85 protein-coding genes and 2 tRNA genes (1 of these 87 cut by a window edge) are annotated in these 102381 nt (G+C 65.9%); 49 read left to right on the plus strand and 38 right to left on the minus strand.

Translation table 11 applies throughout. The features are described from left to right. The 4 genes from ACPDIX_RS10910 to ACPDIX_RS10925 all read left to right on the plus strand — a co-directional run. Window positions 1-67, plus strand: a tRNA-Val gene (locus ACPDIX_RS10910) (it extends 9 nt beyond the left edge of the window). Between the two features lie 342 nt (window positions 68-409). Beyond that, on the plus strand, window positions 410-2476 hold the full coding sequence (locus ACPDIX_RS10915; RefSeq protein WP_423431827.1) for a beta-galactosidase: 2067 nt from the start codon (window positions 410-412) through the stop codon (window positions 2474-2476). Window positions 2477-2501: 25 nt separating this feature from the next. Next, window positions 2502-2906 (plus strand): DUF721 domain-containing protein, encoded by a 405-nt coding sequence (locus tag ACPDIX_RS10920; RefSeq protein WP_423431828.1) that lies wholly within the window; start codon window positions 2502-2504, stop codon window positions 2904-2906. 85 nt (window positions 2907-2991) lie between these two features. Continuing rightward, window positions 2992-3474, plus strand: a complete 483-nt coding sequence (locus ACPDIX_RS10925; RefSeq protein ID WP_423431829.1) for a zinc ribbon domain-containing protein — start codon at window positions 2992-2994, stop codon at window positions 3472-3474. 101 nt (window positions 3475-3575) lie between these two features. On the opposite strand, the gene ACPDIX_RS10930 is transcribed toward ACPDIX_RS10925, so the two are convergent. The 3 genes from ACPDIX_RS10930 to ACPDIX_RS10940 all read right to left on the minus strand — a co-directional run bounded on the left by ACPDIX_RS10930 (window position 3576) and on the right by ACPDIX_RS10940 (window position 10424). After that, a complete protein-coding gene (locus ACPDIX_RS10930) occupies window positions 3576-7151 on the minus strand; it encodes a reprolysin-like metallopeptidase (RefSeq protein ID WP_423431830.1) in 3576 nt (1191 codons plus the stop codon). Between the two features lie 204 nt (window positions 7152-7355). Then, the gene (locus tag ACPDIX_RS10935) at window positions 7356-8876 is read right to left on the minus strand and encodes an NADH-quinone oxidoreductase subunit N (protein ID WP_423431831.1); all 1521 of its coding nucleotides are present in this window, start codon (window positions 8874-8876) and stop codon (window positions 7356-7358) included. A gap of 24 nt (window positions 8877-8900) precedes the next feature. Beyond that, window positions 8901-10424, minus strand: a complete 1524-nt coding sequence (locus ACPDIX_RS10940) for a complex I subunit 4 family protein (protein ID WP_423431832.1) — start codon at window positions 10422-10424, stop codon at window positions 8901-8903. 151 nt (window positions 10425-10575) lie between these two features. Between ACPDIX_RS10940 and ACPDIX_RS10945 the strand changes: the two genes are divergently transcribed. Further along, window positions 10576-11262 carry a UDP-N-acetylglucosamine diphosphorylase gene (locus ACPDIX_RS10945; protein WP_423431833.1) on the plus strand — a complete coding sequence of 229 codons (687 nt, stop codon included), beginning with the start codon at window positions 10576-10578 and terminating at the stop codon, window positions 11260-11262. A 61-nt stretch (window positions 11263-11323) separates the two neighbouring features. Here ACPDIX_RS10945 and ACPDIX_RS10950 read toward each other — a convergent pair whose 3' ends face one another. From ACPDIX_RS10950 to ACPDIX_RS10960, 3 genes are all read right to left on the minus strand, one after another. Then, on the minus strand, window positions 11324-13696 hold the full coding sequence (locus ACPDIX_RS10950; protein ID WP_423431834.1) for a CHASE2 domain-containing protein: 2373 nt from the start codon (window positions 13694-13696) through the stop codon (window positions 11324-11326). 110 nt (window positions 13697-13806) lie between these two features. Then, entirely contained in the window at window positions 13807-14646 is an 840-nt protein-coding gene (locus ACPDIX_RS10955; RefSeq protein ID WP_423431835.1) for a FecR domain-containing protein, read from the minus strand. Between the two features lie 149 nt (window positions 14647-14795). Beyond that, window positions 14796-15854, minus strand: coding sequence for a uracil-DNA glycosylase family protein (locus ACPDIX_RS10960; protein ID WP_423431836.1), 1059 nt, complete (start codon window positions 15852-15854; stop codon window positions 14796-14798). Between the two features lie 207 nt (window positions 15855-16061). Between ACPDIX_RS10960 and ACPDIX_RS10965 the strand changes: the two genes are divergently transcribed. Next, window positions 16062-17105 carry a helix-turn-helix transcriptional regulator gene (locus tag ACPDIX_RS10965; RefSeq protein ID WP_423431837.1) on the plus strand — a complete coding sequence of 348 codons (1044 nt, stop codon included), beginning with the start codon at window positions 16062-16064 and terminating at the stop codon, window positions 17103-17105. 68 nt (window positions 17106-17173) lie between these two features. Here ACPDIX_RS10965 and ACPDIX_RS10970 read toward each other — a convergent pair whose 3' ends face one another. The 4 genes from ACPDIX_RS10970 to ACPDIX_RS10985 all read right to left on the minus strand — a co-directional run bounded on the left by ACPDIX_RS10970 (window position 17174) and on the right by ACPDIX_RS10985 (window position 20385). Beyond that, a complete protein-coding gene (locus ACPDIX_RS10970; protein ID WP_423431838.1) occupies window positions 17174-17953 on the minus strand; it encodes a GDSL-type esterase/lipase family protein in 780 nt (259 codons plus the stop codon). 93 nt (window positions 17954-18046) lie between these two features. Continuing rightward, window positions 18047-18637: a glycine cleavage system protein R gene (locus tag ACPDIX_RS10975; RefSeq protein WP_423431839.1), complete on the minus strand. Its 591-nt coding sequence runs from the start codon at window positions 18635-18637 to the stop codon at window positions 18047-18049. Between the two features lie 107 nt (window positions 18638-18744). After that, the gene (locus tag ACPDIX_RS10980) at window positions 18745-19077 is read right to left on the minus strand and encodes a DUF4404 family protein (RefSeq protein WP_423431840.1); all 333 of its coding nucleotides are present in this window, start codon (window positions 19075-19077) and stop codon (window positions 18745-18747) included. 96 nt (window positions 19078-19173) lie between these two features. Further along, window positions 19174-20385, minus strand: coding sequence for an FIST signal transduction protein (locus tag ACPDIX_RS10985; protein WP_423431841.1), 1212 nt, complete (start codon window positions 20383-20385; stop codon window positions 19174-19176). 132 nt (window positions 20386-20517) lie between these two features. Between ACPDIX_RS10985 and ACPDIX_RS10990 the strand changes: the two genes are divergently transcribed. The 6 genes from ACPDIX_RS10990 to ACPDIX_RS11015 are packed head-to-tail and all read left to right on the plus strand — an operon-like array spanning window position 20518 to window position 25261. Next, window positions 20518-21306, plus strand: a complete 789-nt coding sequence (locus tag ACPDIX_RS10990) for a thiazole synthase (RefSeq protein ID WP_423431842.1) — start codon at window positions 20518-20520, stop codon at window positions 21304-21306. Window positions 21307-21309: 3 nt separating this feature from the next. Then, entirely contained in the window at window positions 21310-22326 is a 1017-nt protein-coding gene (gene rfaE1, locus ACPDIX_RS10995) for a D-glycero-beta-D-manno-heptose-7-phosphate kinase (protein ID WP_423431843.1), read from the plus strand. Between the two features lie 30 nt (window positions 22327-22356). Beyond that, entirely contained in the window at window positions 22357-23157 is an 801-nt protein-coding gene (panB, locus tag ACPDIX_RS11000; RefSeq protein ID WP_423431844.1) for a 3-methyl-2-oxobutanoate hydroxymethyltransferase, read from the plus strand. Further along, window positions 23154-23528 (plus strand): hypothetical protein, encoded by a 375-nt coding sequence (locus tag ACPDIX_RS11005; RefSeq protein ID WP_423431845.1) that lies wholly within the window; start codon window positions 23154-23156, stop codon window positions 23526-23528. Before panB ends, ACPDIX_RS11005 begins: the two co-directional genes overlap by 4 nt. Then, the gene (locus ACPDIX_RS11010) at window positions 23525-24403 is read left to right on the plus strand and encodes an ABC transporter permease (protein ID WP_423431846.1); all 879 of its coding nucleotides are present in this window, start codon (window positions 23525-23527) and stop codon (window positions 24401-24403) included. Before ACPDIX_RS11005 ends, ACPDIX_RS11010 begins: the two co-directional genes overlap by 4 nt. A 3-nt stretch (window positions 24404-24406) precedes the next feature. Beyond that, window positions 24407-25261, plus strand: coding sequence for an ABC transporter permease (locus ACPDIX_RS11015; RefSeq protein WP_423431847.1), 855 nt, complete (start codon window positions 24407-24409; stop codon window positions 25259-25261). Between the two features lie 38 nt (window positions 25262-25299). On the opposite strand, the gene ACPDIX_RS11020 is transcribed toward ACPDIX_RS11015, so the two are convergent. The 3 genes from ACPDIX_RS11020 to ACPDIX_RS11030 are packed head-to-tail and all read right to left on the minus strand — an operon-like array spanning window position 25300 to window position 27179. Then, entirely contained in the window at window positions 25300-26115 is an 816-nt protein-coding gene (locus ACPDIX_RS11020) for a TrmH family RNA methyltransferase (RefSeq protein WP_423431848.1), read from the minus strand. 6 nt (window positions 26116-26121) lie between these two features. After that, window positions 26122-26379: a DUF2835 domain-containing protein gene (locus ACPDIX_RS11025; protein WP_423431849.1), complete on the minus strand. Its 258-nt coding sequence runs from the start codon at window positions 26377-26379 to the stop codon at window positions 26122-26124. 17 nt (window positions 26380-26396) lie between these two features. Further along, window positions 26397-27179: an MBL fold metallo-hydrolase gene (locus ACPDIX_RS11030; protein WP_423431850.1), complete on the minus strand. Its 783-nt coding sequence runs from the start codon at window positions 27177-27179 to the stop codon at window positions 26397-26399. 293 nt (window positions 27180-27472) lie between these two features. Between ACPDIX_RS11030 and ACPDIX_RS11035 the strand changes: the two genes are divergently transcribed. Continuing rightward, entirely contained in the window at window positions 27473-28048 is a 576-nt protein-coding gene (locus ACPDIX_RS11035; protein ID WP_423431851.1) for a FumA C-terminus/TtdB family hydratase beta subunit, read from the plus strand. A 114-nt stretch (window positions 28049-28162) separates the two neighbouring features. Here the strand turns inward: ACPDIX_RS11035 and ACPDIX_RS11040 are convergent, their stop codons facing one another. Further along, window positions 28163-29905, minus strand: a complete 1743-nt coding sequence (locus ACPDIX_RS11040; RefSeq protein WP_423431852.1) for a M2 family metallopeptidase — start codon at window positions 29903-29905, stop codon at window positions 28163-28165. A gap of 137 nt (window positions 29906-30042) precedes the next feature. Between ACPDIX_RS11040 and ACPDIX_RS11045 the strand changes: the two genes are divergently transcribed. Then, complete coding sequence (locus tag ACPDIX_RS11045; protein ID WP_423431853.1) at window positions 30043-31647, plus strand: DUF4080 domain-containing protein; 1605 nt, start codon at window positions 30043-30045, stop codon at window positions 31645-31647. A gap of 232 nt (window positions 31648-31879) precedes the next feature. Beyond that, window positions 31880-31956 (plus strand) — tRNA-Arg (locus tag ACPDIX_RS11050). 70 nt (window positions 31957-32026) lie between these two features. Here ACPDIX_RS11050 and ACPDIX_RS11055 read toward each other — a convergent pair. Then, the gene (locus tag ACPDIX_RS11055) at window positions 32027-32233 is read right to left on the minus strand and encodes a hypothetical protein (RefSeq protein WP_423431854.1); all 207 of its coding nucleotides are present in this window, start codon (window positions 32231-32233) and stop codon (window positions 32027-32029) included. Window positions 32234-32747: 514 nt separating this feature from the next. Here ACPDIX_RS11055 and ACPDIX_RS11060 point away from each other — a divergent pair. From ACPDIX_RS11060 to ACPDIX_RS11090, 7 genes are all read left to right on the plus strand, one after another. Beyond that, window positions 32748-32951: a hypothetical protein gene (locus ACPDIX_RS11060; protein WP_423431855.1), complete on the plus strand. Its 204-nt coding sequence runs from the start codon at window positions 32748-32750 to the stop codon at window positions 32949-32951. 7 nt (window positions 32952-32958) lie between these two features. Then, the gene (locus ACPDIX_RS11065; RefSeq protein WP_423431856.1) at window positions 32959-33174 is read left to right on the plus strand and encodes a helix-turn-helix transcriptional regulator; all 216 of its coding nucleotides are present in this window, start codon (window positions 32959-32961) and stop codon (window positions 33172-33174) included. Between the two features lie 52 nt (window positions 33175-33226). Beyond that, a complete protein-coding gene (locus ACPDIX_RS11070) occupies window positions 33227-34774 on the plus strand; it encodes a DnaB-like helicase N-terminal domain-containing protein (RefSeq protein WP_423431857.1) in 1548 nt (515 codons plus the stop codon). Between the two features lie 195 nt (window positions 34775-34969). After that, entirely contained in the window at window positions 34970-35179 is a 210-nt protein-coding gene (locus ACPDIX_RS11075) for a hypothetical protein (RefSeq protein ID WP_423431858.1), read from the plus strand. Continuing rightward, complete coding sequence (locus ACPDIX_RS11080; RefSeq protein WP_423431859.1) at window positions 35176-35529, plus strand: hypothetical protein; 354 nt, start codon at window positions 35176-35178, stop codon at window positions 35527-35529. The genes ACPDIX_RS11075 and ACPDIX_RS11080 overlap by 4 nt, the downstream gene beginning before the upstream one ends. A gap of 161 nt (window positions 35530-35690) precedes the next feature. Next, on the plus strand, window positions 35691-36617 hold the full coding sequence (locus ACPDIX_RS11085; RefSeq protein WP_423431860.1) for a shikimate dehydrogenase family protein: 927 nt from the start codon (window positions 35691-35693) through the stop codon (window positions 36615-36617). After that, window positions 36607-37719, plus strand: coding sequence for a prepilin peptidase (locus ACPDIX_RS11090; protein WP_423431861.1), 1113 nt, complete (start codon window positions 36607-36609; stop codon window positions 37717-37719). The genes ACPDIX_RS11085 and ACPDIX_RS11090 overlap by 11 nt, the downstream gene beginning before the upstream one ends. A 97-nt stretch (window positions 37720-37816) precedes the next feature. Here ACPDIX_RS11090 and ACPDIX_RS11095 read toward each other — a convergent pair whose 3' ends face one another. From ACPDIX_RS11095 to ACPDIX_RS11115, 5 genes are all read right to left on the minus strand, one after another. Then, on the minus strand, window positions 37817-39634 hold the full coding sequence (locus ACPDIX_RS11095; RefSeq protein WP_423431862.1) for an amino acid permease: 1818 nt from the start codon (window positions 39632-39634) through the stop codon (window positions 37817-37819). Between the two features lie 111 nt (window positions 39635-39745). Next, window positions 39746-40327: a peptide deformylase gene (def, locus tag ACPDIX_RS11100; RefSeq protein WP_423431863.1), complete on the minus strand. Its 582-nt coding sequence runs from the start codon at window positions 40325-40327 to the stop codon at window positions 39746-39748. A gap of 10 nt (window positions 40328-40337) precedes the next feature. After that, window positions 40338-41492, minus strand: coding sequence for a hypothetical protein (locus tag ACPDIX_RS11105; RefSeq protein ID WP_423431864.1), 1155 nt, complete (start codon window positions 41490-41492; stop codon window positions 40338-40340). Window positions 41493-41528: 36 nt separating this feature from the next. Further along, window positions 41529-42446, minus strand: coding sequence for a ParB/RepB/Spo0J family partition protein (locus ACPDIX_RS11110; RefSeq protein WP_423431865.1), 918 nt, complete (start codon window positions 42444-42446; stop codon window positions 41529-41531). A gap of 103 nt (window positions 42447-42549) precedes the next feature. Continuing rightward, complete coding sequence (locus ACPDIX_RS11115) at window positions 42550-44076, minus strand: YifB family Mg chelatase-like AAA ATPase (RefSeq protein WP_423431866.1); 1527 nt, start codon at window positions 44074-44076, stop codon at window positions 42550-42552. Window positions 44077-44376: 300 nt separating this feature from the next. Between ACPDIX_RS11115 and ACPDIX_RS11120 the strand changes: the two genes are divergently transcribed. The 3 genes from ACPDIX_RS11120 to ACPDIX_RS11130 all read left to right on the plus strand — a co-directional run bounded on the left by ACPDIX_RS11120 (window position 44377) and on the right by ACPDIX_RS11130 (window position 46816). Continuing rightward, window positions 44377-44898 carry a type IV pilus modification PilV family protein gene (locus ACPDIX_RS11120; protein WP_423431867.1) on the plus strand — a complete coding sequence of 174 codons (522 nt, stop codon included), beginning with the start codon at window positions 44377-44379 and terminating at the stop codon, window positions 44896-44898. Window positions 44899-44962: 64 nt separating this feature from the next. Beyond that, window positions 44963-45454 (plus strand): PilW family protein, encoded by a 492-nt coding sequence (locus ACPDIX_RS11125; protein WP_423431868.1) that lies wholly within the window; start codon window positions 44963-44965, stop codon window positions 45452-45454. A 3-nt stretch (window positions 45455-45457) separates the two neighbouring features. Next, entirely contained in the window at window positions 45458-46816 is a 1359-nt protein-coding gene (locus tag ACPDIX_RS11130) for a DUF7305 domain-containing protein (RefSeq protein WP_423431869.1), read from the plus strand. Here ACPDIX_RS11130 and ACPDIX_RS11135 read toward each other — a convergent pair. The 5 genes from ACPDIX_RS11135 to ACPDIX_RS11155 form a co-directional block, all read right to left on the minus strand. Beyond that, entirely contained in the window at window positions 46799-47248 is a 450-nt protein-coding gene (locus ACPDIX_RS11135; RefSeq protein ID WP_423431870.1) for a YkgJ family cysteine cluster protein, read from the minus strand. The genes ACPDIX_RS11130 and ACPDIX_RS11135 overlap by 18 nt on opposite strands. 22 nt (window positions 47249-47270) lie before the next feature. After that, window positions 47271-48815, minus strand: coding sequence for an anthranilate synthase component I (gene trpE / locus ACPDIX_RS11140; protein WP_423431871.1), 1545 nt, complete (start codon window positions 48813-48815; stop codon window positions 47271-47273). Next, entirely contained in the window at window positions 48799-49356 is a 558-nt protein-coding gene (locus ACPDIX_RS11145; RefSeq protein ID WP_423431872.1) for a hypothetical protein, read from the minus strand. Before ACPDIX_RS11145 ends, trpE begins: the two co-directional genes overlap by 17 nt. Window positions 49357-49414: 58 nt before the next feature. Beyond that, window positions 49415-49804 carry a phosphoribosyl-AMP cyclohydrolase gene (hisI, locus tag ACPDIX_RS11150; RefSeq protein ID WP_423431873.1) on the minus strand — a complete coding sequence of 130 codons (390 nt, stop codon included), beginning with the start codon at window positions 49802-49804 and terminating at the stop codon, window positions 49415-49417. A 177-nt stretch (window positions 49805-49981) separates the two neighbouring features. Continuing rightward, a complete protein-coding gene (locus ACPDIX_RS11155) occupies window positions 49982-51076 on the minus strand; it encodes an Ig domain-containing protein (RefSeq protein WP_423431874.1) in 1095 nt (364 codons plus the stop codon). Between the two features lie 293 nt (window positions 51077-51369). Between ACPDIX_RS11155 and ACPDIX_RS11160 the strand changes: the two genes are divergently transcribed. From ACPDIX_RS11160 to ACPDIX_RS11190, 7 genes are all read left to right on the plus strand, one after another. Next, on the plus strand, window positions 51370-51765 hold the full coding sequence (locus tag ACPDIX_RS11160) for an NADH-quinone oxidoreductase subunit A (RefSeq protein ID WP_423431875.1): 396 nt from the start codon (window positions 51370-51372) through the stop codon (window positions 51763-51765). Window positions 51766-51817: 52 nt separating this feature from the next. Then, complete coding sequence (locus ACPDIX_RS11165) at window positions 51818-53254, plus strand: phosphoglucomutase/phosphomannomutase family protein (protein WP_423431876.1); 1437 nt, start codon at window positions 51818-51820, stop codon at window positions 53252-53254. Between the two features lie 152 nt (window positions 53255-53406). Beyond that, complete coding sequence (locus tag ACPDIX_RS11170) at window positions 53407-54063, plus strand: (2Fe-2S)-binding protein (protein ID WP_423431877.1); 657 nt, start codon at window positions 53407-53409, stop codon at window positions 54061-54063. Continuing rightward, window positions 54056-56140, plus strand: coding sequence for a xanthine dehydrogenase family protein molybdopterin-binding subunit (locus ACPDIX_RS11175; protein ID WP_423431878.1), 2085 nt, complete (start codon window positions 54056-54058; stop codon window positions 56138-56140). The genes ACPDIX_RS11170 and ACPDIX_RS11175 overlap by 8 nt, the downstream gene beginning before the upstream one ends. A gap of 5 nt (window positions 56141-56145) precedes the next feature. Beyond that, entirely contained in the window at window positions 56146-57108 is a 963-nt protein-coding gene (locus ACPDIX_RS11180; RefSeq protein WP_423431879.1) for an FAD binding domain-containing protein, read from the plus strand. A 7-nt stretch (window positions 57109-57115) separates the two neighbouring features. Continuing rightward, window positions 57116-57316, plus strand: a complete 201-nt coding sequence (locus tag ACPDIX_RS11185; protein ID WP_423431880.1) for a hypothetical protein — start codon at window positions 57116-57118, stop codon at window positions 57314-57316. 348 nt (window positions 57317-57664) lie between these two features. Beyond that, window positions 57665-58423 carry an SDR family NAD(P)-dependent oxidoreductase gene (locus ACPDIX_RS11190; RefSeq protein ID WP_423431881.1) on the plus strand — a complete coding sequence of 253 codons (759 nt, stop codon included), beginning with the start codon at window positions 57665-57667 and terminating at the stop codon, window positions 58421-58423. A gap of 120 nt (window positions 58424-58543) precedes the next feature. Here the strand turns inward: ACPDIX_RS11190 and ACPDIX_RS11195 are convergent, their stop codons facing one another. The 3 genes from ACPDIX_RS11195 to ACPDIX_RS11205 all read right to left on the minus strand — a co-directional run bounded on the left by ACPDIX_RS11195 (window position 58544) and on the right by ACPDIX_RS11205 (window position 62436). After that, window positions 58544-60601, minus strand: a complete 2058-nt coding sequence (locus tag ACPDIX_RS11195; RefSeq protein WP_423431882.1) for a hypothetical protein — start codon at window positions 60599-60601, stop codon at window positions 58544-58546. 72 nt (window positions 60602-60673) lie between these two features. Then, window positions 60674-62068, minus strand: a complete 1395-nt coding sequence (locus ACPDIX_RS11200; protein WP_423431883.1) for a DUF1501 domain-containing protein — start codon at window positions 62066-62068, stop codon at window positions 60674-60676. Between the two features lie 26 nt (window positions 62069-62094). Beyond that, entirely contained in the window at window positions 62095-62436 is a 342-nt protein-coding gene (locus ACPDIX_RS11205) for a hypothetical protein (protein ID WP_423431884.1), read from the minus strand. Between the two features lie 257 nt (window positions 62437-62693). Between ACPDIX_RS11205 and ACPDIX_RS11210 the strand changes: the two genes are divergently transcribed. The 7 genes from ACPDIX_RS11210 (at window position 62694) to ACPDIX_RS11240 (ending at window position 71052) form a co-directional block, all read left to right on the plus strand. Then, on the plus strand, window positions 62694-63425 hold the full coding sequence (locus ACPDIX_RS11210; protein ID WP_423431885.1) for a type II secretion system protein: 732 nt from the start codon (window positions 62694-62696) through the stop codon (window positions 63423-63425). Window positions 63426-63447: 22 nt separating this feature from the next. Further along, window positions 63448-64173, plus strand: coding sequence for a PepSY-associated TM helix domain-containing protein (locus ACPDIX_RS11215; RefSeq protein WP_423431886.1), 726 nt, complete (start codon window positions 63448-63450; stop codon window positions 64171-64173). Window positions 64174-64413: 240 nt separating this feature from the next. Beyond that, the gene (locus ACPDIX_RS11220) at window positions 64414-65763 is read left to right on the plus strand and encodes a hypothetical protein (RefSeq protein ID WP_423431887.1); all 1350 of its coding nucleotides are present in this window, start codon (window positions 64414-64416) and stop codon (window positions 65761-65763) included. 77 nt (window positions 65764-65840) lie between these two features. Continuing rightward, a complete protein-coding gene (locus ACPDIX_RS11225) occupies window positions 65841-66578 on the plus strand; it encodes a class I SAM-dependent methyltransferase (protein WP_423431888.1) in 738 nt (245 codons plus the stop codon). 119 nt (window positions 66579-66697) lie between these two features. Beyond that, window positions 66698-68239, plus strand: coding sequence for a UbiD family decarboxylase (locus ACPDIX_RS11230; protein ID WP_423431889.1), 1542 nt, complete (start codon window positions 66698-66700; stop codon window positions 68237-68239). A gap of 399 nt (window positions 68240-68638) precedes the next feature. Then, window positions 68639-70054, plus strand: a complete 1416-nt coding sequence (locus ACPDIX_RS11235; protein ID WP_423431890.1) for a glycoside hydrolase family 140 protein — start codon at window positions 68639-68641, stop codon at window positions 70052-70054. Further along, window positions 70051-71052, plus strand: coding sequence for a hypothetical protein (locus tag ACPDIX_RS11240; protein ID WP_423431891.1), 1002 nt, complete (start codon window positions 70051-70053; stop codon window positions 71050-71052). Before ACPDIX_RS11235 ends, ACPDIX_RS11240 begins: the two co-directional genes overlap by 4 nt. A gap of 28 nt (window positions 71053-71080) precedes the next feature. On the opposite strand, the gene ACPDIX_RS11245 is transcribed toward ACPDIX_RS11240, so the two are convergent. From ACPDIX_RS11245 to ACPDIX_RS11255, 3 genes are all read right to left on the minus strand, one after another. Then, a complete protein-coding gene (locus tag ACPDIX_RS11245; RefSeq protein ID WP_423431892.1) occupies window positions 71081-74209 on the minus strand; it encodes an efflux RND transporter permease subunit in 3129 nt (1042 codons plus the stop codon). A gap of 9 nt (window positions 74210-74218) precedes the next feature. Further along, complete coding sequence (locus ACPDIX_RS11250; RefSeq protein ID WP_423431893.1) at window positions 74219-75544, minus strand: efflux RND transporter periplasmic adaptor subunit; 1326 nt, start codon at window positions 75542-75544, stop codon at window positions 74219-74221. Between the two features lie 200 nt (window positions 75545-75744). Further along, entirely contained in the window at window positions 75745-77139 is a 1395-nt protein-coding gene (locus ACPDIX_RS11255) for a TolC family protein (protein ID WP_423431894.1), read from the minus strand. Between the two features lie 1011 nt (window positions 77140-78150). Here ACPDIX_RS11255 and ACPDIX_RS11260 point away from each other — a divergent pair. The 6 genes from ACPDIX_RS11260 (at window position 78151) to ACPDIX_RS11285 (ending at window position 88567) form a co-directional block, all read left to right on the plus strand. After that, window positions 78151-79425 carry an MFS transporter gene (locus tag ACPDIX_RS11260; RefSeq protein ID WP_423431895.1) on the plus strand — a complete coding sequence of 425 codons (1275 nt, stop codon included), beginning with the start codon at window positions 78151-78153 and terminating at the stop codon, window positions 79423-79425. A gap of 11 nt (window positions 79426-79436) precedes the next feature. Continuing rightward, window positions 79437-81113, plus strand: a complete 1677-nt coding sequence (locus tag ACPDIX_RS11265; protein ID WP_423431896.1) for a DmsC/YnfH family molybdoenzyme membrane anchor subunit — start codon at window positions 79437-79439, stop codon at window positions 81111-81113. Then, window positions 81110-83383 carry a molybdopterin oxidoreductase family protein gene (locus ACPDIX_RS11270; protein ID WP_423431897.1) on the plus strand — a complete coding sequence of 758 codons (2274 nt, stop codon included), beginning with the start codon at window positions 81110-81112 and terminating at the stop codon, window positions 83381-83383. The genes ACPDIX_RS11265 and ACPDIX_RS11270 overlap by 4 nt, the downstream gene beginning before the upstream one ends. Beyond that, window positions 83380-85212 (plus strand): NirA family protein, encoded by a 1833-nt coding sequence (locus tag ACPDIX_RS11275; protein ID WP_423431898.1) that lies wholly within the window; start codon window positions 83380-83382, stop codon window positions 85210-85212. Before ACPDIX_RS11270 ends, ACPDIX_RS11275 begins: the two co-directional genes overlap by 4 nt. Before the next feature lie 14 nt (window positions 85213-85226). Then, the gene (locus ACPDIX_RS11280; protein WP_423431899.1) at window positions 85227-87155 is read left to right on the plus strand and encodes a sulfite reductase subunit alpha; all 1929 of its coding nucleotides are present in this window, start codon (window positions 85227-85229) and stop codon (window positions 87153-87155) included. A gap of 1154 nt (window positions 87156-88309) precedes the next feature. Then, window positions 88310-88567: a hypothetical protein gene (locus ACPDIX_RS11285; RefSeq protein ID WP_423431900.1), complete on the plus strand. Its 258-nt coding sequence runs from the start codon at window positions 88310-88312 to the stop codon at window positions 88565-88567. Between the two features lie 331 nt (window positions 88568-88898). Here the strand turns inward: ACPDIX_RS11285 and ACPDIX_RS11290 are convergent, their stop codons facing one another. Then, complete coding sequence (locus tag ACPDIX_RS11290; protein ID WP_423431901.1) at window positions 88899-89177, minus strand: nucleotidyltransferase domain-containing protein; 279 nt, start codon at window positions 89175-89177, stop codon at window positions 88899-88901. A gap of 262 nt (window positions 89178-89439) precedes the next feature. Here ACPDIX_RS11290 and ACPDIX_RS11295 point away from each other — a divergent pair, with 262 nt between their 5' ends. After that, window positions 89440-89712, plus strand: coding sequence for a hypothetical protein (locus ACPDIX_RS11295; RefSeq protein ID WP_423431902.1), 273 nt, complete (start codon window positions 89440-89442; stop codon window positions 89710-89712). A gap of 164 nt (window positions 89713-89876) precedes the next feature. On the opposite strand, the gene csb2 is transcribed toward ACPDIX_RS11295, so the two are convergent. Genes csb2 through cas3g (ACPDIX_RS11315) form a run of 4 tightly spaced genes read right to left on the minus strand, consistent with a single transcriptional unit; the run spans window position 89877 to window position 96010 of the window. Further along, window positions 89877-91349 carry a type I-G CRISPR-associated protein Csb2 gene (gene csb2 / locus ACPDIX_RS11300; RefSeq protein WP_423431903.1) on the minus strand — a complete coding sequence of 491 codons (1473 nt, stop codon included), beginning with the start codon at window positions 91347-91349 and terminating at the stop codon, window positions 89877-89879. After that, entirely contained in the window at window positions 91346-92497 is a 1152-nt protein-coding gene (gene cas7g, locus ACPDIX_RS11305; protein ID WP_423431904.1) for a type I-G CRISPR-associated RAMP protein Csb1/Cas7g, read from the minus strand. Before cas7g ends, csb2 begins: the two co-directional genes overlap by 4 nt. Continuing rightward, window positions 92490-93278, minus strand: coding sequence for a hypothetical protein (locus tag ACPDIX_RS11310; protein ID WP_423431905.1), 789 nt, complete (start codon window positions 93276-93278; stop codon window positions 92490-92492). The genes cas7g and ACPDIX_RS11310 overlap by 8 nt, the downstream gene beginning before the upstream one ends. Beyond that, entirely contained in the window at window positions 93275-96010 is a 2736-nt protein-coding gene (gene cas3g, locus ACPDIX_RS11315) for a type I-G CRISPR-associated helicase/endonuclease Cas3g (protein WP_423431906.1), read from the minus strand. The genes ACPDIX_RS11310 and cas3g (ACPDIX_RS11315) overlap by 4 nt, the downstream gene beginning before the upstream one ends. Here cas3g (ACPDIX_RS11315) and ACPDIX_RS11320 point away from each other — a divergent pair. Beyond that, window positions 96009-96173 carry a hypothetical protein gene (locus tag ACPDIX_RS11320; RefSeq protein ID WP_423431907.1) on the plus strand — a complete coding sequence of 55 codons (165 nt, stop codon included), beginning with the start codon at window positions 96009-96011 and terminating at the stop codon, window positions 96171-96173. The genes cas3g (ACPDIX_RS11315) and ACPDIX_RS11320 overlap by 2 nt on opposite strands. A gap of 278 nt (window positions 96174-96451) precedes the next feature. Here ACPDIX_RS11320 and ACPDIX_RS11325 read toward each other — a convergent pair whose 3' ends face one another. Both ACPDIX_RS11325 and ACPDIX_RS11330 read right to left on the minus strand, forming a co-directional pair. Continuing rightward, window positions 96452-96808, minus strand: a complete 357-nt coding sequence (locus tag ACPDIX_RS11325; RefSeq protein WP_423431908.1) for a hypothetical protein — start codon at window positions 96806-96808, stop codon at window positions 96452-96454. Between the two features lie 101 nt (window positions 96809-96909). Continuing rightward, on the minus strand, window positions 96910-97305 hold the full coding sequence (locus ACPDIX_RS11330; protein WP_423431909.1) for a Druantia anti-phage system protein DruA: 396 nt from the start codon (window positions 97303-97305) through the stop codon (window positions 96910-96912). Between the two features lie 384 nt (window positions 97306-97689). Here ACPDIX_RS11330 and cas3g (ACPDIX_RS11335) point away from each other — a divergent pair, with 384 nt between their 5' ends. Both cas3g (ACPDIX_RS11335) and cas8g1 read left to right on the plus strand, forming a co-directional pair. After that, the gene (gene cas3g, locus ACPDIX_RS11335; protein WP_423431910.1) at window positions 97690-100308 is read left to right on the plus strand and encodes a type I-G CRISPR-associated helicase/endonuclease Cas3g; all 2619 of its coding nucleotides are present in this window, start codon (window positions 97690-97692) and stop codon (window positions 100306-100308) included. Window positions 100309-100311: 3 nt separating this feature from the next. After that, a partial coding sequence (gene cas8g1 / locus ACPDIX_RS11340) for a type I-G CRISPR-associated protein Cas8g1/Csx17 (RefSeq protein WP_423431911.1) occupies window positions 100312-102381 on the plus strand: 2070 nt, incomplete at its 3' end.

Consider the following 102381-nt stretch of genomic DNA (forward strand, 5'->3'; position numbering starts at 1 on the left):
GCGCAGCGGCTAGCGCATCTCCCTTACACGGAGGTGGTCGCAGGTTCGAATCCTGCAGCGCCCACCATTTGTGTGTGCTCCGCAGCGCCGGCACGGTTCGTGGCCGGCATGCCTCCGCCGGGATGGATGCTCCCGTTTCGCAGCCCCACGAGGCGAGGGCCGGCTTGGATCCGGGCCGGGTTCATCCTGGTGCGATCGGGCCGGCATATCCGCATCTGGTCGGGCGGTTGCCCGGGGTGGCTCCGCTGTCACGGCCTCCGGACCTGTGTCAGGGGCGTCCCCGGGCGGGCCTCCGCTTGTGACGTAGCGCGGCGCACGAGGCTGCCGGATGTGCCGCGGGGCCGTTTTCCGTTGCGCGGGTGGGGCTGCCCGGCTAGAGTGACAGCGTCGGGCCAGCGGGAGATTGCGTATGTATTTCGGCGTGGATTACTACCCCGAGCACTGGGTCCCTCCGTACGGCGGCACTCCGGAAAACCCCGAGGCGTGTTGGGCGGAAGACGTGGCCCTGATGAAGGACGCCGGCTTCAACGTTGTGCGCATGGGCGAATTCACGTGGGGCCTGGTGGAACCTGAGGAGGGCCGGTACGAGTTTGGCTGGCTCCGGCGGGTGATGGACCTGATGCACGAGGCGGGCATCCGGGTCATTCTGGCCACGCCCACGGCCGCTCCACCGCTCTGGCTGACGCGGAAGCACCCGGAGATCCTGCCGGTGGACAGGGGTGGCCAGGTCCTGCACGCGGGCACGCGCCGGGCGGTGTGCCTGTGCAGCGACGCGTTCTGGGAGTACTCGCGCAAGATCGTGACAGCGATGGCGCGCGAGCTGGGCGATCATCCGGCCCTGCTGGCGTGGCAGATTGACAACGCCATCGGCGCTCATGACACGGAAGAATCCTTCAACGAGGCGTCACGGGAGGAATGGCACCTTTGGTTGAAGGCCAAGTACGAGACCATCGAGAAGCTCAACGAGGCGCTCGGTCTGCGGCACTGGGGCCAGATCGTCTCGGACTGGGAGGAAGTGCCCATGCCGCAACGGGCACCGGCGCCGCACAATCCGGGTTTGGTCCTGGACTGGCGCCGATTCTGCAGTGACACGATCGTGCAGTACGTGCGCATGCAGGCCGAGATCCTGCGGGAGCTCACACCGCACGCGCCGGTGACCACGAATCTGAAACCGGCCGTGTTCCGGTTCGACCATTTCGATCTGGCGGAGGTGCTGGACTTTGTGGGGATCCAGAGCGCGGCGGTGCTCCGGCCGCGCTCCTCGGAGACCGCGTTTGAAATCGACCTGTTGCGATCGCTGAAGAAGAGCGACATCCGCACCCCGGACGGCGGGCTGGGTTTCTGGGTTCTGGAGCACAAGGCGGGGCACGTGACGTGGCAGGAGCTGAATTCCCTGGTGCGACCCGGAGTGTTGCGGCTGTTCACCTACCAGCTCATCAGCCGGGGGGCGGACGCCATTCTGTTCTTCCGTTGGCGCCAGCCGCGATTCGGGCCGGAACAGTTTCACGGCGCCGTGATGCCCCATCACCGGCGGAAGGATTACCGGGTTTACCGGGAGGTTTGTCAGCTCGGGGAGGAGATGAAGCTTCTGGCGCCGGTGATCCAGGGCACCCGGGTGGTGGCGGACGTGGCCATCCTCTTCAGCCATGACAACGACTGGGCACTGGAGGAACCCACGCATCCAAACCGCCATTTTCATTTGCGGGAACATTTGGCCCTGATCTACGCCGCCCTGCATGATCGGAACATCCCCGTGGAGTTTGCCCGGCCCGGAGACGATCTCTCCCGGTACAAGCTGGTGTTCGCGCCCTCGCTGTTCCTCCTTTCGGCGGCCGAGGCCCAGGTGCTCAAGTATTACGTGGAGACCGGCGGCATCCTGGTGGGAACCTTCTGCACCGGCCTGGTGGACGAGCACCACATCGCTCCCGACGACGGCTATCCCCACGATCTCATGGACCTGTTCGGGCTCGAGGTGGTGGAGTTTGACGCGCTCCCGCCGGACGCGGAGAACCATCTCAGTTTCAAGGGCGGTTTCCAGACCAGCCATCTGCACAGTGCGCGCGTGTGGTGCGACATCATCGAGCCGAAGGGGTGCCAGATCCTGGCCACCTACACGAAGGACTTTTACGCGGGCAAACCCGCCATCACCCTGAACAACTACGGGTCGGGGAAGGCCATCTACATCGGCACGCTGTCCGGCCGGGAGTTCTACGGGGACCTGGTCAACTGGCTGCGCAACCTGTGCGGCATTCATCCCCTGCTGAAGGTGCCGGAGGCCGTTGAGGTCAGCCTGCGCCAGAAGGACGACGTGAAGTTGTACTTCCTGCTCAACCACCACAGCCAGCAGGTGCGCATCCAGTTCCTCAAACCCATGCACGACTACCTCACCGGGGCCACCATATCCGGCAGTTACGACCTGCCGCCGCACGGGGTGCTCGTACTGGACGAACGTCCCGCCCAGCCGAAGCCGGCCTGAACAACGAATCCGGCCGCAACCGGTCATGTTCCCGCCGCGTCCCCAGCCACCGCTCGGTCCCCCGCCCTCCAGTGCGCGCGAACGGGCCCTTGCCCAGTGGCGGCGGACGGACCTGACGGAGCTCGAGAGATCCCTCCACGTCCGGGCCCGCACGCCGGCCGAGCTGCTGCCGAAGCTCCTGGCCGATCTCCGACTCGAGCAGCGCCGGCAGGACGCTGAAATCGTGCAGGCCTGGCAGGCGTTGATGGACCCGGAGGTGACCGCGCATGCTCATCCCACCGGGTTGAAAGACGGGACGCTCTACGTCGCCGTGGACAGCAATGCCTGGTTGGCCGAGCTGGTGACGTTTCGGCGCCGGGAGATTCTCCAGCGCCTGCAGCAGGTCTTCGGCACCGAAAAAATCCGCAAGATCAGCTTTCGCCTGGCGTAGACCGGCGGCTGCCCCCGGGGCCAAAAATTGATTGGCCAAACGCTCCGGGACGGCCATGATCCCGGTGGACGTTGGGGTAAACAGCATGAAAGAGTTGCTCCAAAACCTGGTTCGACTCCAGGGACTCGAACTGGAGGAGATTCGCGAAAAGAACGCCGCGGCGGTGATCGCCGAACTTCGCACGAAGATCCCGCCGCAGATCCTGGGCCATTACGACCGGCTCATGGCGCGGGGCAAGAAAGGGATTGTACCCGTGCGCGGGCAGGCGTGCTCGGGCTGCCACATGCGTCTGCCCATTGGCGTCATCTCCGAGCTGATGAAGGCCGAAGACATCCAGCTTTGCGACACCTGCGGGCGCTACCTGTACCTGGAGGAGGTCATCGGCGTTGCCTCGGCGGCACCGGCACCCGCAGCCGAGCCGGCCGCACCCACCAAAGGCGGACACCGCAAGAAGGCCGCAGCCACCACGAAAAAGGCCGAATCAGCCGGCCCCGCCCCGGGTGGCACCCACAAAAAGGTCGCTCGAAAGCGCCGGGCTGCGCCCAAGAGCGGATCGAGCGCCGGGTAAGGCCGGATGGGTCACCCGTCCGCGCGGCTGGCGGCCCTCTCTGCAGCGGTGCGGAGCTGATCAAAGGCCCGGCAAACAAGAGGGACCTACCGGCCACCGTTTCACCGCGCCACCCGTACCCGGTAGAACCGTGAACCTTCAGGGGCGGTTTCCCGGAGGCGGACCCGGTCGGTTTCTGCCACGATGACGGTGCCCCACGGGGTCCATTGTGGAGCGTCCAGTCGGTCTTTGAACTCGATCTGGTAGCGTTCGCCGGGAATGGCATCCCATTGCAGGGTCAGGACCCGATCCGTCTCCAGGCGGGCCTCCAGGGCGGGCCGCGGCCGGATGACCACCCGGACCGTGCCGGTGGCGGCGGCTGGGGGCACGGCATCATCCTCCACCCGTATCGTCACTTCAATGGCGCGGCCGGCGTCCGCGTCCATCGTCGGCCAGGTCACCACCCCGTTTTCGGGGTCCAGCGACGGTCCATCGGGGACGTCCCCGGCCCAGGTGTATCGGAGTCGGTCGCCGGGCGTTTCCACGTCGTGGGCGCGGTTTGTCCAAAGAGCCACCGTCCCGGCGTGCACGGACAACTCGGCAGGCCCGTCCCAGACCGGCGGATCGTTCACGGGGCGAACGGTGAGTTCGAATGTGTTCGTGGTGGCGCTCTGGCCGTCCGTGGCCACCACGTGAATCCGGGTCGCGCCAAAGGCGTCCGGCTCGGGGTACAGATCGAGCCACCGGACCGATCCGGATCCACGGACGACCGCGCCGGTCGGTCCCACCAGTGCCGGATCAGCCGCGTACGCCCACACCTGAACCTCTGCCAGGTCGGTATCAGGATCCTGAACGGTGAGGGGAACGGCCAGCAGGGGCTGGTCCTCGTCGGTGACCTGATCGGGGATGGGATCCAGGAGGGGCGGCAGAGGTTCCACCCAGCCGCAGCAGACCTGTTGCGTGGTGGTCAACTCCAGGCGCCAACCGAAATTCAGTTCTCCCACATCCGCCGGGGCATCGTCCCAGACGTAGAGTCGCCAGGTTCCATTGGGTTCAAGCCCGTACAAACTGCTCAAGTTCGTGCTGTACGGGCCCGGAACCGCGGTGGTCAACGCCGTGTCGCTGTCGGGATCGTAGGCTGTGGGGCGATTGGTGCCGGTGCGGATGCTCCCCTCAGCGGGCAGCCCTGCCGGGGCCGAATCGTCGAAGGTCAGCGTGGCGTTCACGTTGGTACCGTTGCCCACATCCGACAGGATCCACACGGGCGGTCCCTGCGGGCCCACCAACAACACGTCCAGGTCCCCGGCAAAGCTGTGGTTCAACCCGGTGAGGATCACCCGCACACGAGCCAGGCGACCGGTCATGCCATTGACCACCAGTGTGAAGGGAAAGTCCGACGCGGGTCCTTCCGTCCCGGAAGCCGGGATGCGAAGCACGGCCGGGTTCACGCGGGTGACCGTTTGGGTCCGGACCGAACCCAGCATGATCGTCCGTTGCACCGTGCCCAAAGAACGGGCCCCATCCGTCAGGGCCCAGCTCAGCTGCACCATCTCGCCACAACGTCCCGAAGCCTTGAAGCTGAAGAGGCGTGTGGCCGATTGGCCGGCTCCCAGAAACCCATAGTCCTGGGGCGGTCCCGGCTCGCTCACACCGGGACCTGTGAGCAGGGTCGCCACCAGGTTCGTCGCAGGCGTGGGAGACTGGTTCTGCAGGGTGACCGCCAGGCTCACTGTTTCACCGGGATCCACCGCGCCGTTTGTGGGCTGGCAACTTTCCGCCGCCACGCGAGCTGCCCAAATGTCCACCACGGGGGCGGGCAAGTTCGGCCGGATGGTGAAGCTTCCGTCGCAAACATCGAAAAAGGGCTGCCCCACAGCCTCCACACGGACCCGCGCCAGGGTGGTCAGCAGCTCCGGCAACTCGACCGTTTCGGATCCGTCGTTGGGCGTGTGCAACGCCAGCGGATGCGGGAACGTCCGGCCGTTGTTCGTCGAGAGCCAGATGTTCACATGGGTGATTGCCAGAGGCGCCTGATCCGTTCCGGCCACGTCCCACCTTACGGTCAGGTTGTTGGAGACGGTCTCGCCCCCGTTTGGTACCAGGACGCGGAATGGTCCCGCCCCATCCACCACGGTCACCACCGTTTCCGCGCCGTTGACGCCGCCGCGGCCGTCCCGGGCGGTGACCCGGAAACGCATGGTTCGACCGGTTTCCGGAAGTTTTTCCGTCAAACTCGTCTGATTCTGGAGCAGGGAGTCGAGCGACGGGAAGAATCGGGCGGGGTCCGTGGTGGGGCGATAGGAACGGAACAACGGGCCCTGGGAAGTGTCGGCCGAGTCGAGCGGGGCTGCCGGGCCCAGGTCCATCTGTTCCCAACAGAATGTCACGGTATCGCCGTCCGGGTCCGTGCCCGCGGCTGTCAGGACAAAGGGCGTTCCGCGCGGAATGATCACCGCCGGAGGCGTGTCCACCTCCGGCGGCCGGTTACCCGTGACCACCGGCACCGCGCACGAGCCCCCCGGCCAACCGCTTGCCGTTTGGAGAATCTGATCCAGGCTGGCGGCGTGAAAATACAGGTCGCTTCGAAACTGGACGTTGTCCCCGGCGCAATTGCCCGCGTACCCCATGAGCGTCGAGCCGCTGCCGGGTTCGTAGGCCGTGGAACCGTCCCGGTTGGAACCGCAGGTGCCCCGCACTCCGTTGAAGGTATGGGTGGCGCCGAACTGATGGCCGATCTCGTGCGCCACATAGTCGGTGAACAACGCGTCGTTGCTGTTGCCCAGCCCCGTCTGACCCCGCGCCTTCAGACCGCTGCGACAAACCACGCCCAGACTGGCCAGCCCGCCACTGGCCCGACTCAGCACATGGCCCACATCGTAGTTGGCGTCTCCGATGACCGCGTCCAGGGTCGCCTGGTTCTCCCCCAGCAGCGCGGAGGCGTCGGTGCCCGTGTAAGGGTCGCCGGCCGGGTCCGTGTACACGAGCCGATCGTTCTGCGCCACCAACACGAAGCGGATGGAGACCTCCGTTTCGTAAATCGCATTGAGCTGGTTCACGAGGATCACCATGGCAGCCAGCCCGGACTTCACCGTGCCGCCGTGGGCCGCCGTCCATTCGCCCGTAGCCGCCAGAGCCAGCCGATATACCCGCAGGACCGTTCCAGCCGTGGCCGGTTGGAACGCCCTCCCGGCGGCTGCCAGCGGCGGCGCCACCGTTTCGCAATGCCAGTCCCCCGGGGCGATCCATGCGTCCCGGGAGCAGACCCGGTGCAGCCCCGCTGCGTCCAACGGATGGGGTTCCACCACGCACCAGCCCCGTCCCGCCGTCCGCCAGCGCCCGTGCAGCCCGGCAGGTGTCCAACTGATACGCCCGCGCAGGGTCGGATCGTCCACGCCGGCGATGCGAAACGTGCGGAGGTCCGGATACCTCGCCTGCAAGGCCGGTTCCATGACCGGCGATTCCCAACACCACACCCGCGTCACCGTGCCGTCAGGCTGGGGCAGCCAGACCCAAACAGGGCCCTTGCCCCCTGTCGGATCGCCTTCTACCGGCACACCGGACAGCCGTTCCGCCCACGCGGCCACGTCCAGTTCCCACACCGTGCCCGAGCCGGGCACCCGCTGGATCGCTTCTCCGGGAAGGGTCAGCGGCTGCTCGGGGCGTTGCACCCACGGCAGACCCGGTTCACCCGGCGGCATTGCCAAAGGGAGGGCAGACCACGCAGGGACCGCAGCCGTGAAAAGGCCCAGCAGGGCTCCGATTCTGTGCCGCCACTCTTTCATCCTGTCGCAGGGATTCGCAGCCGGGATGCGATCCGAAGATCCCCGGATGCGTGCCTTGCCCCCGGGTCCTGGCCGGACCCCCAAAAACCCCAACCGGCCGCGAGAAACCTCGTCAACTCCTCACAAGGAGGCCAGAGCCGATTCCAAACCTCGCAACACCACCGACGGAAACAGCCCCAGCAACAGCACCCCCAACGCCGCCGCCCCCAAAGTGAGCCGCACCTGCCACGGTGGCCGCCAACTCTCGGCTTCGGCGTCCGCAGGGGCCGGTTTGACCCAGGCCTCCTTCAGCACGATCAGGTAATAGTACAGGGACACGGTGCTCAGGGCCACGGCCAGCACCACCAGCCAGAGCAGTCCCAGTGGTTGCCCGGCGCCCAGCGCCGCCAGGAAGAGGTAGAACTTTCCGAAGAAACCGGCCAGGGGCGGGATGCCGGCCAGCGAAAGCAAAAAGACCATCAGGCACAGTGCCACCCCCGGGGCCCTGCGGCTCAGCCCCGCAAAATCCGACACGCGCGCGCGGCCTCCCGAGTGGGCCTCCACCACCGCCACCACACCGAACGCCCCGACGGCACTCAAACCGTAAGTGGCCGCAAAGTACAGCAGCGCTGCCAACCCGGCCCGTTCATGTGCAATCAACCCCAGCAACCCATAGCCCGCATGGGCCACGGCCGAGTAGGCCAGCAGCCGCCGGACATTGGACTGCACCAGAGCCGCCAGGTTCCCCCAAAAAAGGCTCAACACGCTCAACCCGGCCAACAGCGTGGTCCAACCCGGCGCCCAGGAACCGATCGCAGCCGATCCCGACCCTTGGGGCAGGCCGGTCATCAGCACCCGCGCCAGGACGGCAAAGGCTGCCACCTTGGACCCGGACGCGATCAGGGCCGCGCTCGGTGTGGGCGCGGCCTCGTAGGCATCCGGCGCCCACAGGTGAAACGGCGCCGCCGCCACCTTGAACGCCAATCCGCCCAGCATCAGCACCAGGCCGGCCCACAACGTCACCCCCGCCATCGCGCCGACCGCATCGTGGGCCAGGGTCTGCAACTGTGTGGTCCCCGCCACGCCGTACACAAGGCTCATTCCGTACAACGTGAACCCTGCTGCCACACTGCCCACCAGGAAGTACTTGAGCGCGGCCTCCGCCGCCTCGGGTCGCTGCTTTTCGAAACCGGTCAACACGTACAGCACCAGGCTGCTCAGTTCCAGTGCCAGGAACACCATGAGCAGGTCACTGGCGCCGGCCAGGAGCATCAACCCCACCGTGCCCAACAAGATCAACGCAAGGTACTCCCCCACATGCCGCGTACGGGTGGCGGCCATGGCCAGCCCCACCGTCAGCGCGGACAAGACCAGCACCACACCCTTGACCCATACCGCCAGACCGTCCGTTGCGAAACCCAGGATCGCCGTGCGACCCGGTTCCTCACCCGCACCCGACACCAGCACGGCTGCCGCGGCTCCGCAACCCACCCAGCTCAGCAGACCCGTAACCAACCAACGCACCCGGGGCGACGCCTCGCGCAGCGCCACCAGATCCGCGGCCAGAACCAGCAACGCCGTCGCCAGCAAAACCAGCTCCGGAGCCGCGGCTCGCAACAGCTCCCCATACGTCACACCCACCATCTCAGAGGAAAGCTCCATCGTCCGTCCCCCTTCAGCCGTTGCCTACCACAAGCCACCCCGCTGCAACGGGCCGTAGACCGAACCCGTGAGCACCGGCGAAACCGTCTCCAACACCAGCCCGGGCCACAACCCCAGCAGGATCACCCCGGCCAACAACACGATCGCGCCGATCCGCTCCGCACAGGTCATCGGGGGCAGGCTCTCGCGCGGCGCGCGAGGCTCCTCCCCGGCGGGGGCCACCCCGAAGAACGCACGCTGCATGGCGCGCCAGATGTAGGCGGCGCCAAGCAACACGCCCACTCCGGTCACCACCGCCAGGATCGGTCGGCTCTGCCAGGCCCCCAACAACACGTGCACCTCGGCCATGAAACCGCTGAATCCGGGCATGCCGGCCGATGCCGCGCCCGCCAGCACAAAGGTCCCGGCGGCGAACGGCAGCGCCCGGCCCAGGCCCATCGGTTCCAGCTCGGACAGATCCCTCGTATGCGTCCGGTCGTAAATCATCCGCCCCACCACCGCGAACAACAGGCCGGCAATCAACCCATGGGAAACCATCTGCAACACGGCACCCTGCCATCCCGGCACCGTGATGGTCATCAACCCCAGGAGCACAAAGCCCATGTGACTCACGCTGGAGTAACCGATGACAAACTTGAAATCCCGCTGTGCCAGCGCGACCAACGCGCCCCAGACGATCCCCACCACCGACAGCAGGGCGAACAGCTCCGGCCACGAGCCCAGTCCGCACCATTCCACCCGCCAGGGACGCAATCCCTCCGGAAACAACGGCATCGCCACCCTCAGGCACCCGTACGCACCGAGCTTCATCACCACGCCCGCCAGCAACATGGACGCCGCCGTGGGAGCGGCCACGTGACCCGTCGGCGCCCAGGTATGCCACGGCCACAAACCGGCCAGGATGGCAAACCCGGTGAACATCACGGGGAAGGCCCACATTTGAAAGCCGCGCGGCAATGCGGCGCCGACCAGGTCCGACCAGGCGAACGATTGTGCCCCGGCCATCACGTAGGCCGCCAACAACGCCACAAGCACCATGGCACTGCCCACGAACGAGTACAGGACCAGCTTCATGGCGCCGTACTCGCGCCGGGTCGAACCCCAGATGGCAATCAGGAAGTACTTCGGGACGATTGCCAGCTCGTAAAACACGAAGAACAAAAAAAGATCGAAGCTCAGAAACACCCCGTAAACCGCCCCCACCAACCACAGGAACAACGCAAAGAACTCGCGGACCCGGTGCTCGATGTTCCAGGAGAACAACACCCCGGCCACGGCGGCGACACCGGTCAGCAGCGCCAGAGCCGCGCTCAGACCGTCTGCTGCCAGATGGTAACGGATGCCCAACTCCGGCACCCAGGCCGCATTCACCAAGGTCTGCCCGGCGCCCCCGGTCCGGCTGATCTCCCACCAACCCAGCCCGGCCAGCACCGCGCCCGCGAGGGCCGTCCCCAGAGCAACCCAGCGCACCGGCGCCGTTGCCCGACCCGGCCAGAGTCCCACGACCAGGGCACCCAAAAACGAAACGTAGATTGTCCAGTCCAGCATCTTTCGGTTCCCGCAGACGAACCCTTCCCGCAGCCACCACCAAACCGGTCGCGTCCGACTTTACCGGGCCGCCGTCTCCGGGACAATCGTGTTCCTGCCGCGCGCGCCACTTCACGGTTGCGGTGCCGGTCCCGCCCTCTACCTTGACCGCATGCTGACCATCGGTGACCTGTTCGATCTGAGCCAGACCGATCACGCCGTCCTGTTCGAAGACGTCGAACATCCCTGGGAGCCACTGCGCAAACTGGCCGCGTACATCGAGGCCACCGTCCGACCGGAACTGAAAAACCGCTGTGACGGCGTGGCCTACATCGGCGACAAGGTGTTCATCGGCGAGGGCACGGTGGTCGAGGACGGCGTGATGATCAAAGGCCCGGCCATCATCGGCCGGAACTGCCGGATCCGTCACAACGCCTACATCCGCGAACACGTGCTGGTGGGAGACAACTGCTTGGTGGGCAACGCCTGCGAGATCAAGAACAGCATCCTCTTCAACGGCGCCCAGGTGCCGCACTTCAATTACGTGGGCGATTCCATCCTCGGGCACCGCGTCCACCTGGGCGCCGGGGTCATCCTCTCCAACTTCCGGTCCCTGCCCGGCAGCATCACCGTGGAATGGAACGGCCGGCGCCTGGACACGGGTCTGCGCAAACTCGGGGCATTGCTCGGCGATTACGCCGAAATCGGCTGCCAGGCGGTCCTCAATCCCGGCAGCATCATCGGCCGGCGGGCGGTCGTTTATCCCGGCGTCAACTGGCGGGGCTACCTGCCGGCCGACCGGATTGCGAAGAACCGCGCGGCCGTGGAGATCGTGGAGCGGCGGCCCGAATCGGCCTGAGAGGGGCGCGAACGTCCGCGCCCCCGGGCTCATCCGCGTGCCGCGGGGGGCCGGATCCGGTTCATGAGGGGCCTCGGATGCCCGTGTCCGACTCCCCGCCGACCGCCTCACCCGGTCCCGGTCGGACCGGCCCGTCGTCCCACATCACTTCGAACACCGGAACCGGTTCCCGAATCCCGCGCAGGACCACCGGCTCCAGTGGCCGGCATCGTTCGGCCAGCTCCGGCGCAAACCGCAGCAGATGCTCGTGCGTGGTCCGCGTGATCAGAATCCGGCTCCGCCCTGAAATGTTCTCCAACCGGCTGGCCAGGTTCACGTCCCGCCCGAACACGGTGTAGTTCAGCAGGTGCCGGTCCGACCCCATCAATCCGACGGTCACCATGCCCGTGTGAATCCCGGTGCCCAGATAAAGCAGCGGTTGCAAGGGCAGCGGGGGCAGCCCTTCGGAACGGCGTTGCTCGTTCTCGCGCGCGCGCATCCGATTGAAGGTCGCCCGGCGCTCGTTGAGCGACCGCACCGCCCGTTGGGCCTCGATCGCCGCGCGGACACACGCCGCCGCGTGATCGGCCCGAGCCGTCGGCGCTCCCCAGAAAGCCATCACGCAATCGCCAATGTACTTGTCGAGCGTGCCGTCGTGACGCTTGATCACCTCCGCCACGCACGCCAGGTACTCGTTGACCGTGCTCAACGTCGCCCGCGCGTAGGCGTCGTGACAGGCCTCGGCCTGCGGCCCCGACCAACCATGGCGCCGGACCAGGTCCTCCGCCTCCTCGTGCACGCGGTCGGTCAGCTCGGTAAACCCGCGAATGTCCGCAAAAAAGACCGTCACTTCCCGCCGCTGCCCGCCCAGAGAAAGCGAAGGTGCCTGCAAAAGTTCCTGGACCACGTTCGGAGAGACGATCCGGCTGAACACGGATCGGATCCGGCGCCGTTCGCGTTGTTCGAAAAGGACCTGCCAGGCCATCAGGGCCGCATGAGTCAAGCCCAGTCCTCCCACCAGGGGCATCACCATGGGAATCCAGAGCCGGTGCCGGTCATACAGCCAAACCGCTCCGGCCGCATACGCCAGGCCCGTCAGCACCAGCCCGACGAACAACCACGGCGGTCGCACCTTCAACGTCAGGGCCGCCGCGGCCGTTCCCAGCAGCAGCAGACAGGCCACCTGTCCCCACGGACCGCTCCGGCGGACGAAACGGCCGGTGAGGATCGAGTTCGCCACGTTCCAGTGTTTGCTCAACAGGAACGTTTCCCGTGCCAGCGGGGTCGCCCCCAGGTCGGTCAGATCATTGCCGGTGGCGGTGGAACCGATCACCACCAGGCGATCCTTCCAGATCGGGGGTGCATCCACCGGCCGGCCGGCTTCCCGTTGCAGGTCCTCGGCCAGCAACTCGACGAAGTTTCGCGCCACCAAAGCCGGGTGATTCGGAAGAATCGTCCAGTCAATGTAGAAAAAGCCGTCACGATCCACGGGGATCGTCCGTTCCACACCCGGGCCGCGCAGGACAATCCGCCCGTGCTCCAGGTCCACCTCCGCCTGGTCCAGATCCAACCCCAGTGCCCGGGCGGCCAAAACGATCCCCATGTGCCAGACACGCCGTTCCTCGAAAGGTCGCGCACGTTCGGGCCATCCCGGCGGCGTGGTGTCGCCCACCAGATCGCGCACGGCAAATCGTCCCTGCTGATCCAACTCGATCGGCGGCAGGTCCGTCCCATCCGGGAGGGTCAGCAGGATCCGATCCCGCTCCACCCGGGCCCGCTGCAGGTCCACCCCGTATTCATCCGCCGCCTTTTGGAACAACGGATGCCACAGCCGGTAGACCGTGAAGGCGCGCACCCTTCGCAACACACCGTCCATGTCCTTGTGCGCGGAGATGTCCGCCACCGCCGCCGCATTCGTGGCCAGGAGGTCGAACGGCATCACGCCCCGGTCCGCCGCCAGAATACCGATGCCCGTCCGATGCAACTGCCAGGCGAAAAAGGCGTCCGAGTCCGCCAGGGCCATCGTCCGCGTCCCGTCCCGGAAGATGGAGGGTTGCAGGTTTTTCGACAGGCGCGACCAAAACTCGGCGTCGGCCGACACCTCTGCCGCGGGCAGACTCACCGGCGCGTGGTCCTCCCGCGGCTCGGCAAACAGGATGTCGAACGCCACCGCCCGCGCCCCCTGCGCGTGCAATTCCCGCAGCACCCGGCCGTACACGTGGCGCGGCCAGTAGAGTCCGTACCGGAATCGCGCGTCGAGAGCGCCGGTCTTGAGCAGCCGGATGCTCTCGTCGTTGATGTCCACGAACCCCAGGTTCGTCGCCGCCACCGGATGCCGCGCCGCCGCCAGGCGTACCCGCCAGTCGTAGGTGATTGCCTCGACCCGCTCGGCCGGCCCCCACGAAAGGAGCATGGGCAGCGCACACAGCCCCGACACCAGGACTGTCAGCGCCAACGGCACCCCATGTCTGCGCGCGAACGCCACGGGCTCCAAGCGCGAAGGCCAGGGCAACGCCCGTTGCCCTGGCCCTCGGTGGAGAGGCTTTGACTCAGCCACGAAAACTGTCAGACGCCGCCGCCGCTACCCGAACCGCTGCCGGCCGGAGCCGCGGTGCCCGTGGTGGGCGAAACGTAGATCGTGGTCTGATCCTGCGTGTAGACCGTCGGAGGCGCCATCTCGCCGGTGCCCACGGTCTGCATGGCCGAGGCCATTTCCTGCGTCAGCGAATCCGGCAAGGGCGTCAACTGACCGGTGCGGACATCGTACTGATAGCCGGCGTTGATGACCTGGGTGATCACCCGGCCGTCCTGTCCCACAACGGACAGAACCACCGTGCCGACCAGCACGCTGACCACGCCCTGCGCGTTGATGTGGTAAACGGTCCCGCGGATACCGGCCACGCCGTTGGGAATCTTCACCTCATAACGCGAGGCGGCGCTCATGCGTTTGACCTTGCCGAAGATCGCACCGGCGCGCAGGTCCAGCATCGTCTCGCGAACCTCGTCAATCCCGGTGGTCGTGGAGGTCAACCGGTCAATCGCCAGCGTGGTGTCCGAATACAGCCGAACCGTGTCGGGACCGGTGATCGGCTGGAAGATCACCTCAGCCGGCGGCAGGACGGTGAGATTCTCCGTCACCTGCGGGGCAAGCCGGATGGTGTCCTCGGGACCAAGCACCAGGTCCACCATGGAGTTGGCGGCGGTCTGGATCACCGTCCCGGCCGGGAGGGCCTGGCCCACCCGGAGGGTCTTCCAGGTGGTGCCGTCAGTCGAGTAACGCGCGGCGCCCTTGATGCGCGTGACCTTGGCAGTGAGGTTCTTGGTCTCGGCCAGGGCGGCGGAGCAGAAGGCCAAAACCGTTGCGGCGACGAGGAAACCTTTCAACCACGTGGCTGTCGTTTTCATAAGCTCTCCAAGCAGTGCTGCTGGTCGTCTGTCAGTCGCGGCCAGTTTAGGCCTAAAGGACCGGATGTCAACAGGATATTTTGCCGTTGGAAGAGGAAAAACTCCGGGCGCATGGGTCCCCGCAACGGGGCCCGGCCGGTGCCGATCGGTCAACCCCGGTCGTTCCCGGTCCGGGTGAAGTAGTTCCGCTGCCGGTCGGTAATGGGCCGTCCGAGCCGCTCCAACACCTTCAACATGTCCTCCCAAACCTTGCGCTTTTCCGCCAGGGACTGGTTCCGCAGCAGGTAAGCCGGATGATAGGTGGGCATGACCGGGATCCCCTCCCACTCCTGCCACTGGCCGCGCAGGCGGGTGATTCCGACCGGCGGTTTGCCGAGCAACCCTTCCACCGCAGTGGCGCCCAGGGCCACGATCACCTTCGGCCGGATCAAAAGAAGCTGCTCGCGCAGGTAGGGAAAGCACGTCGCCATCTCCGTGGGTGTGGGTTTGCGGTTGCCACTGGTCCGACCGGGTGTATCCGGCCGGCACTTGAGGATGTTGGCGATGTACACCTGATCGCGGGTGAACCCCATGGCATGGATGATCCTGGTGAGCAATTGGCCCGCCGGCCCCACGAAGGGTTCACCCTGCTCGTCTTCTTCCACTCCCGGCGCCTCGCCCACGAACACCAGTTCCGCCTCCGGCGTCCCGACGCCGAAGACCACGTTTTTCCGCGACGCAACCAGGTGCGGGCAACGAGTGCACTGGAGAACGCGGCGTCGCAGCTCCTCGAACGCATCCAGGCGCGCCTGCCGATCGAGCACCGGGCGGGAATCGCCGGCGAACAATCCGGGGAGCGCCGCTGCTCCAGTTGCCGGGGTCGAACCCGGCGGGCCATCCGCCGGGGCACCCGCCCCACGCGCGGCATCGGATGCCGGAACCTGTTGGATGCGGTCCGCAGGGGCGGCAGGCGCCCCAGAGGGACGGTCCCGCGGCGCCAGCGGGGGCCGTTCGGCCTGCCCGGTTTCCGGGGCGGTAATGCCCGCCGGCCGTTTGGGGACGGATGCATGCCGGCGCCCGGCGCCGCTGTTCGAAGTCGTCATCCGACCCAGCCCTTTCAACGCCGCCAGCCCGTCCGCCGAGATGGCCACGAACCGCACGCCCAGCGACCGCCGGTATTCCAGTTCACCGATCAACGCGTCCAGCAACGGTCTCCATCCGCTGTGCATAACCGGCACCATGCTACCGTGGCGGGGCGCCGGCCCGCACTTCAAATTCCGGACCTCCCAGCTTCGAACTCCTGCCATCCTGCCACCGGTCGAATCCGGTCCTATCGGTGTGGTTTACTTGCGCCGGGGGCGTTCTTGAACCACTGATTCCTGCAATCTTGAGGTCGGATGCAGGTAGTGCCCCGGATCGAGGGCACCCAGCCGCGCATGAACAAGGAAACAGGTTCTGCAAGCCGGGCGGAGCAGGTCTCGGGCCGGCAGGAGCCCGCGGTGGCCGCACCGTTCAGCGAGCGGGGGTTCTGGCGACCGCTGGGCAATGGATGGCAACGGCTCTTCGGCAGTTTCCGCGGGGAGGGTTACAGCCTGGAATGGCACGATTTCGAGGCGGACCACGAGCTGGACTGGGGAGCCAGTTTCCACCCTGACAGCGTGGAGATCTGCCTCAATCTGGCCGGCGAAGGCTTTGTCCGACACGGCACCCGGCGGCTGGATTTCGAGGCAGACACGGTGGCCTTTTACCACCGGGGAAACGCACCCTTGGAAGCGCGGCGGGCAGCCGGGCAGCGGCACCGGTTTCTCACTGTGGAACTGTCGCCGTGGTTCCTCAAGAGCCACCTGGCCGGTGCGGAAAGCGTGCTCCATCCGATGGTGCAGGCCGTGATGAACGGCCGGCCCGTGGAAGATCCGCTGGGGGTTCGAACGCGTCTGTCAGCCGTTCAGCGGCAGATGATCGAAACCTTGCGCCGGCCGCCGGTCTATGCCGCCGCCCAGGACGTGTGGTATCGCTGCAAGGTCGTGGAACTGGCGGTCGTGTTTTTCCTGCAACCGGCCGGAGAAGCGGAGCTGTTTTGCACCCGGCAGCAGCGCCTGGCCGCGCAACGTGTGGAACGGGTCATCGCCCTGCTCAAGCAGGACCTGGCCCATCCGCTCTCGTTGGAGGAGCTCGGCAAAAAGGTCGGTTGCAGCCCCTATTATCTCAGCCGCATTTTTTCCGCCCACACCGGGATGACCATCCCGCAGTACCTGCGCGAGCTGCGCCTGCAACGGGCCGCGGAACTGCTGCGGTCCGGCCGCTACAACGTGACGGAAGTGGCACTGGAGGTGGGCTACAACAGCCTGAGCCATTTCAGCCAGGCGTTCCACGAAAGGTTCGGATGCTGCCCGGGTTTGTACCCCATCCAAACACCCGTCCAGTCCACGGCCCGGCAGGCGCGCGCGGAGAGATCCCTTCCGCCGGGGCCGGGACCGTGATGGCGCCCCCGCTTGGAGCCACACCCGCGGGGGCACCACCGCCGCCGCACGAGCCCAAGCGACCTCCTTCAGCCCGCCTGTCCGGTCTCGGCCGGCGGCAGGTCGGGCAATTTGTTCAAAATCGGTTCCAAGGCCGCGGCCCACTTGGCGTAGCCCGCGGCATTCGGATGCAGCAGGTCCGGAAACTCCTCCTTGCGCGCGTTGCCATCGGCGTCGGCATACGGCGTCCATGTATCACACCGGTAACACTGCGGGCATTCGCGCACGATCTGATCCACCAATTCGTTCAAGCGCCGGATCTTGTCGGCCGGTCGTTGACGGCTGGCATGGCTGGGCATCACCTTGCAGACCACGATGGGCATCCGGGGACGGGCCTTCCGGCACCGTTCCAGGAGCGTGCGGATGTTGGCCGCCACGTCCTCGGGGTCGGCGCCCAAACCGATGTCGTTGGTCCCGATCAACAGCACCAGCGCGGCCGGTTCGAGATCGAGCACATCCTCCTGCAGCCGGTACAGCAAGCCGCGGGTGGTGTCGCCGCTGATGCCCCGGTTGGCAACTTTCCAACGCGGAAAACACCGGGCCAGGTCGGTCCACATCTGGGTGATGGAATCGCCCAGGAAAACGATCGCGCCGCGGTCTGCCTCGCGACCCGCGCGGAATTCCGCCCGACGCTGCGCCCAGACCTTCTCGAACCAATCGCCCTTTTGGACCGGTCCCCTGCCCGGCAACATCTCCGCGGTGGGAGCCCGATCCACACCCGGTCGCGGGGTCTGGGCCTCCTGCGCACGGGGGGCCGATGAACTCGCCAGAAACCACAGGGCCAGGCCGGTTTGTACCCATCGTTTCATATGCCTCACCTGTTTGCGTTGGTTTGAGAGCTCCTTTTCCGGGCCGTTTCCCGCCCTGATCCCAACCGGGAATGCCGCTCCCGGCACCTGCGTTCAATCCGACCCGGTCTCCTCGTGCGGATGGGCGCGGGGCACATCATCCGGGCTGACGCTCGTGCCGGCGGGCTCTTCCCGAAATCGCACCTCCACAATCAGGTCCTCCGCCAGCTGCTCGATCCGCCGCCGCAGATCCTCCATGCCGCATGCCCGCGGCACGGAAACCTGAAACCGCGCCTGGAAAATCGGCTCACCGGACATGGCGGCGCTCCGGCACTCCGTTTCCAATTCCTCCACGTTCACACCGGCCTGCGCCAGTGCATGGGCGATCTCGCGCACGATTCCGGGCCGGTCCTGTCCCACCACCTCCAAAATGGCCGGCTGCCCGGTCTGCGCATCCTCCCCGACCTCGTCCCGGTGCACCACGACGCTGAGCCCCTCCCGACCGAGCTCCGCCAGTGCGCGTTCGAGCCCGGCCCGGCGGTCCTCGGGCACGGCCACCCGCAAGATCCCGGCGAACTGCCCGCCCAACCGGGCCATGCGGCTCTCCAGCCAATTGCCGTCATGGGACCGCACCACCTCGGCCACCCGATCCACCAGACCAGGGCGGTCCCGACCCAGCACCGTCATCACCAACAGGGCACGCACGCGGCCACTGGTAGGCTGATTTGCCGCTTCTGACAAGGCGACAGTCGTGCCCCGCCCGCCCCCGGCAGGGAAAACCGCACAGCCGGCCGCAGACGCCCCGCCGGTTCTCAGATGCCCAGGTTGGCCAGGATTTGGCTGATGTGATTGACCGTCTGAACCAGACGCGGATGCGATCCTTCGAAGGATTGCACCGCGGCTTTGAGGCCCTGCAGTGACAGACCCACCAGCTTCGGATCGCGAGTCTTGCGCGTGGCTTCGTACGCCGACATTTGCGCAAACCCCGCAATGCTGCCCGCCGCCTCCTGGTGCGTCCGTGCCAGGCCGTGGACCTCCTGCTTCAACGTCCGGAGCAAATCCAGCAGCTCCCGCCTCCGGTCCTCGTCGAGTCCCTCAGCCCGACTGAGCCGCTCCTCGATCCTGCGCAACGTTTCCTCGATCATGACTCGTTCACCCGCCCTCCCTGTGGCCTTGTGCCCGGCCGCCCGCCAGCCCGGGGGAGCATCCGCCTGCGTGCACCGGCCGGCCGGACCGATCGCTCAAACCTCCGAACCCTCGGGCCCGGCAGCCCGACTCACCAGCAGGCCCAATGAGGCAGTGTAACCATGGATGTGATTCATGGAACCCACCGGACCGATCTCGCCATTGCAGAACAGGCCGGTCAGACCGATCGGGCCCAGTTCCTCCTGAACCATGCGGGCATCGTGATCGGAGACACCGAAGAGCCCTCGTCCCCGCCCGTTGCAGACACAGAGGCATCCCCCATAGACGCGCCGGCCCGCCAACCGCTCGCGCAGGCACTCCAACCGCTCGCGCAGCTCCATGTCCGCCGCGGCGGCGTCGCGGCACTGAAACTGCACGGTCTGTCCCGCACGCGGCAGCGCACCAACCGCCAGCACACCCGAGTTCGGGTCCACCCCCAAAAGATTGCGCACCAGGAAATCACCCCGCCGGAATTCGTCGCGGTACTCGTCGGCCGCCAGTCCGATGAACAGGTTGCCGCCGAGCCGTTCCTGCTGTTCCACAGGCAGGTTCTCCACCGTGGAAAGCAACACCTCGTAGGCGGGTCGGTTGCCGATCTGGTGGATCAGGTTTTGTTCCACCCGGGTCAACGTCCACGTCTCCCCGATGGGCGTGCAACCCTGCGCCACGGCCGCCATCAGCTCCACCTGGCCACTCAACGAGACCAACACGCCCCCCTCGTGCATCACCTGCTGGTTCAGGAACAACAGCGTGTTGTCGTGGCGAAAATCTGCGCCGGCCAAACCTCCCACGACGGAAACGCCGGGATAGGCCGCATTCCAGCTTTTGAGCCAGCCGTCCACGTCCATCGTGAGCGGATCCAGAAACGCCAGCCATCCCCGGCTCTGCTCCCGGCGCACACCGGTGTGTGCCTCCCACCAGGTCGGATCGGTCGCCGCCTCCAGATCGGTCTGTTTGACGTGGACGGCGTGCACCGCCCCTTCCGGCAGCGCGTACAGACCCAGCGTGAAGCCGCCGCGCCCCTCGAACTCCTGCGCACCCGCGATGACCGCGCTGGTGGTGCAGCCCACCAGCACCGGCACACGTGCGTGCAGTTGAAGGATCTCCAGCAAAGCCGCAGCCCGATCCGACCACGGCGGCGTGACAAACAACAACCCCAACGCCGCCGGTTTCCCCAGGCGGTGGCGCAATTCCTCGGCCCACTGGACGATCGCGGCTTCCTCCCAGCGGCCGCCCCACCAACCTGACACAGCATACGACCCACTCACGTCCGCAACTTACGACACAGCCATGGGGAAGCAAGCTCCCGCCCCGGCCGGGCTCCAACAGTGGGGCGGCCGCCCGCCACAGCCCGCCAACCGGCTCGACACACCCCGAATCCGTGCCTAGATTGCCCCACGATGCCGACCAACGGGTCCAATCTGGTCATCGCCGGTCGCACCTTCCGATCGCGCCTGATCCTGGGCACGGGCAAGTTTGCCTCGCCCGAGATCATGCGCGACGCACTGGAAGCCAGCGGCGCTGAAATGGTCACGGTGGCGTTGCGCCGGGCCGATCTCAGCGGCAGGCACGATCCCTTTGCCAACATCCTCGAGTTCATCGATCCCGAGCGCTACCTCATCCTGCCCAACACCAGCGGCGCCCTGAACGCCGAGGAAGCCGTCCGTCTGGCGCGCCTGGCGGCCGCAGCCGGCCTGCCCAAATGGGTCAAACTGGAAATCCATCCCGATCCGCGTTATCTCTTGCCCGACCCCGTCGAGACCCTCCGCGCCGCCGAGATCCTGGTCCGTGAAGGATTCGTGGTCCTGCCATACATCAACGCCGACCCTGTCCTGGCCAAACGGCTGCAGGAGATCGGCACCGCCACCGTCATGCCGTTGGGGTCGCCCATCGGTTCCAATCGCGGCCTCCAAACGCGCGATCAGATCCGCATCATCATCGAGCAGGCAACCGTGCCGGTCGTGGTCGACGCGGGCCTGGGCGCGCCCAGCCATGCCGCCGAGGCCATGGAAATGGGCGCCGACGCCGTGCTGGTCAACACGGCCATCGCCGTGGCCCCGGATCCCTGTGGCATGGCCCGGGCGTTCAAATTGGCCGTGGAAGCCGGGCGCATGGCCTACGAGATCGGCCTGGCCCCGGCCCAGTGGGAGGCCAGTCCCACCAGTCCGCTGACCGCCTTCCTCGGGTGAACCATGGACCGTACACCGCTGAGCCGCGAGCGTGTCCGTGCCCTGCTCCGAACCGCCCGGCAACGACGCATCCTGGTCGTGGGCGATGTCATGCTCGATCGTTTCATCTGGGGACATGTCTCCCGGATTTCGCCCGAGGCACCCGTCCCCGTGGTCGAGTTCGAACGCGAAAGTTTTATGCCCGGCGGCGCCGCCAACGTGGCACGCAATCTGGCCGCCCTCGGTTGCAGCGTCGAGTTGTTCGGCGTCGTGGGCACCGATGCCGAAGCCCGGCAGTTGCATGACCTGCTCCGCGACCATCACATCGGCTGCGACGGCCTGCTCCGCCTGCCCGGCCGTTGCACCAGCGTCAAAACCCGGATCGTCGCACAGAAACAACAGGTCGTCCGTCTCGACCGCGAAAGCAACGGACCGCTCCCTCCGCCCGCAGCCGGCCGGTTGCATCGGCGGCTCGCCCGCGCCGTGCCCGCGGCAGACGCCGTCATCGTGGCCGACTACGCCAAGGGCCTCATCACCAATGAACTGCTCCATCTCATCAAGCCCCTGTGCCGCCGGCACGCGGTCTGGTTGAGTCTCGACCCCAAGCCGGTGCATGGACTGGATCTGACCGGTCTTTCGCTGCTGACGCCCAACCGCCGCGAAGCCTTCGAGCTGGCCGGCCTGCGCGACACCCGGCACGCAAGCAATCCCTTGGAGGACGGCCCCCTCCAGGAGGCCGCAGCCCGCCTGATGGAACGGTTCCAACCGGCGCTTCTGCTGGTCACCTTGGGCGACCAGGGCATGCTCCTGTGCACCCGCGACGGGCGGCCCGTGCACATCCCCACCGTGGCTCGCGAGGTCTTCGACGTCTCCGGCGCCGGGGACACCGTCATCGCCGCCTTCACCCTGGCGATCGTCGCGGGCGCCAGCCCGGCCGAGGCCGCCGCCCTGGCCAACCACGCCGCCGGCATCGTCGTGGGCAAGTTCGGCACCGCCACCGCTTCGCCCGAGGAAATCCTCGCCAGTTTTCCACCAGCCTGAAAACCGCCCGCCGCCGCAGGTTGGAGTCCCATGTCCGACACCAAAATCACTCCCGATCACATCCGGGCCATGAAGGCCAGGGGCGAACGCATCGCCGCCCTGACGACCTACGATTACCCCATGACCCGCCTGTTGGACGAGGCGGGCATCCCCTTGCTGCTGGTGGGCGATTCGCTCGGCATGGTCGTGCTCGGACTGCCCGACACCACCGGCGTGACACTCGAAGACATGGAACATCACGTCCGCGCCGCCGCCCGTGCACGGCCCCGTGCCCTGCTGGTCGCGGATCTGCCCGCCCACTCCTACGACACGCCGGAACAGGCCCTGGCCAGTGCCCGGCGCCTCGTGGCCGCCGGGGCCGAGGCTGTCAAGGCCGAAGGCGGTCGCGACATCCTCCCCCAGGTCCGCGCCATCGTAGGCGCCGGCATCCCCTACCTCGGACACCTCGGCATGTTGCCGCAGTCCGTGCATCTCGAGGGCGGTTACCACATCAAGGGACGCACCGACACCGAGCGGCAACGGCTGCTGGCCGATGCCGAGGCGCTGGCCGGGGCGGGTGCCTTCGCCATCGTGCTGGAGCTGGTCACCCGCGCCGTTGCGGCCGAAATCACCCGACGCCTCCCCATCCCCACCATCGGCATCGGTTCCGGACCCGATTGCGACGGACAGATCCTCGTGACACACGATCTGATGGGGCTCCTGCCGTGGGTCCGGCTCCGGCACGCCCGGCCCCTGGCCGAACTGGGCAGGCTCATGACCGAGACAGCCCGACAATGGCGGCAACAGATCCAACACCCACCTTCCTCACCTGACGCACCCGCACAACCATGAACCCGCTCCGGCCGAAGAGCTGGTGTGCGTTCTACCTGTTAATGGCAGGCCTGGCGCTCGGACCGGGCTGTGCCAACCGGCCCGCCCCGCCCCCACCCGCCACCGCCGCAACCAACCCCGGCCCGGTCCTGCCCGATCTCCAGCAACCGGTCATCTGGATCGTCGGCCCGGTACGGTGGCCGGTCGTGGACTGGCGCCGGGACCTGACCCTGGCCCGGGCCATCCTCGAGGCCGAGTACCTGCCCGCCACCGATCCCCGGCAGATCCTCATCCACCGCGGCACGCTGGCCATCCCCGTCGAACCTGCGCGCCTGTTGAACGGCGAGGACTGGGCCCTGCTGCCCGGCGACCGCATCGAAATCGTGCCGTGAACCCACCGCTGTCCGGTTCCCCGCTTGAGTGGCGCCCGGCTTCCCCCTGGCAGGCCGCCACGGCTGCCCTCCGCAAATACCGCCAGGTCCTGGCCCTGGGCATCCAGAATCACCTGGCCTACCGGTTCAACTTCCTGGCCCGGGTGCTCTTCAGCCTCATCCCGCTCACGGCCCTGCTCATGCTCTGGCGCACGATCTACGCCGGCCAGCCCGCGGGCGACACCGTCAGCGGTTACACCCTCCCCCAGATGCTCGCCTATTACCTCGTGGCAGCCTGGGTCAACGCCCTCACCGCCGTCACCGAGGACGACTGGCAAATCGCAGCCGACATCCGCGACGGCAACATCAATCACCTGCTGGCCAAGCCGCTCGATTACCTGGGGTATCGGCTCTGCCTTTTCTTTTCCGGCCGGATCATCTACGCCGGCGTCGCGCTGTTGCCGTTGATCTTTTACGTGTGGCTGGCCGGCGTGCCGGTGCACGTGCCCGCAAACCCGGCGACCTGGATCTGTTTCCTGGTCTCGCTGGTGCTGACCGCGCTGTTGCAGTTCTTCATTTCGTTTGCTCTGGCCATGCTGGCCTTCTGGGTGCTCGAGGTCTCCACCTTCATCTTCATCGTGTACGCCTTCGAGTACATCGCCAGCGGCCATCTGTTTCCGCTGGACATCCTGCCGGAGACGCTCCGGCGCCTGCTGCCCTGGACCCCCTTCCCTTACGAGCTCTATTTCCCGGTGAGCATCTACCTGGAAAAAACCACCGGACCGGATCTCTGGCAGGGCCTGGCCCTCCAGACCGGCTGGGTGGCGGCGGCTTGGGCCCTGGCCCGGTGGGCCTGGCACCGCGGTCTGCGCCGCTACGGCGCCGTGGGAGGCTGAACGATGGAAGGACCCACGCCAACCACCCCCGCGCCAGGTTCGATCCCCCCGCCCCACCCGGGCTGGGTGCGACGCCATCTGCGCGTTTACGCCGCCCTCTGGCGCAATTCCGTCACGCGCGAGATGACCTTCAAGACCAATTTCCTCCTCTGGATCGTGGTCGAGCTGTTGTGGTTCGCGCTCCAGCTCTGTTTCATCGGCGTGCTGTATCTCCACACCGAATCCATCGGCACCTGGACGAAGTGGCAGGTCGTCCTGCTGGTGGGCACGAGCCATTTCATCCAGGAACTCTTCCAGGCCTTTTTCCTCATCAACTGCGCCAACCTCAGCGAGCTGGTTCGCACGGGCAAACTGGATTTCCTCCTGCTCCTGCCCGCCAACTCGCGCTTTCTCGTTTCGCTGCGGCAGGTGGACCTCGGCAGTTTCGTCAACGCTGCCACGGCCCTGGTGGTGATGGGTTACGCGGTCCATCAGCTCGAGCTGGAGCTCACCGCGGGACGGTTGCTGGCCTTCTCGGCGCTCTGCCTGTGCGGGATCCTGGTGCATTACTCGCTGATGTTTTTGCTGGCATCCGTCAGTTTCTGGACCGTCAAGGCGCAGGGCATTGTCTGGGGGTACTACAACCTGTTTCAGTTGGCGCGCATGCCCGACGAGGCGTTCCGGGGCCTGTTTCGTGTGGTCTTTACGTTCGTCCTTCCCGTGCTGCTGGTCACCAACGTGCCGGTGCGCGTGCTGGCCGCGAAACTGGAGTCGCCCTTCTGGCCGTGCCTATTGGTCCTGCTGGCGGCCGGCTGCCTGGTGGTCTCGGAATGGGGTTGGCGCCTTTCCCTGCGCCGATACACCAGCGCCAGTTCCTGAGAGTCCGGCTCGCGCCCATGCGCCGCGCCGGACCGGGCTCAAAGCCGGCCCCGCTGACGGCGCGCCTCGTAGAGAAACACCGCCGAGGCGCTGCCCACGTTCAGCGAGTCGACCTCCGGCGGCATGGGGATCGCCACCATCTCATCGCACACGGCCACCGTGGCGTCGGTCAGCCCGCTGCCCTCGCTGCCGAAAACCACACAACAGTCGCCACGCAGGTCGGCCCGCCAAAGGGGCGTGGCCTCGGGCCGTGGATGCGCCGCCACGCAACGAATCCCGTGTGCCTGCAACTCTCTCAGGGTGTGCGTCAGCCGCACCGCCTCCACCACCGGCATGCGAAAGATCGTGCCCATCGAGGTCCGCACCGCCCGGCGCAGCCAGGGGCTGCTGGAAGTCTCCCCCACCACCAGCGCCTGCACACCGAAGGCGGCGCTGTTCCGCACCAGTACCCCCACGTTCTCCGCGTTCGACAGCCCTTCGATCGCCACCCACAACCGCGGCCGGGCCGATCCGGCCAGCAGTTCCTCCAGGGGCCGCGGCGGCGGGATTCGGGCCACCGCCAGCACGCCCTGGTACATCGTGAATCCCGTGAGCGTCTCCAACAGCGCTTTCTCCCCCACGAACACCCGAATCCTCTCCGGCCGGGCCTCCAGCTGCGGCGCCAGGATCTCCAGCCACTTCGGCGGCAGCAGCATGGACACGATCTCCAGATCCGATTCCAACAGCCGCCGCACCACCTTCTCCCCCTCGGCCACGAACAGGTTCATCGCCCGGTGCGTGGCGTCCCAGCGCATCGTCCGGTAGGGTCGCAACTCCGGCCGCTCAAAATCCGTGATCCGCTCCACCTCGTACATCGCCGATCACCCCCGGCCGCGCCCCTCGGCCGGGGTCGGACCCGGCTCGATCCGTTCCAGCCGGGCATGCCGAAACTGATCGTCGCAGGTCAGCACGAATCGCCCGCAAATCCCCTCCGGTGTGAGAAACCGCTGCAACAACCGGGCCGGAAACTCCACCACCAGCCCCTCATGTGACCGGGCACGCACCGTCCGGGCCTCGCCCCGATAATAGGGCAGGAACTCTTCCGGGGTCAGCCGAAGGTCGAAGGTAAACCGCGGCATGGCCTGCGTGGCACCCCTCAGAACGCCAGCGTGGGTGAGGGCCGGTCCTGCGTCGTCACCGTCACCTGCACGTGCCGGGCACCCACCCGTTCGATCCGTTCCCGAATCGCCTCCAGCGCCAGCTCCGGCCGGTTGCAGTCCCGGCTCAAATGCGCCAGGTAAAGGTGTTGCATCTCCTCGCTGACCACCTGTTCGAACCCGTCCGCCGCCGCCTCATTCGAAAGATGCCCGTGCCGGCTCAGGATCCGCTGTTTCAGGCTCCACGGCCGGTGCGGGCATTCCTGCAGCATTCGCACATCGTGGTTGGTTTCCAGGACCAGTACACGCGCCCGCCGCACGCGCTCCCCCACCAGCCGCGTGAAATGCCCCAGATCCGTCGCAAACGCCACGTTGCCCGCGGGCGTCCGCAACACAAACCCCACCGGATCCTGGGCATCATGCGGCAGACTGAAACTCTCCACCACCACGTCCCCGACCTCAAAGGTCGCCCCTGTCGTGAACAACCGAAAATCGAACGGCATCTCGTGATACCGCACGATCTCCTCGGCGGTGGCTCGGTTGCAGTACACCGGCAGACCCAGTTTGCCCGCCAGACCCGCCAAACCGACAATGTGATCGCTGTGCTCGTGCGTCACTAGGATCCCGTGCAACGTCTCCGGGGATCGACCGATCTGTGCCAGACGCAGCCGGATCTGGCGCGGGGAAAACCCCGCGTCAATCAACAGCCGGGTCTCCTCCGTCTCCAGGTACGCGCAGTTCCCGCCCGAACCACTGCCCAGAATCGTCAGTCGCACAGCCACGCCGTGACAGTAGGAACGCCCACCCGGACACGCAAACGTTTTGTCGCGCCCCACCGTCGCGGCGACCCCGGCGGCGGGGCTCGTCGCCCCGGCCGGCACCCCCGCCTGCTTGCAGCCCTCGGCCGGGCGCGGATGCTGTCAATTTCGGTGCTTTACCGTCAGCCGGGCCGGGCGTATCCATGAGGCGACCGGCTGCGGAGCCGTTGCACCCGAGCCGCCGGGACCGGACCATCGGCAGGCGACCGTGTCCCGCCGGGCTGGACGACCGCACCGGGGCCGGCGCGAAGATCGCCATGATTGCATTGCGTACGCCCTTGACCGAAGAACAGGTTCGCGCCCTGCGCGTCGGAGACGAGGTCTCGTTGACCGGTATCGTCTACACCGGTCGCGATGCGGTACACAAATACCTCCACGAAGGAGGCAGCCTGCCCGAAGGGGTCAACCTCCAGGGTGGCGTGCTGTATCACTGTGGTCCGGTGATGCTGCGTGAGCCCGACGGCTCGTGGCGGTGTGCCGCGGCCGGACCCACCACTTCCATTCGGGAAGAACCTTACCAGGCGGATATCATCCGCAGATTCGGCATCCGCGCCGTGATTGGCAAGGGAGGCATGGGGCCCCGGACCCTGGCCGCGTGCAAGGAATGCGGCGCCGTCTACCTCCATGCCGTCGGCGGGGCCGCCCAGGTCCTGGCGGAACGCGTCCGGCGCGTGCGCGACGTGTATTTCCTCGAGCAATTCGGCGCACCCGAAGCCATCTGGGTTCTGGAAGTGGAAGATTTCCCCGCGGTGGTCACCATGGACGCCCACGGCCGATCCCTCCACGATGAAATCTACGAACGCAGCCGGGCCGAGCTGCTGAAGCGGTTGTAACCGACAGGGTCGCCCGCCCGGGAACCGACCCGACGGGCCGGAGGGCCGCCCGGGGTTCGCAACCCGGCCGGCCGGGTCCGGCCGCGCGTGGCAAGACAGGGCCCCTTCCGGCCGCTACCACCCCACCGGTTGCCCGGCATTTTCCCGGCGCAGAAACTCCCACAGCGGCGCGTAATAGTCGAGCATCGGCCGGGCCGAAAGGTCCGCGCCGGTTGCCTCGCGGATCAGGTCGCGCCAGTCGCGCGTGGCACCGGCCCGCATGATCCGCAACAGAAAACGCCCCACTTCCGGCCTCCCGTAAAAATCCGTCTGGCGCGGGTCCTGCCCCAGCTCCCGGGCCAGGTGCATGTGCAACTGGTACTTGATCAGGAAGGCATGGGCGTACTTGTAGTACTCGGCCGGATCATCGTTGATGTGTGTCTTGGTGGCCGCGTCGCAGTACTCCTCGCCTCGCGGCGTCGGCGGGGCGATGCCCTGGTACTTCTCCACGTACTCCCACCACCGGCGATTCAACTGGTCGGCCGGCAGGTCCAGCTCGTAAAAATCGTGTTCCCATGAGGCCATCACGCCGGCCGCCCAGGGGATGAACACGACCTGTTCGAGGGCCGCCTGCAACAGCCAGCGCAGGTCCTGCGGGTCGAGTCCCTCCGGCCACAGGCCCAGCCGTTTCAGGTAGGGCGGCTGCACCGTGGGCGTGGCCAGCGTCTCGGCCATGGCCTCGTGCATGGCCGGGCTGGCACCCCGCCGCAGCACCGCCGGCACATCCGGACGGTCATAGGCCAGGAAGTAAAACACGTGCCCCATTTCATGATGGGCCGTGGCGAACCACGCAAAGTTGGGCTTCACGTTCATGAGCGACCGCACGTCGCCCTGCAGGTCCATGTCCCAGGCCGATGCGTGGGTGTTCTTCTTGCGCGGACTGTCGGCCGGCAGCTCGTACAGGTCGGACAACTTCCAGAAGCTTTCCGGCACCTTGGGCAGGCCCAACGATTCGCCGTAGGCCACCGCCTGGCGCACCAACCACTCGGCCGACCGGTCCCGAAAGTAAGGGTCCAGGTCCAGTCCCTCCACCAGCCCGGGCCATTCCTGTCCCCAACGATTCGGCAACCAATGTGCCGGAATCAGCCGCGGGACCGGTTGCCCGTACCGCGCCGCCAACCGGCGCCGCGCCCAGGCATGCAACTGCTCGTAAAGCGGCCGGATCTCCTGCACCAGACGCTCGTGAAACGTGCGCAACTCCGGCACGGTCATCCCGAAATGCGCCGCCCGCAATGCGTAGTAGGAGCTGTATCCCATCTCGCGCGCCAGGCGGTTCCGCAGATCCCGCAGGCGCAGCAGACCCTCCTTCAGCGCCACGCCCGATTCCTTGCTCGCCTCCCAGACGGCCAGACGCTCGGCCAGGTTGGTGCTGGTCAGGAGGAGGTCATCAATCTGGTTGACGGTGATCCGTTCGGTGCGGTCGCTGCCGGGCCGCCGCCACCGGAATTCGAATCCGTCCAACGTCGCGCTCTGGCGCGCCTCCGCCGCCACCCGTTCCCGCACCACGTCCGGCAGGGTCCCCGGACATTCCGCAGCCAGGCGCTGGATCATCTCCAGTTGACGGCGCACCAGATCCTCCCCGACCGGCACCGAGGACAACAACTCCCGGCACTCCTCCACCACCCAGGGACTCCCCACAAAAGCGGCCAGGGCGGCGTCCGCCCCCACACGCCGGCCCGTGTGTTCCGGCCGCACATCCGTGGCCGCCAGCCACTGCGCCTCCTGCGCCACCTGATACAGCCGTTGATAGGTCGCGTTGTAAAACTCCAGAAACGCCCGCGCCCGGGCCGACGTGGTTTCCGCACCCCCCGTGTTCATGACACCGGCCATCATCGCCAGGCTCAAACCAGCGCAAGCCAACCTCGTCTGCATCGAACGCGAAGGTAGATGGCGTCCCTGTCGCCAACAAATCCGAAATCGCAACCCGGGCGTCCCTGGGCTAGCTTGAAGCCTGCATGGCGGACATTGTCCTGGCCGCGCTCAACGCCAAGTACATTCACCCGGCCTTCGGTCTGCGCTATCTGAAGGCCAACCTGGGGGATTTGCGCGACCGCACCGTCCTGCTGGAGTTCGACCTGAACCGCCGGCCCGTGGACATCGTGGAGGCCATCCTCGAACACCGGCCCCGCATCGTCGGCATCGGCGTCTACATCTGGAACGCCACCCTGGCCACCGAGGTCGTTCAACTCCTCAAAACCCTCCGGCCCGCCCTCAAAGTGGTCCTCGGCGGGCCCGAGGTGAGCTACGAAACCGAACAACAACCCATCGCCCAATGCGCCGACCACGTCATTTGTGGTGAAGCCGATCTGGCCTTTCCTCGGCTCGCCCGCCACCTGCTCGAGGGCCAATCCCCACCGCACGTCCTGTCCGCGCCCCTGCCCGCCCTTCACGAGGTCGCCCTCCCCTACGAGGAATACACCGACGAGGACCTGACCCATCGCATCCTCTACGTCGAGGCGTCCCGCGGCTGCCCGTTCTCCTGTGAATTCTGCCTTTCCTCCCTCGACATCCCGGTGCGGACCTTCCCCCTCCAACCCTTCCTGGCGGCCCTGCAGCGGCTCATGGACCGCGGCGCCCGCCACTTCAAATTCGTCGACCGCACATTCAACCTGAACCTCGCCGTCGCCCGCGCCATTCTGGAGTTCCTCCTCCATCGTCACCGCGAGGGACGCTTCTATCACTTCGAAATGATCCCCGACCGGCTCCCCCATGAACTGCGCGAAATCATCCGGCAGTTTCCACCCGGCACCCTGCAGTTCGAAGTCGGCATCCAGACGTTCAACCCCGAGGTGGCCGCCCGCATCTCGCGCCGCCAGAATTACGCGCGCCTCGAAGAAAACCTCCACTGGCTGCGCGAACACACCGGCGTGCACATCCACGCCGACCTCATCGCCGGCCTGCCGGGCGAATCGGTCGAGAGTTTCGCCGCAGGGTTTGATCGCCTCGTCGCCCTCCGCCCTCACGAAATCCAGTTCGGCATCCTCAAACGCCTCCGCGGCACCCCCATCGTCCGACACGACGCCGAATGGGGCATGATCTACAACCCGCTCCCCCCGTACGAAATCTTGGAGAACCGTCTGATCGACTTCCCCACCATGCAGCGACTCCGGCGGTTCTCACGCTACTGGGACCTGGTCGCCAACAGCGGTCATTTCCTCGAAACCGCCCCTCTGCTCTGGGCCCCCAACCGATCGCCCTTCTATTCGTTCCTGGAGTGGAGCGACTGGCTCTTCGCCCGCGCCCGACGCACCGACGCCATCGCCCTGCCGCGACTGGCCGAGTGGCTTTTCGAATACCTCACCCGGGTCCGGACCCACGACCCACACGAGGTGGCCGCCACGCTGGCCCGCGACTTCGCCCGCGGCGGCCATCGCGATCTGCCACCCTCGATTCGTGCCTACGTCTGCGGCCCCTCCCCCGCAGCCGCCGCACCCGGCACGGCCCCACCCAACACCCGCCGCCAGGCACTGCACAGCAGCCGCGCCCGATCCCACTCCCCAGCCTCACCGGCCCGGACAACCGTCTCCGAGCCGGGCACAGACAAAGGAGACCATGCCTGATGGCCCGCCGCGCCGGCGCCCCCACTGCTAACGACCGCGAAAACACACCTTGCCGAACCCGCCCCAATGACGATAGTGAAGACGGGTGCCGGGCGGTTCGGTCCCACCTGCGGCCCCGGCAAGCGGCCGTTGACCGGACACGACCGGACAGACACCGATCGGGCCCCGCCCGGCGGATGGTCCCCGCCCGGGCAGGCCGCCGACAACGACCGGCCCCAAGGGCCAACAAGGTGCGCCCGTAGCTCAGCTGGATAGAGCATCTGCCTTCTAAGCAGGTGGTCGCAGGTTCGAATCCTGCCGGGCGCGCCATTCTTCTGCCCCCGGCCGGATCCGGCACCACCCGCCCTCCGGCAGATGCTCCGTCCCGCCCCGTGCGCGGTCACGGAACCGGAGCATTCACGAGTTCCCGCAGTTGCTGCAGCCGCTCGGGAGCCTGACGCTCCAGCCAGGTCCGGCCGAATTCGCGGATCAACGCGTTCACGAATTCGTTCGGCGAGATGCCGAGCTTCTGCGCATACTCAACCCGCTCCTTCATGGTACCCGTGACCCGCAGGTAGATGGTTTTGCTCTTCGTCCTGCTTCCCATAGGTACCTCCAGTGCGGTTGATTGGACGTTAAGCGCACTGACCACATTTGACAAGAAAGGGCTTGACAAATAGTAGCACAGATGCACAGACTCTGTGCAGATGAAATGGATCAGCTACCGAGATCTGGCGGAGAGGCTGGCTGAGGCCGGGCTCCCGGCTTCAGCGCGCACGTTGCGCCGTTGGGTGAAGCGGCACCGGATCCCGGTGGTGAGGGTAAACCATCGGGTCGTCCGGATCCACGGGCCCACCGTGAACCGCGTGATCAGGTCACTGCTATTGCTGGATGACCTCGCGAGGCGGTTGCGCAGACTGGAGCGGAGGACGGCCGCAAGCAGGAGGAATGTCACATGATCATCAAATGGATCGTCCAAGTGGAGTCCGCTCCAGGGACCCGTTGGTGGGCGGGCCCCGATGATCTGGCTCGCATGATCCAAGGCAAGGTGGAGGCGCTGGCCATGAAATGGTCGGAGGGGCCAGTCCCATCGGTCACCGTGGTCCGCGAGGAGGTGCGGGATGACACAGCTGAAGCGATGGGAGTTGTACGAGTTCATCCGTGACTGCCTGGAAGCGGACACGGCATTGCACAACGCCAAGCGGTGGTGTGATGAGCACCATCGCTTGACGTTGGCGATGGAGCTTGCCGAGGCTCGTGAACTGCTGGCGGCAGCGCAGTGCCGGGTGGCCGAGGTGCTGGAGCGGGTGGTCCATGAGCGCTGAAGGGAAGGTGAAACGTGCTGCGGAGGCGCTGGCGCGGCTGCCTCTGCTCCACACCCAGGACCTCATGGACATCCTGGGTGTGCATGAACGTACCATCTACAGGTGGCGGCAGGAGGGGGTCTTGCCGCCACCTGTCTATGTGGGGAGCACGCCGTATTGGCGGCCCGAGGAGTTTTTGAGGTGGTTGTGGGGTGGGGGTGCCGATCGGCGCCGCAAGGGCTGAATGGCCGAGGCCTCCGTCGCGGCCGCGCCGTTGATTTGCAACGGGTTGCACGATGGCTCATAAGGGTACACACCGTTTCGTTCCGCAGTTGCCTCAACCTCACTCTCCTGAAGCAGAGCGCGGCTTGTTGGGGGCCGCCATGCTGTGTCCGGATGTGCTGAGGCAGGCAAAGGTGCCGGTCGAGGCCTTCTACGACACGCGGCATGCGACCCTCTGGCAGGTCCTCCGCCAGATGCATGAGGCTGGGGAGGTGATTGACAGTGTGACCCTGGTCGAGCGGCTCCGCAGGGCACGGCTGCTGCGCCAGGCCGGCGACATGGCCTACGTGGCCAGCCTGCCCGATCATTGCCCATCACCGGCCAATGCGCCGCATTACGCGGCCGTGATACGCGAGAGGTACGCCCAACGGCTGCTGGCACGGACGTGCGTGGAGGCGCTGGAATCGCTGCGGAACGGGTCGGCCAACAGTGTATGGAGCGCCCTGCGTGGCGCGCTGGACAGCCTGGAGGGATGGCGTGCCAGGCAAGGCGAGGATCCGGCGCGGATGTACGCGCCGGGTGAGCTGGCCAGCCTGGAGATTCCTCCGGACATGTGGCTGGTGGGGGACGGGGAGATCGTACGCGGGGAGCTGGCCGTGATGGCTGGTCCTGGCAGCGTGGGGAAGAGCCTGGCAGCGGTCATGTTGGCCGTGTGTGGTGCGCGCGGGGACGGCCGGTGGATGGGGCGGCTGATCCGGCGGAGGTTCAAGACGATGATCATCCAGGCCGAAAACGGCGCCGTCAGGCTGAAGCATGAATTTGCGGCCATCCGGCGCAACCATCCGGAGTTGGAGTTGGACGATTGGATCCGGATCAGCGACCCACCGGAGGGAGGGATCCCCTTCCACCGGGCCGCGTTTCGGTCGTGGGTGCGGGACCAGGTGCATGCCTGGCAGCCTGACCTGGTGGTGCTTGACCCATGGTCACAGATAGCGGTGGAGGACGCGTCCAAGGATGTCGTGGACAAGCTGGTGGAGATCCGGAGCTGCTTCCCAGCCGATCGCCCGCCAGCGTTGCTGATCGTCGCCCACACCAAGAAGCCCCGGCCGGAGGACGTGCATCGGGGCCGGAGCCTGGTGTACCTGGTCTCGGGCACCATCGCCCTCACCAACTGCGCCCGGTGCGTGTACATGCTGCTGCCCTGGTCGGATGACCCTGGGGATGACCGGGTCTACTTCGCCTGCCCGAAGCTCAACAACGCCGAGATGTACCCTCCGAGTGTCTGGCGGAGGCGGTTCGGGACCTTCTGGGTGCCGGATCCGGAGACGGATCCACGTGATTGGGGCCAATCAGACGAGAACTCCCGTGAGGCGATCACGTTGGAGGACCTCGAGGAGGCATTCGGTGAGGATGCGGAGCTGCGCTCCGGAGAGCTGGTGAAGCGACTCCGCAAGGTCTCCGGAGCTGCTGAGTCCACCTGCTGGCGGGCGATAGGCGAGGACGGATACCTCCGCCACCGGCTGCTCCGGACCGCTCATGGCCGGCTGCGACTCCGGGATCCGCGAGAACAAGGCCCTCAGACGGCTCCAGGAGCGGCCGATGGCGGCCGGCGAAGGGTATGAGTGCGGCCGGGTACAAAAACGCCTCCCAGGGCCGAATGCGCCGCAAGAATGGCCAAATGGCCCTTGGGAGGCCCAAGAACAGGGTGGAGTAACCTAGTCGGGAATGGGCAACGCGCCTGGCGCGTTCGGAGTTCGGGTCTGGAGATGGCAGTTGAAAGGCCGCACCCGGCAGACGAAAATGTCGGCGTGAAAAGGATGAGTAGGCGCGAAGCGCTCCGGAAACCGAGTCTGCTCACCGGGCTGAAGCCTGGCGAGAAAGTGACGTTGGCCGGCAGGGAGGGCGACCTGGTAGTGGAACGGCCGAAACTGGAACGTTTGACGCCTGAGGAGCTGGAACGCTGCGTGCAAGAACTCACCAAGGACTGGCCGGTCACCGATGCCCTGGAGCTGCTTGACCGCCGATGACGATCTACAGCGACAGTTCGGTGCTGGTCAGCCTGTTGTGCGCGCGGGATGTGGGGCATCCGGCGTCCCGCAACTTCTACGCCGCGCATTACCAGCACGACTGGATCTGCTGGGATTGGCCGAAGTTCGAGGTCCGCAACGCGATCCGCAAGGTGGACCGGGCCGAGTCTCACCTGCTCATCAAGCAGGCGGCTCCCCGAAGGACCCTGCAGAACGATCACCACCAGGCCGCACACCACCAACAGCACGGCCAGAAACAGCCAGAGGGCGGTCCAATCCGGGATGTCCTGCAGCGCGCGCCATTCCCTTGCCAGCCGGTAATCGTCACCTGCGCGCCCGCGCCGGCGTGATGATCGGGAGCGTGGCCTCTTCATCTCATCGCCGGCGCACCGTCCTCCGGGCCGTCCCGCGGTCAAGCCCGGTGATCACTCGGAGCCAAGACCGGGCCGTCCGGGTCGCGGGTCGCTTTTGCCTTTCGTCCCGGCAGGTTCCGACCCTACATTGCGGCGCCGTGTCCGACGTGTTTGAGCGACCCATTGATGCTTCGACCCGGTACTGCGCCGTGTTCGGTTTTCCGGTCCGGCACTCGGCCTCGCCCGCCATGCACAACGCCGGTCTGGCCGCCCTGAAACTGAACTGGCGTTACCTCGCCTTTCCCGTGCCGCCGGAACAATTGCGCGAAGCCCTCGCCGGCGCGGCGGCCATGCGTTTTGTGGGCGTCAATCTCACAGTACCCCACAAGTTGCTGGCACTCGAACTGATGGACCTGCTGGACGATTCGGCCCGCGCCTGGGGCGCCGTCAACACCGTCCGATTCGAAGGGCTCCGCGCCGACGGTTCCTGGCAGCCCATCGGCCAGTGGCCGGACCCCGAGGAACCCGTCCGCGTACGGATGCATGGGTTCAACACCGACGCCGACGCACTCGTCCGTGCCTTGGAAGAAGACCTGGCATGGACACCGCGCAACCGGTCCGTCCTCCTCTTGGGCGCCGGAGGAGCCGGCCGCGTGGCGGCGCTCAAACTGGCGGCCTCGGGAGTGAAACGCTTGTACCTGGTGAATCGCACCGCCGACAAGGCACGGGCCGTGGCGGAGGAAATCCACGCGCGTCACCCCGGCTGCGAGGTGGTCCTCGATTACCCTGACGGCCCGGTGGACCTTTTGCTCAACGCCACCTCGCTGGGGCTGCGGCCCGACGATCCCCTGCCGCTCGATACACGCCGGTTCCCGCTGGAGCGGGCCGGGGCGGTCTACGACATGATCTATCGCCCGGCCGAGACACCGCTCTTGCTCGCCGCCCGTTGTGCAGGTCGTCCCACCGCCAACGGCATGGGCATGCTGCTGCACCAGGGCACCCGCGCCCTGGAAATCTGGAGCGGTCAACCCGCGCCCGTCCCCGTCATGCGCCGGGCCCTGGAACTGCACCTCCATGAGTCTTGACGCCCCGTTCCATCGCGAATACTGGCCGGGGCCGGCGGCGCCACTGTGGACGTTCGTCGCTTTCGTCCTCGGCACGGCCGTGGGTAGTTTCCTCAACGTCTGCATTTATCGGCTGCCGCGGGGGCTCAGCCTGGTGTCGCCACCTTCACACTGTCCCCATTGCCGGTATCGGATCCCGTGGTACCTGAACATCCCGCTGGTCACCTGGGTGATGTTGCGCGGTCGCTGCCGGAACTGCGACGCGCCCATCCCGGCCCGATATTTCTGGGTGGAACTGCTCACCGGGCTCTGGTTCCTGGCCGTCTGGCTGGTGCACGGGCCGGTCGCACCCGCCGTGGCGGTGGTTTACGCCCTGTTCGGCGCCGCGTTGATCGCCGCCTCCTTCATTGATTTCGAACACTACATCATTCCGGACGAAATCACGCTCGGAGGCGTGGGTGCCGGCATGGCGGCTGCCTTTTTCCTGCCCGAACTGCACGCGCAACACACCGTGGGGGCCGGCCTGCGCGAAGCCATGCTGGGGGCCGGCGCGGGCGCCGCGCTCATGTACGGCGTGCTGCGGATGGGCAAACTGTTGTTCGGGCGACAGCGGGTGGCCCTCCGCGGCCTCACCCACATCGTGTTTTCCGAAACGGCCCTTCACCTGCCGGATCGCCAGGTCCCGTACGAGGAGATCTTCTATCGTGCCAGCGACACCATCCGGTTCCATGCACAGCGGCTGGAACTGGTGGACCGGTGTTACCGGGACGTGGAAGTGCGTCTCAGCCCGGAACGACTCCGCATCGGCGAGGAGGTCCTCGACCCTGCCACGGTGGTGCACATGGAGGCGTGGACGGAGCAACTGATCCTGCCACGCGAAGCCATGGGACTGGGCGATGTGAAGTTCATGGCCGCCATCGGCGCGTTCCTCGGGTGGCCCGCCGTGCTGTTCACCCTCATGGTCAGTTCGCTGATCGGATCGGTGGTGGGCGTCACGGCCATCGCGCTGGGGCGCCGGGAATGGTCGAGCCGCATGCCGTACGGTCCCTGTCTGGCCATGGCGGCCGCGCTCTGGATGCTGGGCGGCCGGGAATGGGTCATCCGGTGGTGGCACGGAGCCTGAGGCGGGGCCGAAACCGCCTCCGCCTGCCGTCCCGGGCGGCGGGATGGTCCCGACCGGGCCGTTCAAACGGACCGGGCGGTGTTCCGTCCCCACCCGATCATCCGTGGATCACCAGTTCGATGTTCTCCGGCAGGTGCCGCGCCACCTCGTTCACCACGTCGCCCTTGAACAGCTGGGCCAGCGTGCGCCGGTGGCGCGCCCCCAGAATCAGCATGTCCACCCCGATCGTGGCCGCCAGATCCAGGATCGTGGCCGCCGGATTGTCGCTGACCGCATACAGCGGCACGACGCGCACCCCGATCGGTTGGGCCTGCGCCAACACCGCGGTCATGATGCGTGCCGCGTCGGGATCGTCCTGCCAGCGCGCTTTCTCGGGCAGGCTCACCCGCCCGGGCGGTGCCACGGCAATCTCCTTCACATACAGGACATAGAGATTGGCCTGGCGAAACCGCGCCTCCTCCAGGGCAAAGCGCAGCACCCGCGTCAACCCGCGCGCCGCCACCATGAGGTTCTGTCCCGGATTCAACTTCAGTTCGAACCCGGGCACCTCCTCGGGCGCCACCATCGCCGCCACCGGCTCGGCCACCACCACCGTGCGCAAACCCGCCCGCCGTTGCGCCCAGAAACGCAGGCTCAACCCGAAACCCACCACGCACACGGCAAAAAACAGGGCGTCCGGTTTGGTCTTGGCTATGGTGAGCTCGGCGGCAAACAGCACCAGAAAGGCAAACCCCATCACCGCCCGTTCATACCAGCGCAGCTCCAGGCGCCGGTTGAACGTGCACGACCCCAGATTCACTGCGATGGCGCCCACCACGCCGATGGCGTACAACCCCGCCAGCATCTCCAGGTCCGTGGCCACCGCCGTGGTGGCCAGCGGCAGCAACATCGCCAGAAGCAACGGCAGCCACGGCACCCCGTGCCGGTTCAGTCGCGTGAATGCGCGCGGCATCTCGCCGTCGCGGGCCATCATGTAAAACAACCCGATCAGCGCCCCGATGGCCGTGTTCACCGCACTGACCAGGAGCAGACCCACCACCAGGCCCACCAACACCCCAAACGCCCGACCGACCCACGGGCCGAACCACAACCCCGCATAATGCTCGCCCAGGAACCGCACCATGTCCTCCCATCGTTCCTTCATCACGGGCGCCATCGCGGGCGGCAGCGAGAGCATCGCCCACCCCAACAACACCGTGGCCAGCACCACCTCCAAGGCCACAACGGCAATGGCCCGTCGGGCCGTGCCCGCCACGCGCGGGCGTTCCGGCGTGGAACCCGGATCCAGCTTCATCACGCCGGTGAGATTGGCGATGGCCTCCACGCCGCTGAGGGCCAGAATGATCCCCACAAACGCCACCCAGTTGTGCAGGAACGTGTCGTGGGTGGGCTCCAAATACGCCGTGGTCAGCCGCGGTGCACTCAGCAGGATGATCAAAACCACCACCAACACCATCGGCACCGCCAGGAACGTCGCCAGACTGCCGGTGTGCTTCGGGCCGAAGAAATTCACCGCGCCGATCAGCCCGATCACCACCATCGTGCCGTAGCGCACCCACCCGGCGGGCAGTCCGAAGTACGTGACCGCAGCCCAACCGCTCAGGGCGGCGGTCACCGTCATGTTGGCCACCAGCAAGAGCGCGCCCATCACCGCCAGAAACCGGCTCTGATGCCGCGCCGCCGAGTACACGCCGCCCCCGTCCGGGAACTCGCGGCAGACCACCGTGTAGCAGTAACCGACCAACGCCGCCAGAAGGCACACCGCCACGATCAACGGCAGGGCGGCGTATCCGGCCGCCACGAACGCCAGACCAATGACGTACGCCTTGCTGGTCCCCCAGTCCCCGTAAAGCAGCGCCGCCGCACGACGCCAATCCAGGTTCCGGGGCCGATGCAAAAGTCCGGACTCGTTCATGCCAGAGAGAAATTCCGGTGGGGCCGCATTCTGAAAGACTTCGAACGCGGGCGACCCCTTCCGGCACGACACACGCCCCGGTTCGAGGGCGCGCAACCCTGCCGGCACCGATCAGCGCGAAGCCGCGCGCCGGGCCAGGCGCTCCCGCGTGGCCGCCTGCAGGGCCTCCAATTCCGGCCGCAGCCGTTCCCGGTCCCGCCGATCCATTCGGTCAATGAACAGGATCCCCTGCAGATGGTCGTACTCATGTTGAACGACCCGGGCCAGCAAACCGCCACAGCGGAATTGCAGAAGACGCCCCTCGCCGTCCAGGGCCCGGACACCGATCCGCTCCGGCCGGACAATCTCCGCATAGATCTCGGGAAAGCTCAGGCACCCTTCCGGGCCGGGCACGGGCGGTCCCAGCGGCTCGATCTCCGGATTGATCAACACCAGCGGCATCAACACGGTGGGATCCGCCGGCTGACCGTCCAGCTCGAGCGTGGAAGGGCGGTCCTCCACTCCGCGAATGTCGATCACCGTCAGTTGCAGGGCGCGGCCCACCTGCTGCGCAGCCAAACCGATCCCATGCGCGGCGTACATGGTCTCGAACATGTCGGCGATCAACCGGCGCAACTCCGGGGTCACGTGTTCGATGCGCGCCCCTTTGCGCCGCAGGATCGGGTCACCGTAATGAACCACCTCCAGGATCATGCGCCTCTCTTTAGAATCGGTACGGGCCGGTGGGCCCCTCCGGCCAGTTGCGCAACGCACGGATCAGATCGTCCACGCACGGGCTCTGCGCCTTGATCACGTAGTAACCGCTGGTGGTGACCCCCGTCATCAAAGCCAGGTCATCGTCGAACCCGAGCAGTTTGCCCAGGCAGAAACCGGAGTTGAAATGGTCCCCGGCCCCCGTGGTGAGCCGCGGGACCGTGGTGTAGAGGCCGTCCACCAGGCTGAGCCGCCCCTCGCTCACCGCCAGCGCATACGCCACCGGGTGCACCACCAGCGTGTGCACCGGCACCCGCTGGTGAATCTCCCGCGCCAGCGCCGCCACCGCCGCGCGCGACCCGTTGCCCCGGTCCAACCCGAGGACCCGCGCAACTTCGTAGGCCTCCTTTTCGTTCAACCCGAGAATCACGCGGAAGTAGCGGCGGAACTCCAGGATCAGATCCAACGCGCGCCGGATGTCCTCCGAGGTGCGCTTCTCGGGATCGGCCAGGTCGAAAAACAGCGTGCGCCGGGGCCCGGTGGCGGGCAACCCGGGGCAGATCTCCCGCAAGACCGCCGCCCAGATGTCACTCATCCAAGGTAACATCGTCCAGTTCACGAACGCCACCAGGTCGGCCGTGGCCATCTGCTCCGCCAGACGATCCCGCCCGAACCGTTGCACCAGGTTCTCCCAGGTCACCTCCCGCAGGGAGGAGTGCTTGCCCAACATCACCTTGCCATCTTCGAACTCCAGCGCGTCGGTGTAACCCGGCGGGGCGATCGAGTGGACCTCGGCCCGGCGCGCAAACTCCTCGAAGACCGGGTGCAGTTTGGGATAGCCCAGGTTCCCCACGTAGGTGACGCGCAGTCCGAAGGTGGCGAGGGCATTGCCCATGATGGGACCGTTGCCGCCCAGCTTGGTCAGCTGGCTCACCAGCTCGAGGTTGGTGCTCTTGCCCGCCGCGGCGGCCAGCCGCTCCGCCAGCCGGGCAATGGTGGGCACGCGATCGTACCGCTCCACGCTGTGCCGCTTGTCCACCACGTGCAGGATCTCGTCCACAAACCCGTCCAGGCCGATGAAAGCGCGGAGCTGCGGCAGGCGCGATCGCGCCCCCTCCAGCGCCTCGGCCGTCCGGGCCCGAAGTTCAGGCGTATTGAGGTTCATGATTGGTTGATCACGGTCGGAAAAACAGCAGGTCCCTCAGTCCGGGCCCACCCCCAGGATTTGCAGGACCCGTTCCAGCTCCTCGTCACTGAAAAAGCTGATCTCCAGCCGGCCGCGTCCCTCCCTGTATTGCAGCCGCACACGCGTGCCCAGCCGTTCCCGCAACCGGTCCTCCAGGCGCCGCACCTGCGGCTCGGACCCGGCAGGCACCGGTCGTTGCGCGCGCCCGCTCCCCGCACCCGCCCGCAACCGCGCCACCAGTTGCTCAGTCTGCCGCACGTTCAGGCCGTCGCGCAGCACCCGTTCGGCCGCGGCCTTCAGCAGGCTCTCCTCCTCCAGCGCCAGCAACACCTTTGCATGGCCCACGCTGAGTTGACCGGTCCGCACATACACCTGGACCTGCGGCGGCAGCTTCAGCAGGCGCAACGCGTTGGCCACGGTCGCCCGGCTCTTGCCGACCCGTCGCGCCGCCTCTTCCTGCGTGAAACCGAATTGCTGCATCAATTGCGCGTAACCCTGGGCTTCCTCGATCGGGTTCAGGTTCTCGCGCTGGAGATTCTCCACCAGTGCAAGCTCCAGGGCCGCGCGATCGTCCACGTCCCGGATGATCACCGGCACGTCCGCCAGTTGCAGCATCTGGGCCGCACGCCAGCGTCGTTCCCCTGCGATCAGTTCGTAGCCATCCGCCCGGCGCCGCACCACCAGGGGCTGCAGAATCCCCTGTTCGCGAATGGATTCGGCCAGCTCCTGCAAGGCCGCCGGATCGAACTCCTGCCGCGGCTGCAAGGGATTGGGCCGGATCTGGGACAAAGGAACGCGCACCGGGGTGTCGCCCACCCCGGCCGTCGGGCTCGCACCCGGCGCCGCCGCGCCGCCGCTTCCCGCGGGCTGCGTGCCGGGAGTGGCCCCCCCCAACAACGCCCCCAATCCGCGCCCCAATGCGGGCTTTGCCATGCGCCGAGCCTGCCGAACCGCGCGCCCGCTTGTCAATGGCTTGTCCCGACTCCCGACACCGGCGCAGCCCGTCCACCCCGCCCGCCTTGCCCACGGAACCGGTTCATCCCCAGATCTGCCGGTCCAACGACCGGTACTGAATCGCCTCTCCCACGTGCTCCGGCAGGATGCGGTCCGACCCCGCCAGGTCGGCAATGGTCCGTGCCACCTTCAGGATCCGATCGTAAGCCCGGGCGCTCAGTCGGAGATCGTTCATCGCGCGGCGCAGCAACTCCATGGAAGTCTCGTCCAATACACAGAATTGCCGCAGTTCGCGCGGCCCCATCTGGGCGTTGCACAACACACGCGGCCGACCGCGAAACCGTTCCTGCTGCCGGCGCCGCGCCGCCATCACACGCGCGCGGATCGCCGAGGACGGCTCCGCCGGGTGATCCGAGGCGATCTGACGGAACTTCACCGCCGGCACCTCGATGTGCAGGTCAATCCTGTCCAACAACGGCCCGCTCACCCGATTCAGGTAATTCTGGATCTCGCGCGGGGAACAACGCGATTCCCCGGGCATCTTCCCGTCCGGCGTCGGATTCATCGCCGCCACCAGCATGAACCGCGCGGGAAACGTCACACTGCCGGCCGCCCGCGAAATCGTCACCCGCCCCTCTTCCAGCGGCTGCCGCAATGTCTCCAGCACGCTCCGCTTGAACTCCGGCAATTCATCCAGAAACAACACCCCGTTGTGCGCCAGGGAGATCTCGCCCGGCGTGGGATTGACGTTCCCGCCCAGCAACCCCGCGTCGCTGGCGGTGTGATGCGGCGCGCGAAACGGCCGCCGGGTTACCAGCGCCTGTCCGGGCTGCAACAGCCCGGCAATGCTGTGCACCTTCGTGGTCTCCAGCGCCTCCTCCAGTGTCAGCGGCGGCAGAATCGTGGGCAGGCGCCTGGCCAGCATGGATTTGCCCGTCCCCGGCGGACCGATCAGGAGGATGTTGTGCCCGCCCGCCGCCGCAATCTCCAGCGCCCGTTTCACCGACTCCTGACCCTTGACCTCGGCAAAGTCCAACTCCTCCTCCACCGGCTCGTCAAACAACCGGCCCAGATCCACCCGGACCGGCTCGATCGCGACCTCGCCCGACAGAAAAGCAGCCGCCTCCCGCAGGTTCCGCACCGGAATGACCTCCAGCCCGTCCACCACCGCGGCTTCATTGGCGTTGGCAGCCGGAACCAACACCCCCCGCCTGCCCTGCTGCCGCGCACACAACGCAATCGGCAGCACCCCCTTGACCGGTCGGACCGCGCCCGTCAGCGCCAGTTCCCCCACCACCACATACTCGTGCAATCGCCCGGCCGGTAACTGTTCCGTAGCCGCCAGCAAGCCCAGGGCAATCGGCAGATCGAAACTCGGCCCTTCCTTCTTCACGTCGGCGGGCGCCAGGTTGATCGTCGTCCGGCCCATCGGGAACTTGTAGCCCGAATTGCTCAGGGCCGTTGTCACCCGATCGCGCGACTCCTTCACCGCCGCGTCCGGCAACCCCACAATCACGATGGCCGTGTCCCCCCAGCCGGCGTGAACCTCCACTTCCACCGGAAAAGCCTCGATGCCCTGAACCACCCCTGAATACACTTTGGCCAGCATCGCCGCATTTGTGGAAAAGAGACCGGTCCAACGCAAGGCGTTTCCTCTTCCGCCACCCCGACCTGCTCGCAGGTGTCCCGGTCCGGAACACCCTGTCCCAAAGCCGGACAATCCCGTCCCGGCCGCAGACAACCTTCCGGACACCCTGAGGGCGAAACAACCCGTTGCACGCGAGCAGCTTCCAGACTCATCCCTTGCCACCACACCTTTTCCCCCTCCACCGGGCACAGCTCCTGCTCCGGGGACATCGGACGCGTTGACCAGGCACGGTCCGCGACTCCCAACCCTGAACGGCAGCCGATGCAAGGTACCGGACAAAACCTGACAGGCCTTCGAGTGCGACTGCGGAACTCGCGACCGCAGTCGGCCGGCTTCACCCTGGCGGAAGCCATGGTGGCCGCACTGTTACTGGGTACGCTGGTGGTGTCGCTCTACGCGGGCATGAGCGCAGGTTTCGCCTACACCGCCATGGTGCGGGAAGAACTCCGTGCCACCCAGGTCATGCTGGAAAAATTGGAGGGCATCCGTCTGTACAACTGGGAACAAATCAACACCAGCAGGTTCATCCCCACCAACTTCACGGCCTTTTACCTCCCCAATCCCACCAACCCCGCCACAGGCTCGGGAGTGGTGTACACCGGCACGCTCACCATCCAACCCGTGACCCTGGACCCCTCTCCGCCCTACGCCGACGACCTCCGCGAGGTGGTCGTCCGCCTCCGGTGGATGTCGGGAAACGGAAACCCGGCCGTCGTGCGCGAACGCGAAATGCGAACTCTGGTCAGCCGCTATGGTCTTCAGAATTACATCTTCAGCAATTGAGCCCGGCGGCAAAGGTCCTGCGGCCCCGCGGCCCCGCTGCGGGCCCGGCCAGGGAGGCTTTACCGTGTCCGAAACCATGGTCTCCCTGGGCGTGGGAGGCATCCTCCTGGCGGCGATCCTCACCTTCTGGACCTACAGCGCCCGCAGCCTGGCCGCCATCGTCAATTACATCGACCTTGACCAAAGGTCGCGTCATACGCTGGACATCCTCAGTCGCGAAATCCGGCAGGCGGCGGGCCTCCTCGCGGCAACGGAGAACTCGCTCACCTTTTCGAATTTGGACGGCTCCACCATGCGCATCGCCTGGGACCCTGTCCAACGGGTGGTCACACTGGACCGGAACGGTCAGGTACAAACCCTCCTCATCGAGTGTGACTATTTCCGGTACAACATCGCCCAGCGCAACCCCAGTAACGGCGTGTTCGGGTTCTATCCCACCACCGACATCCGCCAGGCCAAGCTCGTGGACATGAGCTGGCGCTGCTCCCGCAGCCTGCTCGGAACCCTGTTCCAAACCGAAAGCGTGCAAACCGCGCGCATCGTCATACGAAACTGACCCATGCAATGCCGCCGCTCTCCCGCCGATCTCTCCGGGCAAATCCTGCTGGTCACCCTGCTGACCTGCGGTGTCCTGGGGCTCACTCTCGCCGGCACTCTCCTGCTGGTACAGTCGCAATCACTCTCGGTGGCCCGCTCCCTTTGCTGGAACGCCAGTCTGGCCATGACCGAGGCCGGCATCGAAGAGGCCCTCACCCACCTCAACCGCAATGCCCCCTTCTTCGATCCCCGGGCCGCCACCAACAACCTCGCCGCCTTCGGATGGGTGCGGGAAGGCAACCTCTACCGCGCACCGCGGCGCCACCTCGGCAACGGCAGCTACTATGACGTGGTCATCCTGCTCGAGGGCATGCAGCCCCGCATCCTGGCCACCGGAGTCGTCAGCCGGGCGGACCTCGTCCCGTCCGCGCCCTCGATGGGAACGATCCTCGGAGACCAAGCCCCGCTCCACGCACCTGTCCCGCGGATCGTGCAGGTCCAGACCCGGATCGATCCCCTGTTCAGCGTCGCCATGGCCGCCGAAGGTCAGATCGATCTGGCCGGCAACAACGTCAGCACCGACAGTTTCGACTCCGGCGACCCGAACCACAGCGAAAACGGCATGTACCCCTACAACAACCCTGCCAAACGAAAAAAGAACGGGGACGTGGCCACCAACTCCGGCCTGATCAATTCCATCAACGTCGGCAACGCCAACATCAACGGCCGCGCCATGACGGGCCCCAACGGCACCGTGGCCATTGGTCCCCGCGGTTATGTCTCCGGCGGCACCAACGACGATTTCAACGTGGTCTTTCCGCCCGTGGCCGTCCCGCCCGGTCCCACGTTTTACCTGCCGCCGCTCCCGGTCCCTGTCACCATCGACGGCGTGGATTACAAACACGTCATCCTCCTGAGCGGCCGGTATTTCACCGAAGGTCTCCGGGGAAGTCTCTATGTCGGCACCAACGTCCAGGCCACGCTCATCCTCACCGAAAACACCAAGCTCAGCGGCAACAGCGACCGGATCTATCTGGCGCCCCATGCGCGCCTCATCCTGTACGTGGACGCGCCCTTGTTCTCACTCAAGGGTCAGGGCGTGATCAACTCCAGCGGGCGCGCCGAGAACTTCCTCTACTTCGGCACTCGACGAAACACCACCCTGGCACTCGGCGGCAATGCCGCCTTCACCGGTGCCATCTACGCGCCCGATGCCGATTTCACCCTCGGCGGCGGGGGCCGCGACACCTACGATTTCGTCGGCGCCTCGGTGACCAAAACCGTCAGGATGAACGGGCACTTCAACTTCCACTACGACGAAAACCTCCGGCGTGTCGGCCCCAGCCGCGGTTTCGTCGTCAGTTCATGGCGGGAACTTTGATCCGGCCGGTTCACCCGTTTTGTCGGTCATTCCGCGAGCGCGCAGGATCTGCCGCACCTCCTCCGGATCCCGCCCGGTCGCCCGCGCCACCGCCTGCACGTATGCATCCCAGGGCAGCGACACCGGCCGCGCCCGGCACCGCGTCTCAAATCCGTCGAACCGCCACAGATTGGGAAAATCCCGGCACTGCTGCGGCTTGACCGGCTGCACCCGGCAGTCCCGGCCATCCAGAAACACACAGGCACCATCCTCCCGCTCCATCAACGCCAGACCGTACCGGTTGGCCGCCAGCCGACAATACCGCTGGATGAACGCGGACTCGTCCATCCCCAAAAATGCTGCCATCCGCCGGATCTCCTCTTCTGTGACCCGCACCTGGCCGGGCCACCGGCAACAGGCGGTGCAACGCTGACAGTCGTAATAAACCGGCATGCCTCCGTCCCCGGGCCCCGCATCACCTCCCGCCGGCCGCCTGCCCCGCAAAATGCTCCGCCAGCGCAATGGCCTGAAACATCGCGGACGCCTTGTTGACCGTCTCCTGAAACTCCGCTTCCGGCTGCGAATCGTGTACCCAACCTCCCCCGGCCTGCACATACGCGCAGCCGTCCTTGAGGAGCGCCGTCCGAATGGTGATGCAGGTGTCCAGGTTGCCGTTGAACCCGAAGTACCCCACACAACCCGCATACGGCCCGCGCGTGGTCCCCTCCAGTTCGGCAATGATCTGCATCGCCCGGATCTTCGGCGCGCCACTGACCGTCCCGGCCGGAAACGTCGCCCGCATCAGATCGAACGGTGTCCGGCCGGCCGCCAACCGACCCTCCACCGACGACACAATGTGCATCACATGACTGTACCGCTCGATCACCATCAGATCCTTCACCCGCACCGTCCCGTACTCGCAGACCCGGCCCAGATCGTTCCGTGCCAGGTCCACCAACATCACATGCTCCGCCCGTTCCTTCGGATCCGCCAACAACTCAGCCTCCAACGCCGCGTCCTCCTCCGCGGTCCGCCCCCGGCGCCGCGTCCCCGCTATCGGCCGGATCTCCACCCGGCCTTCCTCGCAACGCACGTGGATCTCCGGCGACGCCCCCACCAACGCAAAGCCGTCCAGCTCCAGCAAGAACATGTACGGCGACGGGTTCACCGAACGAATCGCCCGGTACACGTCCACCGCTCCCGCCCGCACCGGGGCCTGAAAACGTTGCGACCCCACCACCTGGATGATGTCCCCCGCCGTGATGTATTCCTTGGCCTTCCGCACGTGCGCCAGGAACGTCTCCCGTTCCATGTTGGAAACAAACGCCACGGGCGTCACCTCCCCCGGCAACACGCCCGGCCAGTGCCGAAGCGGCTGCGCCAACAGCGCCAGCAACCGTTCCACCTCCTCCACCGCCTCCTCGTACGCCGCATCCACAGCCGAGGGATCCTCCACCCACGCGTTCACCAGAACGGTCAGCGTCTGGGTCACCCGGTCGAAAATCAGCAACTGATCCGCCAGCACCAGATACAGGACGGGCGTCCCCAGCTCGTCCCGGGGCGGACGCGGCACCACCGATTCGATGTCGTGAATGAATTCGTACCCCACATACCCCACCGCGCCCCCGATGAACCGCGGCAAACCCGGGACCGTCACCGGACGAAACCGCGCCAGCACGCGCTCCACAACCTCCAACCCGTCCCGCACCTCACCCGGCCCGGGCGTGCCACGCGCGCCCACCACCCGCCACACCCCGGCCGGCCGACCCCATTCACTCACCCGCACCTCGTCCCCCACCTGCCGGATCACCATCCGCGGATTCGTCCCCACAAACGAGTACCGGCCCAGGTGTTCCCCACCCTCCACCGATTCGAACAGGAACGATTCCCCCTGCCCGCGCAACTTGCGATACGCGGACAAGGGCGTCTCCAGATCCGCCAGCAACCGGCAGGTCACCGGAATCAGGTTCCCGGTCGCCGCCCACCGGCGAAACGTCTCCAAGTCAGGGGAAATGTGCATCACGCGAGGTACCCGTCAGCCGGCCGCTGCGCCGCAGCCGGTAAATCCCCAACAACGTGTAAAACGCCACAGCCACCGCATACGCCACAATACCCATCCCGATGGCCAGCGGAATCAGCCGCCCCTCACTGAACCACACCACCGCCCCTCCCACCAGCGCCGTCAAAAACGTGTGCGCCGCCAGACAAAACAAATAAACCGAAATCCGCGTCTCCTGCACCCGTTCCACATGCCAGTCGCGATAGTTGTGTTCCCCCAGCGACCGCATCAGCCAGGCGGATTGAAAATTCCGCGCCGCCACCATCACGCTGGCCGTCGCCACCACAATCGCCGCCAACGGCCACTGCGCCAGCACCAGGCACACCAGCCCGTTGACCCACAACCCCCACCGCCACCCCAGCCGTTTGGCAATCGGATTCCCCTCCAGAACCAGGTTCGGCGTCGCCACCCACGTGCTCAGAAAATCCGCCCCCCGGGCCAATACCAGGACCCCCAGCAGAATCCAGTATTCCCGGCTGCCAATCGGAACCTGATCCTCCATGGATGAGCCGGTGTCCTCGGCCGCGCGCAGTTCCCCGCCAGCCCCGCACCGCGCACGGCTACTTCTTCCCGTAAATCTTTTCCGGCCTCTCCAACTGCGGTTCGGTTATCCGGAACCCCTCCCCGCGCCCGGTCATGGACCGGAAAAAACACGACCGATAACCCTCGTGACAGGCCGCGCCCACCTGCTCCACCTGAATCAGCAGCGTGTCGCCGTCACAGTCGAACGCGATGTCCTTCACCCGCTGCACGTGCCCGCTGCTCTCCCCCTTCATCCAGAACTTCTGACGCGAGCGACTCCAGAAATGGGTCAACCCGGTCTCGATCGTCTTCTCCAACGAGGCCCGGTTCATCCACGCCATCATCAGCACCCGACCCGTCTCGGCGTCCTGAATGATCGCCGGAATCAGGCCGTTGCCATCGAACTTCAATTGGTCGTAAAAGCTCATCGGTTCCCTCAAAGTCCGTCGTGCACTCCAGCCTATCACAATCCACGGGGCTCACCACGAAAAAGTGCAACCGGGGCAGCCGCCCGAATCCCAAACCTCCGGCCCCCCACACCGCACCACCCATCCCCCGGCCGCACCCCGACCCTCCCTCCACCCGCGTCCGTGAAGCCGCGCCGGTCACGGCCCCCACTGAACCCGCAAACGACCGAACCTTGTCGTCACACCCGCCCGACTCTCCACGTCCCGAAACGTCACCGTCTTGCGACCGTCGCCCGGCACCGGATCGCTCTCCGTCCGCCCGGCCGCCGTCGCATCCGCGAAGCTCAAATCCGGGGAAAGCTCCAAAGTCAACTCCAGCCCCGGATCGTCGTCCCGCACCTCCACGGTCCATACCAGCCGGCCTTCCCCATCAAAACCCGGCACTCCCCACAACGGCGCATTGGCCTCACGCGGGTTCGTCCGCATCGCATACTCGGCCGCATTGCTCAGACCGTCCCCGTCAGGATCCGCCTCCGGTGCCGCCACCGCCGACTCCTCCGGCAACGTGAAGTAAAGCCGTTGCCACCCCTCAAACCGCGCCACCACCTGCAACGTGTAGGTCAAACGCGCCGTCTGCGCGGGCGTCCCGCTGTCCCTCACCTCCACCGTCACCGTCACGGGTCCTGCCGCTCCCTCCGGAGGCACGCCCGCCACCCTGCCACCGCCCGAGACGGTCAACCAATCCGGCCCTTCGACCTTGGCAAAGGTCAGCCTCTGACACGCATTCGAATCCTTCGCCACAGCCTGGTATTCGTAGGGGAGCCCCTGAACCGCCAGCGTGACCGGCTCACCCTCGAATATCGGCACCGCATTGGGCTGCCGGCTGGTCGCCACACCGGGATTGCTCACCGTCCAACCCGGCACCGGCTGGCCGTCCCCGTCGGGATCTCCCAACTCCTCGCCGTTGCAATAACCGTCCCCGTCCGAATCCTCCGCCGCCAACGACGCACTCCAGAACGGTATCGGCGCCGGTGATCCCCCGATGATCTGAAACACCCGGTTGCCAAACGGTGTCCGCGGCCCGCCGCCGGCGGGATTCACATGACAATTCGCACACCGGAACACCTGACCGTTCGGCAACTGGTTCACCCGAAAATCTCGCGCACCCAATCGCGCACCCTCCATCTCCCCCATCACCAGCAGGCAGCCCAACCCCAGCCAACCGACGCGACCCAACCCTGCGCGCCGCGCGCCCCTCACGACATGAGAGAACCGAAGGACCATGTTCAACATGACTAAAACTCTGAGCTGTCCGACCGGCTTGGTCAACAACCGCCCCCAGCCGCTCCCAAACCACGCAATCCCCGGACAACCGGGCACCCCCGCCGGACATCCGTCCCGTTGCGCCACCCGACCCGTTCCGAGTCCCCGTTCCGCGCCGCCGCCTCTCGCCGGCTCGCAACCACGACCGTCCGGTCCGTGTCCCCTCGTTTCCGGCACCCCACCGGCAAGCCGCGCGGCCGCATGAAAGGAACCCGGGTGCCGGACTTGCCACACTCACCGGCCTGCCGGTAGTTTTCCCGTCAATGCAAACGGCGTCGCAACTGCAACAATATTGGGGCGTTCTGGTGCTGCTCGTGCTGGCCATCACGGCCGTCGGAGGCATGATCCTGCTTTCCTTTCTGCTCGGCAAACGCGCACGGCGCACCCGCATCAAGGACACTCCCTACGAGTGCGGCATGATCCCCGCCCCGGAGGGTCCCGGCCGGCTCAGTATCCGCTTTTACCTCGTGGCGGTGCTGTTCCTGCTGTTCGACATCGAAGTCGTCTTCCTCTACCCATGGGCCGTGGTTTACCGCGAGATGCTGGCCGAACCGGCCACGCGCGCCCTGGTGTTCGGGGGCATTCTCCCTTTCCTGGTCCTGCTGGGCATCGGCCTTCTCTATGAAGTGAAAAAGCGCGGATTCGATTGGCAGACCTGAGCCCGTCTTGCGGCCCGGTTTTCCACGGATCCATTCGCTGCAAACTCCATCCATGGCCACCACGATCAAATTCGGCACCAGCGGCTGGCGCGGCATCATCGCGCAGGATTTCACCTTCGACAACGTGCGCCTGGCCACCCGCGGCATCGCGGACTATCTGCTGGCCGAGCGCCAGCGGGACGATTCTCCACTGAAGGACCGCCGGCCGGTCGTGATCCTCGCCCACGACACCCGCTTCCTCGGACGCGAGTTCGCCCTCGCCGCGGCTGAGGTGCTGGCCGATGCCGGGCTCGAACCCCTTCTCTGCAACCGCGACACACCCACACCCGTCGTCGCCCACAACATCCGGATACGCCACGCCCTGGGCGGGATCAACTTCACCGCCAGCCACAACCCGGCCGAGTACCAGGGCCTGAAGTTTTCACCCTTCAACGGCGCGCCCGCACCACCCGAGGTTACCAGCCGGATCGAACAAGCCATCGCCCGACGCCAGGCCGAAGGCTGGTCGTTCCGCGGATCGGTCGTCGGCACCTACCGATGCCCCACCTTCGACCCCCAGCCGGCCTACTTTCGCCAGATCCGCCGGCTGGTGGACATGGAGGTCATCGGCCGGCGCCGGCTGAAGGTGGCTGTCAACGTCTGCCATGGCACCGGGCGCGGATACCTGGACCGGCTCCTGCGAGAGGCCGGAGCCCGGGTGACCGTGCTCAATGAAAAGCCCGATCCGCTCTTTGGCGGGCATCATCCCGAACCCGACGCAGCCGGCATGGCCGAGGTCAGCAAACTGGTCCGCGCCGGCAAGGCCAGACTCGGTCTGGGCACCGACGGCGACGCCGACCGGTTTGGCGTGGTGGATGCGGACGGCCGGTGGCTCACCCCCAACCAGGTCCTGGTCCTCACCCTCTACCACCTCGTCCAAAACCGCGGTTGGAAAGGCAGCGTGGTGCGTACCGTCCCCACCAGCCATCAGGTGGACGCCGTGGCCGCCCTCTTCGGCGTGAAGGTCCATGAAACGCCCGTCGGCTTCAAATACATCGGCGCCCTCATGGAAAGCGAACCGGTGGTCGTCGGCGGGGAAGAATCCGGCGGACTCAGCATCCGCGGCCACGTCCCGGAAAAGGACGGCATCCTCGCCTGCCTCCTCATGGCCGAGCTGGTCGCCACCGAAAACCGCTCCCTGGGCCGCATCCTGGCCGACCTCGAAAAAAAGACGGGGCCGTTCCACACCGAGCGACTCAACATCCGCATCGTACCCGAACAAAAAGAGGCCATTCTCCGGCGCCTGGCAGCAGGTCTGGACCGGATCGGCCCCTTCCGGGTCGAACAATTCGTCACCACGGACGGCTACAAATTCCTTCTGCCCGACCAGGAATGGGTCGCCTTCCGCGCCAGTGGCACCGAGCCCATGGTCCGCTGCTACATCGAGGCGCGCTCCCGATCCCATCTGGCGCGGCTCCGCAAGGCCTGCCAGGAACTGCTGAAACTCTGACCCTGCGCAGGGCCGCCCCGTGGCACCGCGGGGGATTTTGCACAAGCCGCCCCGGGCCCGGCGATGCGCCGGCCTTTTCGAATTTGCCCGCTTGACAACCCCCATCGGCAGGACTAACGGGGAGAGCGGATAACGAAGCAACCGTCCCAACCATGAAAGGATCCGAAACACCGTCCACCGGTCGGCTTTCCCGCCGCGATTTCTTCAAAGGTCTGGGCACCACCGCCCTTGCCGCCGCGGCTTCCCAGGCCGAATCGGTCGCCCAGGAACTTCAGAAGATCAACGCCGAAAAAATCCTGGGCCCCGGCCCGGTGCCCGTCACCCTCAAGGTCAACGGAAAAACCCACAAGCTCGAGCTCGAACCCCGTGTGACCCTGCTCGACGCCCTGCGCAACCACCTGGGCCTCACCGGGCCCAAGGAAGGTTGCGACCGCGCCTCCTGCGGCGCGTGCACCGTGTGGCTCGACGGCACGGCGATCTACGCCTGCCAAAAACTCGCCATTGACGCCCAGGGCCACGACATCACCACCATTGAAGGCCTCACCCCCGACGGCCGCCTGACGCCTGTGCAGCGCGCCTTCGTGGAACGTGACGCCCTGCAGTGCGGCTATTGTACCCCCGGGTTCGTCATGAGTGTCTCGGCACTGCTGCGGAAAAACCCGCGGCCCACCGTGGAAGACGTGCGCCATGCCTGTGCCGGCAACCTCTGCCGCTGCGGCACTCATCCGCGCATCCTGGAGGCGGCGCTCGTCGCCGCCGGTCTGCCCCCTGTCTCCACCACCCGTACGGAGGTGATCCACCATGTCTGAGTGGCCCGCCCAACCCAAGGTTCTCGGCACCCGTGTCCCGCGGGTGGACGGCCCGGCCAAAGTCACCGGCCAGGCCCGTTACTCGTCCGACATCCAGGCGCCCGGCCTGCTGATCGGCATGATCCTGCGGTCGCCCTGGCCCGCCGCCCGGATCCAACGCATCAACCTCGAAAAGGCCCGGCAGATGCCCGGCATCAAGGCCGCAGTGGCCGTCCAGGAGGGCCCCCGCGTCGTCCGTTACTACGGCGAGGAACTGGCCGCCGTTGCCGGCGTCAGCCGTCAAGCCTGCGAAGACGCCCTGCGCGCCATCGAGGTGGAGGCGGAACCCCTGCCGTTCGTGGTGCGCGAAGAAGACGCGCGCAAACCGGATGCCCCGCGCGTGTGGGAACAAGCCCCCAACATGCCCCCTCCACGCGTACGCGAGGAAGGCAACGTGGACGAGGCCCTCAAAGAGTGCGCCGCGGTCATCGAAGGTTTCTACACAACCTCCGTCCAGCTCCACCACCCCATGGAGACCCACGGCGGCACCGTTCGATGGGACGACGAAGGTGTCACGGCATGGATCTCCACCCAGGGTATCTTCAGTGTGCGTGACGGCCTGGCCGGCGCCCTCCGACTCGACCAAAGCAAGGTCCGGGTCGTCACCGAGTACATGGGCGGCGGGTTCGGATCGAAATTCGGGCCCGGCGTCGAAGGCGTCCTGGCGGCGCGTCTGGCCAGGGAAGCCGGGGCACCCGTGCGACTGATGCTTTCGCGGTTCGAAGAAGCGCTCGCCGTGGGCAACCGCCCGTCCAGCTTCCAACGCATCAGGCTTGGCGCCAAGGCAGATGGCACCCTCCACGTCTTCGACTACGAGAACTATGGCACGGCCGGCGTCGGCGCCGGCCAGGCCACCGAAGGCGGTGGTGGCGGGGCGGACCTGCCCATGCCCTACATCTACCGGGTGCCCAACCGGCGCATCAAACAAACCACCGTCGCCGTCAACGCCGGTTCCTCCCGTGCCTTCCGTGCCCCGGGTCATCCCGTCGCCTCGTTCGGAATGGAGTCCGCCATGGACGACCTGGCGGTGAAGCTGGGCATGGATCCCTTGGAGCTCCGCATCAAGAACGATCCCAGCGAGATTCGCCAGCGGGAGTACCGGATCGGTGCCGAACGTTTCGGTTGGAAGGAGAAGTACCGCAAACCCGGCAGTTCACCCGGGCCGATCAAAGTGGGCGTGGGAGTGGCCAGCGCCACCTGGGGCGGCGGCGGCAGTTCCCGGACCCAGGGCGAAATCCAGATCAATCCGGACGGCACGGTGGAAGTCCGGCTCGGCGTGCAGGACATCGGCACCGGCACGCGCACCGTGGCAGCCGTCACCGCGGCGGAAGTGCTGGGGCTCGCGCCCGACCAGGTCACCGTGAAGATCGGCGACACCCGTTACCCGCCCGGTCCCGGCAGCGGCGGCAGTGTCACTGCGGCTTCGGTGGCGCCCACCGTGTACGACGTCTGCACGCGCGCACTCGAGGAACTCCAGAAACAGACCGGCCTGCCGGACGTTCGTGGCGAGAACTGGCGGGCGGCCTGCAAGAAACTCGGCGTAACACCCTTGGTGGTCCAGGGCCGCTGGCGCGAAGGCCTCTCCTCCAGCGGCGTGGGAGGCGTGCAATTCGCCGAGGTCGCCGTGGACACCGAAACCGGGCTGGTCACCGTCAGGAAAATCGTGGTCGTGCAGGACTGCGGTCTCATCGTGGATCCGTTGACCGCCGAAAGCCAGGTCAACGGGGGCGTCATCATGGGCATCGGCCTGGCGCTCTACGAGGAACGCGTCATGGACTGGCAGTCCGGCGTGGTGCTCAACCCCAATTTCGAAACCTACAAACTCCCCGGCATCGCAGACGTGCCGGAGATCGACATCGTCCTGATCAACATGCCCGAGCGCGGCGTCATCGGCCTCGGCGAACCGGTGCACATCCCCACCGCAGCCGCCATCGCCAACGCCGTCGCCAACGCCCTGGGCGTGCGGGTCAACAGCCTGCCCATTACGCCCCGCAAGGTCCTGGCCGCCCTCGGCAAGGTCCCCACCGCCAAAGCCTGAATCGCATGAAACCGTTCGAATTCGTCACCGCCCTGTCCACCGAAAGCGCCCGGGAACTCCTCGGGCCCAAGGGTCAGTACCTGGCCGGCGGCAACGACCTGCTCGGCCGGCTCAAGGACGACATCACCGAAGCCACCCGCCTGGTCAACATCAAGGCCCTCCCCGACCTGAACCGAATCGAGCCCGGCGCCGACCACTGGCGCATCGGTGCCCTGGTCACCATCGCACAAATCGAAGACCATCCCGAAATCAGGAAGGTCTTCCCCGGACTCCACCAGGCCGCTGCCGAAGTCGGCTCCCAGCAGATCCGCAACGTCGCCACCCTCGGCGGCAACCTCGCCCAGCACTCCCGCTGCTGGTACTATCGCCACCGCGACATCCAGTGCCTCAAAAAGCGCGGGCGTATCTGCTACGCCATCGAGGGCGACAACCGGTACCACGCCCTCTTCACGGGCAACGTCTGCATCAGCCCCGTCGTTTCCAACCTCGCTATCGCCCTCACCGCCCTCGACGCCACCGCCATCGTCCTTCGCGACGGCCAGGAACGCCGCATGTCCATGGCCGAACTCTACGAACTGGCCTGGGACAACCCCACTGCCCATCACTCCCTCCGGCCCGGCGACCTGATCTTGCGCGTCGAAATCCCCACCCAGCGCCGCCGCAGCGCGTACCTCCAGATCAGCGAAAAACACGCCTTCGACTGGGCCCTGGTCAGCTGCGCCGCAGCAGCAAACCTGGAGAACGGCCGCCTCCGCAACGTCCGCGTCGCGCTCGGCTGCATCTCCCCCGTCCCCCACCAGGTGGCCGCAGCCAACCAGTTCCTCGAAGGCAAGGCTCCGGACGATGACGTGCTCGACCACGCCGCCGACCTCCTGCTGGCCGGCGCCGAACCGCAAACCCACAACGCCTACAAAATCCCCATGGCCCGCGCCCTCATCCGCCGCACCTTGCGCCAACTCCAAGCCTGATCGCGCCATGAACCGTCTCTGCCAACATCTTCGAACCAAAAAACTGTACATCGACGCCTCCCCGGACGAGGCCTTTACGGAACCGGAACCCGACCAGACCGCACCCTGCCATTTCTGGTGCAACCTCACCCAAACCGTCGTCGGCCCCGACCAACAACCCGTCCACAAGAACAGCTGTCAGCCCGGCCGACCCTGTTTCGAAGACTGAGGTCCGGCCCGTTCGCACCCGCCAGCCACGCCTCTTCGTCCCGCCTCCGCCCAAAACGTCCCGGGAGGCCATCGGCATGCACGGCTTTCACGCCGGCCCGCAAACTTTGACTCGCCAGCCCTTCGCCGCCATCGCACGGCCTCCGGGCCGCCCCGTCCTGCCAGGGCCGGCCGGGCCCACCTGCCCTACCCCTCGCCACCGGCCCGGCCTCACCCAGAAACCAAGGAGCTACCCATCCAATGTCGCCCAACCGCCGCGGTACGAAAACGACCCGCCAACCAACCGGGTTCACGTCCCTGAGCACTGGAGTCTGGCCCCGGGATGACAAGCACCTCAGAATACCACCCCATGAACGAGGTTCGCCTGCAAAACCGGGTGGCGGTCGTGACCGGGGCCAGCCGCGGACTGGGCCGGGCCATTGCACTGGCCCTGGCTGATGCAGGGGCTGACGTGGCCCTGTTGGCACGCGACCGCCAGCGACTCGAGGCCGTGGCCGCCGAGATCCGCCAGCGCGGTCGCAAGAGCCTCGCCCTCTGCTGCGACGTTTCGTCCGAAGCCCAGGTGACCTCGGCCGCCGGACAAATCCGGGCGACGTTCGGAGCCGTCCACATCGTCGTCAATTCCGCAGGTATCAACCTCCGCAAGCCCATCACCGAGTTCACCCTCGAGGAATGGCACCGGGTGCTGGAAACCAATCTCACAGGAGTCTTCCTCGTTTGCCGGGCGTTGATCCCGCTCATGCGCGCTCAGGGATACGGCCGGATTCTCAATCTCACCTCCATCATGAGCCACGTCGCGCTGCCGGGACGCACCGCCTACGCCGCCAGCAAGACCGGCTTGTTGGGCTTCACTCGTGCCCTGGCCCTGGAACTGGCGCCCGAGGGCATCACCGTCAACGGCATCAGTCCCGGACCCGTGGCCACCGAAATGAACCGGCCGCTCCTCGAAAACCCCGACCTCCAGCGCGAGTTCACATCCAAGATCCCCCTGGGCCGTTGGGGTAAAGAAGAAGAAATCGCCGCCCTCGCCCTCTACCTCTGTTCCGAAGCAGCCGGCTGGATCACCGGCACCGACATCTGCATAGACGGCGGCTGGACCGCCCAGTAAGGCCGGTCACCATTCAACCGGGCCCGCGGGTGAATCGCCCGGCTCTTCCCCGTGTACCAGGAGGTGGAACCTGACCGTTGGCACGGGCCGGCGCCGTTCGTCCCTTTGTCAGCTCCCGCCTCAACGCACGCGCGGGCGATCGTCCGCTTGCTCCACTCTCGCGCGGGGATCAGCCGCACGCCCCCTTCCTCCTGCGAAGGTCGCGCGGCGCCGTTCGGCCGTACGGGTCGGCCGCCCGGTCACCGTCAACCAGAGGTCGGCCGCCGGAAGCAGATGCCGGTAAAAGAACGCCTGCATCCATTCCTCGGCCGGTTCCACCGTGCGGACCACGCTTTCCCCGGCCACGTTGGCCCTTCCCTCCAACTTCAACGGCCAAAACCCGCGCCGTGTCCCGGCCGGCACACGCAGTCGCACCTCCATACGGTTGGTTCCCGCCGGCACGCGCGAAGGCACCAGCACCGCCCCGGGCGGACCATCGCGAAGCACGAGCTCGATCGCACCCTCAAACCCATCCCGCCGGATCACGTGCACCGCGCCCGTCACCACACCGCCGGGCCGGACGGTCAAACTCGACGGCGTCCATCGCAACGCAAAATCCGGCCGCGCCTCGTCAATCCGCAGCCGGTAGGCATGGGCCGGCCCTCCCTTGCCCTGGACCTCGGTGAGCCGAACCCAGTACTCCCCGTCCTCGGGCAACGTCAGCCGCAGGTAGGGATCCGCCTGATGTGTCACCCAACCGCAGGCGGGATCGGGCACATCATCCGCAGCAGCCAGGATCTCGTCCGCTCCGCGCCCGCATTCCAGCCGCGCATCCAGGGGCGAACCCAGCCGCCGTGCCCAGACCTCCAACACCACCGTCTGACCCGCACGCCCTCTGAAACGGTGGAGGTCCACGTCGCCCGGAGCCCCGACCCGACCGTTAACAATGCAGGGCAACTGGAGCAGGGGCGCCTCCGCGGAATGGTCCTTGGGTTCGGTTTCCCAGCTCTCCGGCAGCGTATCCAGTTGCACCCACGCATGACCCAGCTCGAAGCCCTCGGACCGCAACGGCACGCGTTGCAACCCCGGCTCGAGATCCCGGGTCGGAATCGTGACGCGCCGCACCGGCAGGTTCCATCCGCTCAACTCCAGCTCCAGCGGCATGCCCAAACGGCCGCCCAACGGGAAAACCTCCGTAACCCGCGGAACCTCCCCCGGCGTGAGCCGGTAAACAAAATCCTCCCGGCCCCGGAACAACGCGTCCCGAACCTCCAACGTGTAGAATCCGTCGGCCGGAATCTCACACATCAACACCGGATCGGGATCGAACCGGAAATCGTCGCAATAGGCTATCGCCCGGCCCTCCGGATCCAGCAGCGTCAGCGTCGCCTGAAACCATCCCGGCACGGCGTCCGCCAGATAGGGAATCAACGCCCGCGCCTGCAGCGCGGCCACCACACGCTGGCCACGCCGGGCCTGAAACGTGTAACGATCCGTCGTGCCCGGCAGAATCTGACCGTTCAGGATCACGGGCAATTCCACCCGCACCGGCACGCCGGAAGTCTGGACCGTCCCGGGGCGCCGGCCCAGCCGGGCAAGGAACCGCTCGAACTCCGGGTTCGGCATCTGCGCAGGCGGCTCGGACCTCTCCGGCAGGCGGTCCACGCAGAATCGCAGCGGATGGGACACGCCGGAAGGATCCGCCAGCCGCATCTCCATCTCGCCGGGCACGGCAGTTTCCAGAATCCGCACCCGCAGCCGCACCGTCTCGGCCACGGCCGGCGTGGCATTGCGGTTGGGCGGATTCCTCAGCAGTTCGGCCACGATCTGATCCCAGCGTCTCGCGTCTGCCTCCGCCCAAGAAGGAGCGTCGCCCGGCTGCGGATGGCCGGACCGACGCCCGCTCAACCATACCCGGCGCTTTTCGATCAACTGCCGCAGCTCCTCCCGCAACTGATTGAACCGGCCCGGCGCCATGGGCCGGTGATACTCCACCACCTCACCCTCAACCCCCTCACCGCTGAACCAGACCCGGTCCACCCGCGCCAGGTTCCGGCCGCCAACCGTGACCTCGAAAGTCGTGCCAACCTGTCCACCCGCGGGATACACGTAACCGATGCGGGGCCCCGGTTGCGCCACCAACCAGCCGACCCCCCGCCAGCAGCACCAACACCGTCCCCACCCGCCGGCGCCGCTCATACTGCAGAACACCACCAGGTCCCGAGCCCGCACCTGGGCGGCGCCGGACCCTTCCCTCTCCCGGTTGCGCCGTCATACGGTCTCCATGATCTCGTGCAACAAGCGGATGGAACCGCCGTGACCAACCGCCTCGGGCAGTACACGCACCGGTTGGCCCTCCGGATGCGGCAGGGTCGCGCCCGGATCGATCCCCAGCAACGTGTAGATGCTGGCCAGCACCTCGGCCGGATGCACCGGCCGCTCCACCACCTCCTCGCCGGTCGCGTTGGTCGCGCCGAGCACCTGCCCGCCCTTGAACCCGCCTCCGGCCACCAGCGCCGAAAAGGCCCGGCCGAAATGGTTGCGCCCTCCGTTCCAGGGCGGATCCCACTGCACACGCGGCGTCCGGCCAAACTCGCCCGACACCCACACAATCGTCTCGGCCAACAGGCCACGAACCGCCAAATCCTCCAACAGCGCCGACAATCCCTGGTCCAACTCCGGCAACTTGCGGTTCATCGCCTGGAAATGCTGCTTGTGCGTGTCCCAACCCTTATGGTTGATCGTCACGTACGGCACGCCCTTCTCCACCAGCCGGCGCGCCATCAGACAACTCTGGCCGAACGTGGTTCGACCGTACCGATCCCGCACCTCGTCGGGTTCCCGATCCAAATCGAACAAGCGACCCGCCTCGCCCAGGATCAGTTCGTACGCCTGTTCCTCCGAAGCGTAAAACGTCTGGAGCGTGGCCTCACCCGGCAAAGCGCGCCCCAGTGTGTTGAGCTGTCCCAACAATTCGCGCCGGCGCAACTGCCGGGCCTCCGAAATGCCCGAAGCCACGATCCCTTCCACCTCGAACCGCGGCCGTGCCGGATCGCCCCCCGTCACGAACGGCTTGGCAGAGTATCCCAGAAAACCCGACTCCGAAAACCGTCCCTGCGGCTCGGTCAGCACGATGTACGGAGGAATCAGACCACGCGACCCGCCCGAGCCGCCCTTGAAATTCGCCACCACCGCCCCCGCGCTCGGAAACACGTCGCGTCCGCCCGGGTTGTGCCCCGTCTGCACAATGTAGGAGGCCGTCTCATGAGCGTTGCTGCCGTGGGTCAGACTCCGGATCAACGCATACTTGTCAGCCTGCCGCGCCAGCCGCGGCAACAACTGACCGATCCGGATGCCCGGGACGTTCGTTTCCAGCGCCGCATTCAACGGACCACAGAAATCCCGGCCGGCCTCCGGTTTCGGATCGAACAGGTCAATGTGACAAGGCCCGCCCCACAACCAGATCTGGATCACCGATCGCGCCCGGGGCAGCCGCCGCGGCGCAGTCGCCCGCAACCCCCACCCGTTCAACAAAAACAGCCCGCCCGCACCATACAAACAGCATCGCAACATCTCCCGCCGCGACATCGGCAAACCCAGCCGATCCAACAGCCGCGACGCCTCCTGCCGTGCCCACCGATCCGGTTCACTCGCCCATGGATTCATGCCTCAGCCTCCGTTCCGACCAGGGTTCAATGACGATGCACGAACTCCGCACTGTTGATCAGTGCCCAGAGAAAATCCTCCGCCGCCTCCCGGCGCGACCGGCTCTCCGCAAACAACCGCTCCACCACCGCCTCCTCCTCCGGCTCGGGCGGCCGCGACAGGACCACCAGGTAAAAACGCTCCGCCACCTCCTCCACACGCCGCCCCCGCCCGGCCGCCAGACCCCCGCACGGTTCCGGGCAGACCGTCACCCACGCATGCCCCACCCCGCCCCAGGCCACCCAGCATTCGGCCCGCTTCACCCTGCGCCCGCACGTCCCCAGGCCGCCAGGCAACCTGCCGCTCCATGAACCTTGAACCGCGCCCATTCGTGCCCTCTCCGCCTCCATACCGTTCAAATGCCCATCCCCCTGGACGTCCTCCACGCACCGAAGGTTTCACCCCGACATACGCCCCCATTGATTACAACCCTCTCAACGGGCACCCGGGGGCCCGTCCCGCCCGCACGACTGCAAGCCAACGACAGTTTTCGCAACCAGCCGACAATCTTTTGCAAGCCACCGACACACTTTCGCAACCCGCCGTTAGCGGCACCCGCCCCACAATGGGCATGCTGGGAACCGCCATGAGAACACAGATCGCGCATCATGCCTGCCGGCGGGCCCGCCCCGCTGCATTCACGCTCATCGAGCTGCTGGTTGTCATCGCTGTCATCGCCATCCTCGCAGGCCTGCTCCTGCCCGTGCTGGCATCCGCACAGGAACGCGCACGCCGCATCGCCTGCGTCTCCAACCTGCACCAGATCCACCTCGCCGTCGCCATGTACGCCCAGGACAACAACGACTGGCTCCCCTGGAAATACGAGGTCAAGAAAACCGCCCTCAAGCCCGACGACCTGGCCAAAGGCAAGCGCTTGCAAACCCTCACCAACGGCATCCACACGCTCCTGGCACCCTACCTCGGCGCGTCTCACGCCACTGCAGAGCTCTCCGGCGGCCGTTACCTCGCCGCACGCGTTTTCCGCTGCCCGTCGGATCGCGGCGATGCCGCCGATCGAACCCCGGTGTTCGACCGCCGGGGATCCAGTTACCAGGTCGAGGGCGTGGATCTCGGCCGAAATCCCGAAGACCTGCACAAAAACCGGTTCACCCACGCCACCACACTGGACATCGCACGCGACCTCTTCAAACCGTGGGATTCCGACGATCCCCTGAAGGTCATGGAAAAGGTCGCCAAGGGCGAACTCGGACCGGTCAAATGGCACGCCCGTTACTTCAACAAAGTCATGGGCGACGGCCGCGTCATCACCCTCTCCTCCAAGGAACAGGACAAGGAATCAAAGGGCGACCTCGACTGATTCCCACCGCACTCACAAAAACATGCAAACAACGGTCCAACCCAAAAACCGCTGGCTGATCCGCATGCGCAACTGGCATCGCTGGATCGGTGTGGTCGCCGCGCTCTTCATGGTCGTGTTCGCGGTCACCGGCATGATCCTCAACTACAAAAAACCTGTCCTGGGCGCCCTGGGTTTGATGCCCGACACCGAACATCCGCTCCCCACGCCCCCGACCGACCCGCAGCACCCCCCTGTCGAGGGGCCTTCGCTCGCCCTCACCACCGCCTCCACCCTGGACACCTGGCCCGTGCCACCCTCCGCAGCATTGGCCCGCGCCCGCGCTCACTGGGGCGACGTCCCCCTCGAAAAACTCGAACTCAAGCTCGAACAGGGCCACTGGGTCTGGAAAATCAAACAACCCGGCGGGAAGGAACTCCAGATTCACGCCGCCACCGGCCGGCTCCTGGCCCGGGGTCCCTACGAGAAATTCCTCGGCATGGACGCTTCGGGCGCACCCGTCCGCAAAACAGATTGGGGCAAGATCCTCCTGGATCTGCACACCGGAAAGATCGCCGGTCCATGGGGCAAGGCCATCATGACGGCAGCCGGGGCCGGTCTCCTGTTTCTCACGCTGTCGGGCTTGTACGTCTGGGTCAAACCGCTCCTCCTGCGGCGCCGCAATGCCCAGCTCAAGACCCGGGCACATCCGCCGGCCACCGCCGCCATCCAAGCGCGTCAACCCGAAACGGTGGAGCTCGCGCGGTAAGGTTGTCATGTACCGAGCCCCTCTCCCGGGTCTGTGTATTCGGACTTTCCTGGGCCACCGGGTGGAACACCCATCCGCAAATGCGGCCCGCCCCGCCCGGTCTCCGCGCGCAGCCACAACGGCCATGCGCCACCACCGGGCTCCGCACGGATGTCCGATGCCACTTTCCGGCGCACACACAGTCTCGAAACCTGAAACCACCGACGCACAGCCATGATGCATAACAAGCATCACCACAACTTGCATCCTCGCAATACCATCATTCTGGCGTCCGCCATCCTCATCGCAGCGTCCCTGCCGGCAGCCATGCAGGCAAACGCAGAGGCACAACTGACGCTGCTCCACAGTTTCAGCGAGGAGACCAAAATCAAGGGACCGTTTGCCCACTGGGGCGGCCAGCTCTATGGCGTGGCCGACAAGGGCGGCAGCGCCAACGCGGGTTACATCGGTCGCCTCGATCCCTCCACCGGTTCCTGGGTGCCGGTGTACGAGTTCTCCACTGAAACCAAGGTCAAGGGAGGTCTCGTCCCCATAGAAAACAGGCTGTGGTTTGTATGCGAAAAAGGTGGCTCTGCCGGGTACGGATACATCGGCGCATTCGACCCGGCGGCCCACACCGTCACTGTCCTTGCCGACTTCACGTCCGAGACGAAACCCAAAACCCCGCCCATGTCCTTGGACGGACAAGGTTGGTATTTCCTGACCGACAAGGGTGGCGCAGCCGGTCTCGGGGCCCTCATGAAATTCGATCCGGACACGGGCCTCACCGTGGTGGCTTCGTTCGATCAGGAAACCGGGTTCAAATTCGAGGCGCCGCCGGTCGCCTTCCAGGGCCGGATCTGGTACGCCGCACGCGAGGGCGGTGATCTCTCCCAGATGTCCGGCAAGGGCGCAGGTGCCATCGGGACGATCGACCTTCAGCAGGGCCGGATCGAACGTCAACTGGTTCTGAATGCCGCAAATCACGGCGCCAAGATCCGTGCCCTGCTGCCCGTTGGCGACAAACTTTACTATGCCGCCGAGGAAGGCGGAGACCTCACCCTCAACTCCGGCAAGGGTTACGGCGGCATCGGCTGCTACGATCCGCAAACCGGGACCGGCCGCTGGATCCTGGTTTGCGACGGCCCCATCAACGGGGCCAAACCCAAAGCGACCGTCCGCCACCGGGATCACCTCTACTATCTCTGCGCCGAGGGCGGTCCCACCGGTTACGGCCTCATCGGCCGAATCGCCAATGACACATCCGAAATCGTCGCCACCTTCGACGCCTCCACGGGCGCCAAAGCCGAGGCCCTCACCCTTTGGGAGAACCGCCTCTTCCTCGTCACCGAGCTCGGCGCCGCCAACTGGTTCGGCGGGATCGCCGCCCTCCAACTCCCCATACCCCGGCAGCCCGTTCTCCTCTGGGAACGGCAGGATGGCATCCTGCAACTCCGCTGGACACCTTCCGCCGCGTGGACACTCGAATCCGCACCCACACCCTCGGGGCCCTGGTCACCCGTCGAAACCTCCGGCACGGAATCCGGAACGTTGTCCGTCAACCCTGTCGAACCGGCACGATTCTTCCGCCTGAGGCCGGTCACACCCTGAACCGGCCGCGCCCGGGTCGGTCCCATCCCGACCCTGTGCCTTGACCCGCCAGGGTTCGTTCCTACCATCCCCGTCCCATGAGTCCGGAGGAACTTCGGGCCCGGGTGGCGGAGATCCGGTGGCATCACACGATTGATCTGGGTCACGGCATCGTCACGCCCGGCCAGGACAACAGCCCGCGCAAACTTGCACGGCTCAAACTGCCCGAATCCCTGGCAGGCAAAACCGTCCTCGACGTCGGCGCCTGGGACGGTTTCTTCTCGTTCGAAGCCGAACGACGCGGTGCCGCGCGCGTCCTGGCCACTGATTCCTACTGTTGGAACGGCTCCCACGACTGGGGCAGCAAACGCGGGTTCGACCTCGCACGCCAGGCCCTCGGCAGCAAGGTGGAAGACAAAACCATCGACGTACTCGATCTCTCCCCGGAAACCGTGGGTGTCTTCGATGTCGTCCTCTTTCTGGGCGTGCTCTATCACATGAAACATCCCCTCCTGGCCCTCGAACGAGTCGCCAGCGTCACCCGCGAACTCATGATCCTCGAAACCATGGTAGACCTGCTCCAACTGCGCCGGCCCGCGATCGCCTTCTACCCGGGCGACGAGGTTGGGCGCGACGCCACCAACTGGTGCGGTCCCAACCCTGCGGCCGTCCTGGCCATGTGCCGCACCGTCGGCTTCCGGCGCGTCGAAATCGTCGCCGGCGTGCGCCCCTGGTGGTGGCGTTGGGCACGCGCCGCATGGCTGCGATGGCGACGCGGCTTCGCCTTTCACACCCTCGCCCGCACCGACCGCATCGTCGTCCACGCCTGGAAATGACCCCGCCCACAGCGCCGCCCCGGCCGGCACGCCCTGTCGCCGCCCGGCCCACCCCTTCCACCGTTTGCACCGGCCTTCCCCGCTCTTGGCTCCGCGTGCCTCTCTGCTAGCCTGCCCCCATGGCATACGCCTCGTTCGGCGAATTCGTCCGGAAACTCGACGCGGAAGGCGAGCTGATCCGCGTCCGACAACCCGTCGCCACTGAGCTCGAAATCACCGAGCTGGCCGACCGCCAAATGAAGTCTCCCGGCGGCGGAAAGGCCCTGCTCTTCGAACAACCCACCGTCGACGGGCAACCCTCGCCCTTTCCCCTGGCCATCAACGCATTCGGTTCCTGGAGACGCATGGCCCTGGCCCTCGGCGCCGAAAGTGTCGACGCCGTGGCCGCCGAGCTGGGAGCCCTGCTCAAGGCCAAACCGCCCCTCTCCTTTCGCGAAGCCATCCGCCTGCTCGGCCAGGCCCTCGAGCTCCGCCATGCCCGACCCCGAACCGTCAAGGACGGCCCCTGCAAAGAGGTCGTCCACCGATTCGATCCGCCGCCCCGTCGAACCGAACCCTGGCCCCAGGCACCGGACATCCTCAAGGACCCCGACGCCGCGCGCCACGCCCCGCTGCCCACCATTCTGAACCTCCCCATCCTCAAATGCTGGCCCCTCGACGCCGGCCGTTTCATCACCCTGCCCTGCGTCGTCACACGCGACCCCGACACCGGCGAACGCAACGTCGGCATGTACCGCATGCAAGTTTATGACCCCACGACCACCGGCATGCACTGGCAGCTCCAGAAGGTCGCCGCCCGTCACGGCCGCCGTTACTACGAAAAAGGCGAACGCATGCCCGTGGCCGTCTTCCTCGGCGGCGATCCCGCCTACACCTTCGCCGCCACCGCCCCCCTGCCCGACGGTCTGGACGAATTCCTCCTGGCCGGCTACCTCCGCAAACGATCGGTCGAACTTGTCCCCTGCGAAACCGTGGACCTCGAGGTCCCCGCCGACGCGGACTTCGTCCTCGAAGGCTACGTGGATCCCTGCGAACCCCTCCGCCAAGAAGGCCCCTTCGGCGATCACACGGGCTATTACTCCCTGCCCGAGCCCTACCCGGTCTTCCACATCACCGCCGTCACTCATCGTAAGGACGCCGTGTACCCCGCCACCATCGTCGGGATCCCGCCCATGGAGGATTTCTACATGGGCAGTGCCTCGGTGAAACTCTTCCTGCCCGTCTTCAAAATGAACTTCCCCGAAATCGTGGACCTCGCGCTCCCGGCCGAGGGCGTGTTCCACAACCTGGTCGTCGTGAGCATCCGCAAAACCTATCCCATGCAGGCCTACAAGATCATGCACGGACTCTGGGGCATGGGACAGATGATGTTCACCAAATACATCATCGTCGTGGACGACGATGTGGACGTCCACAACACCAGCGAGGTCCTCTTCCGCCTCTGCGCCAACACCGATCCCCAGCGCGACTGCCTCTTCACCCGCGGCCCGGCTGACGTCCTCGACCACGCCACCAACGAAATCGGCGTCGGCACCAAGCTGGGCATCGACGCCACCCGCAAGCTCCCCGGCGAAGGGTTCAAACGCCCCTGGCCACCCCTCATCCGAATGGATCCCGCTGTGCAAAACCGCGTGGACCAGCTGCTGCGCGCGCTGCGTTGATGGTGCCTCCGGGCAGGCAGGCCCCGGCCCGGCACACCTTTCCATTCAGCCGCGTCCGGGCTCCCTCCGGGTCGCCACCCAGCGGCAACCCACCCAAAACTCCCGGGTCCCGGGCCCTGCCGTGCCGCCCGCAGCCTGCCGCTGCCGACTCTTTCTCCCCGACCCACACCGAATCAGGCCCGCGGCCGCCGAAACCGTGGCACCTTCCATGAATACGAGCATGCCCCGCGTGCGTCTGTTATTCGGGATGACACCGCGCCGATCCTTTGCCCGACATCAAGCCTGTTTGAGCACCACCCGCTCATCCGGGTCGTTGCCGCGCACACCATCACTCGCGGCCCCTCATCACCACTCAACCCCGGTTCGGCCCCCACGTCCCACAACCCGGTCCATCCACCCATGAAAGCGCTCGTCACCCTGATCGTCCTCACCCTGTTCCTGTCCCGGATGGACGGGACAGCCGCCGACCTGCCCCGTCTCAAGGTCAGCGAAAACCGTCGCTTCCTGGTCACAGAAACCGGTCAACCCTTCTTCTGGCTCGGCGACACCGCATGGGAACTCTTTCACCGGCTCACCCGCGAAGAGGCGCTGCATTATCTCGACACCCGGGCCCGCCAGGGATTCACCGTCATCCAGGCCGTGGCACTGGCCGAGGTGGACGGACTCAACACCCCCAACCCCTACGGGCACCGGCCCCTCGTCGAAAACGATCCCACCCGACCCGACGTCCGTGAAGGTCCGGACAATGACTACTGGGAACACGTCGACTTCATCGTCCGCGCCGCAAACCAGCGCGGCCTTTACATCGGGCTGCTCCCCACCTGGGGCGATAAATGGAACAAAAAATGGGGAACCGGTCCCGAGATCTTCACCCCGCAAAACGCTGAAATTTATGGTGAGTGGCTCGGTCGCAGGTATCGCAATGCCGGCGTGATTTGGATTCTCGGCGGCGATCGACCCGTCGAAACCGACACGCACCGCGAAATCATTCGTGCCATGGCCCGCGGCCTGCGCCGGGGCGACGGCGGTGCGCACCTCATCACGTTTCATCCGGTCGGCGGCGCCGGCTCGGCCCAATGGTTCCATACCGAGCCCTGGCTCGACTTCAACATGCGCCAGAACGGCCATGGCACGGAATTCAACGGGAGATACGAACAGACACGGGCCGATTATGATCGCACACCCGTCAAGCCGGTCCTCGACGGCGAACCCATCTACGAGGATCATCCCGTCCACTTCGATCCGGCTCGGCAGGGCCATTCCATCGCTGCGGACGCCCGCCGCGCCGCCTACTGGGACCTTTTCAGCGGCGCCTTCGGCCACACCTACGGACACCATTCGATCTGGCAGTTCTGGAGTCCCGAACGCCCACCGGTCAATCACCCGTTACTCCCCTGGCGCCAGGCACTCCATCAACCGGGCGCCCTGCAGATGCGCCACGCCAAACAACTGCTCCTTTCCCGCCCCTTTCTGACCCGCATCCCCGACGACTCGGTTTTGATACCCGATCGGATCCCCACCAGTGTTCCCGGGGCCGGTCGATACCGCTTCGTCGCCACGCGCGACACCGCCGGCACTTACGCCATGGTGTACGTGCCCGTGGGCCGGCCCTTCCGCGTCCGCATGAACGCCATTCACGCCGAACGCGTCCGCGCCTGGTGGTTCAGCCCCCGCAACGGTCGCGCCCAATCCGCCGGCGAATTCCCCGCCGCAGGTGAACAAGCTTTCACCCCGCCCGACCCCGGAGAACACCTCGACTGGGTTCTCGTGCTCGACGACGCCACCCGCAACTACCCGCCACCCGGACAGCCATGAACCGATTCCTCACCATCGTCGCGCTCGCAATACTTACAGGTTTTTACTCGTCGGCCCGCGCACCTTCCTTTACCATCCGCAATCACACCGTCGTCATCGATGGCGTCACCTCCAACAATCCCGTCCTGTACGATAACGACTGGTGGACGGACGTGTTCGACAACAAGTACCTCTGGGCCCGCGCCAGTTTGGGGCTCATCAACCTCCGGGGCCAGATTGTGACCCGAGACATGTGGAACTGGCAACAGGGCTACCTCTACAGCCTCGACCAATGCCGGGACGACGCCCAAAAGGCCATCCAGCAGGCGCGTCTGGCCGGGCTGCGTAACCTGCCGGAACCCGCCCGCGGCGCAGATCGTGTCCTGCAACGGCCCTCGTCAGGCCGCATCGAGGATACCCATCCGCAGGACAGCCCGGGAAGCCGGTTGATCATTGAGCAGGCTCGCAAGGCCCAACCACACCAGCCCCTCCTGCTCATCTGCGGCGGACCACTGACCACCGTCGCCAACGCCCTCCTGCTCGCACCCGACATTGCCGACAGGATCGTCGTCTTCAACCTCACCGTCAGCAACGGCGGTTACAACGGCAAGGACGCCTGGTCGGCCTACATCGTTTGCAAACGCACCCGCTACGTGGATTGGGGCGGAGGCGCCTTCTGGGACCGGGATTCGATCTTCGAACCCGCTCACTTCGATGTCCTTCCCGATAATCCCCTGACGCGCGAAATGAAACGATTCATCCGCTCGGACCTCGGCCGCGCCAACCAACTCAGCGACGGCGCGCCTCTGGTTTGGTTGTTCGATCCGGCCTGCTGGAAACGCGCCGAACTTCGCAGCGCCGCATTCCGCGACGGCATCCTGCGCTTCGAACCCTGCAGCCGGTCAGACGAGGCGGACCTGTTGGTTATTCCCAAAGATGCCACCGACCTCTCGGCCTGTCGGCGGGAATTCTTCCGCGTTTTTCTCCAGCCGGGTCTGTTCCCGTCGTCAAACCGATGATCCAGCCGTCAACACGAATCACACGGCTTCACGAGCTTTTCAGCGCGGCAATCGAACCCTCATCGGTCCCGCCGGAATCCGCAGGACGCCTTTCAGGCCCCCGCTCGGCCCAGGTCGTGTAGAGCGCCGGCAAAACCAGCAACGTCAGCACCATGTTCGTCAGCACCCCCGCCGCCACCACCGTGGCCAGCGGCCGTTGTACCTCTGCGCCCACCCCGGTGTTGAACGCCATCGGAGCAAACCCCAGCGCGGCCACCAGGCCCGTCATCAGCACCGGACGCAACCGCACCTTGCACGCCTCCCGCACGGCCTCTTCAACGCCCCGTCCCGAATCACGTAACTGACGAATGAACGTCACCAGTATCAGTCCGTTCAAAACCGCCACACCGCTCAGCGCAACAAAGCCGATCCCGGCACTGACCGTCATCGGCATGTCTCTCCACCACAGCGCTGCCACGCCACCCACGGCACCCAGGGGAATCCCCGTGGCCACGATCATCACCTCGCGCAGCGACCCCAGACTTAAATACAACAGACTCAGCACCAGCCCCAACGCCAACGGCACCACCCACATCAGCCGCCGCCGCGCCCGTTCCATCTGTTCGAATTGCCCTCCCCATTCGAGGGTGTAGCCGGGCGGAAACACCACCGCCTCGCGGACCCGTTGTTTCGCCTCCGCCACGAATCCCGCCACATCCCGCTCCCGCACGTTGACCTGGACCGTCACGCGACGCCGCGCCCACTCTCGCTGAATGGCCGCCGGCCCCTCCACTTCCACCAGCGTCGCCAGCTGGCTCAAAGGAACCAGGGCACCTTCCCGGGTCGGCACCCACGTGCGACCCAGGCTTTCCACGCTCGCCCACTGCGCGTCCGACAATCTGACCACCAGCGGGAACCTCCGTTGACCCTCGCGCACCTCCCCGACAGGCAGACCGGCCACGGCCTCCACCATGTCCAAAACCTCTTGCCGGGACAGCCCGTACCGGCCCAGAGCCGCCCCGTCCAGCCGCACCTCCAACACCGGCTGGCCGGTCAGTTGTTCCCCCGTCACATCCGCCGCACCCGGAATCTGCGCCAACACCGCCTGAACCTCTTCGGACAATCGCAGCAGCTCGCTCAAATCGTCCCCGTAAATCTTGATCGCCACGTCACCCCGCACGCCCGAGACCATCTCGTTCATCCGCATCTCGATCGGCTGACTGAACACCGCCGACATCCCCGGCTGCCGGGCCAGCACCTCCCGGATTTGCTCCGTCAACGCCGCCTGCGTGCGGGCCCGCCGCCAGCGCTCCCGGGGGTGCAGGGTCACAAAAATGTCCGTCACCTCGATCCCCATCGGATCCGTTGCGACTTCGGCCGTCCCCAGACGGGACCACACCCGCGCGATCTCATCCGGAAACTGCGCCAGCAGCTCGCGTTCGATCCGCCCGTTCCATCGCACCGCCTCCTCCACGGAGATCCCGGCCAGGCGAACCGTGCTGATGGCCAGCGCGCCCTCGCTCAGCCGCGGCAGGAACTCGCCTCCCAGCCGCGTCGCCAACCATGTACCCACGCCCACCAGCCCAACCGCAGCAACCAACACCGCTCTCCGGTACCGCAACGCCAGCCCCAGCAACGGCTCGTACAACCGCCTGATCCCCCGCACCACCCAGGGGTCGCCATGCCTGCCCGCCAGCCCGCCCAACATCAGGCTGGCCAGGACCGGCGTTACCGTAAGGGAAAGCACCAAAGAACCCAACAGCGCATAAATCATGGTAAGGGCCATCGGCCGAAACAGCTTCCCCTCCACCCCTTCCAGAGTAAGGACGGGCAGAAACACAATCAGAATGATCAACTCTCCAAACATCGTGGGTTTGCGCACCTCCAGCGCCGCTTCCCTCACCAATTCCAACCACGACCGCCCTGACCGGTCCATGCCCGCCCGCCGCACACAGTTCTCCACCATCACCACCGAGCTGTCCACAATCAGCCCGAAATCAATCGCCCCCAAACTCAGCAAACTCGCCGCAATGCCCGCCTGCAACATCATCTGCCCGGCAAACAACATCGAAAGGGGAACGGCCAACGCCACGATCAAACCCGCCCGCAGATTCCCCAAAAAGGCAAACAGAACCGCCACCACCAGAAGCGCGCCGGCCAGAAGATTGTGTTCAACCGTCCCCAGCACCCGCCGGACCAGATCCGTCCGGTCGTACAGCACTTCGACGTGCATGTCCCGCGGCAGGCTCCGCCGAACCTCTTCCAGTTTCACTTTCAGGGCCCGGGTCACCTCCGCGCTGTTTTCACCCATCAACATGAAACCCAAACCCAGGACCACTTCACCCTTCCCCCCGGCCGTGACCGCCCCGCGACGGATCTCATGCCCCACACTTACACGGGCCACATCTCCAACCCGCACCGGCACACCGTCGTGTGAACGGATCACGACGTCCTCGATTTGTGCCGTGTTGGTGACCAAACCGATCCCGTGCACCAGAAGAGATTCCCCACCCCGCAAGATACGGCCACCGCCGACGTTCCGGTTGTTCAACCGGAGCGCATCCATCACCTCCTGAAGCGTCATCCCGTAGCGCGCCAGACGATCCGGTTCCACACATACTTCAAACCGTTTCGCCAACCCACCCCACGTGTTGATCTCCGCCACGCCCGGCACCTTCCGCAGCTCGGGCTTGATCACCCACTCCTGCCATTCCCAAAGATCCCTCAAACTGCGCCCGGGATCGTCCGAATACACGACGTAGTGGAGCACCTCGCCCAGCCCGGTCGAGATGGGACCCAGCTCGGGCCGCCCCAAACCTTCCGGAAGCGAGACAGATTGCAACCGCTCCGCCACCAGTTGCCGGGCCAGATAAACCGGGATCCGGTCGTCGAACGTCGCCACCACCTGCGAAAGGCCAAAACGCGAAATCGAACGAACGTTCTGCAGCCCGGGCAGACCTCCCAGTGCCAGTTCCACCGGCAGGGTAACCTGCTGCTCCACCTCCACCGCATTCAATCCCGGCGCCGCCGTGTTGATCTGGACCTGCACGGGGGTCGTGTCCGGAAAGGCATCCACCGGCAGCCGCCATAGCGCATTTACCCCTGCCACCACCCACACACCGGCAAGCAAACAAACCAAAAGCCGGTTCCGTAGCGACCACTCAATCAACCTGCCCATCGGCTCCCCTTACTCGTCCACACAGGCCTGGCCCAACCGCGAACTCAGCAGGCTGGACTTCAGCAGGAATCCGCCCTCCACGACCACGGGTTCGCCGGGCTTCAGACCCGCTCGCACCTCCCACCACCCGTCGCCGCGCGCGCCCAGCTCGACCACCCGCGCCTCGAACAGGTCCGGCGCCAGCCCGATAAACACCACCGGGCGTCCCTCCACGCGTAGTAGGGCAGACTCGGGCAGGCGCAGACCCTCTCTCTGTCCGGCCACAATCGTTCCCTCCACGAACATACCGGCCCGGAGCCTGCCTGCACCGTTGTCCACCTCTGCCAATACGCGGACCAGGCGGGTGCGCTCATCCAGTTGCGGACTTATCCACATCACGCGGCCGCGCCCCGTAACACGGTGAGGTGCCCTCCCACCGGACCACACCTCCACAGGCTCCCCTCCACGCAACCTTGACGCCGCCTCCTCGGGCACATACAGCCATGCGCGCAGCACAGAGGCATCGACCACCGTCACCAACGGCTCACCGGCCGCAACACGCGTTCCCGGCCCGACATTCACTTCCAACACCTCTCCGGCAAACGGGGCCTTCAGCTCGAGATACACCGGCCCCTCTTCACGATCCGCCCGGGCGCGAATGTCGGATTCGCTGAACCCGTAGTTCCTCGCGCGCTGACTCGCCGCACGGTAGGCAGCTTCCGCCTCCTCAACCGCCTGCTCGGACGTGACCCGCACAGCCAGCAATCCACGCTCGCGTACCAGCTTCCGGTAACTCAACACCGCCTGCACCACCGCCTCCTCCATCGAGGCCGACCAAAGGCGAACCAGGCCCTGGTCCGTCTTCACCCGGTCTCCGTAGTCCACCAGAAGCTCTCGAACGATCGCCTCCACCGGAGTGGCCACCCGCACGAAACGGTCCGGCGCAAATCGCAACTCGCCCACGCACGGAATCTCCTCCCGCACCACATCCTCTTTCACCGCCCCCGTGGCCAGGCCGGCCAGCCGGGCCGATTCCGGAGTCGGCAAACGGACCTTCAAACCCTCGCCCGCCTTCAAGCCCTGAAGGACCTGCGGACGGCAAATCCCACACTCCGCCTCCGCCACACGATGCTCCCCACAGATCAGCGTGCCGGAATCGGAAACACGCGTTGCCCGGGAGGCACCGGCCACTTCCGGCCGGCAGAGGTGGCACTCGTCCTGGTACAACCCGTGTGTTTCGCAGTAGGCCCTCGACGGATCGCGCAGCTCCGGGTGACAGAGCCAGCAGCGGTCCTCATAACGATCGTGTTCCCCGCACCACAAGCGGCCTTCTTCCCGCAAACTGGGATCACACAAAAAACACAACTCGGTCGGGGCCCCGTGCCGCGTACACCGGTCGCTGGATGCCCGTCCGGTCGCCTCCGCGCGGGCCCCGGTGTCCCCCGCCGGTCCGGATGGTTCCCTCATACAGGCCCCGCCCGGCCCTATGACCGCTGCCAGGATGAGCACCGGTACCATCTGCCGTATGCACGCGCGCCGATTGTTTCTCCCCTGTCTCATCGCTCCACCTCTACTTGTCCCGGCGTGACCGTTTCCGGCCGGGGCTTTGTTTCCGAGGATCCGTCCTCCCAAAACAGCTCCGGCATCTCCGCATCCATAAGCGCTTCCAATTCCACATGGGCCAGGTTCATCTCCAGCAGGGCCCGCGCATGCGCGCGCCGGGCCTCGGCGGCGGCACGCTCCGCATCAAGGAGGACAAGTAAGTCGAACTTCCCCGCCTGATACCCGGCCCGCAGAAGATCCACGGCCTTTTCCGTCCGAGGCAGGACTTCGCGCCGGAGCCGGCGCACCTGCGCCGCGGTTCCTTCCAGACGCAGTTTCTCCCGCTCCCAGGTCAGCAACAGCTCACGCTGCCCGGCGGCAAGCGCTGCCTGCGATTCCTCCCTCCGGGCCAACGCCTCAGTCATCCGGTACCGCCCCCGATCCCATACCGGCAGCGGCAGCGTCAAACCCACCTCGGCCACCACATCATCGGCCGGGCCGGCCCGGCCACCCCGAACCCGGAGGGTCACGTCCCGCCACGCTTCCCTCGAGCTCCGTGTCACCGCCACCTCTGCCCGCTTGACCTCCGCCCGGCCCGCCACCACCAGTGGATGATGGGGCAGCCATTCTGCGGGCTGCCTGCCGACCAGCGCCGGATCCGGCTCTTCGCGCAAGCGACCCACCACATCCAGCTTGTCTCGAACGGGCGCTCCCACCAGCAGCGCCAGTTCTTGCAGCGCCTCTCTCCACCGGATCCGGGCTTCTTCCAGCTCCAACCGCGTCTCTTCCAGCAGCGTTTCCGCGCGAAGAACATCCACCTCTCCCACGGCTCCCGCCCGAAATCTCTCGTGCACCGCCGCCGACAAAGCCTCGGCCACCTTTACCGACTCACGGGTCGCTTCCAGCACGGCCTTCCACCCCAAAACCCGCACCCGGGCGAGTTTCACCTCTCGGATCACCGACAGCAGCACCGCACGCCACTGATGTTCCGCACGCGTCAACTCCAGACGCGCCATCGCCGACTCCAGTCGCTTCTTCCCGGGGAACGGAATCGTCTGTGCCACCCCCACAGTCTGTTTCGATTCCTCGGCAAAACTTCCCCGGTTCAAAGGCCCGTCTTCCGACGCCAGTTCCAGCTCGGGATTCGGCCAGAGTCGAGCTTGCCGTCGGGCCGCCTGCGCAGTCGCCACCCGCGCCCGGGCTGCCTGCAACTGCGGGTGATTCGCCACTGCCCGGCGCACGCATGCCTCCAACGTCAGGACCAGCTCGCCCGGAGTGTCTCCCCCATCCTGCCCGCCGGCTGGTTGCGCCCTCAACAGGGTCCCTCCCCACCACACCTCCGCGCACACGAGCACGCCCGTCAACCAACGCCAACAAACCCTTGCTTTCGCAGGCCTTTCAATCCTCATGGACCCTGCCTGAAATATCCCGCAAACCGTAACTGTGCACACGATCTAACCCGGGAAACTAAGAAGTCCCACGACTCCGGACCCGACCAGGCCGGGTCCGGCACGCCTCACCGGAAGATCAGCGGCTTTGTGCAGGGGCACGCGGTCGTCCCACCGCGCGATGAGTGAGCACCCAGAGGGAAAGGTCGGGGGACTGAAGCCGCGGAAGGGCTCTCGGCAAAGATCGGTCGGTCCCGATCACAACCATCTGCAGCACGGTGAGAGCCTCCCGGGGCAGAAAAACCGTCTGCAGATCCGAATACCGTTCCCCGGAAATCCAAACACCGTTTTCGACGGAGCTGCAAACCGGCTGCGAGCAGTCATCCGGCAGTGGCGCGGCCGGCGCTCCGGCGCAACAACACTCCGCACCCCAGCCCGGGACCACCCGCTCCAGCGCGCAATGCGCACTGGCTGGCAGCCACGCCAATACGAGCAGCAACGCACAGATGGCCCCGATCCTCGGCACGACTCAGACGTTGTATCAGACCCGGCACACAGTCAAGCAACACACCAAATCCACGCCCACCGCCCCGGCCCCTTCCTCGTCCCCCAACCAGCCGGCCACCCTCCCACAACCAGCCGACCCAAACGTTGCCCGAGCTCCCCGCGGACCGGCACGCGAACCATCGTGAGGCCCTGCCCAGCAACCGCACATGCCCGGCACAAACGTCCGGGCGCATGCGGAACCCGCCTGCTCATGCCTTGACCACACCGGTCATCCGGGCTGATCAAGCTGGTCAAAAAGAAACCATTCCCATGACCATCAGCAGAGCCCCGAACCGGCTCCGACTGCTTCGCCCGGGCCGCTCGCACGCCCCCCAATCACACGGAATCCCCCGCACGCCGCATTCTTCCGAGCCCCGCTCCAGGCCGCCGTTCCGCCATCCCTGAATTCGTTTCATGGATACGTTGAGAAAGTTTCAATCCCGCCGGCGCCAAAGCGGCATCGCTTCTGCCTCTCGCCGGGGTGGTATGAATGCGAAAGCGTTTTTGAAAGCCGGTCACTGGCCCACACTCTTCGGGTCGTTCCTCTATTTCGACATCAGTTTCATGGCCTGGGTGATGCTGGGCGCCTTGGGCAACTACATTGCCAGCGAATTCGGCCTGACCCCGGCCCAGAAAGGCTTCATGACCGCCATCCCGCTTCTGGCGGGTGCGGTTCTGCGGTTGCTGCTCGGTTACCTCACCGACCGCATCGGGCCCAAGCGCACCGGCTGCCTGGGCATCACCCTGACGGCCCTTCCGCTGCTGATCGGCTGGTTGGGGGCCGATTCCATGGCACAGATCCACCTGATCGGCATCCTCCTGGGCGTGGCCGGCGCAAGCTTTGCCGTGGCCCTGCCCATGGCCGGCCAATGGTATCCACCGCAATACCAGGGTCTGGCCATGGGCATCGCCGGTGCGGGCAACTCTGGCACCCTGCTCGCCACGCTGTTCGGACCGCGCCTGGCCGAGATGTACGGTTGGCGCGGTGTGTTCGGGCTGGCGCTGATCCCGCTGGCGATCATGTTCCTGGTCTTTCTCTTCTGCACGCGCGAGGCACCTCAGGCCCGGCGCCAGCCCAAGACCGTCGGGGATTTCCTCCGGGTGCTGGGCCAGCGTGACACCGCACTGTTCTGTTACTTTTACTCCATCACCTTCGGCGGGTTCGTCGGCCTGGCGAGCTTCCTCTCCATCTACCTGCACGACCGCTACGGCGTCTCCAAGGTCCTCGCAGGTGACCTGACCTCGCTCTGTGTCCTGGCCGGGAGTTTCCTCCGGCCGGTGGGCGGCACCTTGTCGGACCGCTTTGGCGGCATCCGGATGCTCTCCCTGCTCTACCTGGGCATCGTCAGTTGCCTGTTGCTCTCGGCCTGGGCGCCAACCGTGGCGCTGGGAACCACGTTCCTGGTCCTGACCATGGCCTGCTTGGGCATGGGCAACGGAGCCGTCTTCCAGCTCGTTCCGCACCGTTACAAGGCCAACATCGGGGCCGCCACCGGCATCCTGGGCGCCGCAGGCGGGTTCGGCGGCTTCATCCTCTCCAACATGATGGGCTCGATGCGGGAGATGTTCGCCGCCCACGGAGCCGGGCTGGTGGGATTCGCCATCCTGGCCGGGGGCGCACTGTTGGCTCTCCGCGCCATCCAGGGCAAATGGGTGGGCCGTTGGATCGCCGCACACGGCCGGCCGTTGCCCGAAACCGCGGCCGTGCCCGCTGCGGCAGCCGCACCCCTCACCGAGCCGGCCCTGGTTGCCACGCGTTGAACCCTTCCACCATGGTCCCGGGCACTTCCATCCTCCACCCCGCGAAAGGAGCTGCTCCCGGAGCGGACCCCATCACCACCGCCCTCCGGGAGCAGCAGGACCTTTCCGCCGTGGAACAATTCGCCGCATGGCACGACAACCATGCCACGCCCGGACCGCACCGCCTGTATCGCAACCTCCTGCCCGCCGCCGAGCCCGCGCCCGGACAACAGTACGCCTTCGAGGTCGACCTGGACAAATGCTCCGGCTGCAAGGCTTGCGTAAGCGCCTGCCACAGCCTCAACGGACTGGATCCCGACGAGACCTGGCGCACCACCGGCCTGCTTGTCAGCGATGACTGGCGCCATCCGTTCCACCAAACCGTCACCACCGCCTGTCACCATTGCGTGGATCCCGGCTGTCTCAACGGCTGTCCCGTCCTCGCCTACGACAAGGACCCCATCACCGGCATCGTGCGGCACCTGGACGATCAATGCATCGGCTGCCAGTACTGCGTGATGAAATGTCCCTACGAGGTTCCCCGCTACTCGCCCGCACGCGGCATCGTTCGCAAGTGTGACATGTGCAGCCGCCGCCTCGCCCGGGGCGAACCACCGGCCTGCGTCCAAGCCTGCCCCAACCAGGCCATCCGCATCACCCTGGTCGAAACCGCGGATCTCCTGGCCCGCCACCGCGGCACCACCCGGGCCCGCGCACCCAAAGACTCCGCATGGCTGCCGGACACACCGGATCCCGCACTGACCGTACCGACCACCCTTTACCAAACCCGGCGTGTACTGCCCCAACCGGTCCGTGCCGCCGACCGCCAAGAACTCCATCCACAACCCGCACATGCCCCTCTGGTCTTCATGCTGGTCCTGACCCAGGCCGCAACCGGCCTTTTCACCTTCGCCCCGATCGCAGCCGGTCCGTCGGGCGGCGCCAGCCCGGCACTCCCGCTCGGCGTCGCAATCATCCTTCTCTCCGCCGGCTTGGTGGCCAGCCTTTTCCACCTCGGTCGGCCGGCAGGTGCATGGCGCGCTTTTCTCGGCCTGCGCACCTCCTGGCTGAGCCGGGAGATCCTGGCCTTCGGACTCTTCGCCCTGCTCGGCTGCCTGGCGTTCCTCGCCGCGGCAACCGCGGCAGCCGCACTCCCGTGGCTGCCGGCACCGGCCGCGCTGGCAGGATGGGCGGCCGTCCTTTGTTCGATCATGGTGTACGCAGACACCGGTCGCGAGCCGTGGCGGTTCGCGGTCACGGCACCCAAATTCATCGGCACGGCTGCCATGCTCGGCTCCGTGCTGGCACTGGCCCTGGGCACGCTGTCCGGCGCGCCCGCGGAGCGGGTGGCGGGACTCTGCCTGGCCTCGATCGCCTCCGGCCTTTTCAAACTCGCGGCCGATCACCGGCCGCTCCGACATCTGCACGACGACGATTTCTCGCCCCTGCACAAAACCGCCCTGCTCCAGGCCGGCCGGTTCGGCGGGCTCGATCGCACCCGCGCCGCCTGCACCTGGCTGGGGGCGGTTGTGCTGCCTGCATGGATCGCCATCGCAACTGCCGGTGCCGCCATGCACTCCGGGCTGCCTCTGGTTCGCTCCGGGGCGTTGCTGGCCGCCCTTCTGGCGCTCGCCGGCGAGTGGCTCGAGCGTTACCTCTTCTTCGTCACCGTCCAACCCCGCCGCATGCCCGGCCATCCCGCGTCATGAACACCGCACAAACAACCCCTCCCACCTGGTTGCGTCGCTGGGACGGCCCCCTCACGGCCAACCTCACGCTGCGACCCGCCGACTTCGGGCTCGGGCTCGTACCCGCCCGACTCGCCCCCACCGCCACGACCACCATGGTGTGTGGATACTGTTCCACCGGCTGCGCCCTCAAAATCCATCTGCAGGACACGCAGGCCGTCAATCTCACTCCCGATCCCGATTACCCCGTCAACCTCGGCATGGCCTGCCCCAAGGGTTGGGAGGCCCTCACGCCCCTGCGTGCCCCCGACCGCGCCACCCAGCCACTGCTGCGAGATCCCCGCACCGGCCGGCTCGAACCCGTGGACTGGGACCACGCCCTCCAGGTCTTCACCCTCCGGTTCAAGGCCCTCATGGACCAGCACGGCCCCGAATCGGTCGCCTTCCTGAGCACCGGCCAGATCTGCACCGAAGAAATGGCCTTCCTCGGTGCACTGTTCAAATTCGGCATGGGCGCCCTCCACGCGGACTCCAACACCCGCCAGTGCATGGCCACCAGTGCTGTCGCCTACAAACAGGCCTTCGGCTTCGACGCCCCGCCGTACACCTACGCGGACTTCGAAGAGTCCGACGTCCTTGTGTTCATCGGCTCCAACCTCTGCATCGCCCATCCCATCCTCTGGCAGCGCGTGCTCCGCAACGCCCGCCACCCCGAGATCGTCGTCGTGGACCCGCGCACCACGGAAACCGCCCTCTGCGCCACCCAGCACCTGCCCATCCGGCCGAAAACCGACCTGGCGCTGCTCTACGGCACGGCCCATCTGCTCATCGCCAACGGCTGGATCCGCCGCGATTTCATCGAACAACACACCACCGGTTTCGACGAATTCGCCCGCTTCGTCGCACCCTTCACCCCGGAGCGCGTCAGCCGGGAAACCGGCCTCACCACGCCCCAGCTCCACCGGTTTGCCCGCACCATCGCCCACGGCCGCGCAGTCAGCTTCTGGTGGACGATGGGCGTCAACCAGGGCCACGAGTCCACCCGCACCGCCCAGGCCATCATCAACCTCGCACTGATCACCGGAAACATCGGTCGGCCCGGCACCGGACCCAACTCCGTCACCGGCCAGTGCAACGCCATGGGATCCCGCCTCTTCGCCAACACCACCAACCTCCTGGGCGGACGTGACTTTGCCAACCCCGATCACCGCGCCACGGTCGCCCGCATCCTCGGCATCCCGCAGGAGCGCATTCCCGATCGCAACTCCCTCACCTACGACCAGATCCTCGACGCGATTGACGCCGGCGCCATCAGGGGCCTCTGGGTCATCGCCACCAACCCGTTCCACTCCTGGATCGGCCGCGACCGCCTCCACGCCCTGCTCGACAAACTCGAGTTCCTGGTCGTCCAGGACATGTACACCTCCACCGACACAGCCCGCCACGCCCACCTCATTTTGCCTGCCGCCGGTTGGGGGGAGAAAGAAGGGACCTTCATCAACAGCGAACGCCGCATCGGCCTCGTCAAGAAGGTCGCCCGCGCCCCGGGCCAGGCCCTCTCGGATTTCCGCATCTTCCAGCTCATCGCCCATTACTGGGGTTGCGCCGACCTCTTCCGCGCCTGGACCAGTCCCGAAGCCGTGTTCCAGATCCTCAAACGCCTCTCCGCCGGCCAACCCTGCGATTTCACCGGAATCCGCGACTATCAGATGATCGACGCCTGCGGAGGCATCCAGTGGCCCTGGCCGGAACACGAAACCTCATCCCGCGGCCACGCCGCCACCATCCACGCCCTTCGCACCAGCCTCCGCGAACGCCGCCTGTTCGCAGACGGTCGCTTCCCCACCCCGGACGGCCGTGCACGGTTCCTGTTCGAACCGCCACGTCCTGCACCGGATCAGCCGGATGCCCATCATCCTTTCATCCTCCTCACCGGACGCGGCACCAGCGCCCAGTGGCACACCAACACCCGCACCGGCAAATCCGAGGTGCTCCGCCAGCTTTACCCCCAACAGACCTACGTCGAGGTCAACCCCGCGGACGCAGCCCGGCTGCGCATCGTCACCGGTCAGACCGTGGAGGTCTCCTCGCGCCGGGCCACCGTCCGTGCCACCGCCGTGGTCACACCCGCCGTTCAACCCGGACACCTCTTCATGCCCATGCATTATCCGGAAACCAATCGCCTGACCGTGCCGGCCTTCGACCCCTACTCCCGCCAACCGGCCTACAAACACACCGCCGTGCGCCTGCGGCCCGTCCCGGCACGGTCCCACACCACCACCCAACCATGAATACTTCACCCATGGACCCGTTGCTCAGAAACATCGACACCGTACTCAACCACGGCGCCTTCTCCCCCGAACAAAAGGAGTATCTCGAAGGCCTGTTCCGTGGCATCGCCGAACGAACCCGCTACCCCTTCGTCGGCGCAACCCCCCAGGGCACACTCACCGCCCACCCCGCGGCCGCACCGGCCAACCTGGCCGCCCCAGAAACCTTCCACGGCACACCCGTGGACGAGCTCTGCAAGCAGGAACGGTGGAAATATCAGGAACACGGCTTGGACTGTTGGGACCGCATCCTCGCCCACGCGGAGGCCGATCGTTTTCCCGACGAGGAGAACACCTTCCGCTTCCGCTACCACGGCCTCTTCTATGTGGCGCCCGCCCAGAACAGTTTCATGCTCCGCTGCCGCATCTCGGCAGGTGAACTCACCGCCGCCCAGTTCCGCGGCCTGGCAGACATCGCCGACGAATTCGGAAACGGACGCGCGGCCATCACCACCCGTTCCAACATCCAGATTCGCGAAATCGCCCCCAGAAACCTCGTCAACGTCCTGATCCGCCTCCAATCCCTCGGACTGACCTCAAAGGGCTCGGGCGTCGACAACGTCCGGAACATCACCGCCTCACCCACCGCCGGAATCGATCCCCAGGAACTCATTGACACCCGCCCCTACGCCCACGCCCTGCATCATTACATCCTGAACCACCGCGACCTCTACGACCTGCCCCGCAAGTTCAACGTGGCCTTCGAAGGCGGAGGCGCCATCGACACCGTTGCCGACACCAACGACATCGGCTTCGTCGCCGTCCGCCTCCCCGAGGAGGGCCTCCGCCGGCAGCCACCCCCGGCCGGCGTCTCACTCCAGCCCGGCGTCTACTTCCGCGTCCTGCTCTGCGGCATCACCGGCCACAAACAACTCGCCTCCGACGCCGGCATCCTCGTCCCGCCACACGAGGCCGTCGCAGTCGCCGTCGCCATGATCCGCGTCTTCATTGACCACGGCGACCGCACCAACCGGCAAAAGGCACGCCTCAAATACCTGGTCGACAAATGGGGACTCGACCGTTTCCTCGACGAAACCGCCAAACGGCTGGCCTTCCCCCTCATCCGATACCCACGGGAGGCGTGCGAACCGCCACCACCCCCGATCCGCCACGCCCACATCGGCGTCTACCGCCAGAAACAGAAAGGCCTCAACTACATCGGCGTCCTCGTCCCCGTCGGCCTCCTCACCACACGCCAGATGCGCCGGCTCGCCGACCTGGCCGAGCACTACGGCTCCGGTCACATCCGCCTCACCCCCTGGCAGAACCTCCTGCTCGTGAACATCCCGGACGCCTACGTCGAGACCGTCAAACGCGCCATCGTCCGAACCGGCCTGCACTACGAACCCCGCCACATCCTCGGGGGCCTCGTGGCCTGCACCGGTAACACGGGCTGCAAATACGCCGCCACCGACACCAAGGGCCACGCCCTGGCCGTGGGCCGGCACCTGGCCGAACGCCTGAATCTCGATCTGCCGATCAACATCCATTTCACAGGCTGCCCCCACTCGTGCGCCCAACATTACGTCGGTGACATCGGCCTCCAGGGGGTCAAGGTCACCCTCAACGGCGAGAGCATGGAAGCTTACAACATCGTTCTGGGCGGAGGCACCGGACCCGACGCCGCCATCGGCAGGCTGGTCTTCTCCGGCATCCTCGCCAGCGAGCTGCCCGCGCTGCTCGAGCGCATGCTCCGTGTGTATCTCGAAAGACGTCAACCCGGCGAATCTTTCGCCCGGTTCACGCGACGGCACGACATCAAACAACTTCAGGAAATGTTCAGCTCATGAAACCACATCCGCGTATGAATCCCGATCTCCTCTCCCTTCCCTCGTTGACCGGCGAACGCCCCGCCTCTATCCCGGGAGCAAACCTGGCGCCCCAACCGCCCTCCCACGAACCGCCATCTCACACCCCTGCACCCGGACCCTTCCCCGGCCGTTGGATTCCCGTCATACCCGAAAGCGCACCCTTCACCCCGGAGCAAAGGGCCTGGCTCAACGGCTTCTTGGCCGGCCTCTTCTCCCACGTCCCCCTGCCCGACCCCGGAACCAGCCCCGCACCCAAACCACTGGAGCCGCTCACCATCCTGTTCGGCTCCCAGACCGGCAACGCCGAAAACCTGGCCAAAAAGATCGCCAAAGAGGCAGGCCAACGCGGTTTTGCCCCGACCGTCCGGGAACTGGGCGCCTGCGACCTCGCCAGACTCCCGGCCCAACGCAATCTCCTCATCGTCACCAGCACCTATGGCGATGGCGAGCCGCCCGACAACGCCCGGGCATTCTGGGACAAAATCCGCGCCGATCATGCCCCCCGCCTGGAAGGCGTCCGATTCAGCCTCTGCGCCCTCGGCGACCGGAACTACCCGAAGTTCTGTCAATTCGGCAAAGACCTGGACGCCCGGTTGGAACAACTCGGCGCGCAACGCGTCCACCCCAGACAGGATTGCGACGTGGACTTCGAAGAACCCTTCTCCGCCTGGTTGGCCGGGGCCCTCAATGCCCTGTCGAATGCCGCCGCCACCGCCCCTCAAACCGCTCCCACCACCAACCATGCCGCCAGCACCGCCGCCGCCGGGGCCCCACCCGCCCGCACCAGCAGCACCCCATCCTGGTCGCGTCGCCATCCCTTCCCCGCACGGCTCATACTGAACCGCAAACTCACACGGGACGGCTCCGCCAAAGACGTCCGGCACATCGTCGTCTCCATCGCCGGATCCGGCCTCCGATACGAACCCGGTGATGCCCTCGGCGTCCGGCCCACCAACGACCCCGAACTCGTCCAGGAACTCCTCCAACTCCTCCACGCCGAAGGCTCCGAGGAGGTCCGCATCCCCGGACATCCCAACCCCACGCCCCTCCGCCAGGCCCTCCTGGAACATCTGGACATCACCCGCATCCCGGAATCCCTCCTGGCCGCCGTGGCCGAACGCACGCAGAACCCGGAGCTCCGGTCCTTGCTCGCTCCGGATGCCGCGGACGCACTCACGCGCTTTCTGGCCGGCCGCCAGATCGTGGATCTCCTGGCGTTGCTGCCGGGCCCCACCTTCACACCCGGCGAATTCGTCGCCTGCCTCCGGCCCCTCCAGCCCCGGCTCTACTCCATCGCATCCAGTCCGCTCTGCCATCCGGACGAGGTCCATCTCACCGTCAACATCGTCCGCTACACCTCTCACAGCCGCCAACGAAAAGGCGTATGTTCCACCTTCCTGGCAGACCGCGTCACACCTGACACACCCCTGCCCGTGTACATCCACGCCAACCCGGCCTTCCGACCTCCTCCGCCCGACACCCCTCTCATCATGGTCGGCCCGGGCACCGGCATCGCACCCTTCCGCGCTTTCCTCCAACACCGGCAAGCCATCGCCGCCCGCGGGAAGAACTGGCTCTTCTTCGGCGACCAACACGCCGCCACCGATTTCCTCTACGAGGACGAACTCTCACGCTGGCTCAAGGACGGCCTCCTCACCCGGCTCGACCTCGCCTGGTCACGCGACCAGGCCGGGAAAGTCTACGTCCAACACAGGATGCTCGAACACGCCTCCGAGCTCTGGCGTTGGCTCGAGGAAGGAGCAGCCTTCTTCGTCTGCGGCGACGCCTCCCGCATGGCACGCGACGTGGACGCCGCACTCCACAAGGTCGTCCAAATCGGCGGCGGCCTTTCCCCCGACCAGGCCACCGACTACATCGGCCGGCTGCGAAGCGACAAGCGTTACTGTCGCGATGTTTATTGAGCGTTTCCACTGCGACGATCATGGCCACACCCCGGATCCGTAGGAGTCATGCTCATGGCACCAACCAGCCGCACGGATCCACAACACCCCGGCACCGGCGCCTTGCTTCGCCCCGCAGCCCCGGCGCGTGCAGTCGTGTTCCCATACCTCGACCATGAGGTTGCATACCGCTACGCCCTTACCCACCGTAACCGCAGGCCACTGCCGCACCAACCCTGCAATGCAGTTGACCACCCGCACGCCGGCGGGGCAAACAGCATCGCCATCTCGGGCCACTCACCGCCTCCCGCGCCCAGCCAGACGTGAACCCCGCCGCATACATCAACAGCCACTTCTCTTCCGCCCTCCCGCCCCAGATCCCTGCTTGCACCTGTAACGGCACCGGCCGCCCGTCCAGCACACCAACACCTGGCCATCCGGGATGCGACCTCCATCTTCACGCTCCAAGGAGGGAAACCCACTCCCACAGGAGCGACCGAACCACGGGCACTCCAACCTCAACCGCCTTCCACCCCGGTCTCGGACATACCCCAACCCCTCGACGTGCTGTGCGACTGCGCCCCCACAAAACGCCGCCAACTCGAGATCCCCCAGCCACGAAGGATAGGCACACCTGCCATAATACGCCCCTGCGCCGGCACGCAGTGATCCCATGCTGGACTGCCGTGTTGCACCCAATCCCGATCCTCCCAGGAATTCCAAGCGCGGCCCTCCGCGGACCGGCAAACGCAAGTCCCGGACGGTGATGTTCTCGCCCTTGAACAACGGCGCCACATGGAAGCATCGGCCGCCGCGGTTCCGTTCGAAAAGTGCGGTTCACCGTCTCTTCCAGAGTCTGCTGCGGGAAGGAGTCTCTGAGCGTCCGTTGCAGGAGGCGGGTCGGATGTGTACAGGAGCACCGTCACGGTCGGTCTGACGAGTGCCTTCTGGATGCGGCTTCTGTCCGGCCCGGGGCGCGGCCGTGAAACCGGATGCACCAGGGTCGGCGACTGGGTCAAGGTCATCAACACCGTGGACGCGCGAGGGCAGCTGATTGTGGTTCAGAGTCGCCCGGCCCGGTCCCGTGTGCCGACGCCTGGCGCAGAAATTGTTCCCTTTCCTGCTGCCGCAGCAGGTTCCGACGAAGGTGGTGGGAGAGAAGTCCTTTAACAGTGATGGGCTGGATCCAGCGTTTGCAGCCAGGGGCATGGAACTGGTGGCGCCGCGTCGGAGCAGTCTGTGGTCAGAGAAACGCGCCCCAGCATGGGCGGTCGCCGCAGCGGTATCGTCCCCGTTGGGCGATGGGGCCCACGGTGGCCCGGCTGCGGCATTTTCGGCGGCTGTGCATCCGGTGGGAGAAATCGAGTCGGGCGTTTGACGCGTATTTGCAGATGACCTTGGCGTTCCTGCCGGTCCGGCAGGTCCCGGGCTGAACCGGAAACGGGGCGCTTCCGCGCTTCCGTTGATTGAGCTTTCGGGTTGCCGGTCAGCGGCAGATGGGAGGCCCTTTGTGTAGGTGAGGCGTTGACTGCCTTGAAAAGGCACTTTCATTTCTCTGCTATCGCCCAGGGAGCTTCGTGTGCGCCTTGTCATCTCCGCCTTACCTAATCCGCCCGCGCATTGAAACGACTTACGAACACGGTTTAGGGATAGGTTCTACGCTCTCAGGTTGGGGTTCCCACGAGCGGACCAAGGTGGCGGCGGAATCCAAGCCGACACAAGCCCCGCCGGAGCCACGCCCGGCACTCCGCGACCTTCCCAAGATCAAGCCGCTTGGAGGAGCCTCCCCCCGCGGACGACGGTGCCGGGGAACGACGCCGGCAGGTGGAGTCGCGATTCGAAGGTCTTGCGGTCCCAGACGATCACGTCGACGGCGGCCGGGATCCCTCGGAGCGCCCGGTAGGCCCGCTGGGAAAGGCAGTAGGTCGGCTCACTCGGATCCTCGACCAGGACCAGCAGGTCGTAGTCGCTCTCGGGCCCCGACTCGCCGCGGGCCCTGGAGCCGAAGAGGTAGATCCGGCAAAGGGCGGAGCTCGGCCACAAGCCGCGCGACGATCTCTCGCAGGACGGGTTCCTGCTCGGCTCCGGCGTGAGTCATGCTTCGCTCCTCCCCGATCCGCAGCGCTCCCCTGTGCTGGCCGCGGGCGGCTGTTCCGAATGCCGAGCGGCCGCCGGTCCCGCGTGCGAGCACCGGAAACGCACGGTCGCTTGATACCGCCAAACCACGACCTCGTTAATCCCGCCCTCCTGCCCGATGAGTCTCCCATATTGGCCGTGACACCGGCCGAGCCCGCTGGCGGTCCCCATGCGAACACGAACGAACACGCGCGGAGTACACCGCCAGAATCGGCTGCCGTGCGCGACGGCGACCTGGGATCCGCTGTTCTTTGATGCCGAAGCCGCACGGACGTACGGCCGCGTGTTCACGGCGTCCAACAGCGCAGGCTGGGCGAGCCGCACCCAACCTAGGCAATCCTTGATCGCCGCCACTCCGGCAGCAAACGCGCTTCCGCTGTACACCCGCAACCCCTCCGACTTCCCCGGTATGGAGGCCACCGTGGCCGTGAAGCTCGTGTAGTTGGCACGGGCCGTCACACCGCGGGCTGAACTCGCCCTTTGCGACCAGCAACAACAACGGGATCGACCCGCACGGTCACTGCTCGTGCCGCTCCAGGCCGGTCTCACGCCGAACCACCTCTGCCCACCCCACTTCTAAACATCACTCCCGGGCGCGCAGCGCCTTTAGTCAGACGTTTCCCGGGCAGTGTCAGCCCGAACCGCGAATAAGCCCAGTCCTACATGTCGCCCCACCCCCAGGGCCAAAGGGCCAGGGATGGGTTCACGGAAGCGCACCGCCACGTGCCACCTAGAAAAGCGACGCATGTACTCAGGCACCAAGTAGTGCTGGGGATGAGCGGCACCAGGCCAGAAGGGCGCCTTCCGCAAAGTAAACGACTCAACCGCCTCGATCGGGATCCCTGCCTGCACAAGCGCCTTGAGGAACAAGCGCTCTGCCTTTTTCTGTTTGCCGTCATCAAAGCCAGGCAGAACTACCGGCGTCACGGAATGCCAGCACTTCGACTCGCGGACGTACAGCTCCACCACTCGACGCGAACTGGGACGCCACAGGTCGAGCAATACGCCACGCTCGTTGCCGCGTTCGTCCCGCAGGGTGCCGTTGCGCAGGCGCTGCTGCGCCCACCTTGCGTGGACACCATCTCCACCGAAAGGCTCTGCAACGAGCAGTCGGCGGATCATGCCGTCTGCATGTTCGTGGCCAATGCTCGGCAACGGTAGGTAGGAAAATCGCGCCGTAATCACGTCTGTTCCGTGCTCGACGTGGCCGGCAACATAGACCTCGGCCCCGCCGGGAAACGTATGTGCGGCTTCGTCTTCCTTCGCCGATTGACACGCCAGCGACCGAAGCATCGCGGCCACCTTCGCGGCGTCCTCGGCTCGGAACGCCACTCCTTCGGGAAGCTCGAAGCCTGCATACGGACGTGGGGGCAACGCGTCGGCAGGTAAGTAGACCCTTGTGCCAAACACCCGAGGCTCTCTCCCCCCTGGCGGAAGCTCCATCAAGAGCCTATGCCGGAACGCCTTGTAGGCACGCTCAAGATCGTCCAGCGAGCCACTCTTGGGCACCCGAAGCTTCCCTCCGCTGCTGAGCGGCACGTCCCAGGGCCGCCATCGCTGCCCGGGAAGCGCTCGCACTTCGGCTCTGTTCAGAATGCGCGCTTGAGCCACCGCTTGATCAATGCCCCACCCCAGCGTCGTCAGGTGGCGTGCCTCGACCTCAAATACTTTTGCGATCGGGCGAGCCTGCTCCCATTCGTCCTCCGCTATGTCCCAAAGGTAGTGCAACGTCGCCGGCCCGTCGCTCAGGATCCGATGGGGCCGCACGGCCTTCTCCGTGAGGCGTTCATGGCGCTCGAATGCGGTGTCGCTATCGTTGTTCGGGACGAATAACATGTAACCCGCCGCTAATCGCGCGGGCGGAGCAATGATGATCGGCGGTTTGCGGCGCTCCAGCCAGCGGTAGGCGTTCGCTTTGGCCTCTGACCATTCAGCGTGGCGGCACCCTGTGCAGGATCCAGCCACCAGCGCCTGGAACAAACGCATCGGGGAGGGAGGCCACTCCGGCGCGTCTTCATCGCGCTTGCCGTGGAAAAGTGGATCGAGAAGCGTAACAGAAATGCAAAGATACCTGGTCATTGGTTTGCATCTGCCTCGCTCAGCTTCGCGCGACGGGTCTTCTTGCGCTCCTGCTTCGACCGATCCAGCTCGTCACGGGCCTTTTTCTCGTTGAAGTTGGCCTCCTTCTTGGGTCCCACACCGAACTCCTTCGCCACGACTTTCGCGTATTCCAAGGCCTGCTTGTGCGCGACTTCAAAGTTCTCTTCGCGGCTGCCGTCGTGCTTCACAAGCGACCATGTCGACGGCCGGTCGGGGTCCGGCACAAGCTGGCATCCCTCACGGAGGAAGGTCTCCTGCGGCGCGGTGAACGCGACGAGCGACAGCCCAAGGATGTATCGCCGCAGCGGAAGGGGGTCTGCATCTCTGCCGGCGCGAAGCGCGCGCAACGCAACGAGGTTCAGGGCGGCATCTCGTCTGATCTCCCCCTCGACCAGGATGCCACCATGTGACCATGGCGCCGGAGCATGGCTCAAACCCAGTTCCGACATCGCATCCTGCTGCTTCTTCTCTCCCGGCGCATCCAGCAAGCCGATGCCGACGTAGTCGATCGCTGGGATGTATTGAGCCGAACGGTGTAGCGGCTTCACCTTGAACGCACGGATCACAGAGCGGACGACGCGCGGGAACTTTACCTGTGTCCCGCGGGAATCCCACACACCGAACACGAGCGAGGTCGGGGCGATCCTGGCCAGCTTGGTGGCGTCGCCGGCTCGAACTTGTTTGAAGGCCTCTTCCAGTTCTTCCCGTAGGTCGGAGAACCGAACGATGGCATCGGCGGCCCGGTGGCCGGCCTCGAGCAGATTCACCTCCTTGTCTCCCGCCTTGATGATCACTTCCGGCACGAGCTCTTTGTAGGGCTCGCGCATGAAGATCGGTTCCATCCGATTGGCTTGCGATCCCACACTGTCGATCTGGCAGACGCTGGTGCCGTCCTCAAACCAGTCGATGTTGTACCCCATGGGACCATTCTGACCCTTGTACACCCCGCGAATCGGCTCGCCCTTGTTGAAACGATTACCAATGTCAGTCTCGGCAAGTGTATAGGTGGGCGGAAAGATCACTGCGTCTTCGCCCTCCAACGGCACAAGCCATTGCCGCATCACCAGCGCTGCGACATCGCTGTCGTCCTTTAGCCAATTGTCGTACTTCTTCACCAGCTCACTCATAAGAACCTCCTTCGACAATAATTGCCGTATCTAGACCCTTGAAACTTCCGCGGGAGACGAAGTGTGTCCTGAGCCGGCACAGCGTGACGCCGGGCACGAGGCCGAGCACGGCTGCCCGCGCGACGGGCGCAGTAAGAGGTACCCGCCAAGCCGAGTAGCACACAGATCGCTTTTCCTCGGCGAGTTCCGGGAAGAACCGCTGAAGGCCAATCGCGCCGAACAACTCCACCGCCGGCCGGGTGGGAAGTTTCTTGAGTCTGCTATGTTCGTTGAAAGAGAATCCCACACGCAGCGCATCCCAACCCAGGTCGCTATCGAAGCCGTAGGACCCCTGAACCGGATAGCTAAGGCTCAGTAAGTTCTTGGCCTGACCATTGATGGAGCCAAGACAACGCCGAAGCGGCTCCCGCCACTTCGTAAACATCTGCTGCGACGTCGCGTTCGCCGCCCAGGTCTTGAATAGGTTCGTTGAGCCGTCGCGTCTGCGCCACCAGTCGAGTCGAATATGGATAGGATCTCCCAGTTCGATGGGATCGATCTTCGGGTCATCAATTTGAATGGTCTGCGCCTTGCATCCGAGTGCTGCATCGATCAGGTCATCGATCTTTGCGGGCTCGCCGTCACAACGGGCTAAGAGAAACTGTTCATCCGCGAACCACCCCTCCACTGGGCCTGGCTGCCACACACGGTGCGCTACCTCCAAAAGCCCGCAACAGGCAAAGAACTGGCCTGGATTCGTCAAGTCCACACTCACACGTAGGGTGGAGTTCGAATCGTTCATGGCTTGGCCTCTTCCGGCACGCGCTGGCGCGAACCAGAGATGGGTTCTGCCGATGCTATCGCCTGCTGCGACGCCGTGATGTCCGCGCAGCGCACGAGCGACTCCAGCCACGCAAGACCCCAGCGGCCGTACTTCTGCTGAAGCTGTCCGAAGCGGCGACCGACCTCGGCGAACGCCCGCTCGTTGTCGGCGGTCGGCCGTGAGCTGTCGAAGGCCCTGGCCTCGAAGTGGGGTCGCGCCCATCCGTGGTGCGCAGCGATCAGATGCAGGATCAGGTCCCTATCGGGCACCTCCGTGAGTTCCTCGTCGTTCATCGCATCGAGCAGCGATCCCAACTCGTGCCGATATCCCCCGAGCGCAGGCGGGTGTAGGTAACGAGGAGACTTCGCGAGCGGTGTCGTGCCCGCGCCGTTTCGTGCGTAGCGCTGCCAGACCGGACGGTCCTTGCCCTTGTCGTGCCAGCGCGCTGCGGCGATTAACGCTTTCCCGACGGGCTCATCGAGGCCCAACCGACCCACGATGCGCGTCATGTGGTCGACGATCGAATTCGTGTGCTCCTCCAGTGTTTGTCTGGCGCTGGTCGTCTCCGGGTTCTCGAGTGCAGACAGGGCTGACGAGACGTATAGGACGAGGTCGACAGTCTCGGCTTCCTCACCATTCTCGTCGGGCTGGCGGAGAGGAATCCGCTCCTTTTCCCGAAGTCCGCTCGGTGGGGCGTCAGTTATCTCGCCTGTGATCAGACGTTCGAACCTCTCGCCTTCCGGGCCAACGCGATGGATCCAGCGTTCGCGCCGACGGTCACCGGATTCGATCTCGGCCACGTCCAGGTCCGGGCGCGACTTGGAATCCGGGCTGAGCAGGCCGTTCGCATCGAGCCCGCCAGCCTCCACCGGGAGCACCACAGTGCGGTACTTAAGGTCGTCGCCGCGCACTGTGGACAGACAGGACCACGAGGCGTTGCCCCGTTCGTCGAGCACCACGACCGGCATATCTTTTCTTGGGTCCTCCTCTCTCAACTTGCCAAGCAGCTTCTTGAGCGCCTTCTCCACGCGGTCGTAGCGGTCGCGGAGCCTCTCGCGGGCTTCGATGCGGCAGGCGCCGAACCAAGCACGCAGCGCCTCCGCATTCGTGCCCGCCTCGTGAAGTAGCAAGACCTCCTGTCGCCAGACCAGAAAGGTTTCCGGCGGATCCGCGGTGAGGCCATGGAGAAATGGGCCAACCTCGGGCCGGCCGGGCATCTGGTCGATGCTCGTCAGCGACCAGTTGTCGAGCAAGATGTCCGTCAACGGCGGGGCAGGGACGCGCGGCGAGAACGCCGCCCGGATCTCGTCCGAGCCTGTGTCCTCGAGGAGCCTCCGCAGGTTCTTCGGGCTCACATCCACCCCCTCCCTGCCAGCCCCGTCCCGCCATTTCCGCAGGAGGCAAAGTGTGGCATCCACGGCCCGATCGAGATCCGAAGCCTTCTCTTTTGGTTCGACAGCGGCCACGACCTCTACCCGCGCCTCGCGCCCATTGCCACCGCGCCGATTCACGCGACCCAGTCGCTGAATCAAGGCGTCGAGTGTCGTGAGATCGCACACCATGTGGTCAGCGTCCAAGTCGATGCCCACTTCGCCTGCCGACGTGCTGACCAAGTACACAGTCTGCTGGACGGTGGCTTTGGAATCGAGAAGTGCGCGAAAAACCGGGTTCTCCTTGACGAGCTTGTCACGCTCATGCCCGCGCATCGTGCCTGTGAGCAGCGCCACGCGTCTTTCACCATCGGTTCCGAGCTTCTGTGTCAGCTCCGATGCGACCTTCTGAGCCTCGTCCGGAGTGCGGACATAGACGAGAACCTTGCAGGCTGAGCTGTCGTAAGTGGCTGCGCACTGCACAATTTCCTCAGTGAGTCGATCCCCGGGAACCTCGCGCAGGCAAAGCCGCTTAATCGCGGTTATCCGCTCCTGAACGATTGCATCGGCCTCGTCCTCGGCATCCAGCCCAAAGACCTCGCCGTCCCCCTCTCGTCTTGTCGCGGACAGCTCGATGACGCTAATCGGCCGGCACATGGTCTCCGGTTGGAGGCCGCGCTTGGCCTCGCTCGCTTGCTCCTGCTCCACAGCGCGGAGCAGATCGCTGAATGCCGGCGTGAGGTGGGCCTCGTCGTGAACGATCAGCGCGTCATACCCGATCAGACCAGCATGATGTACCCGGCCGTAGCGCCCGTCGCCGTAGCCGCTGAAGAGCAGCTTGCTGCCAATCATATCGATCGTCCCGACGACGATCGCTGGCCGAGTCGGATCGGCCTTCCACTCCTCGTTATCGGCAAGTTCGCCGCGCAGCGTGCTGACCGCAAGAGGAATACCATCTGAGGCACAGAGGCAGCGCAAGGCCTCCGCTACGGCCTTGAGCGTGCGGGCGTGCTTCTCCGACTCAACAGTCTCGGGGGCCATGAGGCGTTTCCGAAGTTGTTCGACGGTGGCCGTGACCTGATCTACCACGGTGCGCCGGTTGACAATGTAGACAAGGCGCCTCGGCAGGCGCACGTTCCCATTGGCCGCCTGGTGTGCAAGCGCCAGTAGCCAGATGACCACAATCGACGTCTTCCCGAGCCCGGTGGGGAGGTCGCACCTACTGGGCAGATCCGCCTTGAGGAAGTGTTTTTCGAACAGCCGACGCTGCCATTTCATGGGCGCGAAGCCGGTCAGGCTCTCAAATGCGCGGTCGAAGTCGGGGATCATTCGATTGTCCATGGCCTCGCTATCCCATACCCCCGATACCCACCCGCCCGAGCAACACCGGCCCGCGCACGGGTTCACCAAACACGAGGATCGCGTGCGCGTGCCGCCGCTCACTCCCATCCTGGCGCATAAGCCGCAGGAACTCAAAGGCAGGCGGCACGCCGAAATGTGTTGAGGCCGCTATGGTCTTCATCGAAAAGCCACCAGCTTCCACATGCTCGCCCTGGAAGCGTTCGGCTCGCGGATCCTCCAAGCCGGAGAAGGAAACACAAGAACATCGCCACTGGCCACGGGTGGCTGGGCCCGGTCGCTACTGCAACAGCCGAGGATCAGGCCGGGGTTCATCGCATCGTGCGGTCTGCGATTCTCACATCGAGCCTATTCGAACCTGGCCCGCTTTTAGCGTAACACGGCCAGTCAGTCAACACTTATTGTAGAATTATACTCCTGCGGTCATGGCCATTTCATCTGCGCGGGCCACAGGTGACCGAGAGTGCCGTATACTCCGATCAAAGAACCCCCGCTGAATCCCGGGGCGGCGGACAGCCTTTTTCCCCACGCCGCACTGCTGCAGTGCCAGGCGTATTCCACCGACCGCCGGATCACTCTGCCCCGCCGCAGGTGCTGCTGGTCCCGCCGTACCAACATCAACAACCAGTAGCCGCACAAACCAATCTCCTCCGGCCTGGCCACCACCGTCTGGATCCGCCACCGCACCAGCCGGCCGTGTTGCTTGATCCAGCCGGCGTCATACTCCGGGGGAAAAACTGCCGCGGCAGGCGCACTTGCGCCCGCTCCACATTCCGCCATGGCTGGCTTCGAGCCCTTGAAGGGGTACGGCCCTCAGCTCTGCGTCACGAATGCGCCGGACTCACGCTGGATAGACATGGCGTCGCTGGCGATCAGCGCTTCTACCGGCGCGCCTGCCCGTCCCGGCTGAGCCGCTTCAGACACAGCCCCGGTACCCGCGAGGCCAGGTTGGGATGGCGACCCCGATCCAGCAGGACCAAAAAGCGGCTGTTGTTGACCACAAAATGCAGCCGCCGGACCCGTTGGCGCGCAGTCCGGCCGATCTTCCGATCCCCGGCTTTGACGCGCGGGGCCGCCCCGCTGAAGCTCAGCAGGGCCACCCACTGGCCATCGAGCTCGGCCACGTAGCGGAGACTGCGCCCGCCCGGGCGGCGGTAGTGGAGGTAGTGATGTTTTTCAAGCAGCTGGTCGAAGCTGGGACGTTCGCTCTCTTCGATCAACCGCACGCGCACCCGACGCAGCCAGGCCTGTTCGGAGTGTGCCGAGGTTCGGTCCATGCCCCAGTGGTGCCAGCAGGGGGCCGGCAGGGCTGGCTCTTTTTACAACCTCTTCACCCACCGTGAGCCACCTCCGCCTCTCGCGGGAAACGGCCCTTGGCTGAAAACAACCACGTCCGGAGGTGTGCGAGCCCAGCCTGGCAGACACACGCTTTCCCTTCGCACCTCCGAGCCAGCGACCTCTGGCGGTCTGAGGTATCGTCTGGGCGCTGCAGCTTGCAGGGATCGCGCACCAGATGGCGCGAGAATATCGCCGGAGCTACGGTGTGAGACCTCCTCCTTTCATACACAACGGAGTGCCTCATGGCAGGCCATGATCAGCGGCGCAAATACTTTTGGATTGAGCATGAGGATACCGGGCATTACACTCATGCCGTAAAATTTATGGGCTGCACGCGTCGCTTTGATTACTTTTTTGCCGCGGCCACGGAGACAAACCCTCCATACCCCTACCAATGCCGACTGGCCTGCGGACCCGGCGCCGATCCTTCGAAACCCGAAACGCTTGCAAGAACCACGGTCTGCCGCTCACAGTTGATCCACATACCCACGGGCTTGGGGAAAACCGCAGCCGTCGTTTTGGCGTGGCTGTGGAACCGCATGGCTTCCACGAGCGCTCCAGAGCAACGCCCGGAGTCGGCCCCCCCAGCCTGGCCTCGGCGGCTGGTTTATTGCCTGCCCATGCGCGCACTGGTCGAGCAAACCGCCAACAACGTCCGCACGTGGCTGCGCAACCTCTGGCAACAGCGCGAATCACTCGGACTCTCCAAGGCTGCCCAGGCCGAGCTCCTGTGGCTGGCCGGCGACGACTCAGCCAAACATCCGGCGCATTCGCCCGTCATCCTCATGGGCGGCGAAGAACTCGACCCCGCCCGCCGCGACTGGGACTTGTATCCCGAGAAGCCCGCCATCCTGATCGGCACGCAGGACATGCTGCTCAGCCGCGCCCTCAACCGCGGCTACGGCATGAGCCGTTATCGCTGGCCCATGCACTTCGCCCTGCTCAACAACGACTGCCTCTGGGTGATGGATGAAACCCAGCTCATGGGCGTGGCGCTCGAAACAAGCGCCCAGCTCGATGCTTTCCGCTCCGCCGCCGACGCGGTCGTGAACACGTGCCCCACTTGGTGGATGAGCGCCACCCTGGACGAAACCCGATTGTCCACCGTGGACCATCCCCCGCCCGCTTCAGGGTGGCCGACGGTCGAACTCGATCCCACCGACCAAGCCCGCCCCCAAGTCGCTGCACTCCTCCGCGCTCCCAAACCGCTTTACAAGGCGCAGGTGACCTTGTCGCCGGCAACCACGAAAACCTACGCCCGCGCGCTGGCTGAGTTCGTCCTTTCCAGCCATCAACCGGGCAGCCTGACGCTTGTCATCCTGAACCGCGTCCCCCGGGCGCAGGAAGTGTTTCTCGAATTGCGCAAGCTCAAGCCCCGGGAGCCGGTGGGTTTGATCCATTCCCGTTTTCGGCCGGTGGACCGTGACAGGCACCACGAACTGCTTCATGCGGATGGCGGGCGCATCGTAATTGCCACTCAGGCCCTCGAAGCCGGCGTGGACGTATCCGCCAGGACGCTCATCACCGAACTGGCCCCCTGGCCCTCGCTGGTGCAGCGGTTCGGACGGTGCAACCGACGCGGTGAATTCACCTCGGATCAGGCACGCATCCTGTGGATTGATTTGCAGCCAGAAGATGCCCGCGACGAACTCGCACTTCCTTATACGAGCGAAGAACTGGACGCCGCCCGCCGGCAGCTCGAGGCACTGACCGCCGGCGATCCTGTTTCTTTGCGATCCGTTCAGGTCGCCGAATTGCCGAACGTCCGGCCGGTTCTCCGCCGCAAGGACCTTTGGGAGCTCTTCGACACCACGCCCGACCTGGCCGGACACGATCTGGATATCGCGCGGTTCATCCGCGATGGCGACGACACCGACGTGCAGGTTTACTGGCGAGACCTCGCAGGCCAACCGCCGTCTCCGGACGAACCCGAGCCGGTGCGGGAGGAGCTCTGTCCCGTCTCGATCGCGAGCTTCCGGAGCTTCCTTACCAAGCTAGAAAAAGCCGGCCGCCACCAGCTCTGGCCGGTCTGGTACTGGAATCCATTGACCGAACAGTGGGAGGAAGCCCATCGGGCGCGCGCCGGGGCAATCTATCTGTTGGACATCGTCGCCGGTGGCTACTCGGCCGACTTGGGATGGTTCGGCGACGCCAGGCACGCCGCCGACGTAACCCCATGCACTCGCGCAACTGCCGGCGCCGAGGGCTACGGCCGTGACCCTGCGAGTCAAACGGGCGTTTGGGTGACTCTCGCTGATCACACCCGGCATGTAATGGATGAAACCACCGTCCTAGCGCGTGCTCTGGCTACTGAGCTCGCTCAATTGAACGTCCAGTCCCCACCCGTCACAGTCTTCGAGACAGCGGCTCGGTGGCACGACCTCGGCAAGGCACATGAAGCCTTCCAGCGAATGCTCTGCGCTGAGGATGAGACACGCGCACGTCAGCTTTGGGCCAAATCAGCCGAACGCCGCCGCTCCTGCCCCCGCCGTTACTTCCGCCACGAACTCGCCTCGGCTCTGGCCTGGCTTGAGGCTGGCTCCTCAAGACACCCCGAGCGTGATCTCGTGGCTTATCTCATTGCCGCGCACCACGGCAAAGTCCGGCTTTCCATCCGCTCACTGCCCGGCGAAGAGCCGCCGGACGATCAGCCCCGGGCCCGGATCGCCCGCGGCATCATTGACGGCGACGAGCTGCCCGCCGAAGGCTTTGTTGCCATCGGCGTCAATCCTCCGCCGGGGCCGGTCAGCCTCAGCCTCGAGCTCATGGAAATGGGTCGCTGTTCGAACGGCGAACCCTCCTGGCTGGCCCGAATGGTTGCCCTCCGCGAACGGTTCGGGCCCTTCCGCCTTGCCTGGCTCGAAACGCTCCTGCGGGCCGCGGATGCCCGCGCCTCTCAGGCCGAGGCTCAACAACCAACAACTCACAAGCTCTCCGACTAAACGATGCCTTCGCTCCGTCTCACCGGCTGTGCTCCCGTGCCTTTGGCACACTACCTCAAGGCGCTCGGCATCCTGCGCCTGGTGGCCGAACAGCGTGATCCCGAGGCCGCCGGCTGCTGGGAAAAGGACTCTTTCATCCTCCACAGCAGCCTCGACCAACAGCGCCTGATGGACTTTCTTCTCAACGACTATCGGCCCACGCCAATCCTCGCGCCGTGGAATGGTGGGAGTGGGTTTATGGATGGCCCAAACGAGCCACTGCTTGCCTGCATCGCAAAATCAACAGCCTACCGGTTCAAGCACTATCATGAAGGGATTACATCTGCATTCCGGTTGATGGACAATCTCAACTTATCGGAAGTTGCAAGCAGGATCCGCAAAGCCCAACATGAAAGAAAGAAAGCCAAGAAAGAAAAGAACAGAAAGGCTGAAAAAGAGTGGGATGAGCGATACCAGAGGGCAAAGGCCGAGTTTCAGCAAGCAAAACCGAGCCTGCTAACAGTTTGCCGCAACCACCTTCCCGAGCCGGTGATTCAATGGCTGGATGCTGCATACGTCCTCACAAGCCGAGGCGAGGAATATCCACCTCTGTTGGGAACCGGAGGTAATGACGGAAAGCTCGATTTCTCCTATAACTTCATGCAGCGGCTGACCGAAGTCATCGATCCCTCCACAGGGCAGCCTCGGGCCTCCGCCGGCCCCCTGCTGGAAGCGGCTTTGTTCGGCACGCCCAAGCCACTGCCGCTGAGTCGGGCCCCGATCGGGCAGTTCGCACCTGGAAACGCCGGAGGCGCCAACGCCACCACCGGGTTCAATGCGGAATCCGTCGTCAACCCGTGGGACTTTATTCTCATGCTCGAGGGCGCGCTCTTGTTCGCGGCGGCGGCAGTGCGGCGCCTGGAAACCGCCGAACCGGGCGCGCTGGCGTATCCGTTCTGCGTCAGGCAGGTCGGATCGGGCTACGCCAGCGCGGCGGCGGGAGATGAGGTCCAGTCCCGCGCCGAAATGTGGATGCCTCTTTGGAACCGCCCCACGACGCTGGGCGAACTCGCAACCATCCTGTCGGAGGGGCGTGCCCAAGTTGGTTATCGGCGAGCTCGGAACGGCGTGGACTTCGCCCGGGCCATCGTCAGTCTCGGAGTGGACCGGGGTTTGAGCGAGTTCCAGCGCTTTGGGTTTCAGGTTCGCAACGGTTTGGCTTACTTCGCCACGCCTTTGGGACGCTTTGCGGTGCGACGCAACGCCCGCGCCGACCTGCTCAGTGAAGTGGACGGTTGGCTGGATACGCTGCGACAGATCGCGGGTCCGAATGCCAAACAAGTCCCCGCGTCGGTTGCATCGGCTCTGAGACAGCTTGAGGACCGCATTTTCGACCTATGCCAGGAAGGCAGCCCGTCCCGCTTGCAAGCTGTGCTGATTGGTCTGGCCCGCGCGGAAGCCGCCCTGGCCCAAAGCCATTCATGGACCACCAACCGCACGGAAGGCCGCTCCTTCCCGAAGATTCGGCCCTTGTCCGGCCTTTCAGGGCGGTGGCTCCGCGAGACCTACGATGGCTCGGTCGAGTTCCGCCTCGCAGCCTCCTTGGCATCCATCACCGGCCGTTACAAGGACCGGGAAGGCCGGCCGCTTCCGGTTCCTTTCCGTCGGCATCTTGAACCCGTCGCTATGAAAGGAAGCTCCCAGCGGCATTGGACCGACTGGGATGATCCCTCTTCACCCGATCTGGTCTGGCGTGAAGGCGAATTCATCCGGGCACTCAACGCTGTCCTGGCCCGCCGGTTGACCCGCGCCGTTCAGGCCGCTCTGCCATGCCTTCCCGACCGCGGCTTGCCCGCCCGTCTGGCCGATGTCGTGGCCTTCATTGAGGGCGACGTGGACGACAGCCTGTTGACGGAGCTCGTGTGGGCTTTGGCCCTGCTCGATTGGCCCTCGATCAACTGGACTGACGATGCCCCATGGCGCCAGCAGCTTTTCAGCGACCAGGACGAGAGCGTCACGCCCTCGGCGCTGTTCAGCTTGATGCGGTTGGCTTTTCCTCGCGAGCTGGAAGCCGCCGCTCACGGCGTGATTCCG

This window comes from Limisphaera sp. 4302-co (assembly GCF_049537155.1).
Lineage (GTDB): Bacteria > Verrucomicrobiota > Verrucomicrobiia > Limisphaerales > Limisphaeraceae > Limisphaera.

Coding starts and splice junctions, on each gene's coding strand:
- ACPDIX_RS11225 (WP_423431888.1), top strand. CDS start 65,841: ATGAGTCCGGAGGAACTTCGGGCCCGGGTGGCGGAGATCCGGTGGCAT.
- ACPDIX_RS11115 (WP_423431866.1), bottom strand. CDS start 44,076: ATGCTGGCCAAAGTGTATTCAGGGGTGGTTCAGGGCATCGAGGCTTTT.
- trpE (WP_423431871.1), bottom strand. CDS start 48,815: ATGCACATTTCCCCTGACTTGGAGACGTTTCGCCGGTGGGCGGCGACC.
- ACPDIX_RS11110 (WP_423431865.1), bottom strand. CDS start 42,446: ATGGCAAAGCCCGCATTGGGGCGCGGATTGGGGGCGTTGTTGGGGGGG.
- ACPDIX_RS11055 (WP_423431854.1), bottom strand. CDS start 32,233: ATGGGAAGCAGGACGAAGAGCAAAACCATCTACCTGCGGGTCACGGGT.
- ACPDIX_RS10920 (WP_423431828.1), top strand. CDS start 2,502: ATGTTCCCGCCGCGTCCCCAGCCACCGCTCGGTCCCCCGCCCTCCAGT.
- ACPDIX_RS11035 (WP_423431851.1), top strand. CDS start 27,473: ATGATTGCATTGCGTACGCCCTTGACCGAAGAACAGGTTCGCGCCCTG.
- ACPDIX_RS10990 (WP_423431842.1), top strand. CDS start 20,518: ATGCCGACCAACGGGTCCAATCTGGTCATCGCCGGTCGCACCTTCCGA.
- ACPDIX_RS10930 (WP_423431830.1), bottom strand. CDS start 7,151: ATGCCGCCGGGTGAACCGGGTCTGCCGTGGGTGCAACGCCCCGAGCAG.
- ACPDIX_RS11275 (WP_423431898.1), top strand. CDS start 83,380: ATGAATACTTCACCCATGGACCCGTTGCTCAGAAACATCGACACCGTA.
- ACPDIX_RS11210 (WP_423431885.1), top strand. CDS start 62,694: ATGAGAACACAGATCGCGCATCATGCCTGCCGGCGGGCCCGCCCCGCT.
- ACPDIX_RS11130 (WP_423431869.1), top strand. CDS start 45,458: ATGCAATGCCGCCGCTCTCCCGCCGATCTCTCCGGGCAAATCCTGCTG.
- ACPDIX_RS11200 (WP_423431883.1), bottom strand. CDS start 62,068: ATGAATCCATGGGCGAGTGAACCGGATCGGTGGGCACGGCAGGAGGCG.
- ACPDIX_RS11235 (WP_423431890.1), top strand. CDS start 68,639: ATGAAAGCGCTCGTCACCCTGATCGTCCTCACCCTGTTCCTGTCCCGG.
- csb2 (WP_423431903.1), bottom strand. CDS start 91,349: ATGACCAGGTATCTTTGCATTTCTGTTACGCTTCTCGATCCACTTTTC.
- ACPDIX_RS11005 (WP_423431845.1), top strand. CDS start 23,154: ATGAACCCGCTCCGGCCGAAGAGCTGGTGTGCGTTCTACCTGTTAATG.
- ACPDIX_RS11325 (WP_423431908.1), bottom strand. CDS start 96,808: ATGGCGGAATGTGGAGCGGGCGCAAGTGCGCCTGCCGCGGCAGTTTTT.
- hisI (WP_423431873.1), bottom strand. CDS start 49,804: ATGAGCTTTTACGACCAATTGAAGTTCGATGGCAACGGCCTGATTCCG.
- def (WP_423431863.1), bottom strand. CDS start 40,327: ATGATCCTGGAGGTGGTTCATTACGGTGACCCGATCCTGCGGCGCAAA.
- panB (WP_423431844.1), top strand. CDS start 22,357: ATGTCCGACACCAAAATCACTCCCGATCACATCCGGGCCATGAAGGCC.
- ACPDIX_RS10955 (WP_423431835.1), bottom strand. CDS start 14,646: ATGAAAACGACAGCCACGTGGTTGAAAGGTTTCCTCGTCGCCGCAACG.
- ACPDIX_RS11285 (WP_423431900.1), top strand. CDS start 88,310: ATGGGCTGGATCCAGCGTTTGCAGCCAGGGGCATGGAACTGGTGGCGC.
- ACPDIX_RS11260 (WP_423431895.1), top strand. CDS start 78,151: ATGAATGCGAAAGCGTTTTTGAAAGCCGGTCACTGGCCCACACTCTTC.
- ACPDIX_RS11090 (WP_423431861.1), top strand. CDS start 36,607: ATGAGTCTTGACGCCCCGTTCCATCGCGAATACTGGCCGGGGCCGGCG.
- ACPDIX_RS11120 (WP_423431867.1), top strand. CDS start 44,377: ATGCAAGGTACCGGACAAAACCTGACAGGCCTTCGAGTGCGACTGCGG.
- cas7g (WP_423431904.1), bottom strand. CDS start 92,497: ATGAGTGAGCTGGTGAAGAAGTACGACAATTGGCTAAAGGACGACAGC.
- ACPDIX_RS11095 (WP_423431862.1), bottom strand. CDS start 39,634: ATGAACGAGTCCGGACTTTTGCATCGGCCCCGGAACCTGGATTGGCGT.
- ACPDIX_RS11195 (WP_423431882.1), bottom strand. CDS start 60,601: ATGAGCGGCGCCGGCGGGTGGGGACGGTGTTGGTGCTGCTGGCGGGGG.
- ACPDIX_RS11280 (WP_423431899.1), top strand. CDS start 85,227: ATGAATCCCGATCTCCTCTCCCTTCCCTCGTTGACCGGCGAACGCCCC.
- ACPDIX_RS11145 (WP_423431872.1), bottom strand. CDS start 49,356: ATGGAGGATCAGGTTCCGATTGGCAGCCGGGAATACTGGATTCTGCTG.
- ACPDIX_RS11265 (WP_423431896.1), top strand. CDS start 79,437: ATGGTCCCGGGCACTTCCATCCTCCACCCCGCGAAAGGAGCTGCTCCC.
- ACPDIX_RS11230 (WP_423431889.1), top strand. CDS start 66,698: ATGGCATACGCCTCGTTCGGCGAATTCGTCCGGAAACTCGACGCGGAA.
- ACPDIX_RS11015 (WP_423431847.1), top strand. CDS start 24,407: ATGGAAGGACCCACGCCAACCACCCCCGCGCCAGGTTCGATCCCCCCG.
- ACPDIX_RS11245 (WP_423431892.1), bottom strand. CDS start 74,209: ATGGGCAGGTTGATTGAGTGGTCGCTACGGAACCGGCTTTTGGTTTGT.
- ACPDIX_RS11205 (WP_423431884.1), bottom strand. CDS start 62,436: ATGGGCGCGGTTCAAGGTTCATGGAGCGGCAGGTTGCCTGGCGGCCTG.
- ACPDIX_RS11330 (WP_423431909.1), bottom strand. CDS start 97,305: ATGGACCGAACCTCGGCACACTCCGAACAGGCCTGGCTGCGTCGGGTG.
- ACPDIX_RS10960 (WP_423431836.1), bottom strand. CDS start 15,854: ATGCACAGCGGATGGAGACCGTTGCTGGACGCGTTGATCGGTGAACTG.
- ACPDIX_RS11155 (WP_423431874.1), bottom strand. CDS start 51,076: ATGTTGAACATGGTCCTTCGGTTCTCTCATGTCGTGAGGGGCGCGCGG.
- ACPDIX_RS11105 (WP_423431864.1), bottom strand. CDS start 41,492: ATGAACCTCAATACGCCTGAACTTCGGGCCCGGACGGCCGAGGCGCTG.
- ACPDIX_RS11215 (WP_423431886.1), top strand. CDS start 63,448: ATGCAAACAACGGTCCAACCCAAAAACCGCTGGCTGATCCGCATGCGC.
- ACPDIX_RS11135 (WP_423431870.1), bottom strand. CDS start 47,248: ATGCCGGTTTATTACGACTGTCAGCGTTGCACCGCCTGTTGCCGGTGG.
- ACPDIX_RS11255 (WP_423431894.1), bottom strand. CDS start 77,139: ATGAGGATTGAAAGGCCTGCGAAAGCAAGGGTTTGTTGGCGTTGGTTG.
- ACPDIX_RS11295 (WP_423431902.1), top strand. CDS start 89,440: ATGCGAACACGAACGAACACGCGCGGAGTACACCGCCAGAATCGGCTG.
- ACPDIX_RS11070 (WP_423431857.1), top strand. CDS start 33,227: ATGGCTCATAAGGGTACACACCGTTTCGTTCCGCAGTTGCCTCAACCT.
- cas3g (WP_423431906.1), bottom strand. CDS start 96,010: ATGGACAATCGAATGATCCCCGACTTCGACCGCGCATTTGAGAGCCTG.
- ACPDIX_RS11320 (WP_423431907.1), top strand. CDS start 96,009: ATGGCCTCGCTATCCCATACCCCCGATACCCACCCGCCCGAGCAACAC.
- ACPDIX_RS11080 (WP_423431859.1), top strand. CDS start 35,176: ATGACGATCTACAGCGACAGTTCGGTGCTGGTCAGCCTGTTGTGCGCG.
- ACPDIX_RS11040 (WP_423431852.1), bottom strand. CDS start 29,905: ATGAACACGGGGGGTGCGGAAACCACGTCGGCCCGGGCGCGGGCGTTT.
- ACPDIX_RS11270 (WP_423431897.1), top strand. CDS start 81,110: ATGAACACCGCACAAACAACCCCTCCCACCTGGTTGCGTCGCTGGGAC.
- ACPDIX_RS10945 (WP_423431833.1), top strand. CDS start 10,576: ATGCTGACCATCGGTGACCTGTTCGATCTGAGCCAGACCGATCACGCC.
- ACPDIX_RS11075 (WP_423431858.1), top strand. CDS start 34,970: ATGAGTAGGCGCGAAGCGCTCCGGAAACCGAGTCTGCTCACCGGGCTG.
- ACPDIX_RS11165 (WP_423431876.1), top strand. CDS start 51,818: ATGGCCACCACGATCAAATTCGGCACCAGCGGCTGGCGCGGCATCATC.
- ACPDIX_RS11185 (WP_423431880.1), top strand. CDS start 57,116: ATGAACCGTCTCTGCCAACATCTTCGAACCAAAAAACTGTACATCGAC.
- cas3g (WP_423431910.1), top strand. CDS start 97,690: ATGGGCTGCACGCGTCGCTTTGATTACTTTTTTGCCGCGGCCACGGAG.
- ACPDIX_RS11025 (WP_423431849.1), bottom strand. CDS start 26,379: ATGCCGCGGTTTACCTTCGACCTTCGGCTGACCCCGGAAGAGTTCCTG.
- ACPDIX_RS11170 (WP_423431877.1), top strand. CDS start 53,407: ATGAAAGGATCCGAAACACCGTCCACCGGTCGGCTTTCCCGCCGCGAT.
- ACPDIX_RS11160 (WP_423431875.1), top strand. CDS start 51,370: ATGCAAACGGCGTCGCAACTGCAACAATATTGGGGCGTTCTGGTGCTG.
- ACPDIX_RS10925 (WP_423431829.1), top strand. CDS start 2,992: ATGAAAGAGTTGCTCCAAAACCTGGTTCGACTCCAGGGACTCGAACTG.
- ACPDIX_RS11310 (WP_423431905.1), bottom strand. CDS start 93,278: ATGAACGATTCGAACTCCACCCTACGTGTGAGTGTGGACTTGACGAAT.
- rfaE1 (WP_423431843.1), top strand. CDS start 21,310: ATGGACCGTACACCGCTGAGCCGCGAGCGTGTCCGTGCCCTGCTCCGA.
- ACPDIX_RS10935 (WP_423431831.1), bottom strand. CDS start 8,876: ATGGAGCTTTCCTCTGAGATGGTGGGTGTGACGTATGGGGAGCTGTTG.
- ACPDIX_RS10965 (WP_423431837.1), top strand. CDS start 16,062: ATGAACAAGGAAACAGGTTCTGCAAGCCGGGCGGAGCAGGTCTCGGGC.
- ACPDIX_RS11045 (WP_423431853.1), top strand. CDS start 30,043: ATGGCGGACATTGTCCTGGCCGCGCTCAACGCCAAGTACATTCACCCG.
- ACPDIX_RS11060 (WP_423431855.1), top strand. CDS start 32,748: ATGACACAGCTGAAGCGATGGGAGTTGTACGAGTTCATCCGTGACTGC.
- ACPDIX_RS10970 (WP_423431838.1), bottom strand. CDS start 17,953: ATGAAACGATGGGTACAAACCGGCCTGGCCCTGTGGTTTCTGGCGAGT.
- ACPDIX_RS10980 (WP_423431840.1), bottom strand. CDS start 19,077: ATGATCGAGGAAACGTTGCGCAGGATCGAGGAGCGGCTCAGTCGGGCT.
- ACPDIX_RS10940 (WP_423431832.1), bottom strand. CDS start 10,424: ATGCTGGACTGGACAATCTACGTTTCGTTTTTGGGTGCCCTGGTCGTG.
- ACPDIX_RS11020 (WP_423431848.1), bottom strand. CDS start 26,115: ATGTACGAGGTGGAGCGGATCACGGATTTTGAGCGGCCGGAGTTGCGA.
- ACPDIX_RS11240 (WP_423431891.1), top strand. CDS start 70,051: ATGAACCGATTCCTCACCATCGTCGCGCTCGCAATACTTACAGGTTTT.
- ACPDIX_RS11190 (WP_423431881.1), top strand. CDS start 57,665: ATGAACGAGGTTCGCCTGCAAAACCGGGTGGCGGTCGTGACCGGGGCC.
- ACPDIX_RS11175 (WP_423431878.1), top strand. CDS start 54,056: ATGTCTGAGTGGCCCGCCCAACCCAAGGTTCTCGGCACCCGTGTCCCG.
- ACPDIX_RS10915 (WP_423431827.1), top strand. CDS start 410: ATGTATTTCGGCGTGGATTACTACCCCGAGCACTGGGTCCCTCCGTAC.
- ACPDIX_RS11180 (WP_423431879.1), top strand. CDS start 56,146: ATGAAACCGTTCGAATTCGTCACCGCCCTGTCCACCGAAAGCGCCCGG.